This window comes from Virgibacillus ndiopensis (assembly GCF_900187325.1).
Taxonomy (GTDB): domain Bacteria; phylum Bacillota; class Bacilli; order Bacillales; family Amphibacillaceae; genus Virgibacillus_E; species Virgibacillus_E ndiopensis.
Genome location: NZ_FZMZ01000006.1, coordinates 1038088 through 1153430, shown reverse-complemented (window position 1 = coordinate 1153430; position 115343 = coordinate 1038088). Strand labels below are relative to the sequence as shown.

Annotated in this window: 104 protein-coding genes and 3 riboswitches (2 of these 107 only partly in view); of the genes, 27 read left to right on the top strand and 77 right to left on the bottom strand. The window is 37.4% G+C overall.

Annotated features, from left to right (window positions below; genetic code table 11):
• The 6 genes in view from CS937_RS17875 to CS937_RS17850 are tightly spaced (at most 58 nt apart) and all read right to left on the bottom strand, a layout consistent with a single transcriptional unit that may run on beyond the window.
• Positions 1–53: the 5' portion of an anhydro-N-acetylmuramic acid kinase gene (locus tag CS937_RS17875; protein ID WP_099159824.1), read on the bottom strand. Its footprint begins 1153 nt before the window's first position; 53 of the gene's 1206 nt are visible here — the first part of the coding sequence; it begins with the start codon at positions 51–53; the stop codon falls past the left edge of the window.
• Positions 54–83: 30 nt separating this feature from the next.
• Positions 84–911: an ABC transporter permease gene (locus CS937_RS17870; protein ID WP_099159823.1), complete on the bottom strand. Its 828-nt coding sequence runs from the start codon at positions 909–911 to the stop codon at positions 84–86.
• 34 nt (positions 912–945) lie between these two features.
• A complete protein-coding gene (locus tag CS937_RS17865) occupies positions 946–1890 on the bottom strand; it encodes an ABC transporter permease (RefSeq protein WP_099159822.1) in 945 nt (314 codons plus the stop codon).
• Between the two features lie 58 nt (positions 1891–1948).
• A complete protein-coding gene (locus CS937_RS17860; protein ID WP_099159821.1) occupies positions 1949–3490 on the bottom strand; it encodes an ABC transporter substrate-binding protein in 1542 nt (513 codons plus the stop codon).
• A gap of 17 nt (positions 3491–3507) precedes the next feature.
• Positions 3508–4572 (bottom strand): serine hydrolase domain-containing protein, encoded by a 1065-nt coding sequence (locus tag CS937_RS17855; RefSeq protein ID WP_176555879.1) that lies wholly within the window; start codon positions 4570–4572, stop codon positions 3508–3510.
• A 13-nt stretch (positions 4573–4585) separates the two neighbouring features.
• Positions 4586–5431, bottom strand: a complete 846-nt coding sequence (locus tag CS937_RS17850) for a MurR/RpiR family transcriptional regulator (RefSeq protein WP_099159819.1) — start codon at positions 5429–5431, stop codon at positions 4586–4588.
• A gap of 385 nt (positions 5432–5816) precedes the next feature.
• Between CS937_RS17850 and CS937_RS17845 the strand changes: the two genes are divergently transcribed.
• Positions 5817–6770: an ROK family glucokinase gene (locus CS937_RS17845; RefSeq protein ID WP_099159818.1), complete on the top strand. Its 954-nt coding sequence runs from the start codon at positions 5817–5819 to the stop codon at positions 6768–6770.
• 33 nt (positions 6771–6803) lie between these two features.
• Here CS937_RS17845 and CS937_RS17840 read toward each other — a convergent pair whose 3' ends face one another.
• Positions 6804–7265, bottom strand: coding sequence for a flavodoxin (locus tag CS937_RS17840; protein WP_099159817.1), 462 nt, complete (start codon positions 7263–7265; stop codon positions 6804–6806).
• A gap of 218 nt (positions 7266–7483) precedes the next feature.
• Between CS937_RS17840 and CS937_RS17835 the strand changes: the two genes are divergently transcribed.
• Together CS937_RS17835 and CS937_RS19580 are read left to right on the top strand one after the other, a co-directional pair.
• Positions 7484–7912, top strand: a complete 429-nt coding sequence (locus tag CS937_RS17835; protein WP_099159816.1) for a YmaF family protein — start codon at positions 7484–7486, stop codon at positions 7910–7912.
• Between the two features lie 134 nt (positions 7913–8046).
• Positions 8047–8199, top strand: coding sequence for a hypothetical protein (locus CS937_RS19580; RefSeq protein ID WP_176555878.1), 153 nt, complete (start codon positions 8047–8049; stop codon positions 8197–8199).
• A gap of 72 nt (positions 8200–8271) precedes the next feature.
• Here the strand turns inward: CS937_RS19580 and CS937_RS17830 are convergent, their stop codons facing one another.
• From CS937_RS17830 to CS937_RS17820, 3 genes are read right to left on the bottom strand one after another with little or no spacing between them, the layout of a single operon-like run.
• The gene (locus tag CS937_RS17830) at positions 8272–9804 is read right to left on the bottom strand and encodes a coiled-coil domain-containing protein (protein WP_099159815.1); all 1533 of its coding nucleotides are present in this window, start codon (positions 9802–9804) and stop codon (positions 8272–8274) included.
• A 38-nt stretch (positions 9805–9842) separates the two neighbouring features.
• Positions 9843–10337 (bottom strand): DUF6114 domain-containing protein, encoded by a 495-nt coding sequence (locus CS937_RS17825; protein ID WP_176555877.1) that lies wholly within the window; start codon positions 10335–10337, stop codon positions 9843–9845.
• Positions 10338–10364: 27 nt separating this feature from the next.
• Positions 10365–10964 (bottom strand): DUF6230 family protein, encoded by a 600-nt coding sequence (locus CS937_RS17820; protein WP_099159814.1) that lies wholly within the window; start codon positions 10962–10964, stop codon positions 10365–10367.
• A gap of 532 nt (positions 10965–11496) precedes the next feature.
• Here CS937_RS17820 and CS937_RS17815 point away from each other — a divergent pair.
• Positions 11497–12990 (top strand): response regulator transcription factor, encoded by a 1494-nt coding sequence (locus CS937_RS17815; protein WP_099159813.1) that lies wholly within the window; start codon positions 11497–11499, stop codon positions 12988–12990.
• Positions 12991–13183: 193 nt separating this feature from the next.
• Here the strand turns inward: CS937_RS17815 and CS937_RS17810 are convergent, their stop codons facing one another.
• Positions 13184–13972: an MBL fold metallo-hydrolase gene (locus CS937_RS17810; protein ID WP_099159812.1), complete on the bottom strand. Its 789-nt coding sequence runs from the start codon at positions 13970–13972 to the stop codon at positions 13184–13186.
• Between the two features lie 284 nt (positions 13973–14256).
• On the opposite strand from CS937_RS17810, the gene CS937_RS17805 reads away from it, so the two are divergent.
• A complete protein-coding gene (locus CS937_RS17805) occupies positions 14257–15489 on the top strand; it encodes a dicarboxylate/amino acid:cation symporter (RefSeq protein ID WP_099159811.1) in 1233 nt (410 codons plus the stop codon).
• A gap of 67 nt (positions 15490–15556) precedes the next feature.
• Here CS937_RS17805 and CS937_RS17800 read toward each other — a convergent pair whose 3' ends face one another.
• From CS937_RS17800 to CS937_RS17790, 3 genes are read right to left on the bottom strand one after another with little or no spacing between them, the layout of a single operon-like run.
• Complete coding sequence (locus CS937_RS17800; RefSeq protein ID WP_099159810.1) at positions 15557–17236, bottom strand: acyl-CoA dehydrogenase family protein; 1680 nt, start codon at positions 17234–17236, stop codon at positions 15557–15559.
• A gap of 17 nt (positions 17237–17253) precedes the next feature.
• On the bottom strand, positions 17254–18768 hold the full coding sequence (locus CS937_RS17795) for a class I adenylate-forming enzyme family protein (RefSeq protein ID WP_099159809.1): 1515 nt from the start codon (positions 18766–18768) through the stop codon (positions 17254–17256).
• 2 nt (positions 18769–18770) lie between these two features.
• Positions 18771–19163: a MerR family transcriptional regulator gene (locus CS937_RS17790; RefSeq protein ID WP_099159808.1), complete on the bottom strand. Its 393-nt coding sequence runs from the start codon at positions 19161–19163 to the stop codon at positions 18771–18773.
• A gap of 226 nt (positions 19164–19389) precedes the next feature.
• Here CS937_RS17790 and CS937_RS17785 point away from each other — a divergent pair, with 226 nt between their 5' ends.
• A complete protein-coding gene (locus CS937_RS17785) occupies positions 19390–19956 on the top strand; it encodes a DJ-1/PfpI family protein (RefSeq protein ID WP_099159807.1) in 567 nt (188 codons plus the stop codon).
• Between the two features lie 232 nt (positions 19957–20188).
• Here the strand turns inward: CS937_RS17785 and CS937_RS17780 are convergent, their stop codons facing one another.
• On the bottom strand, positions 20189–21655 hold the full coding sequence (locus tag CS937_RS17780) for a Na+/H+ antiporter NhaC family protein (protein WP_099159806.1): 1467 nt from the start codon (positions 21653–21655) through the stop codon (positions 20189–20191).
• A 799-nt stretch (positions 21656–22454) separates the two neighbouring features.
• Positions 22455–25607, bottom strand: coding sequence for an efflux RND transporter permease subunit (locus CS937_RS17775; RefSeq protein WP_099159805.1), 3153 nt, complete (start codon positions 25605–25607; stop codon positions 22455–22457).
• A gap of 139 nt (positions 25608–25746) precedes the next feature.
• Between CS937_RS17775 and CS937_RS17770 the strand changes: the two genes are divergently transcribed.
• A complete protein-coding gene (locus CS937_RS17770; protein ID WP_099159804.1) occupies positions 25747–26619 on the top strand; it encodes a TetR/AcrR family transcriptional regulator in 873 nt (290 codons plus the stop codon).
• A 72-nt stretch (positions 26620–26691) separates the two neighbouring features.
• Here the strand turns inward: CS937_RS17770 and CS937_RS17765 are convergent, their stop codons facing one another.
• Positions 26692–28869 carry a DNA topoisomerase III gene (locus CS937_RS17765; RefSeq protein ID WP_099159803.1) on the bottom strand — a complete coding sequence of 726 codons (2178 nt, stop codon included), beginning with the start codon at positions 28867–28869 and terminating at the stop codon, positions 26692–26694.
• A 135-nt stretch (positions 28870–29004) separates the two neighbouring features.
• On the opposite strand from CS937_RS17765, the gene ytaF reads away from it, so the two are divergent.
• Positions 29005–29640: a sporulation membrane protein YtaF gene (ytaF, locus tag CS937_RS17760; protein ID WP_099159802.1), complete on the top strand. Its 636-nt coding sequence runs from the start codon at positions 29005–29007 to the stop codon at positions 29638–29640.
• A gap of 549 nt (positions 29641–30189) precedes the next feature.
• On the opposite strand, the gene CS937_RS17755 is transcribed toward ytaF, so the two are convergent.
• From CS937_RS17755 to CS937_RS17745, 3 genes are all read right to left on the bottom strand, one after another.
• Positions 30190–31086, bottom strand: a complete 897-nt coding sequence (locus CS937_RS17755) for an AEC family transporter (protein ID WP_099159801.1) — start codon at positions 31084–31086, stop codon at positions 30190–30192.
• Between the two features lie 61 nt (positions 31087–31147).
• The gene (locus tag CS937_RS17750; protein WP_099159800.1) at positions 31148–31387 is read right to left on the bottom strand and encodes a ferredoxin family protein; all 240 of its coding nucleotides are present in this window, start codon (positions 31385–31387) and stop codon (positions 31148–31150) included.
• 69 nt (positions 31388–31456) lie between these two features.
• Complete coding sequence (locus CS937_RS17745; protein WP_099159799.1) at positions 31457–31789, bottom strand: CHY zinc finger protein; 333 nt, start codon at positions 31787–31789, stop codon at positions 31457–31459.
• A gap of 245 nt (positions 31790–32034) precedes the next feature.
• On the opposite strand from CS937_RS17745, the gene CS937_RS17740 reads away from it, so the two are divergent.
• From CS937_RS17740 to CS937_RS17725, 4 genes are all read left to right on the top strand, one after another.
• Positions 32035–32232: a DUF2188 domain-containing protein gene (locus tag CS937_RS17740; RefSeq protein ID WP_099159798.1), complete on the top strand. Its 198-nt coding sequence runs from the start codon at positions 32035–32037 to the stop codon at positions 32230–32232.
• A 457-nt stretch (positions 32233–32689) separates the two neighbouring features.
• Positions 32690–33547 (top strand): CvfB family protein, encoded by an 858-nt coding sequence (locus tag CS937_RS17735; RefSeq protein ID WP_099159797.1) that lies wholly within the window; start codon positions 32690–32692, stop codon positions 33545–33547.
• A gap of 230 nt (positions 33548–33777) precedes the next feature.
• Complete coding sequence (locus tag CS937_RS17730) at positions 33778–34995, top strand: dicarboxylate/amino acid:cation symporter (RefSeq protein ID WP_099159796.1); 1218 nt, start codon at positions 33778–33780, stop codon at positions 34993–34995.
• A gap of 123 nt (positions 34996–35118) precedes the next feature.
• On the top strand, positions 35119–35721 hold the full coding sequence (locus CS937_RS17725) for a DNA-3-methyladenine glycosylase (RefSeq protein WP_099159795.1): 603 nt from the start codon (positions 35119–35121) through the stop codon (positions 35719–35721).
• Positions 35722–35836: 115 nt separating this feature from the next.
• Here the strand turns inward: CS937_RS17725 and CS937_RS17720 are convergent, their stop codons facing one another.
• From CS937_RS17720 to CS937_RS19860, 3 genes are all read right to left on the bottom strand, one after another.
• Positions 35837–36031 carry a YwbE family protein gene (locus CS937_RS17720; protein WP_141554374.1) on the bottom strand — a complete coding sequence of 65 codons (195 nt, stop codon included), beginning with the start codon at positions 36029–36031 and terminating at the stop codon, positions 35837–35839.
• Positions 36032–36040: 9 nt separating this feature from the next.
• A complete protein-coding gene (locus CS937_RS17715; protein WP_099159794.1) occupies positions 36041–36268 on the bottom strand; it encodes a DUF2164 domain-containing protein in 228 nt (75 codons plus the stop codon).
• Positions 36269–36360: 92 nt separating this feature from the next.
• Positions 36361–36483 (bottom strand): hypothetical protein, encoded by a 123-nt coding sequence (locus CS937_RS19860; protein ID WP_281251919.1) that lies wholly within the window; start codon positions 36481–36483, stop codon positions 36361–36363.
• 169 nt (positions 36484–36652) lie between these two features.
• Between CS937_RS19860 and CS937_RS17710 the strand changes: the two genes are divergently transcribed.
• The 3 genes from CS937_RS17710 (at position 36653) to corA (ending at position 40088) form a co-directional block, all read left to right on the top strand.
• On the top strand, positions 36653–38350 hold the full coding sequence (locus tag CS937_RS17710; protein ID WP_099159793.1) for a M3 family oligoendopeptidase: 1698 nt from the start codon (positions 36653–36655) through the stop codon (positions 38348–38350).
• A 198-nt stretch (positions 38351–38548) separates the two neighbouring features.
• Complete coding sequence (locus CS937_RS19250; protein ID WP_141554373.1) at positions 38549–38812, top strand: hypothetical protein; 264 nt, start codon at positions 38549–38551, stop codon at positions 38810–38812.
• A 325-nt stretch (positions 38813–39137) separates the two neighbouring features.
• On the top strand, positions 39138–40088 hold the full coding sequence (gene corA / locus CS937_RS17705; protein ID WP_099159792.1) for a magnesium/cobalt transporter CorA: 951 nt from the start codon (positions 39138–39140) through the stop codon (positions 40086–40088).
• A gap of 40 nt (positions 40089–40128) precedes the next feature.
• On the opposite strand, the gene dhaM is transcribed toward corA, so the two are convergent.
• The 12 genes from dhaM to CS937_RS17645 form a co-directional block, all read right to left on the bottom strand.
• Positions 40129–40500: a dihydroxyacetone kinase phosphoryl donor subunit DhaM gene (gene dhaM / locus CS937_RS17700; RefSeq protein WP_099159791.1), complete on the bottom strand. Its 372-nt coding sequence runs from the start codon at positions 40498–40500 to the stop codon at positions 40129–40131.
• Positions 40501–40504: 4 nt separating this feature from the next.
• Entirely contained in the window at positions 40505–41125 is a 621-nt protein-coding gene (gene dhaL, locus CS937_RS17695; protein ID WP_099159790.1) for a dihydroxyacetone kinase subunit DhaL, read from the bottom strand.
• A gap of 19 nt (positions 41126–41144) precedes the next feature.
• The gene (gene dhaK / locus CS937_RS17690) at positions 41145–42140 is read right to left on the bottom strand and encodes a dihydroxyacetone kinase subunit DhaK (protein WP_099159789.1); all 996 of its coding nucleotides are present in this window, start codon (positions 42138–42140) and stop codon (positions 41145–41147) included.
• 98 nt (positions 42141–42238) lie between these two features.
• Positions 42239–43732: a glycerol kinase GlpK gene (gene glpK / locus CS937_RS17685; RefSeq protein ID WP_099159788.1), complete on the bottom strand. Its 1494-nt coding sequence runs from the start codon at positions 43730–43732 to the stop codon at positions 42239–42241.
• Positions 43733–43746: 14 nt separating this feature from the next.
• Positions 43747–44577, bottom strand: coding sequence for an MIP/aquaporin family protein (locus tag CS937_RS17680; RefSeq protein WP_099159787.1), 831 nt, complete (start codon positions 44575–44577; stop codon positions 43747–43749).
• A gap of 631 nt (positions 44578–45208) precedes the next feature.
• Positions 45209–46426, bottom strand: a complete 1218-nt coding sequence (fdhA, locus tag CS937_RS17675; RefSeq protein ID WP_099159786.1) for a formaldehyde dehydrogenase, glutathione-independent — start codon at positions 46424–46426, stop codon at positions 45209–45211.
• Between the two features lie 122 nt (positions 46427–46548).
• Positions 46549–47175: a hypothetical protein gene (locus CS937_RS17670; protein WP_099159785.1), complete on the bottom strand. Its 627-nt coding sequence runs from the start codon at positions 47173–47175 to the stop codon at positions 46549–46551.
• 14 nt (positions 47176–47189) lie between these two features.
• Positions 47190–48140: a dipeptidase gene (locus tag CS937_RS17665; protein WP_099159784.1), complete on the bottom strand. Its 951-nt coding sequence runs from the start codon at positions 48138–48140 to the stop codon at positions 47190–47192.
• Positions 48127–48855, bottom strand: a complete 729-nt coding sequence (locus CS937_RS17660) for a gamma-glutamyl-gamma-aminobutyrate hydrolase family protein (protein WP_099159783.1) — start codon at positions 48853–48855, stop codon at positions 48127–48129. The genes CS937_RS17665 and CS937_RS17660 overlap by 14 nt, the downstream gene beginning before the upstream one ends.
• Positions 48855–49823: a threonine ammonia-lyase gene (locus CS937_RS17655; protein ID WP_099159782.1), complete on the bottom strand. Its 969-nt coding sequence runs from the start codon at positions 49821–49823 to the stop codon at positions 48855–48857. The genes CS937_RS17660 and CS937_RS17655 overlap by 1 nt, the downstream gene beginning before the upstream one ends.
• Before the next feature lie 70 nt (positions 49824–49893).
• Complete coding sequence (locus tag CS937_RS17650; RefSeq protein WP_099159781.1) at positions 49894–50643, bottom strand: alpha/beta hydrolase; 750 nt, start codon at positions 50641–50643, stop codon at positions 49894–49896.
• 548 nt (positions 50644–51191) lie between these two features.
• The gene (locus CS937_RS17645) at positions 51192–52805 is read right to left on the bottom strand and encodes an FMN-binding glutamate synthase family protein (protein ID WP_099159780.1); all 1614 of its coding nucleotides are present in this window, start codon (positions 52803–52805) and stop codon (positions 51192–51194) included.
• 229 nt (positions 52806–53034) lie between these two features.
• Here CS937_RS17645 and CS937_RS19575 point away from each other — a divergent pair, with 229 nt between their 5' ends.
• A complete protein-coding gene (locus CS937_RS19575; protein WP_176555876.1) occupies positions 53035–53178 on the top strand; it encodes a hypothetical protein in 144 nt (47 codons plus the stop codon).
• A gap of 252 nt (positions 53179–53430) precedes the next feature.
• Here the strand turns inward: CS937_RS19575 and CS937_RS17640 are convergent, their stop codons facing one another.
• From CS937_RS17640 to CS937_RS17625, 4 genes are all read right to left on the bottom strand, one after another.
• Positions 53431–53634 (bottom strand): alpha/beta-type small acid-soluble spore protein, encoded by a 204-nt coding sequence (locus CS937_RS17640; RefSeq protein ID WP_099159779.1) that lies wholly within the window; start codon positions 53632–53634, stop codon positions 53431–53433.
• Positions 53635–53732: 98 nt separating this feature from the next.
• A complete protein-coding gene (locus CS937_RS17635) occupies positions 53733–54587 on the bottom strand; it encodes a chemotaxis protein (RefSeq protein WP_099159778.1) in 855 nt (284 codons plus the stop codon).
• Between the two features lie 137 nt (positions 54588–54724).
• Positions 54725–56572 carry an asparagine synthase (glutamine-hydrolyzing) gene (asnB, locus tag CS937_RS17630; RefSeq protein ID WP_099159777.1) on the bottom strand — a complete coding sequence of 616 codons (1848 nt, stop codon included), beginning with the start codon at positions 56570–56572 and terminating at the stop codon, positions 54725–54727.
• A gap of 355 nt (positions 56573–56927) precedes the next feature.
• Entirely contained in the window at positions 56928–57389 is a 462-nt protein-coding gene (locus CS937_RS17625; protein WP_099159776.1) for a hypothetical protein, read from the bottom strand.
• Between the two features lie 323 nt (positions 57390–57712).
• Between CS937_RS17625 and rfbA the strand changes: the two genes are divergently transcribed.
• The 7 genes from rfbA to CS937_RS17590 are packed head-to-tail and all read left to right on the top strand — an operon-like array spanning position 57713 to position 64456.
• Positions 57713–58645, top strand: coding sequence for a glucose-1-phosphate thymidylyltransferase RfbA (gene rfbA / locus CS937_RS17620; protein ID WP_099159775.1), 933 nt, complete (start codon positions 57713–57715; stop codon positions 58643–58645).
• Positions 58638–59672: a dTDP-glucose 4,6-dehydratase gene (gene rfbB, locus CS937_RS17615; protein ID WP_099159774.1), complete on the top strand. Its 1035-nt coding sequence runs from the start codon at positions 58638–58640 to the stop codon at positions 59670–59672. Before rfbA ends, rfbB begins: the two co-directional genes overlap by 8 nt.
• Complete coding sequence (locus tag CS937_RS17610; RefSeq protein ID WP_099159773.1) at positions 59651–60610, top strand: glycosyltransferase family 2 protein; 960 nt, start codon at positions 59651–59653, stop codon at positions 60608–60610. Before rfbB ends, CS937_RS17610 begins: the two co-directional genes overlap by 22 nt.
• 2 nt (positions 60611–60612) lie before the next feature.
• Positions 60613–61302 carry an N-acetyltransferase gene (locus tag CS937_RS17605; RefSeq protein WP_099159772.1) on the top strand — a complete coding sequence of 230 codons (690 nt, stop codon included), beginning with the start codon at positions 60613–60615 and terminating at the stop codon, positions 61300–61302.
• A 3-nt stretch (positions 61303–61305) separates the two neighbouring features.
• On the top strand, positions 61306–61671 hold the full coding sequence (locus CS937_RS17600) for an EamA family transporter (RefSeq protein ID WP_099159771.1): 366 nt from the start codon (positions 61306–61308) through the stop codon (positions 61669–61671).
• Between the two features lie 9 nt (positions 61672–61680).
• Positions 61681–62802, top strand: a complete 1122-nt coding sequence (gene rffA / locus CS937_RS17595; protein WP_099159770.1) for a dTDP-4-amino-4,6-dideoxygalactose transaminase — start codon at positions 61681–61683, stop codon at positions 62800–62802.
• Positions 62765–64456 carry a DUF6044 family protein gene (locus CS937_RS17590; RefSeq protein ID WP_099159769.1) on the top strand — a complete coding sequence of 564 codons (1692 nt, stop codon included), beginning with the start codon at positions 62765–62767 and terminating at the stop codon, positions 64454–64456. The genes rffA and CS937_RS17590 overlap by 38 nt, the downstream gene beginning before the upstream one ends.
• Positions 64457–64502: 46 nt before the next feature.
• On the opposite strand, the gene CS937_RS17585 is transcribed toward CS937_RS17590, so the two are convergent.
• From CS937_RS17585 to CS937_RS17540, 10 genes are all read right to left on the bottom strand, one after another.
• Entirely contained in the window at positions 64503–65594 is a 1092-nt protein-coding gene (locus CS937_RS17585) for a tartrate dehydrogenase (protein ID WP_099159768.1), read from the bottom strand.
• A gap of 540 nt (positions 65595–66134) precedes the next feature.
• Positions 66135–67685, bottom strand: a complete 1551-nt coding sequence (locus CS937_RS17580) for a Na+/H+ antiporter NhaC family protein (RefSeq protein ID WP_099159767.1) — start codon at positions 67683–67685, stop codon at positions 66135–66137.
• A 33-nt stretch (positions 67686–67718) separates the two neighbouring features.
• On the bottom strand, positions 67719–68852 hold the full coding sequence (gene alr, locus CS937_RS17575; protein ID WP_245835792.1) for an alanine racemase: 1134 nt from the start codon (positions 68850–68852) through the stop codon (positions 67719–67721).
• Positions 68853–68894: 42 nt separating this feature from the next.
• Positions 68895–69716, bottom strand: a complete 822-nt coding sequence (gene dat, locus CS937_RS17570; protein ID WP_342748240.1) for a D-amino-acid transaminase — start codon at positions 69714–69716, stop codon at positions 68895–68897.
• 27 nt (positions 69717–69743) lie between these two features.
• Positions 69744–70733, bottom strand: a complete 990-nt coding sequence (eutB, locus tag CS937_RS17565) for a hydroxyectoine utilization dehydratase EutB (RefSeq protein WP_099159765.1) — start codon at positions 70731–70733, stop codon at positions 69744–69746.
• A 494-nt stretch (positions 70734–71227) separates the two neighbouring features.
• Positions 71228–72439 (bottom strand): M20 metallopeptidase family protein, encoded by a 1212-nt coding sequence (locus CS937_RS17560; protein ID WP_425445478.1) that lies wholly within the window; start codon positions 72437–72439, stop codon positions 71228–71230.
• A gap of 57 nt (positions 72440–72496) precedes the next feature.
• Entirely contained in the window at positions 72497–72883 is a 387-nt protein-coding gene (locus CS937_RS17555) for a Rid family hydrolase (RefSeq protein WP_245835790.1), read from the bottom strand.
• A 21-nt stretch (positions 72884–72904) separates the two neighbouring features.
• The gene (locus CS937_RS17550; RefSeq protein ID WP_176555873.1) at positions 72905–74350 is read right to left on the bottom strand and encodes an NAD-dependent succinate-semialdehyde dehydrogenase; all 1446 of its coding nucleotides are present in this window, start codon (positions 74348–74350) and stop codon (positions 72905–72907) included.
• A gap of 52 nt (positions 74351–74402) precedes the next feature.
• Entirely contained in the window at positions 74403–75758 is a 1356-nt protein-coding gene (gabT, locus tag CS937_RS17545; protein ID WP_099159763.1) for a 4-aminobutyrate--2-oxoglutarate transaminase, read from the bottom strand.
• A 4-nt stretch (positions 75759–75762) separates the two neighbouring features.
• Positions 75763–76449, bottom strand: coding sequence for a GntR family transcriptional regulator (locus CS937_RS17540; RefSeq protein ID WP_099159762.1), 687 nt, complete (start codon positions 76447–76449; stop codon positions 75763–75765).
• A 345-nt stretch (positions 76450–76794) separates the two neighbouring features.
• Here CS937_RS17540 and CS937_RS17535 point away from each other — a divergent pair, with 345 nt between their 5' ends.
• The gene (locus tag CS937_RS17535) at positions 76795–77781 is read left to right on the top strand and encodes a 2-hydroxyacid dehydrogenase (RefSeq protein WP_099159761.1); all 987 of its coding nucleotides are present in this window, start codon (positions 76795–76797) and stop codon (positions 77779–77781) included.
• Positions 77782–78020: 239 nt separating this feature from the next.
• Here CS937_RS17535 and CS937_RS17530 read toward each other — a convergent pair whose 3' ends face one another.
• The 13 genes from CS937_RS17530 to CS937_RS17470 form a co-directional block, all read right to left on the bottom strand.
• Positions 78021–79208 (bottom strand): M24 family metallopeptidase, encoded by a 1188-nt coding sequence (locus CS937_RS17530; protein WP_099159760.1) that lies wholly within the window; start codon positions 79206–79208, stop codon positions 78021–78023.
• A gap of 434 nt (positions 79209–79642) precedes the next feature.
• Positions 79643–81052: an APC family permease gene (locus CS937_RS17525; RefSeq protein ID WP_099159759.1), complete on the bottom strand. Its 1410-nt coding sequence runs from the start codon at positions 81050–81052 to the stop codon at positions 79643–79645.
• Positions 81053–81228: 176 nt separating this feature from the next.
• Positions 81229–82572, bottom strand: a complete 1344-nt coding sequence (locus CS937_RS17520; protein ID WP_099159758.1) for an aminotransferase family protein — start codon at positions 82570–82572, stop codon at positions 81229–81231.
• A 310-nt stretch (positions 82573–82882) separates the two neighbouring features.
• Positions 82883–84355: an alanine/glycine:cation symporter family protein gene (locus CS937_RS17515; protein WP_099159757.1), complete on the bottom strand. Its 1473-nt coding sequence runs from the start codon at positions 84353–84355 to the stop codon at positions 82883–82885.
• A 15-nt stretch (positions 84356–84370) separates the two neighbouring features.
• The gene (locus CS937_RS17510) at positions 84371–85981 is read right to left on the bottom strand and encodes an amidohydrolase (protein WP_099159756.1); all 1611 of its coding nucleotides are present in this window, start codon (positions 85979–85981) and stop codon (positions 84371–84373) included.
• Positions 85982–86233: 252 nt separating this feature from the next.
• A riboswitch (Lysine riboswitch) is annotated at positions 86234–86409 on the bottom strand.
• Between the two features lie 84 nt (positions 86410–86493).
• Positions 86494–87909, bottom strand: coding sequence for a hypothetical protein (locus CS937_RS17505; RefSeq protein WP_099159755.1), 1416 nt, complete (start codon positions 87907–87909; stop codon positions 86494–86496).
• Positions 87910–88025: 116 nt separating this feature from the next.
• A complete protein-coding gene (locus CS937_RS17500) occupies positions 88026–88643 on the bottom strand; it encodes a queuosine precursor transporter (RefSeq protein ID WP_099159754.1) in 618 nt (205 codons plus the stop codon).
• Between the two features lie 69 nt (positions 88644–88712).
• The gene (gene queF, locus CS937_RS17495) at positions 88713–89210 is read right to left on the bottom strand and encodes a preQ(1) synthase (RefSeq protein WP_099159753.1); all 498 of its coding nucleotides are present in this window, start codon (positions 89208–89210) and stop codon (positions 88713–88715) included.
• 75 nt (positions 89211–89285) lie between these two features.
• A riboswitch (PreQ1 riboswitch) is annotated at positions 89286–89333 on the bottom strand.
• A gap of 84 nt (positions 89334–89417) precedes the next feature.
• Positions 89418–91568 carry a TRAP transporter permease gene (locus tag CS937_RS17490; RefSeq protein ID WP_099159752.1) on the bottom strand — a complete coding sequence of 717 codons (2151 nt, stop codon included), beginning with the start codon at positions 91566–91568 and terminating at the stop codon, positions 89418–89420.
• A gap of 9 nt (positions 91569–91577) precedes the next feature.
• Positions 91578–92060, bottom strand: a complete 483-nt coding sequence (locus tag CS937_RS17485) for a DUF1850 domain-containing protein (protein WP_099159751.1) — start codon at positions 92058–92060, stop codon at positions 91578–91580.
• A 12-nt stretch (positions 92061–92072) separates the two neighbouring features.
• Positions 92073–93071 carry a TAXI family TRAP transporter solute-binding subunit gene (locus tag CS937_RS17480; protein ID WP_099159750.1) on the bottom strand — a complete coding sequence of 333 codons (999 nt, stop codon included), beginning with the start codon at positions 93069–93071 and terminating at the stop codon, positions 92073–92075.
• 250 nt (positions 93072–93321) lie between these two features.
• Positions 93322–94011: a response regulator gene (locus CS937_RS17475; protein ID WP_099159749.1), complete on the bottom strand. Its 690-nt coding sequence runs from the start codon at positions 94009–94011 to the stop codon at positions 93322–93324.
• On the bottom strand, positions 93974–95605 hold the full coding sequence (locus CS937_RS17470; protein WP_099159748.1) for an ATP-binding protein: 1632 nt from the start codon (positions 95603–95605) through the stop codon (positions 93974–93976). The genes CS937_RS17475 and CS937_RS17470 overlap by 38 nt, the downstream gene beginning before the upstream one ends.
• Before the next feature lie 87 nt (positions 95606–95692).
• Here CS937_RS17470 and CS937_RS17465 point away from each other — a divergent pair, with 87 nt between their 5' ends.
• The gene (locus tag CS937_RS17465) at positions 95693–96751 is read left to right on the top strand and encodes a DctP family TRAP transporter solute-binding subunit (RefSeq protein WP_245835788.1); all 1059 of its coding nucleotides are present in this window, start codon (positions 95693–95695) and stop codon (positions 96749–96751) included.
• Positions 96752–97021: 270 nt separating this feature from the next.
• Here the strand turns inward: CS937_RS17465 and CS937_RS17460 are convergent, their stop codons facing one another.
• From CS937_RS17460 to CS937_RS17435, 6 genes are all read right to left on the bottom strand, one after another.
• Complete coding sequence (locus CS937_RS17460; protein ID WP_099159747.1) at positions 97022–97237, bottom strand: hypothetical protein; 216 nt, start codon at positions 97235–97237, stop codon at positions 97022–97024.
• An 83-nt stretch (positions 97238–97320) separates the two neighbouring features.
• Entirely contained in the window at positions 97321–99306 is a 1986-nt protein-coding gene (locus CS937_RS19855; RefSeq protein ID WP_099159746.1) for an ABC transporter ATP-binding protein, read from the bottom strand.
• Positions 99307–99318: 12 nt separating this feature from the next.
• The gene (locus tag CS937_RS17450) at positions 99319–100353 is read right to left on the bottom strand and encodes an asparaginase (protein WP_099159745.1); all 1035 of its coding nucleotides are present in this window, start codon (positions 100351–100353) and stop codon (positions 99319–99321) included.
• Between the two features lie 24 nt (positions 100354–100377).
• Positions 100378–101313, bottom strand: a complete 936-nt coding sequence (locus CS937_RS17445) for an ABC transporter permease (RefSeq protein ID WP_099159744.1) — start codon at positions 101311–101313, stop codon at positions 100378–100380.
• Between the two features lie 8 nt (positions 101314–101321).
• Positions 101322–102254, bottom strand: a complete 933-nt coding sequence (locus CS937_RS17440; RefSeq protein WP_099159743.1) for an ABC transporter permease — start codon at positions 102252–102254, stop codon at positions 101322–101324.
• Between the two features lie 113 nt (positions 102255–102367).
• Positions 102368–104005 carry a peptide ABC transporter substrate-binding protein gene (locus tag CS937_RS17435; RefSeq protein ID WP_245835786.1) on the bottom strand — a complete coding sequence of 546 codons (1638 nt, stop codon included), beginning with the start codon at positions 104003–104005 and terminating at the stop codon, positions 102368–102370.
• A gap of 233 nt (positions 104006–104238) precedes the next feature.
• Here CS937_RS17435 and pepV point away from each other — a divergent pair, with 233 nt between their 5' ends.
• Positions 104239–105636: a dipeptidase PepV gene (gene pepV / locus CS937_RS17430; RefSeq protein ID WP_099159741.1), complete on the top strand. Its 1398-nt coding sequence runs from the start codon at positions 104239–104241 to the stop codon at positions 105634–105636.
• A 43-nt stretch (positions 105637–105679) separates the two neighbouring features.
• Here the strand turns inward: pepV and CS937_RS17425 are convergent, their stop codons facing one another.
• The 3 genes from CS937_RS17425 to CS937_RS17420 form a co-directional block, all read right to left on the bottom strand.
• On the bottom strand, positions 105680–107752 hold the full coding sequence (locus CS937_RS17425; RefSeq protein ID WP_099159740.1) for a sigma-54 interaction domain-containing protein: 2073 nt from the start codon (positions 107750–107752) through the stop codon (positions 105680–105682).
• 108 nt (positions 107753–107860) lie between these two features.
• The gene (locus tag CS937_RS19570; RefSeq protein ID WP_176555871.1) at positions 107861–108031 is read right to left on the bottom strand and encodes a hypothetical protein; all 171 of its coding nucleotides are present in this window, start codon (positions 108029–108031) and stop codon (positions 107861–107863) included.
• Positions 108032–108073: 42 nt separating this feature from the next.
• Positions 108074–108157: riboswitch (cyclic di-GMP riboswitch) on the bottom strand.
• 75 nt (positions 108158–108232) lie between these two features.
• Complete coding sequence (locus CS937_RS17420; RefSeq protein WP_099159739.1) at positions 108233–108550, bottom strand: hypothetical protein; 318 nt, start codon at positions 108548–108550, stop codon at positions 108233–108235.
• A gap of 343 nt (positions 108551–108893) precedes the next feature.
• Here CS937_RS17420 and CS937_RS17415 point away from each other — a divergent pair, with 343 nt between their 5' ends.
• Positions 108894–109142, top strand: coding sequence for a hypothetical protein (locus tag CS937_RS17415; RefSeq protein WP_099159738.1), 249 nt, complete (start codon positions 108894–108896; stop codon positions 109140–109142).
• 21 nt (positions 109143–109163) lie between these two features.
• Here the strand turns inward: CS937_RS17415 and qoxD are convergent, their stop codons facing one another.
• From qoxD to CS937_RS17385, 6 genes are all read right to left on the bottom strand, one after another.
• Positions 109164–109448, bottom strand: a complete 285-nt coding sequence (gene qoxD, locus CS937_RS17410) for a cytochrome aa3 quinol oxidase subunit IV (RefSeq protein ID WP_099159737.1) — start codon at positions 109446–109448, stop codon at positions 109164–109166.
• Between the two features lie 2 nt (positions 109449–109450).
• Entirely contained in the window at positions 109451–110047 is a 597-nt protein-coding gene (gene qoxC, locus CS937_RS17405; protein WP_099159736.1) for a cytochrome aa3 quinol oxidase subunit III, read from the bottom strand.
• Positions 110047–111993 carry a cytochrome aa3 quinol oxidase subunit I gene (gene qoxB, locus CS937_RS17400; protein WP_099159735.1) on the bottom strand — a complete coding sequence of 649 codons (1947 nt, stop codon included), beginning with the start codon at positions 111991–111993 and terminating at the stop codon, positions 110047–110049. Before qoxB ends, qoxC begins: the two co-directional genes overlap by 1 nt.
• A gap of 134 nt (positions 111994–112127) precedes the next feature.
• Positions 112128–113027, bottom strand: coding sequence for a cytochrome aa3 quinol oxidase subunit II (gene qoxA, locus CS937_RS17395; protein WP_099159734.1), 900 nt, complete (start codon positions 113025–113027; stop codon positions 112128–112130).
• Between the two features lie 324 nt (positions 113028–113351).
• Positions 113352–114056: a LutC/YkgG family protein gene (locus CS937_RS17390; RefSeq protein ID WP_099159733.1), complete on the bottom strand. Its 705-nt coding sequence runs from the start codon at positions 114054–114056 to the stop codon at positions 113352–113354.
• On the bottom strand, positions 114049–115343 hold the 3' portion of the coding sequence (locus tag CS937_RS17385; RefSeq protein WP_099159732.1) for a LutB/LldF family L-lactate oxidation iron-sulfur protein. 145 nt of this gene lie beyond the right edge of the window; only the last 1295 of its 1440 coding nucleotides appear in the window; the start codon falls outside the window, past its right edge — the gene reads right to left on this strand; the stop codon is at positions 114049–114051. Before CS937_RS17385 ends, CS937_RS17390 begins: the two co-directional genes overlap by 8 nt.

The window sequence follows — 115343 nt, the reverse complement described above, 5'->3', positions numbered from 1 at the left end:
ATTCCATCTAACGAGGTACCTGACATCAACCCAATACCTAATGCTTTTCCCATACTTTTTTCACCTCAACTTATAAAAGATCCTTACTTTAGCTTCGGATCTAAGATATCTCTTAAACTATCACCAAATAGATTGAAACAGAAAATAGTAAATACGATTGCACCAGTTGGGAATAAAATAGTCCATGGCGCAAACTCCATGTATGCACGACTTGAATCTAGCATTACACCCCATGATGGATCTGGTGGCTGCACGCCTAATCCTAAGAAACTTAATGCCGCTTCTGTAAGTATTGCACCCGACAACCCCAGTGTTATCTGCACAATAAAAGGTGCCATAATGTTAGGGGTTATATGTTTAAAAATAATCTTAATAGGAGAAACTCCTATCGCAACAGCGTTTGTTATATATTCATTTTCTTTTACTCCGATAACTGTTCCACGCACAATTCTAGTAAAGACTGGAGTAAACACGATTCCGATAGCAATCATCGTATTTGTAACGCTTGGCCCAAGAACAGCTACAATAGTTAATGCTAAAAGAATATCTGGAAATGCAAAAAAAACATCCATAATTCGCATAATGATTTGATCGACCTTACCTTGCAAATAACCGGCTATTAAACCGAAAAACAACCCGCCTGTTGCACCTATTCCAACCGCTATTAATCCTACTTTCAATGAAACTTGTGCCCCATAAACTATTCTAGAGAAGATATCCCTTCCAAATTCATCAGTACCAAAAATAAATTGGCCACTTGGTCCTTCCATTGTATGTTTCGTAAACATTTGTTCAGGACTATATGGTGCTATGATCGGTGCTAACAACCCAATTACAACAACTACTAAAACACCGATACAACCTACTAGCCCTACTTTATCTTGCCTTAAACGCTTAATAAACTGTCTCATGGAATCACTCTTTCTAAATTCTCTATCTGAAATCTTATTTGTAACTTATTCTTGGATCTAAATAAGAATAAAGAATATCAACTAGTAAATTTATCATTACAAACACAAATGCTATAAATAGTACTGCACCTTGCACGACGATGAAATCTCGTTGTGTTATGGAAGTAAGCACTAATTGGCCTAAACCTGGTAATGAAAATATCTGTTCAATGATGACAGTTCCACCAAGTAATGTTCCAATCTGCAATCCTATAATGGTTAAAATAGGTATCATTGCATTTCTTAATGCATGCTGAAAAATAACAATCCGTTCCTTTGCCCCTTTAGCTCTTATAGTACGAATAAAGTCCTGACGTAAAATTTCTAAAATAGATGATCTCGTCATCCTCATTACAGCACCAGCCATCGAAGTACCCAGAACAACTGCTGGTATAATCATGATTTCTAAATTCTTCAATGGATCTGCAAAAAAACCTACATAACCTACAGGTGGACTATATGAAAATGCCAATGCCAAAATTAAAATGATTACTGTTGCCAGCGCAAAATTGGGAACAGATACACCTAAAAGTGATATAATCCTTACACCAAAATCGACATTACTATTTCGTTTCATTGCAGCTATAATCCCTAATGGAATAGCAATAAACCATGATATAAGTGCAGACAAAAATGTTAACTCAAATGTTAATTTAAATCGATTTAAAATATCTGGTAATACTTCTTGCCCTGTTCGCATTGATTCACCAAAATCACCAGTTAATACACCGCCAATCCAATTAAAGTACTGTTCGTATAATGGTAAATTCAATCCAAAATCCTTTCGAAGCTGTTCTAAAGCTTCTGGTGTTGCATCTGTTCCTAAAATTGTCATAGCAACATCACCTGGGACGATACGCATAACGATGAAAATAAATATAGATACTCCAAAAAGAACTGGAAATAGCATCAAAATTCGTCTAATTATATATGTATACATCAATATTCACCCTTAATAAGAGAATAGAAAGTGCCACTAAAAAGTAGCACTTCTACTATTATTTTTTATACACTTCATCAATATCTTCACCATTATGGGGATATGGTGTATAACCTTCCACACCATCTCTTACTGCAACATAATTTTTAGGAGAAACTAAAAATAAGTTAGGTGATAAGTTAAGTAATTTTTTTTGTGCCTCTACATAAATTTCTTTCCGTTTCTCTTGATCTACGGTACTTTTTCCTTTTTCAACAATCGCATCATATTCACTATTAGAAAAATTCCAGACATTAGCCGATCCATCCGTATGGAAGAAATAATTCATTGCACGGTCTGGATCTGTACCTGAGCCATTTCTTCCCACTAAAATATCTGCCGATGTGTTTGACCAGGTATCTATATACTCACCCCACTCAATTTGCTGAATTTCCGTATCAACACCAATTTCTTTCCACTGTTGTTGTAATAATTGTGCTGTATCGACCATATCAGCATAAGTAGACGCAGTAGTAATTACTGTAGAAAATCCGTCTGGATAACCAGCCTCAGCTAATAGTTCTTTCGCTTTTTCTAGATTACGCTGATACAATTCTTCTTTTTCTACATCAATTGCCCAATCTCCCATTGATGGTGCAATTGGACCAGAAATAATTGCATCCCCATCCCATACAATATCAGCAATACTTTGTCGATCTGTTGCCAAACTTAATGCCTGTCTAACTTTTGGATCATTGAAAGGTTCTTTTGCAACATTAAATCCGACATAACTATACTCCAATGATTGGTAACCCTTAACGTTTACAGCTTCTTGATCTTTTAAAAGTGATGCAGACTTTGCAGTTAGTGTCGTCAAATCGATTTCGCCTGTTCGAATCGCAGATAACCGAGCTGCTTCTTCTTTCATTGTATAGTAGACCACCTTATCTAACTTAGGTAATCCATCAATATAATAATCTTCATTTTTAACTAGGGTTACTGTACTATCTGGAACCCATTCTTTAAATTTAAATGGACCTGTTCCAACAGCCACCTGTTGTAAGTCCCCATTTTCTTCAACAACCTCTTTAGCCACGATAGCAGCACTTGAATTAGTTAGATTAGTTAAAAACGTTGCATTTGGTTCTGTTAATTCAAACTTAATTTGGTAATCCCCTAATACTTCAATATTTTTTACATTTGAAAAATAGGATGCTATATGTGATGCTGTTTCTTTATTTAAAATTCGTTCAAAACTATATTTAACATCTTCAGCTGTCATTTCACGTCCATTGTGAAATTTAACACCTTCAACCAAGTTAAATATATAAGTCGTATCATTTGGTTGTTCCCAATCTTTGGCTAACTGCCCAACAATTTTCATATTCTCATCAAAGGTCACTAACCCCTCATAAACCTTTGAATACACTCTAACTGAAGAATGTGCAGGGGTTTTATGTGGATCTAAACCTGCTGGCTCCTGATCATTAGCTATTTTAAGTACTTGTTCTACGCTAGAATCTCCCGCATTTTCTTCTGTTGAAGCACTATCATCTGAGCAAGCTGTTGCTACCAAAGTTACAATAAGTAATAAAAAAAACAAAAAATGTTTTTTAAACATAATAAATCCCCTTTGTTTTAAGATATTTGCTTTAAAATCTCTTTAAAAATCTCTCTGCGAAATGGATTGATATTTTGTGGATTATCCACATGCAATCGGTTTGTCAGTAAACCAACTGCAATTTTTCTCTTTGGTTCAATCCATATTGCGGTTCCTGTAAAACCTGTATGTCCAAATCCATTCGGATAAATTTCAGAGGCCTCCCAACCCAATCCTCTATTTTCAACTTGCCTTCTTAACGATTCGGCTATTAATTCTTTTGAGATAATTTCTTCTCCCTCAAATATTCCCTCCTTCAAATACAATTCTCCTATTGAAACTATATCTTTAACATTTGCAAACAATCCTGCATGACCTGACTCTCCCTTAAAAAAATAGTATGTATTACCATCGTTAACCTCCCCCACTATAGGTTTCTTCTCATCACGCCAACCAGTGAAATGAAAATTTCGATCAAGACACATTTTCTTTTCGATTTTGTTACCAAATTCTGTTGCAGCAATGCCTTTTTTATATTTGGGGTTATATGTAAGCGTATGTAATTTCAACGGCCTTGCTAGATCATTATGAATTATTTCCTGTAAACTACTATCAAAGTAACACTTAATAACTTCACCAAGTAATATGAAATTCAAATCACTATACACAACTCTATTTTCTGATTTATGTCTTACTTCTATATTATTAAATATATTATAAATATTATTAGATTCTTGACTATGTGAATAAAAAGAGTGCCATGATTTCAACCCACTACTATGAGTTAAAAGTTGTTTAATTGTAATAGGAGCTAATTCATGATTTGTCGATACATCCGGCAAACAGTTCTCTAATTTTGTAGACAAAGACAACTTATTTTCCGTTATCATTTTTAAAATAATGGTAGTAGTAACAATTTTAGTGACACTTGCCAGATCAAAAATAGTATTATTATTACAGGGTATATTTTCAATCCTATTGGATGTTCCGTATGCTTTGTGAAAAACCTTTTTACCATCAATAGAGATGTAACAAACTCCACCTGAAAAATAGTTTTCATTTATATATCTATTAAAAATACTGTTTATCTTGTTAAATACCACAATTATCACCACATTAAAACCTATTTTGGATAACTTCCCTTGTCTTATCTAAAAAGTCAACTGATTGTTCAAAATTTAAAGAAGCTAATCCAGTAAAGAGAATATCTATTATATTTAATTGAGCAATCCTTGATGCTGTAGCTCCACTTCGTATACTTTTTTCCAATGGCGATGCATATAAATTTATATCAGAAAGGCTTTGCACTTTATTAATTCCATACCCGGTAAGCGAAATGACTCCTGCTTGATTTTGTTTTGCAATTTTTATTGTATCAACAATTTCTTTTGTCTCTCCGGAATATGAAATTGCAATGACAACATCTCTAGCATTAAGGTGAACAGCTGATGTAAGTTGTGTATGACTGTCTGTAAGTGCTTCACACCACTTATTAATGCGCTTACATTTTTGTTCAAAGTCTAAGGCAACAATAGCTGAAGCGCCTACCCCTATAACGACTATTTTTCTCGCTTCATCTAAAAGGTTTATAGATGTTTCAATCTCTCTTTCTTCAATAATCGATAAGGTGTTTTTTATTGACCGAGAATTATTATGGGATACAAATTTTATTATTTGAGATATACTAGCTCCAGCAGAGATATCTTTATACCGATCTGTAACAATACTTTCTTCATTAAAAGATGCTGATAAACTTAGTTTTAACTCTCTATAACCTTGAATTTTCAACGATCTGCACATACGAATAATAGTTGCTTCACTTGTAGTTGTTTTTGATGCTAGTTGTGCAATTGGCATATTTAACACCTTTTTGGGATAACTTATTATGTATTCTGCAACTTTTTTCTCAGACGGTCTTAAAGAAGGAATCCCTTGACGTATACGTTCCATGCCATTGAACATTGGCTTCATCCTTTTGCTTCAAATTAAGAAGTTTTACTACTTATTTTGGAATAATTTATGTAGTTAAACTACATTTTAGTGTGTATTTATTATAAAGTCAATATAATATTCAGTAATTTTTAATAATTAAAAAGCTTTATATATAATAAAACTATCATCCTTGTATAGAAGCTACTATACAGAAATAACTTTACTAAGAGGAAAAAAGTCGAATCCATAAGATCTGACTCTACCATATATCCCTCAACCGAACATTTTCGTCCCACATACGGTTAAAGCCATATGAATCGCAAGTCTATTATATAAAGAATTAAATAATTCTCCCTTTTCCTAATATATTTGGTAAAATAAATACAATTACGTGTTATAAAGGAGTGAACACACAATGGATGATATTATTGTTGGCGTTGATATTGGTGGAACAACTAGTAAAATTGGTTTGATCGATAGAAACGGGATTATTTTACATAAGTGGGAAGTTCCAACAACAAAATCAGAAACTGGCATTTCAGTCGTTCATGATATATGGAATTCAGTTCAGGAAAAAATTAATGCTTATTCATTTAATAGAATACTAGGTGTTGGAGTGGGTGCTCCCGGCTTTATTGATGGAAATACAGGTCTAGTGTATGAAGCCGTAAATATTGGCTGGAAGAATTTCCAATTAGCAGAGCAATTTGAATCAATTGCAAACGTACCCGTATTTGTTGAAAATGATGCTAATATTGCCGTTCTCGGTGAAAACTGGAAAGGTGCTGGTAATCAAGCTGATAATCTAATTGCAGTAACCCTTGGTACCGGAGTTGGTGGTGGCATTATCGCTAAAGGAAACATCTTAAACGGTGTTAATGGTACTGCTGGTGAGATTGGTCATATTACCGTAGACCCTGATGGTTATCAGTGTAATTGTGGAAAAAAAGGGTGTTTGGAAACAATCACTTCCGCAACTGGTATTGCACGACAAGCGATGGACCAAATAGATCAAGATCCTACTAGTACCCTTGCAACCTATTATCGTCAAAACGACACATTGACAGCTAAAGATGTGTTTGATTTAGCAGGTAATGGTGATCTAATTAGTCAAGCTATAATTGAGCATACTGGTGATGTTCTTGGGTTTGCAATTGCCAACTTAGCAACAGTCATAAACCCTTCTAAGATTTTAATTGGAGGCGGTGTTTCTAAAGCAGGTGATCAATTCATATCCATCGTAAAAACGGCATTTACAAAATATGCCTTACCTCGAGTGAGTGAGGTTTGTGAACTTAAAGTAGCGCAACTTGGTAATGATGCAGGAATTATCGGGGCTGCCTATTTAGTTCAACAACATACAACGTAAAACATAAACAGGATTCGCATTAAGCTGCGAATCCTATTTATGATACTCGTTCACTTTTTTCAAAAAAACTTCTGCAAATTTCTGGCAGCGCTCTATATCTTTTTTATCCGGCTCAAGGTCAACCTTTATACCTTCACCACATAACCTGCCTCCACGCTCGATCACTCTTTCCTCCATCGTATCAACCGCACCACCGAAAGTATCATAGAATGAATCACATGATCCAAACACGCCAATAATTTTTCCTGATAATTTTACATCGTCCAATTCCTCATAAAAGTCTTCCACTTCATAAGGTAAATTACCTTCATCATAGGTATACGTGCCGATTAAAATACCGTCGTAATCTGTCATTTCCTGTACATCGATTGGGTCAAAATCGAATGACTTTATCACAATTTCATGCTTTGCCTCATTTATATAATCAAAAATAGCATCTGCCATCATTTCAGTATTTCCCGACATGCTTGCATACATCATTAGTATCTTAGCCATTATCCTCTTACACCTCTCTAAAAAGGTATCTTAATTCCATCATATTTACAGTGATAATAATTTTCAATTACAAACCTAAATTATCGATGAAATTATCATTTAGTTGTGACAAACTGTTGACAACTTTTTTCAAAGATAAGAAATGACCATGCACATCGAGAGAATATGGGCACATACCCTAGTAATGATCGAACTAAAATAACGAGGGAGTTGTCTTGATGTATTACAACAACACTAGTACATTTCATCCCGGATATCACAATATGGCCGGAAATCCATATTGGCAAAATACCTCACAGGACCAGCATGGATACATGTGGAATGAGGAAGTGCAAGAAGAAACACAATTACCAGGTGGAAAAAGACATACACACGCGCATTACGGTGCAACTTCTTGTAATGATGGGCATACACATTTACATCCAGGTGTAACAAGTGCACCAATTGAAACCCAGGAAGGTCACGTTCATGTTATTTATGGCAATACAACATTTGACGATGATCACATTCATTATTACGAAGCATACACAAGCCCACCAATACCATTACCAAATGGCTATCATACCCACTTTGCTGAGATAAGGACAACAGAAAACGATGGACACATCCATGTAATTAAAGGATTTGTCAGAGCATCAAAAGGTTAACACTTCTCAGAGTGGGATATATAGTCCTACTCTTTTTATTTTGTCCACGTTAATGCAAATTGTAAGTAAAATAGATATAATTGATTAATAGCGTGGAAAAGTCACTAAATACAATCACAAAGGAGTAAATAAACATGACTAAAGTCAAAATGAATGTCCAAACTGCTTATCACGGAGAATTGTTACGAGAAGGAAAAGAATATGAAATCGATGAAGCTACTGCTAAACGTTGGAACGCAAGTAAAATTGCCGAAATTCTAAGTATTGGGGATGAAGATCGTCCATAAAAAAATGGACTCTCCTATTCCTATACTCCAAATTAATCATCAATAATCAAAAAAAACCGCTTACAGTGACTATCACCATAAACGGCCAAAAACGGAATCTATAATTTGATCGATAAGTGATGATTCCTCCTCTTTGGCATTACCCTCTTCATCTGTCGCTTTATCTTTATCATCAGTAGATTCAGGGGTTTCCTCGTCATCTTTATTGTCGGTAGTAGCATCGTTTTCCGATTCTGGCTCTGTTTTACCGGAGTTGTTACTTTCATTGCTATCAGGTTCAGTAGTTCCATTTTCAGATGACGACTGCTCATCGTTAGACTGTTTACTTTCATCTAAATTTTTACTTCCTACTACTTCTTCAACAATACCTTCAGCCTTATCCTTATTTGCTTCAAGTAATTCCTTGAAACGAGCCTTCAGCTTGTTAATAGTTGATTGCATCGTTTTTAGTTGCCCTTCAATTTCGTCTTTTGCATCAACTAATGCTTCAATATTTTTAGTAACTGACTCTATTTCAGACTTAATCTTTTCAACCTCTTCTTTTAATGTAGCAACATCCACTCGTTTCGAATGATTCGCTTCTTTTGTCTTTTTGTTAATACCCGATTCGGATTGTTGTTCTTCCACCTTATCTAACAATAACTTATATGTTTCTACTTGCTTCATTTCATCGTCTGATAATGCACTCTCACCTGTTGTTAATGCAGTTAATTGTTTTTCAGTTTGCTTGATTGAATCCTTTAGTTCTTCTAACGATGTCTCCGCTTCACCCAGCGTTTTCTTAAATACAGATGTTGCTTCACTTAATGATGTATAATCTGGTTCCAATGCTTCTATTGAAGAAATTATTTTTTCAAAGTCAAGCTCTTCGTGATTTTCATTTGATAGCAAATCGGATATCGTCTTAACTGACTTCTGCAGTTTTTCTATCTGATTACCGTTTCTTATTTCTTCATGTTTTTCCTGAGCTTCCGTAACAAGTTGTTTTGTTTTGTTTAATTTTTGTTTATCTTTTTCCAATCCATCCCTCTTTTCGTTAAGGGACGATTGTTGTTCTTCCAATTCCTTTATTTTTTCTTGTAGTTCTTCTTTACTCATTGTTGATTTAAAGTTAGGTATTGGCCCACATTCACTTTGGTAACAAGTTTCAACAGTAGCATTAGGAAGGTTAATGCTTGCAACTGTTTGTTCTGTCACCTTCATGGAAACGTCTTTCAAACAGACCCAACCTAATTTGCCAGGCTTACATATCCCACCAATAGTTGGAAGATTGCCTCCAACTGTTTCTGCGTGTAAATTTTCAATTGGAATTGGGCCAGGTGATGTTATTTTAATAACAAAAGATTCTTTTTCCCCGCGATCGATGATTTTCGTAATTGTTAGACCATAAATATTCCCTTCACTAATAGTAATCTTCCCTTGAAGTGCTCCTAGTAAATCCATAGCACCATCAACTTTTTCTGTTTCAATGATAAACCCACCACTATGTTTTCCCGTATCTTCAGCAGCGGATGTTTTACCTAACGGCGCTAATAAATACCCAAACACAAATATAAAAACAAGGCTAAGAAAAACAAAGTTATTGAATTTTCTTTTGTTTTTCATAAAAATTCTCCTCATAATTGTGAACATTCTTTGGTACTTCATACTTGAAAAACTTCAATCCTATCGTCAGTAGATTCATTCACATCTTCTAATTGTTTATTATGTGGGTTTTGACCATTAATTGTAACCTCTTTTTTCTCCCAAGCAATGCAAAGCGCTCCAGCAACAATCCCCATAATCGTTCCTATTAAAAATCCACCTAACGCACCCATGATAGAAAGTACTGACAAAAAGATCGTTACGATACCAAGTACAGTTGAAAATTGTGGATAGATGAACGCAAGAATTCCCATAATCAAAATTAAACCACCGAACAAAAAGCCTACAAACACAAGACTTCCTGGAACAAATGCAATGGCATACAATTGTAACGGTATATACAAAATTAATAGTCCTGCTAAAAATGTAAATGTTGCTCCCCAAAAAGGTCGGCGGTTTCGCCATTGTTTAAATTTACCCGATTCTGCAATTTTGTTATATTTATTTTGTAGTTTTTGTTCTTTTTTCAATGCCTTCCTTTCTTTCTTATCCATTAGTAAACCCCTTTCAGGCTATAAGGTTTATTTCTCTTCTCCCATCATGTCAGGTCCTTTAATTTTCTCTACAGAAATTTCCGCACCTTCTATACTAACCATGCTTTGAAACAAATAATCGGTAACTATTTTTGCATCTTTAATATTTATCGTCGATGCATTTTGTGACCAATTTTTCGTATAGTCATCCGTATTTTTTTCTTCAATAGCTAGTTTGCTAAAACTTAAATCGGCATCAATAAAGCGAGCATCTTGGATTAACCCTTTAATTGTCGTTTGACCATTTGCACGGATGTGAAATCTGACCCAGTTACCAGTTGGTAATTTAACATCTTTGTAGATGTGTAAATTACTAATGGTTACTTCATCCATCTTGTTTCTTACCATTGGCTCTGCATCTGAATTTCCTGTCTCACCTACGTGTGGTAGTAATTGAAATTCGGTTCCGTTCAACTCATCAAATTCCACATAGAAATCGCCAATTCCACCAAGCGGTAATGCAAAGGCACTTCCCGTAAATCCGAAAACTGAAATAAGTCCACCAAGAGATAAGAAACCCGTTAAAAAAGCTATTAAAAACTTCTTCTTCCATGTCTTTCCTACTATCAATTTACTTTCCTTTTTCAAACCAATCACCCCATTTTTTCATTAGGCTGTTTTCGAGAAGATTGTTGCTTTTTTAAATGCCGATGTTACGTAATAGTTGATATAAACTATGAAAAAATCCTTTTTGAAACAACAACCTCTTGTAAAACAGCCTTTTATTAAAAACTAATGCACCTTATTTTTTGTGAACGCTTTCATAAATATTTAAACAATTACCCTAACATAGCCATACAACACTTCACTCCCTCCAGCTTGGATAGGAAATGTTAAATTTTAATTAATAGAAGATTCTTTCAAATATAATACGTTTATTATAAAACAATTCAATTAAAATTAATACCCGACGAAAATAGGTTATTATTAACATATTTATTTCTATTTACTACAAATATATGGATAAAGACCCTAAACATATTAACAGAAATCATCGAATAGTTATGAATAAAATTTGAATTATTCAGTTTTAAACTGTACCATAACAGAAAGAGTCGCTTATCAACCTCAACTCAAGAATCCACTATTCAAGAATTAATAAGAAAGGAAGGGAATCGTGATGTCCCTTACGCTAAACCACCAAATGGATTCTGTATTTCAAAATGGCCTACAGATAATCAAATTACATAAACAACAAATTCTAAATGAATGGGAGATGCTCCACTTTCACTTACGAAAAGCCGGGAAGAAATCAGAAAAAATCACTGAGGAAACCATTACCTTTTTTACTAGGTATTTTTTTGAAATAGAAAAAGATAAGGTACCAACTAAAATCCCTACATTAGCTTTTCAAACGAATCAATTTAACATTACGTTACTAGAAAATGCAGTCCATAAGGTAATTCAAGCAAATGAAAACTACTCACACCAGGATCACCAAGCTGTTCAGTACGTATTTTCCTGTCTTGGCGAACAAATCCTAGCACATCCATATCATAAACAATTTAGCATTAATACTTTTCTTCAAAATCTGGTTACTTCCAACCAATTACCAATTGAGTGGGCAGCAATCACTAAAAAAGAGGAACAATCATTTGTCCTTGATAAATGGTTTACTTGCCAGGATCAGAATGTATTGGAAAACGAAACAGTAAAAGCAAACACCATTTATGCACTATCTGAATTACTGCTGATTCAAACAAAACAGGATACAAATGAAGCTCGAAGTGTCTTACCCATTCCGCACGATGGTGCGACTTTATTGATTTGTATAAATAATAAGGAAAACGCAGCACATATATTACCATTCATCACCTACGCCTTACAAATTTTCCAAAACGGAAAAGACTCATTAAACGTTACGAAGCAGGAGCAGCAATGGAAAGATTCTGTAATTATGTTTAATGAGACGATTATGCGTTCACAATCCTACGCTGAAGCGGTAGAACACATTACTGCTGGATTTGTTCATTATTTGCCATTTGAACGATGTGCGCTGTTTTCCTATTCCGCTAATGAACAAACGGGCTTCGGACTCTCTGGGCATCATTTAGATACGAAGGTCATTCAAAATATTACTGAAGAAATTAGTAATCTACCATTAATCCAAAACAACCTTCAACTATTACAGCTTTTCGGAAAAAGTATGAATTATTTACAGCCAATATATATTTCACATGCATCCATGGGATTTCCTAAAAGTTATATTGAACAATTTCAGCTTGGATCTGTAGTAGTAGCACCGATTTTCACAACGTCAAGTAGTAAATTGTTAGGGGCTGCAATACTAGATCAAGGCCCGGATAAATACTTCAAAGTTGGCCAGGAAACTTTTTCTGCTCTAATTAAATTTGGGCAAAGTTCTGGAGAAATCTTAGCTAAGTATCAATCTAATTATTTAGAACGGCAAAAAATACGTTCGCTCCATTTATCCCCCCGTGAAGTCGATGTTCTTAAGCTAATGGCAGAAGGTGCATCAACAAGTGAAGCTGCTGTTTCTCTAAATTTAAGTGAATATACTGTTCGTGATTATGTATCATCTATTATGCAAAAGATGGGGGCACGCAATCGTACAGAAGCTGTAGCAAGAGCGATTCGTGAAGGAATAATTTAATAGGATTTTCGGTAGCAATTCTTAACTGTTGGTTGCTACTGCTTCATTTCTAGAACCGTAGATTTGATCGATAACATGTTTATATTTTTGTTCAACTACATAGTTTTGGAGGAGGGATAAAAATATATTCCTAACTTTGTCGGGTAGTTGGTTAAGACTTATAAAAGATCCCTATTTTTATATGACGTAACACTTATTCTCGATAACAGGAACGAACAAGATTACGACGCGAAAATGATCCAAACGATGCCGTTTCCAATTTCACTCTGTCCGGAAATATCTTTTTAACGATAGTTCGATCATTGTAACCCAACTTATGTAGGTTGATTACATCTTTTCTTATTTTTTGTAGATATTGCAGTTTACGTTCCATCATTTCTTTTCCATTTTCAATAACCCCTTCATGTCCACAAAATATTGTTTTATAATCTAACTTAATTATTTTCTGTATAGAATTTATATAGGATAACATGGACTCTTCTTTTAAAAATACCTTTGGATACGGAGTGATGTATAAATCACCAGTAAACAACCACCCTTTGTATGGTTCAAAAAGACACACATGATCAAACGTATGCCCCGGTGTATCAATAGGATAAAATTCATATTTGTATGTCCTTATAACTTCAGGATATGGCCTTGCATTAAAAGCAAGACGGGGACCGGAAAATAATGTACGATACCATGGAAGATGTGCATTTTTGTGTGCAACTGCAACCATATTTTTATGACAAAAAATCTCCGTACTTACATGTTTATCAATCCACCTAGCTAACCCTGCGTGGTCCTCATGGTGATGTGTGATGGCAACTTGACGAATATCCCAAGTCTTTAATAGTGGCATTAAGTTTCGCTTACGAATGCTCGGACCTGTATCTACAAGGAGTCCATCTATAAAATACAGATAAACATCCATCATTGGAAAAATCGGATTTACAGTAATTTTAATGATTTCCATGTCGTCAAATAGAATTCGCTCCATCTTTTCACCACCTTTACTTATACATAGTTAACATTAGTTCCGTTGAAAATACTATCCCTAAAATGAAGGTGCCTCCAGTCTGAGGGTTCCATGCATACTTTAAACCACAATACCACTTCCCACTCTCTCTATTTTTCTGGTATAATAGGAATATTAATCTGTTTAAGAGAATCGTACCTCACCTTCTATTTCCATTTTTATAGCAATATATTATGGAAACTTCATGCTCATCATGCTCAAATTCTTGAACTACAACTAAATTTCAACTAGAAAGGAACGAACATATGAGTCTAACAAAAAAAATTATTATCGCCCTCATACTTGGGGTCGCTGTTGGTATAGGTTTAAGCTTGGCACCAACAGAAGTCTTCTCCGTTACAGATAACTATTTACTTAATCCAGTTGGACAGATATTTTTAAATTTAATTACGATGCTTGTCGTCCCAATTGTGTTTATTTCAATTGTTTTAGGTACAGCTGGACTAGGCGAACCTGCAAAATTGGGGAAAATCGGTTTACAAACAATTACTTTTTTTCTAGTAACAACATCAATCGCCCTAGTTATCGGAATAGGATTAGCCTATTTGTTACAACCTGGTCAAGCAGGAATATTTGATACTAGTAATGTTAAATATGAAAGTGAATCGGCGCCACCTATTATGGAAACTATCATTAATATAGTTCCTGATAACCCATTTGATTCAATGGCCTCAGGCAATATGCTTCAAATCATAGCTTTTGCTGTTTTTATTGGTATAGCTGTTGCAGTTCTAGGTGAAAAAACAGCAGGAATCTATCGCTTATTCGAACAAGCGAATGAAATTTTTATGTTTCTCGTTAATGTAATTATGAAAACTGCTCCATATGGCGCGTTTGCTTTGATCGCATCAGCTTTAGGGAGTGCAGGTCTTAATGCTCTTGGTTCTATGGCAATGTATATGGCTACTGTTATTTTAGCTCTAGTTATACATGGTATAGTTACGTACAGTCTTGCTATTTGGGGACTTGGAAAAGCTAATCCTCTTAAATTTTACAAAGGATTTTTTCCTGCTATGTCTGTTGGGTTTAGTACTTCTAGTTCAAGTGCCACATTACCCATTTCCATGAAAACTGCTCAAGAAAACTTGGGCGTAAAAAAAGCAATCAGTAGCTTTGTCCAACCACTTGGGGCAACTATCAATATGGACGGAACAGCGATAATGCAAGCAGTGGCAACGGTATTTATTGCACAGGTATATACTATTCCACTAGAATTCACTGACATTATCATGATTATTTTAACTGCTACTCTAGCAAGTATTGGCACAGCGGGTGTGCCTGGTGTTGGTCTAATCATGCTTGCAATGGTATTAAATCAGATTGGATTACCTGTTGAAGGAATTGCATTGATTATTGGTGTTGATCGATTATTAGATATGCTACGTACTTCATTAAATATTACAGGTGATGCAACATGCGCCTACATTATTTCCGAAAAAGAAAAACACAACCAGAAGAATACACAGCTTTCATCTTAATAGCTGAAAAAGACACGTTAGTCATATGATTAACGTGTCTTTTGTTATTTTGATACAAGGTATAGAACTAATTCTCTACAATTTCCATAAATCTAGTCAATTGCACTGGCTTCTCCTGAAATTCATCCTTTTTCCAAACCGATTGCAAATAGACGTCAGAAATTGCCCTTTGTCTTACGTCTTCTTTATAAAAAGATTCAACTGCTACAACACTTTCAAAAATAGCCGACATTTGCTCAGAAATTTCCTTGCAATAGTAGGTTTGTAACTCAAAAGATAATCCTTTTACAAAGTTAATTTTATCACTTAATTTGGAAATTTCCTTATCCAAAATAACCTGCCACTCCCTGTAATCATCTGAATTAGATTGGTCATCATTTTCTAATACTGCTAATCTCCCTCGCATCTCCTCTACAAAAAACTGATCAACGTTGTATTTCCCGATCAGCCGCAGCACTTCTAACCCAAGAATATTTGCTGTGCCTTCCCAAACGGTCAAGACTTGTGCGTCCCGGAGTAGTCGCGGCGTGACAAAGTCTTCAATATATCCGTTTCCACCATGCATTTCAATTGCCTCATGAGCAAAATGAATGGCTTGTTCTGCTGTCTCCTTCTTCATGATCGCAACATACAGTCGAAACAACAGTTTATCTTTTTCTGAAGTGTTAGCTTTTGTTTCCACATCCATAACCTGGTCCATTAATTGAATCACTTCAAACATTGCATTTGTTTTAACTTCTTGTTTTGCAGCCATTTCACTTAAGGTAGCACGGACCATTGGATAATCCGTCAATACACTTCCGAACGCTCTCCGTTCTATTGCATATTTTTTTGCTTCTAAATAAGAACGGCGCATTATACCTAGTGATGCTACTGCATTACATACGCGAGAGAGATTCAAAGCTTCAATCATATAATAAAATCCCTTATTTTCTTCTCCGACTAGAAAGCCTTTTGCACCATCAAACTCCACTTCTGCTGAAGGAACCGCCCTTACACCTAGCTTATCTTTCAACCGACGAATCCGCAGCAAACCTTCCTCTCTATTTTCCTCCCAAGGAATAAGAAACAGACTTAGCCCCTTCGTTCCTTCTGGCGCCCCTTCCAGACGTGCCAACACCATTGCAACCCCACATGCTCCAGCGTTACTGGCAAAGTATTTTTCACCATAGATTCTATAATGGTCCCCCTCTCTTTCTGCTTTTACGACATTTGCACCCACATCAGAACCACCCTGCCGTTCCGTTAAAAATGTTGCCCCTTCATACAACTCAACATCACCAGTAGATAGAACATGTGGTAAAAAAGTATGCTTCAATTCATCAGATGCATAATGATCAATTAAATAGGCAGTTGCTTTCGTCAGGGTTACTGGACAATAAACTCCTGGTTCAGCATGAGAAAGCAAGTAGCCTTGAGCAAAAGCATATATATAGTTACCTTTACTTTCAAGCTCCGGAATCTCCTTATGAATATAACCGACAATTCCTGAATTGTACGTATCCTCAACTGTTTTTTGATACCCATCATTCAACCAAATGTGTGAGACCTCATTCCCCATTTTGTCATAGCGAAATAATTTTGGTTGTCCCTCTCGATCGGTATGGACTGCCCGTTCATCTATTTCTTCTGCACATATCCTACCAAAATCAATGAGTTCTTTATCAGCCCATTGAAAAAATTCATCTGACAAACTATTTTTAAGCAATCTCTGTAAATTCAAGTCTTGTTGATAAAAATTAGCCATCCTTTTTTCTCCTTTCCCTAATGTTCGACCCTTTCACGTAACTGATTTTTCATAAGCTTACCCGTCGCATTACGCGGAAGCGCTTCCATTTTTTTATACAATTTAGGAATCTTATAACCTGCCAATTTATCCTCCAAGAAATTGCGGCATTCTATTTCTATATCATCTATTTCCTCTTCTAGTACAAGAAAGGCTTTCACCGTTTCACCCCAATCAAGATTTGGAACACCTACTACTGCTGCATCGGCAATCAATGGATGTGTGATTAATAGATTTTCGATTTCTTTTGGAAAAATATTCACCCCACCAGATATAATCATATCCTTTTTACGGTCCACAACCCAGAAGTAACCATTATTGTCCTGTTTAGCCATATCGCCAGTGTACAACCACTCACCTTGTAATGCTTCCTTTGTTTTTTCCGGATCCTTATAGTACCCCTTCATATTTCCATCACCTCGTAAGATAACTTCCCCAACCTCTCCTTGTTTTACATCTATTCCTTTTTCATTTACCAATCTGATTTCACAATTTAGTGCTGCTCGTTTTCCAATGCTTCCCGCTTTTGAATCATGATCATCAAAATCTAACAATGTACCATTTGGTCCTGCCTCAGTAAGTCCATATACACACATTAAGCGATTTGAACGGAATTTCGCTTTTACGAATTCCACTTCCTGTTTTGCAAGGGGTGCCCCACCATAAACCCAATATTCCATCGAAGACAAATCATACTCATCAATGTTTGGATGTTTCGCGCATGCAAGGTATGCTATTGGTGCTCCAAAGAAATGTGTTGTTTTTTCTTTTGCAACGGTAGTTAATAGCAATTCTGGCGTAAACGTTGGAACAAGTACCTGTGTTGCACCAACATATGTACCAGCAACCATGAACAAATGAAGTGGTGCTGAATGACTGAGTGGCATCATGTGCAACACTCTACTCTCCGGCTTCATTGTCATTTCAATACAGATCATCGTTGCAACCGTGAGAATATTTCTATATGTGAAAACAACACCTTTTGGAACTCCCGTTGTGCCTGAGGTATACAAAAGTGCTGCTTCATCATTCTCTGTTAGCTCACACGGAATCTCAATACTGGATCCTTCTTGAACTAAGCACTCAAACGAATGCCAATGATCAACAGCTTCACCAGTTTTGACAAACTTAATTTCTTCAAATTTAGGCAATGCTTGCACCTGACTAAATAACAGTTCATGCGTTACAAATACTTTCGCATCACTATGATCTAAAATATACAATACCTCTTGTTGAACAAGCTTAGCGTTTACCGGAACAATAATTGCCCCTAAACGTTGAACAGCAAAATAGGTATACAAAAATTCTTTCGTATTTGGCATATGGAGAACTACTTTATCTCCCTTCGAAACCCCTAGACTACGAAGACTGTTTGCCAATTTGTTTACATTGAGATTCCATTCGAAATAAGAAATACGTTCGTTAGGAGTAACAATCCCTTCATGATTTGGCATTTTTCTCGATTGGTGGGCAAGCAAATTTGGTATATTCACTATTATTCACGCTCCAATTCGTTTAATTTAGTTTGAAAATCAACGATTAATCGCTCCATTTCTGTACGAAGCATTACTAAATCATCAATTCGTTTCGACACCTCCTTAATCTTCCCTTGACCATATTCGATTGTTTTTATTAACTGTTGTTTCCCGCTAGGATCTTGGTCAAATAGCTGAATCATTTCACGTATTTCTTCTAAGCTGAATCCATATTTTTTTCCACGGAAAACTAACTGAAGACGAATTCGTTCCTTTTTTGTAAAAACCCGTTGACCGCCATCACTACGCATCGGCTTAAGTAATCCAATTTCCTCATAATATCGAATCGTCCTTGTAGTAATCCCAAAATATGTAGCGAGCTCTGAAATCGAATAGGTTTCTTTTTTTAGCATTAGACAATCACCTTTATTATAATTTTCTAACAACTATACCTTATCATTAACGTTAACGTAAACTGCAATAAATATCTACAAAAAATTAGTTACACGTACCCATACAATATTCCTGCAGTGTCTGACTCCATTCTTCATAAACTATTTATTGAAAAATTAGAGGATATTGGTTATCGAACTAGAATATAAGTAATTAAATCCCAAAATCTTAAAGGAGGAACGTCAAATGACTAAGAAAGTTTTAATTCTTGCTGGAGATGCTGTTGAAGCGCTGGAAATCTATTATCCATACTTCCGTTGTCTAGAAGAGGGCTATGAAACTACTATTGCAGCTGGTTCCGCCAAGAAATTGCATACTGTTGTCCATGATTTTATCGGGTGGGAAACATATACAGAAAAAGAAGGTTATCTCATTGATGCCGCTGCTAGTTTTGAGGATATCAATCCTGAGGAATATGACGGTTTAATTATTCCTGGTGGCCGGGCTCCTGAACACATTCGTCTCAATCAGTATGTTCCTGGAATTGTTAGCCACTTTTTTGAAGCAAACAAACCAATTGCCGCTGTTTGCCATGCAAGTTTAGTCTTAACAACCGTTAAAGAACACATAAAAGAACGAGAAATGACTGCATATATTGCCTGCAAACCTGAAGTTGAAGCAGCTGGTGGTACGTATATTGAAGAACCTTTGCACACGGATGGCAATCTCGTTTCTGGACACGCTTGGCCAGACTTACCAGGATTAATGAAAGAATTTATAAAACAGGTTAATGAATCAAAAGTAACTATATAGTTTAAAAAGACAGTGGAGCTATACAAAAAACTCCACTATCTTTTTAATGATTGACAACATTAACCATTAGCACTTACACCACTTTTGTCTCAATCAATTAGAATTCCCAACAGTAATACTTTTAGCGCTATGACACCGATATGTATGATGAATATAAAAAACATCATAAAGGCAGCTGACCTAGTTAAATCAGCTGCCCTTAATACTATTTTGGATTTGTTAAAAGACCGATTTATTCCTTCGGTGCTTCTTTAAGCTCTTCACCATTTTTACCTTCATAACGTAGTCCCCAGCTAGTGATTGCAGCTAAAAGCATGACAACCACCAAGAACCAACCTTGGAAAACAAATGGAAATACGGATGTCGGATCGACCACTGGTAACCAATCATAGTTTTTATCCTTCATCTGTTTGATTGTGGACCAACCTAATAATACTGGTGCTCCCCATGGGAAAATATAACCAAGCGCCGATGTAACGGCATCTAACATGTTTGCCCGACGGTATCGATGGATCTTGTATTTTTCTCCAAGCTCCTTAACAAACGGAGCAGCAGCAATTTCTGCAGCAGTGTTTATTGTTATCGCACTATTTAAAAGCGCAACAATTGACCAAATTGCAAGTTCAGCACGGCGAATAGAATTCTGAATCCATTTGACCAATCCCTTTGTAATTGCTTCCATCGTTCCACCAAGACGCATTAAATGCGCACCTGCAACAATTAGCAAGATTAAAATCGCCATATTCATATAACCAGCAACACCATCAATTAAAGCCCCTTGTACTATTGCATCAGAATCTGGGTTGAAGCTGATAATTTTACTCGGATCTGCCAAGTTCAATAACCAAATTAGCGGAATTGCTGTTAGTATTCCCCATGTCAATGATGTAAGTAAATGGTGCCCCGATAATGCCAGGATGAGCACAATGGCAAACGGAACCAACATAAATAGCCCAGTAGGATTTGTGTTATCCAGCATCACTGCTTGATTAGCTTGTGTTGTCCCACCGCCACCAAAAATAGCAAACAAAACAACTGTAGGAACCGCTGCAGCAATTGAATATTTAAAACGAGACCGTACAACCCCTGGAACATCTGCATCCTGTGTTGTCGCTGAAACAATTGTTGTATCAGATACTGGTGCTAGATTATCCCCAAATACAGCACCAGCTAGAATCGCTGCAAACAGCATCACAGGTTCTGCTCCAACTGCAATTCCTGCTGGATACATTAAGGTACAAAAAGCTACAGTCGTACCATAGCCTGTTCCAACGGCTGTAGAAAAGGTTGATGCCAAAAGGAAGGTTAGGGCAACAAATAAACCACCTTCAAGACCAGTTACAGATCCTACCCAAACAAGTCCCTCAACCAATCCACCAACTTGAAGTACATTTGCGAACATCCCTGCAAAAAACCATGCAACCATAGCTATAACCCCAACAGGTTGAGCTAAACCATCAAACAACCCTTGTGCATAATCCTCCCATTTACTTTTACAAAAAAATAACCCAAGTGCTAAACCTATAATAGCACCCATCACTAGTCCGATTTCAGATGACATTTGAAGCACACTTGTTGTAATCGCCCAAATCACAAAAAACACTAAAGGCAACGCTGCCCCAAAAGCCCCCATACGAAAGTCTAATCTATCAATTTGCTTTGTTCCTGTTGCTCGTGCTAAATCTTCTTTATCTGACATTGTGACCCTCCTAATTATTCATAAAATTATAAATACTCACGTTATAAATCTTACTATGTAAAATTCCTTTCTCTAGCTTATCATAAATTATGATGGTTATGAATATAACAATTTACGTAATTATTCTAAAAGTATTTTAATAGATCTATGGTCATAGATTTTAGTTTGAACAACACATCAGTTACACATTCTATCTCCGTATAGTATGTTTATAATTCTTTTTTATTTAATAACTGTTTTCTAGAAGATTGTTACTTTTTCAGATGCTGATTCTTAACTTTAATAGTTAATAAAATGCGTGAGTGTTGTGTTAATTTAGATTTTTTTAGCTTTCTGACCCACAGCCCGTATCCACTCCGCTTTCCGGGGGGGGGCGGCTGGAGAGCCTCCTCGTGCTACGCACTCCGGGGTCTCACCGATGCCGCTCATCCCCCAGGAGTCTTCGTGTATACGGGCTGCTTGTAAGAAAATATATGTTTTTCTATTTCTTATAATAAAATGGGATTAAAAAAAGCACAACACCAGTGGGAAAGTGAATGAAAGCAAGACGCTGAAACTCCGCAGGGAGCGATCTACGAGGACGCTCAGCAGGAGCCCGTGGAAAGCGTAGTATTTTCTCGTAGCGGTTGCAGCGTACCAAACATGATTTTGAGCTATATCACTGTTTCTATATATACCAACAAACTATGCGTATTAATAAAGTAAAGCTTCATCGGTGGCGGGGTATCGTGTTAATGGAATTAAACATAAAAAGAAGACCTTCTGCCTAAACAGAAGATCTTCTATCTAATAATGCTAACTAATCGTTATTTTTTACTAATTTCTTTTTACGAAACTTAGCAAAAGTTTCATAAACGATTGGAACAATTACAAGCGTCAACAGTGTTGAACTTGTTAGCCCACCAATCACGGTAACACCCAATCCTTTTGATATCAGGCCGCCGCCTTCAGCACCAATTGCTAACGGAATCAACGCTCCTATTGTAGCTAGGGCAGTCATTAAAATTGGGCGTAAACGAACGGAACCCGCTTCAAGAAGTGCTTCTCTAGTAGACAACCCTTCTTTTTCTTTATGGATTACACGATCAATTAGTACAATAGCATTCGTTACAACAATTCCTATCAACATTAATGCACCAATCATGGCTGATACACTTAACGGTTCATTTGCGATCCAAAGTGCAACCAAACCACCAATGATTGAAAATGGTAGGGAGAACAGAATAGCTAATGGTGCTAGTGCCCCTCCAAAAGTCACCACAAGAACAAAGTAAACAATTGTAATAGCAGCTAACATTGCAAGCCCTAGTTGTGTAAACGACTCGTTAATTTGTTCCGTCACTCCGCCAAATTCAGCCTTCGCGCCACTAGGCAATGTAAGTTCATTTACCTCATTCTCTATATCAGCTGATACACCTGCAGCATCATCACCTGTAACTTTAGCTGTAATGGAAGCGTACATTTTACCTTGTCGGCGTTGAATTGTATCAGGTGATTTCCCTTCTTCAACTTCCATTACATCTTCAATAGCTACTGATGTACCTAATGGAGTTTCTATCTCCGTATTTTTAACATCGTCAATATTGTCATATGCTTGTTTTTCAACTTCTACATATACATTAAGTTCTTCTCCATCATTTTTCACTGTTGTAAGTACTGGAGATTCACCATTATCACTCAAATTCATACCGATTTGTCCTGCAGTTAATCCATATTTACTCAATTTCTCTTGATTAGCAACAAGTGTATATTGGTCATATGCCTCTGAAATACTTGATTCTACATCTTCCAACTCATCATGATCTTGCATTATAGGCATGATTTGTTCAACAGAGCTTTGGATATCCTTCATATTGTCCCCATAAACAAACAGTTGTAATTCATTCGAACCCATGCTAGCAAATTCTACTGTTCCCCATTCACCCGCATCAGTAGTATCATTTAGCGAAGTCACGACCTTCTTAGCTTCCCCACTAAAATTCGCAAATTCGCTGTCATACTCAATAAAGAATAGTGCAGAGTTGTCACTTCCACCCATCATTCCACTCATTGGGCCACCGCTCCCTATTGAGTATTGATAAGTTGTAACACCTTCACGATCACTAATAAATTCTTCAGCATCAAGAGCAATATCCTCTACTTCTTCTCTCGTTTGCCCTGGTTCTGGACTATACGTAGCAACTACCATTTTTTGTTCTTCATTTGGTAAAAAGCTAACGCCAATTAATGGTACTAAGAAAAAGCTTGCTACTAAAACGATGACAGATCCACCAAATGTAATTAACTTATGATTTAATGTCCAATTTAAAATACCTTTATAAAATCGAGCCAATTTACCCGGTTTTTCGTCATGGTGTTTTATATCTTTTGTCTTTCTCTTAATTCCTTTATTAAACATAGAATGTGCAAGCATTGGTACTATTGTCACTGCTACAATCAAGGATGCAGATAGCGCAAAGACAACGGCTAATGCAAACGGTAAAAACATTTCTCCAACCTGACCACTAACTAGGCCAAGTGGTAAGAACACTGCTATCGTAACAACGGTAGAAGAAAAAATCGGAACAAACATTTCACGTGTTGCTTCACGAACTAGTGCTTTTCCACGAAGCTCTTCTCCTAACATAGCCATTCGCCTATATATATTCTCAATAACAACTATGGAGTCATCAATAACGCGCCCAATGGCAACCGTAAGGGCACCTAACGTCATAATATTTAACGTTATGTCCATTTGATTGAGTAGGAATATTGCCATTAATAAAGATAACGGAATAGATACGATTGAGATAAGCGTCGTTTTAAAACTCCTTAAGAACAGCAGAATAATTACTACTGCAAATAAAGCACCAAATAAAGCTTTACTCAACATTGTTTCTACAGATTTCTCGATTGGTTCGCCCTGATCCATCGTAGTTGTTATCGTTAGTCCATACTCATCCTCTAACTTGTTAATGGAATCTTTAACACTGTTGACAACTTCTACTGTATTTGCGTCAGTAGCTTTAACAATTTGTATGCCTATAGATTCTTCACCATTAGTTCTAGAAATAGACTCTGCCCTCTTGACAACTTTGATATCAGCAAGATCATCTAATTGAACCGTTGGCATTTCCATAGACGCTTGTGCCTGTTGATTACCTTGAGCTGCTTGACCCTGCCCTTGTTGTGACATTGCATTCTGTTGCGAACTTTGACCACTTTGGTTTGGCACAGCTGGAATCTCTAACGCTTTTAAATCTTTCAACGTTTCTATATTTCCATCGATAACAAGATTCTTCAACTCCCCATTAAAGTTGGTTAATCCTAAAGGAAAAGATACATCTGACCCTTGAATCAATTGTTTAATGGTTTCTTCTGTTAATCCATACTTACTTAGTTTTTCTTCATTAAAATTAATACTTACTTCCTGTACTTGTTGACCCGTCATTTGTACATCCGCAAGTCCTTCTATACCTTCTAATTCAGGTAGAACATTATCCTCTACTACAGTAGTTAGATGTTCTAACGAATGATCTGCGTCACTAATACTTAATGCCAGAACAGGAAATGCATTTAAACTTAACCGTGATATTTGAGGGTCCTCAACTCCATCAGGAAAGGTTAAATCAGACAATGCATTTTTTACCTCATCTACCGCTTCGTCCATGTCCTTATCAAAATTATATTGTATTTGAACAGACGATGAATTGGCGAAAGATGAAGAATTAACGATATCTACTCCATCTAAATTCTCTATTCTTTGCTCAATTGGTTCTGTAACTTCCTCAGCAACTTCATTCGGTGCTGCCCCAGGATAAACGGTCATTACTGATACATTTGGCACCGTTATATCAGGCATTGTCTCCTGCTTCATGTTTAAACCAGAATACAGACCTGCTGCAACGACCATAATAGTCAAGATCCATATCGCAAATTTGTTATTCATTGAAAAATTAATAATTTTTTTCAACTTGCACACTCCTCGTTCTTTCATATATGACCGATCGGTCAGTTCGATGAACAAAAAGACCCATCACGATATGTAATGCTATATGACTTGCCGGTCATTGTCAAGAGTGTTATTTTATTTAATAATAGATGAAATGTAGATGAATAAAAGAAAGGTGTTAACCATGGACAAGAAAAATATCATTATAGAATCAGCAACTAAACTTTTCGCCCTTAAAGGATTTGCCTCAACATCCATCCGAGAAATAGTAGAAGAAAGCGGAATATCCAAGGGAGCATTCTATCTTTATTTTAAATCAAAAGACGAACTGCTAATTGCAATCTTGGAAAGTAATTTCCAGAAGATTGAATCGGAAGTTTTCTTATATGAAAATAATAATTTAAATCCACAGGAAAAATTCAACCTGCAATTAACGATGTTATTCAACATGATTATGGAACATAAAGAAATGGTAGTTATGCTGTCCCGAGAACAAACATTACCATTTAAAGATGAAATCAAAAAGATGGTTTACGAGCAACAAATAAAGACACAAGAATTTTTCCAAAAGAGCTTATCTTCCATATATGGACAAAAGATCAAAAACCATTTATGGGATCTTTCTTTAATGCTGGAAGGTCTCTTTCAACCATTTCTTATGTTCATGGTATTTGACGAAAAAGCATTACAAGTAGAGGACTTATCAAAGTATTTATTAAGAAGAATTGACAGTTTGGTAGATGATTTAATATCTGATAAACCATTATTGAGCGAGGAAAAAATAACTTCCATGATAGAGCGTATAAAGGATGCAAATAATGTTGAAAGTACAATAAACCAAATGAAAAAAGAATTAAAAGTCATAAAAAACAAGGAGGATTTGATTGTTTCAATCGATGTATTAAACGAAGAAGTAAGCAAGGGAAATCCAAGAATTCCGGTAATTTCAGGCATGTTGCTCAACCTAAAACAAGAATCTTCTTTAGAGAAATATTGTTATATAATTGCTGATTACTATAAGATAAATCTATAATGACCAGTCGTTCATACTAGAGCAAATATATTCTAAAAGGATCTTCTGCCGGGACAGAAAATCCTTTTATTTTTATTTTTTCAATTTAGACAATGCATCGGCCAATGCATTATTCTTAAATCCATCATCCTGTTTCTTCAAATATTTATTAACATCTTTTTTTGATACTTTATGCTTTTGCTCACGTTTCTTTCGTTCGTTAAAGGTAGAAAGCTTTTCCCTATGACCGCATTTACACATAAACATTTGCCCTTCACCTTCACCACGAAGTTCTAAGCGTTTATGACATTTTGGACAACGAGCATTTGTTTGTTTAGCTATATTTTTCTTATGTCCACATGAACGATCCTGACATACAAGCATTTTTCCATGCTTATTATTAATTTCGAGCATTAATTTACCACATTCAGGACATTTACTGCCCGTGATATTATCATGTTTAAAGGTATCACTACTTGTTTTAATTTCTTGAACTACTTCACGCGAATAGCTTTTCATATCAGCAATAAATTTATCTTTTTTCAATTTACCTTCTGCAATCAACCCAAGTTTTTGTTCCCATTCTGCCGTCAATGCAGGCGAGCGTAACTCCTCCGGAACCAAATCAAGTAACTGTTTACCTTTTGAGGTTATAAAAATATGTTTACCTTTCATTTCCATATATGAACTATTAAACAGTTTCTCGATAATATCGGCACGTGTCGCAACGGTACCTAGGCCACCTGTTTTGTTAATTGTTCCTGCTAAGTGCTTCTCGTCCTGACTCATGTAGCGGACAGGGTTCTCCATTGCCTGTAGTAGTCCACCTTCCGTAAAACGCTCTGGCGGTTTCGTTTCACCATTAGTCTGAGAAATACGTAAATTTGAAAACACATCACCTTTGTCAATTACCGGTAAACGTTGATCTTGTGATTTTACGTCTGTTTCATCATCGTGGCGGTTATCATAAATTTCTTTCCACCCTTGTTTTTTAACGATTTTCCCTTTAGCAACAAAACGTTCATTCTCAATTTGGGCAATAACTGACGTCTGCTCGTACTCATGAGGGTCAGATAAAACCGCCAAAAATCGCTTCACAACCAAATCAAAAATTTTACGTTCCTTATCATTCAAGTCTGCTAGAATTACTGGCTGTTCAGTTGGAATAATCGCATGATGGTCTGAGACCTTTGCATTATCTACAACTGTCTTCGATAGCTTTATATCCCGCCTCAGCACTTTTCCAGCAAATTTTGCATACTGATCAACCCCACAGGCCTTCACACGATCTTTTAATGTTGGAACAATATCTGTTGTGATAACACGTGAATCTGTTCTGGGATAGGTCAATACTTTGTGCTGTTCATATAGTTTTTGCATGAGCGATAATGTTTGTTTACCTGAGAAATTGAAGATCCGATTCGCATCACGTTGCAATTCCGTTAAATCATACAGTTGTGGTGAGAACTTCTTTTTATACGTCTTATCAACATTAATGACTTTTGCTGGCTTATTTTTAACCTGTCCAAGTAGTATATCTGCTTTCTCTTTTGAAAACATACGATTGTTATTTTTTGCATCCTGCCATGTAAATTTAAAACCTTTTGTTGTCTTTACTTCGATTCCATAAAATTTCTGTGGCTTGAAATCTTTTATTTCTTTTTCGCGAGCAGCGATCATTGCTAGTGTAGGTGTCTGCACTCGTCCACTAGAAAGCTGTGCATTAAACTTCGTTGTTAGTGCACGGGTCGCATTCAATCCGACATACCAGTCAGCTTCTGAACGGGCTACAGCTGAAGCGTATAAATTTTCATATTTCTCACCTGGTTTTAACTGCTTAAAACCATCACGAATCGCCTTATCCGTAACTGAAGATATCCACAGTCGTTTAACTCGTTTATTCACACGTGATTTTTCGATAATCCAACGTGCGACAAGCTCCCCTTCTCGCCCAGCATCCGTTGCGATAACAATTTCATTAACGTCTTTTCTATTGAACTGCGTCTTAACTGCATTAAATTGTTTGCCTGTTTTCTTTATAACTACCAATTTTAAATGACTCGGAAGCATTGGTAAGTCGTCTAATCGCCATGTCTTATATTTGTCTTCATACACCTCCGGATCAGCTAATGTTACCAAATGACCAAGTGCCCACGTTACAATATATTTTGATCCTTCCATAAAGCCATTGCCTTTTTTATGACAATTCAATACACGTGCAATATCTCTGCCAACAGAAGGTTTTTCTGCTAATACAACTGTTTTACTCATTAAAATAATCCTCTCTATTCATTCTCTCTCTACTTTAACATATTTTTAAAAGATTCTTATACAGTATGCAGGATTCCAGGCACACCATTTTCCTAAACCCATACAATAATCAAAAGAATAAAAGGATTGATTGGCTTGCTCTATTACACTGGATTAATTCTTCTCGTAATTGGTGTTAGTTTGGATAGCTTTGGCGTAGGAATAACATATGGCATGAGGCGGATTCGAGTTCCATTTTTCGCATTATCTGTAATAATGTTCTGCTCTGGAATTACTGTTTTAACATCAATGACAATTGGAAATTTGCTAAGTTCCTTTATCACAGCTAGTATTGCTAAATCAGTTGGAGGTACAGTCTTAATATTTATAGGGATATTTTGTTTATATAATGTTTTTAGATCAAAAATGGGAGATGAAATAAGTCATCAATTGGAGCAATCTCAAGAAAGTGAAAAATGGGACCAGTTTAAAACGATAATGAAAAAACCAGAGCGTGCAGACTGGGATCATTCTGGTACAATTTCGATTAAAGAAGCGCTTCTACTTGGTTTCGCACTTGCATTAGATGCGTTTGGCGCAGGGATAGGTGCTGCCATGCTTGGATATTCACCATTAGTGACCGCCATTTTTATTGCTTTAATGAGTGGAACATTAGTATTTTGTGGAATTAAATTAGGTATTTATTTATCGGAAAGAAAATGGATGCGAAAGTTAGTCTGGTTACCGCCATTTCTGTTAATTACGTTAGGTATATTTAATATGATTTCATAAGAAAAACCGCTACTCTTTAGCGGTTTTTCAAACTTCCTAATTTAATTTTAAAGCAACGAAATAATCCATCCAATCACTACAATTGCTCCAATTATCATTAAAATTGTACGTATCATTCTATTCTCCCTTTCGATGAGCTTATAACAGTAGATACCCATAAAGAAGAATTAACAAACAAAAAGCCATGTTAGACAAGGTTTTTTTCTAGAAGATTGTTGCTTTTTCAAATGCTGAAACCTTATTAAATAATATTGACATAAAATGCGACGTAATTAAAAATCATGTTAGATGCCTTGCTACCGCTACGGAGATACACTACGCTTTCCGTGGGCTCGCTATCCTCATACAAGCATCCCGTATACAAGTAGACTTCTGGGGGATGTCAGGCATCGATGTGCCCTAAAAAAGTTAGCACTAGGAGGCTCTCCGGCCGGCCCCGGAAAGCAAAGTGTATACGGGCTGCGTATCAGCAATAAAGAATGCGAAATTACCACAGTACTCACGTCGTGGTTTCTATAAATAGTTACAAACTATGCGAAAAAGACAGCCTTATACCATAAAATTTAATAACAATGTAACAGAAACAATACTAATGAGCGTTGTTACAAGCGTAATGCTTGAAACCAAATCAGGCTCAGTATCAAATTCGATTGCATACATTGTAGTTGTTGCAGCACTTGGCATTGCCGCTACAATGATAATTACTGATGCAATGACTGTATCGATATCAAGTACCCATACGAACATAAATGCAATGAGTGGTGACAGAATCATCCGCATCACAACTGCCGACCCTATAATTTGCCAGTTAAACTTAAGAGATGTAATAGAGGCTAGCTGCATTCCAAGCATAACCATCATCAGTGGAACAGCTGCATTACCTACCATCGTCAAAGTAGAATATACTGCATCTGGGATTTCCCAGGGGATTTGCTGAAAAACAAACGCCATAATTGCCGCATACGTTGCCGGCATCATAAATACAGTCTTCAACGCACGTAGCATTCCACTCGTACTCCTCGAAGCATAATAGACACCAAAAAAATTCATCAACAACGACTGCAGTACCATAAAGAAAATGGCATACGGGAGTGCAACATCTCCAATACTAAAGATAATAACTGGAACACCGTAATTACCACCATTCATGAACACTGAAGTCAATATTGTTGCACTCTCTACCGACTTATTCCATTTAAATATGTATGCAAAAACTTTATTTAGTACAATCATCATAAATAATAAGAGAAATGCAAAAATCAAAATGTTACTAAATCCTTTATTGAACGATGCTTCATATAAGGTTGTAAATACTAAACAAGGTAAAAATATGTAAATGGAAACGGCCGCTACAGATTTAACATCTAACATACGAACCCGTTGCACCCAATATCCAACAGCAAAAACTGCAATAATTGGGAGAACGACCTCAAGAAATAAATTCACGTTATCACCCCTGAAACAAAAAAACTCAACCCTTCTAAGAGTTGAGTCTTACTCTAACTACTTACTTGTTACCAAAAAATTCCTCAGCTTTTTCCAAGTATACTTCCTGTTTGGGCGATAAGTCGTATTCCTCTTCAATCGCATCAACAGGACAAACCGCTTTACAAGCACCACAATCAATACATATATCTGGATCAATATAAAATTGATCTGGTCCTTCTTCTATACAATCAACGGGGCAAACGCTGACACATTCAGCAGCCTTTTCACCACCACAAGGTTCTAAAATTACAAAAGCCATATAGAGTATCCCTCCTTATACAAGATAATAAGGCTCCATTATAATTTAATACTATTTTATTCTATCATTTCAAGTAATGCGCTCAAAATATAAATGATAATGTAATGAACAACCTGGATTAAAGGCGGCAGCACAATATGGACAAGCTGCATCACACATTAGATACTCATTTATTGTTAATTCTTTATCACAGCTTCCACATAAAATTGCCCGCTGATCAAACTCCGACCTTGGCCAGACTCCGTTTTCTCCACATCCGTACTTAGCATGACACTGGTAGCATGGAAAATACTCACCGCAGCAATAAAATTTGATTGCGATTCTGTCATTTTCATCATGATAATGTCGGCAACGTGTTTCGTTATCGATAGAACCTTGTATGTTTAATTTATGTGCACACATATGGTACCCTCCAATAGACAAGTCTAGTTTTATACTAACAATGAACGGGAACAGATAAAGTGAAACTTCATTCAGTGGGGGTTTTCTTGTCCCCCACTGAATGTTAGTTGAACAGAATCGGACCTTTACGGGAAGAAGTTGACAACTACTTACCTTCCTTTAATTTCTTTGGAATCTTGAAGGAGGTTTACTGCCCGTTAAGGCGGGATAAATACATTATAACAAAAAAGAAGGAGTTTTATTATATGAAGAAGTATAGTGTAGTACCTAATAAAGATGTAACGGGGTGGTTTGTAAAGTTAGAAGACGTAGCACCAGAGAACGAGTATGTAGCTAAAGATGATGCAATTCAAAAAGCTGAACAATTGGCAATGGAAAATTCACCAAGCAAGATTATCATTATGGACAAAAACCACGATATAGTAGAAGAAAGAAGCTTTTAAAATAATAATTTGACATTCCATTCAATATATGAGAATATAGATTAGTTAACAAATAAAGTAACAATAAGTATTCTGGCATTCTACGTAATGTTTTTCAAAGATGCTTATTCACACTGGCGCGACTAAGGGGTCGCAAGGACGTCAGAGCAGGTAGGGCTGACGTTGCTTAAGTTAGAGAACACCCAGTGGAACAAAGACCGCGGTAATGAAAGTGAAATTCTAAAGAAATTAGGCTAATCGCCACAGCTTAACTAATAAAATTTAAATACCTGCTTTTTTATAAAGCACAATGAATTGAATTTCCCACCCGATTGATTCGGGATAAATATAAAATTAAAACTTATGTGTTACTTTAGTAATCAAAGGGGTACTCTTACAAATGAGGGTACCCCTTTTCCAATCATACATAATACATTACAGAAGATATGCACAATACTATTTGAAAGAAGGTTAGATAATGAACTATTTACCAACTGGCACAATTCAGACTATGACCGTACTTCGAAAAATTGATACTGGCTATGTTTTAACTAAAAATACAAACGAAGCACTGTTGCATCATAATGAAACCGAATCAGAGCTTGACGTTAATCAGCAAGTCGAAGTGTTTTTGTATCAGGATAAAAAAGGACAAACTGTTGCTACAACGACATTACCAACAATACAAATGGACGTTTACGACTGGGCAGAAGTAGTAGAAGTCATCCCTAATTTAGGTGCATTCGTAAACATTGGTATCACTAAAGAAATTCTCGTTTCTAAAGATGACCTGCCATTATTCGAGGATGTTTGGCCAAAAACTGGTGATATGCTTTATGTCACTTTAGGAAAAGATCGAAAAGGTCGTTTGCTTGCTCTTCCTGCAACAGAAGGGGTATTTGAGCGGGAGTGGGAATTTGCTCCAGAAAATGCATTGAACGCTCCGATCAGCGGCCGTGTTTATCGCACAAGTAGGGAAGGTACTGCAATTATAACCGAAGAGGGTTATCGTGGATTCATACATTACACCGAGCGAAAGGAAGAACCTCGTTTGGGAGAATGGGTTAAAGGACGGGTAATCGAAGTAAAAGAAGACGGTACACTGAATATCTCTCTTAGACCTCTTAAACAACATAGTATGACAGAAGACGCTGAAACAATTTTAAACTTGTTAGAAGAAAACGATGGTGTCATTCCATTTAGTGATAAAAGTGATCCAGAAGATATACGCGGAACATTCAATATTAGTAAAGCTGCATTCAAACGCGCACTAGGTAAGCTCATGAAGGACGATAAAATTGAACAAAGCGACGGACAAACCTATTTAAAAGAATAAAACACTTTTTTTATGATAACTACGATAATCATCGATTACGTGGTTATTTTTTTGTCTCCTCCCCACTTTAATATAATTCGAATTTTCCAACTTAACTATGAATAAACTACTATAACGAAGGGAAAATTGCATGTTTGCTATATTATCCATCTTATAATGATGATTCCCTTCTTTTAGAAGAAAGGAGGACAAATTTAAAAAGCCATCATTAAAAACGAGGAGGAGTCACCTTGAAGAGAAGTTTAATGTGGCAAATCGTTGGAGCTTTTGTTCTTGCGATAATTGTAGGTTTGATTTTTGGAGAAAGAACCACATTTGTTCAGCCACTTGGAGATTTATTTTTACGGTTAATTAAATTTATTATCGTGCCATTAATTTTTTCAACAATCATAGTTGGTGTAACTAGTACTGGTGATATGAAAAAATTAGGGAGACTTGGTGGTAAAACAATTTCTTATTATCTTGTTACGAGTTTTATCGCAATTACAATTGGGCTAATTGCTGGATTTATCTTTTCACCTGGAACTGGTATGAGCCTTGAAATTAATGAAGCCGCTGCACAACCGAATGAAACTGAAGGTGTAGTGCAAACATTATTAAATATTATTCCACTTAACCCTATCGAAGCTTTAGCAACAGGAAATGTTTTGCAAATTATCTTTTTTTCTATCTTTATCGGCATTGGAATTCAATTGGTTGGTGAAAAGGCAAATACTGTTCAACGCTTTTTTGACGGATTTGCTGAAATTATGTACAAAATAACTGGGGTAATTATGACATTAGTACCTCTCGGAATATTTGGCTTGTTAGCCCCTGTTGTCGGAGAATACGGCATATCCGTCTTATTACCGTTAATAAAATTAATTTTAGCATTGATTATTGCATGTATTGTCCATGTGGCGATAGTATATGTGACGGCAGTAAAATCACTTGGAAAACTAAATCCAATTGATTTTTTCAAGGGGATTTTCCCAGCTGCTGCTGTGGCATTCAGTACATGTAGTAGTTCTGGAACATTACCTGTTACAATGAAGAACACACAAGAAAATTTAGGGGTCTCTAAAGAAACTAGTAGCTTTGTTCTTCCATTAGGTGCCACAATAAATATGGATGGAACGGCTATTTACCAAGGTATTACAGTAATGTTTGTTGCACAATATTTTGGAAGTCAACTTTCCATTACGCAACTTCTAACTGTTGCACTAATTGGAACACTCGCTTCGATCGGCACTGCAGGTGTTCCAGGCGCAGGGTTAATTATGCTTACTATGACGTTAGCCGCAGTTAATTTACCGCTAGAGGGTATCGCTTTAATCGCTGGAATTGATCGCGTTCTTGACATGTTTAGAACCTCGGTTAATGTCATTGGAGACGCATCTGCGAGTGTTGTTGTAGAAGCATCAGAGCGAAGAAGGAATTCGAGTGGCCAGGTGGCAGAAGCTTCATAGAGCAACCGTTTGACTTTCAGTATTTTTAAGAAAGTAACCACACGTAAAACGTGTTGGTTACTTTTTTGTGTAAGAGGCAAAGACTAGTTATACTTATATGGAGGATGAAAGGATGAAAAACCCATGGGCAAAATATGTAATGAGCCATTGGAAAAGGAATTTTATTATCAACCGACACTTGAGCTTGCAAAGGCATTGCTTGGATGTTTACTTATAAAAGAAACTCCTGATGGAATCTCATCAGGCTTTATAGTCGAAACAGAAGCATACAAAGGTCCTACCGACAGAGCAGCACATAGCTTCAACAACCGACGAACTAAGCGAACGGAGATTATGTATGGAAGTCCCGGTCATGTTTACACCTATTCCATGCATACACATTGTTTGTTTAATGTTGTCAGTGGTGAAGTTGACTTACCTGAGGCAATTTTAATTAGAGGTGTTGAACCGTATACAGGTCAGGATCTAATGGCTGCCAGAAGGCCGAAAGCAAAGACTGAACGACAATGGACAAATGGACCAGGTAAATTAACGAAAGCTCTTGGGATTACCATGGAAGACTATGGCCATGCACTTGATCAGCCCCCACTTTGGATTTCCGAAGGGTGCACAATTGACTCAAACCAAATTCTATCAGGGTCACGAATCGGTATTGATAATTCTGGTGAAGCAAAGGATTATCCATGGAGGTTTTGGATAAAAGGAAACAAATTTGTATCCAGATAGTGGGGAAAACTTCCAAGAACGCCACTGCATTACTTTAGAAGTTTTTTCCATTAAAATTAGATCTAGGATTTTATCATTTACTATAATAATCACTTTTTTTAAGTAGAGCTATTAATTATTCTGTGACCACTCTTCCAATTTGTCCATCTTCTAATCGGACCTTTATACCATGTGGATGATACTGGGAATTAGTAAGTAGATCTTTTACAATTCCTCTCGTTTTTTTACCCGTGCGTTGGTCCTTCTTTAACACAATGTCTACTTCAATACCTGGTGATATATTTTTTCGGTATCTACCGTCAATTGTCATATTTTCCACCTACTTCTGAATTTCAAAAATATCTTCTAATTTCGTGCTTATAAATGCATGACTGTCTTCTACCCCAATATTATAAAAGATCGGCGCCAGTTCATCCATAAAAAATTCCAGTAGCATGATTGCTGCCAATTCACCAATTTGTTCATCACGTTCTTTTTCAAAATATCCTTGGATCAATCCCACCATTTCATCTTTTTTCTCTTTTGATAAATCGAATTTAGATTTCATGTTTATCCCCTTCATCTATATGTAATCTTCTCTATTCTACATGAGAAATATAACTATCGAAACTAAATAGTGGAGGCTGAGACAAAAGTGTTTTAACCAAAGAAAAATCCTAATGATATAATGGTTGGTGCTATAATCCGCTTCGGAAATATACTTCGCTTTCCGCGGGCGGCTGTTGACCCTCCTCGTGTTGGCGCACAGCGGTGTCTCATCATGCCTTTCCTTCCGCAGGAGTCTACGTATATTTCCTCCACTAAAACAGCACTTTGTTCGTTTTTATACTTAAAGAGTTTAATTATGTCCCAGCCACTTCAAACCAAAAGCAGGAATCCATACACTATTGTCGAATTATTATACAATATATAAGAATAAGGAGTGTCTTTTATGAAAACATTTGAAAACTATACATATGAACGACCGGAACTTCAAGAAGAGAAAGATAAATTTTCACATCTATTAAACACCTTTAAAACTGCCTCATCAGTCGAGGAAGCATCAAAAGCAATTGAGGAAATAAATACTTTTCGTAACAGATTATCAACGCTATTTAATTTAGTTTATATTCGTGCATCAATAGATACAAATGATGCATTTTATCAACAAGAACGTGATTTCTTTGACGATTTGCAACCGGAAATTAAATCATTGAATACAGACTTCTACAAGGAATTGGTACAATCGCCACATCGACATGAGCTGGAAAAAAAGTGGGGTGCGCAACTTTTCCAAATTGCTGATTTAGAAATAAAATCATTCTCAAATGACATTATTAAACTACTTCAAAAAGAGAATAAGCTGATCTCAGAATACTCAAAACTTATAGCGTCTGCCGAGGTGGATTTCCAAGGTGAGACATATACGTTAGCACAGCTCTCACCATTCGCACAAGACAAAAACCGTTCTGTACGAAAAAAAGCAATTGAAGCAAGCGCAGGATTTTTTGAACAAAACGCTGAAAAATTTGATGACATTTATGATCAATTAGTAAAAGTACGTCACGAGATAGCTACAACGCTTGGTTATAAAAACTTCGTAGAGCTGGGATACATACGTATGCTTCGTGTCGATTATAACGCTGAAATGGTTAACGTTTTCCGTAAGCAAGTCCGTGAATCGATTGTTCCACTTGTAAGCAAGCTATATGAAAAACAAGCTGAGCGAATCGGCGTAGATTCTCTACACTATTACGATGAACCATTCCAGTACAAAAGCGGCAATGCTAAACCTAAGGGAACACCTGAATGGATCATTGACAACGGGAAAAAAATGTATGAAGAATTGTCAGCAGAAACGAACGAATTTTTCCATTTTATGCTTGATAGAAATCTAATGGATTTAGAAGCGAAAAAAGGAAAAGAAGCAGGTGGCTATTGTACATTTATTGAGGATTATCAATCACCATTTATTTTCGCAAACTTTAATGGTACATCGGGTGATATTGATGTGTTAACACATGAAGCAGGACATGCATTTCAATTTTACTCCAGTCGAAACATTGGAATGCCTGAATATTTAATTCCAACATCAGAAGCAGCAGAAATTCACTCTATGAGCATGGAATTTTTCACATGGCCATGGATGAAACTTTTCTTTAAAGAGGACACGGATAAATATAAATACTCCCATTTAGCGGATGGATTGCAGTTCTTGCCATATGGTGTTGCAGTGGACGAATTCCAACATCTTGTTTACGAAAATCCGGAATGGTCACCAGATGAACGTAAAAAAGCATGGAAGAAACTTGAAGAAACCTATTTACCACACCGTGATTACGATGGAATTCCGTATCTAGAAGCAGGCGGATTTTGGCAGCGGCAGGGGCATATTTACGAGGTACCTTTCTATTACATTGACTACACGTTGGCACAAATATGTGCATTTCAGTTCTGGAAACGCTCCCGTGAAAACCGTGAAGAAGCTTGGGAAGACTATTTAAATCTATGTAAATTAGGTGGATCAAAGTCATTCCTTGGACTGGTAGAGGCCGCTAATTTGCGTTCACCATTCAAAGAGGGCTGTGTTGAATCAGTTGTGGGCACAATTGAAGAATGGCTGATGTCTGTGGATGATAATGCATTGTAAATAAGTATGATTGACAGACTGCCCAAAAAGGTACTTGACCTTGTTGGGCAGTTTTTCTTCTTAAAAGCTGTTTTCTAAAAGATTGTTGTTTTTGCCACAAAAGACATAAAATGCGACATAAACAGCAAGCAGAGAAGACAGAAAAATTTTATTTTCATACTAGAGACATCCTGGGGAGATGATGCTCGGTAGGAGAGCGTGAATATCAGCTGGAGAGCAGGATTATCGGCAGGAGAGCGTGAATATCAGCAGGAGGGCGTGAATATCGGCAGGAGAGCGAGGATATCGGCAGGAGAGCAGGAACTTCAGCAGGAGAACAGGAACTTCAGCAGGAGAGCAGGAACTTCAGCAGGAGAGCGTGAATATCGGCAGGAGAGCAGGAACTTCAGCAGGAGAACAGGAACTTCAGCAGGAGAGCAGGAATATCGGCAGGAGAGCAGGAACATCGGCAGGAGAGCGTGAATATCAGCAGGAGGGCGTGAATATCGGCAGGAGAGCAGGATTATCGGCAGGAGAGCAAGGATAGCAGCTGCCCGGAAATCGTAGTGTATACTGGCTGTGGGAATAACAGCTACATAAGATAACTTACGTCGCATTTTACTGAAACTAAGAGATTAAAAAGCAACAATTTTTTTGAAAAGCGCTTTGCAAAAAATGTCTTCTTAAAAATGCTTAGGCTAAGGTTCAATAAATAGCAATAACTACTGTTTAAGAGAAAATCCCCTGCATGAAATCTGCCGAAACAGGGAAATACATAATAAGCTAATCATTAATAAGGAGTATTATCATGATTCGAACGATAGCAGTTACGTCTAACAATGAAAAAATTACAGATCAAACGATTGATGATGTTGATTTCACAAAACACAAATGGTGGTGGATTGATTACAGTAATCCAACCGAAGAAGAAATAAATAAACTCGACACAAAGCTACATTTTCATCCACTTGCAATTGAAGATTGTATACATAGCTTGCAGCGACCGAAGCTGGATTATTATGATGACTTTGCATTTTATGTAGCACATACAATTGGCCCAAAACATTATGATAAGCATGAAATTAACTTTTTCATAGGCAGCAATTTTATCGTTACATTTCATCATCGAAATTTAAAGGAAATAGATCAAGTTTGGGACATTCTCTTGAACCAAGCAACAAATGATGAATGGGATGAATACCGTATTTTTTACGAAGTTATGGATAAAGTGGTAGATAACTTTTTTCCAATTGTATATGAGCTGGAAGATAAGATTAACGAAGTGGAAGAAAATCCCGACAATAAATCTATGGATGTTCTGTTAGACAACTTATTTGATTTTAGACATGCGTTACTAAGGTTGAGACATACAATCAATCCTATTCGCGACTTGTTTTACCGTGTTTTGAACTCCCATCACTTAGAAGGGATAAAAGAACGACGAGAATATTTTGCTGATATCTATGACCACTTGTTAAAACTATCTGAGATGGTTGCTTCTAACCGGGAAATTACAAACGATATTCGGGATAACTTTATTTCCCTCAACTCCTATCAGCAAAATAAGGTTATCCAAGTATTGACTGTTATTACATCCATCTTTGCACCACTTACTTTTATTGCAGGTATATATGGGATGAACTTTGTCAACATGCCGGAACTAACGTGGGACTTTGGCTATTTTGCCATACTATTTGTAATGTTAATGGTAACAGTTGTTATGGTCCTATGGTTTAAGAAAAAAGGTTGGTTTAAGTAAAAAATTGATACCGGATAGCTTCAACTATCCGGTATCAAAATTAAAACCCTTTTTCCAAAGCCGCTACTAATTCCTCTAGAGATTTACCCATCCCCGATTCAACGGCTGCTACGTAAGAACCTTCCAACAAAGGTGCTTCAGCAATTTTAATGTTTTCCATATCAGACATTTCCACTGCCATTTCAGCATTCATTTTTGCACTGCCTAAATCATACATCAATAAAACGCCTTTATCACTATAGGCTTTATCAATGGCTGTCTGGATTTTTTCAATACTTGTACCAATCTCGTCCTCATCCGTCCCTCCAGCTAGTTCAATGGGAACATCTTTTATCACTTGTCTGATAATATCCTCGATGCCCTCAACCACTTTTGGACTATGCGAGATTAATACAATTCCAACGTATGACATACCATCACGCTCCTTCATTGATTACTTCAGCTAACGATTCGAATAGGTAAAATGAAGAAACAGAACCAGGATCCAGATGTCCAATAGAGCGGTCTCCTAAATATGCTGCTCGTCCCTTCGTAGCCTTTATATCTTTTGAATCTTCCATTGCCGATTTAGCCGCTTGCAAAATCACTTCACCACCAAATCCTTTATTCTCACGAAATGCATTTGCAACCGCCGTCCAGACGTCAACAAGCGTTTTTTCACCAACATCTGCTTTTCCACGCTGCTTCACGCCATTTAGTGCATCCTCAATCCCTTTTGAAAACGAAGCATTATCAACTTCTGACCCTTTGAAAGTCATTGACAGCTTCAAAAAAGCAGTTCCATACAACGGACCAGCAGCACCACCAACTTTAGACATTAGCGTCATGGCAACATCCTTCATTACATCGGCTACATGCTGATAGGCAACACCGTTTATTTTTTTCATAACTTCCTCGAAACCACGTGCCATATTTATCCCGTGGTCCCCGTCACCAATTGCTTGATCGAGCGATGTCAAATACTCCTTGTTATCTTGAACCTTTTCATTGGTTTTTGCCATCCATTCTAGTGCATGCCCAACTTGAAAAATATCCATGTCAAAATTCTCCTTTCTGTCAGCTATGAAAAGCTGGACCGTTTGACTCAGCATTTAACAATTCTTTCAATTCCTCGTCCAATTTCAATAAAGTCACAGAGCAGCCCGCCATTTCTAACGATGTCATATATTCACCAACAAATGTTTTGTATACATTGATACCCTTTTCAGTTAAAATATCATGTACTTTCCCATTTAAAATAAATAGTTCCATTTCAGGGGTAGAGCCTAGTCCATTCACCATAACAGCCACTTCGTCATTGCGGTTAATTTCAATATCTTCTAGAATTTTCCCAGTAAGTTCAGTCGCAATTTCATCCGCAGAAGTAATTTTTGTCCGTTCAATACCAGGTTCTCCGTGAATCCCCATACCTACTTCCATCTCATCATCCGCCAACTCAAAGCTCGGATTTCCTGCCGCTGGTACAGTACAAGGGCTGATCGCCATGCCCATTGAACGAACGTTATTCACTACTTTTTCTGCAACAGCCTTCACCTCGTTGAGTGATCCGCCTTTCTCGGCCATTGCCCCGGCAATTTTATGTACAAAAACTGTCCCCGCAATACCCCGGCGACCTGTTGTAAACGAACTATCTTCAACGGCAACATCATCGTTTACCACTACTTTTTCTACTTGAATACCTTCTGCTTCGGCAAGCTCTGCGGCCATTTCAAAATTCAGTACATCACCAGTATAGTTCTTTATGATTAAAAAAACGCCAGATCCGCTATCAACCGCTTTAATCGCTTCAAACACCTGATCCGGAGTGGGTGAGGTAAAAACTTCCCCCGCTACTGCAGCATCCAATAACCCTTTACCAACAAATCCAGCATGGGCAGGTTCATGTCCACTACCTCCTCCACTTACTAAACCTACTTTATTATCAACCGGAACATCAAATCCCGTAATAACTGTTGTACCTGGTAACTGTTTAACACTGTTAGGATATGCTGCAACCAATCCTTTAATCATATCTTGTACTACTTGATTTGGATCATTGATAATTTTTTTCATTCCAGCTTCACTCCTTCAATATATTTTAAAAAGAGACCATTCCCGAGTCTATGGTCTTGGTCTCTTTAGGTTACCTTATTTATACTCGTTTACAATTCCTATTTGAAAACTCTCGTCGCTTCGACAGCTTTTTTCCAGCCATCGTAAAGCTTATTACGTTTTTCCTCTTCTAGTACATTGTTAAACGTTTTTTCATTTTGCCACTGTTTAGCAATTTCATCCTTATCTGCCCAGTATCCTACAGCTAATCCTGCCAAATACGCTGCACCTAATGCCGTTGTTTCTTGTACAACAGGCCGTTCAACCGGAACACCTAAAACATCACTTTGGAACTGCATAAGAAAATTATTTTTAACTGCACCGCCGTCAACGCGTAATGTTTTCAAATCAATTCCTGAATCTGCAATCATCGCATCCAACACGTCTTTTGTTTGATATGCTAGTGATTCAAGTGTTGCACGAATGAAATGTTCTTTTGTTGTACCACGGGTTAAGCCGAAGACCGCACCTCTTGCATCACTATCCCAATAAGGTGTTCCAAGCCCAACAAAAGCAGGTACTAAATACACACCATCTGTCGAGTCTACCTTACTAGCAAAATCTTCACTTTGTGGTGCATCTTCAATAATTTTCAGACCGTCACGTAGCCATTGAATTGCTGAACCAGCTACAAAAATACTTCCTTCTAACGCATATTCAACTTTGCCATCAACACCCCAAGCCAATGTCGTTAGCAAACCATTTTCGGATGCAACACCTTGTTCACCAGTATTCATTAACATAAAGCAGCCTGTTCCATACGTATTTTTTGCCATTCCTTTATCAAAACAAGCTTGACCAAACAATGCTGCCTGCTGATCCCCTGCAATCCCCGCAATCGGAACCTCATGACCGAAGAAATGATAATCAACCGTATTTGCATATACCTCAGATGATTGTCTGATCTCAGGTAGCATACTTTTTGGAACGGTTAGGATTTCAAGTAGCTCTTCATCCCATTTAAGATCATAAATATTAAACATTAATGTTCTCGATGCATTTGAATAATCCGTAATATGTGTTTTTCCACCAGAAAGTTTGTAAACTAACCAAGTGTCCATTGTTCCAAATAACAAATCCCCATTGTCAGCTTTCTCCCTAGCACCTTCAACATTGTCCAAAATCCATTTTACTTTTGTACCAGAGAAGTACGGATCAAGCAACAATCCAGTTTTCTCCCTAAACAAATCATTGTAACCCTTTTCACGCAACTCTTTACAAATTCCATCTGTTTGACGTGATTGCCAAACAATTGCTTTATAAATTGGTTTCCCTGTGTTCTTGTCCCAAACAACTGTTGTTTCACGTTGATTTGTAATACCAATCCCGGCAATTTGACTAGGATCAGCATCTGCTTTTCGTAAAACCTCTGCCACACATGCAAGAACGGATGTCCAAATTTCATTCGCATCATGTTCTACCCAGCCAGGCTGCGTGAAAAATTGCTCAAATTCTTTTTGGGCAGTCTCCACAATCGCTCCACTGTGGTCAAAAAGAATGGCACGTGAACTTGTTGTCCCTTGATCTAACGACAAAATATACTGTTTACTCATTATTCATTTCCCCTTTAGCTTATTTTTTCTTCTATCTGATCGGCTACTGTTTCACCTTTTTTAAGTTCAGAACTAGTAGCGCCAACTATAATTACAGCTACAACTACACTTAATACCCAAAATAATACGGAGAAGTTCCCTAAGAACATGGCCTGATAGAATACCGCTCCATAAATTCCTCCAAGAATCGGTCCGACAACTGGAACCCAAGCATAGCTCCAATCAGAACCGCCTTTACCTGGAATCGGAAGAAGTGCATGGGCAATCCTTGGACCAAGGTCACGGGCAGGGTTTATCGCATAACCAGTCGTTCCCCCGAGTGACATACCAATTGCTATTATTAGTGCACCTACAATTAATGGGTTTAGCCCATCTGTAAATTCATTGGCACCAATAAACATTAAACCTAACAAAAGAACAAATGTACCAATCATCTCACTAACTAAGTTTGAAAATATGCTACGAACAGCGGGATCGGTTGAAAATACCCCTAACTTTGCTGCTTGATCCTTTGTTTCTTTCCAATGCGGTAAATAATTTAAGAACACAATAACCGCACCAATAAAAGCACCAATCATTTGAGCACTAATGTACATTGGCACTTTCGCCCATGGAAACTCACCAGCAGCAGCAAACCCCAATGTAACAGCAGGGTTTATATGTGCACCTGTAAAGCTACCTACTGCATATACCCCCATCGCAACTGCAAGACCCCAACCAATTGTAATAACTACCCAGCCGGAATCCTCTGCTTTCGATTTTTTTAGTACAACGCCTCCAACAACACCCCCACCAAAAATAATTAGAATCATTGTTCCAATTAATTCTGCTAAAAACTCAGACATGACTAACACCCCTTTTTATTGTAAAAATATGAATCTATTTGATAAACAAGGAAATTTGCGTATAGAAAAGAGACCCACACTCAATAAACACACTTTACCTAAGGTATATGTATTATTGCAATGTGGGTCTCCAAATCTCAACCACGAAAATTAACTTGTCCTAATAATGTATACTAAAATGAAAACGTTGTCAATTATTTAAACGAAATTTTACCAAAGCTTAGGCTCGGTAAAAAGTTACAGCTCTAGTTCCTTCGTCATTTGCTTCTAGAACCTCTTTATTTGTAAGAACCAGCCCACCTGCAATTATTGAAATAGTTGTCCGATCATATATTTTATTGAACAGCTTTGGCACTTTTTCCTGGCAAAACTTCTATATAATCCAGTTAATCTTACTGATAACGATTCTATTTTTTCTAGAGCAAGCGTGACAGCTAACCGTTTATTCTTTTTTGCCAGGTATATATATTCCCCCTCGTAGTAATAATCCAACAGGTTTAATTTCTCTTAAAAAGGTATAGTTATATCTATGAAAATTGGGTAACGATTATTACTCTATTACACTAGGGTGCTTTAAAAAGATTACCAAAAAAAGTGCCTGTTCTTTAATCCAAGCACTTTTTTCATCCTACTATTTTCTGACCATTCCATGAGGATCAATGACAAATTTTTTCGATGCCCCACCATCGAATTCTTGATAGCCAGCTGGTGCTTGATCAAGCGAAATAAGTGTAGCATTAACCGCCTTAGCAATTTGTGCACGACCACTTAAAATGGAATTCATTAAATCACGATGGTATTTCATAACTGGAGTTTGACCAGTTACAAATGTGTGTGCTTTAGCCCATCCTAAACCAAGACGGATCTTCAACGTACCCTCTTTTGCGTCATTATCGATCGCACCAGGATCCCCTGTCACATAAAGCCCAGGAATGCCTAATTTCCCCCCTGCTCTTGTAGCTGTCATAATAGAATTCAGCACCGTAGCAGGCGCTTCTCCTGCACCTTCACCATGTCCACTAGCCTCAAATCCAACAGCATCTACAGCACAATCAACCTCTGGTACACCTAAAATTTGTTCAATTTGTTCGCCTAAGTCAGCATGCTTTCGTAAGTTAACCGTTTCACAGCCAAAGCTCCTCGCTTGTGCCAGTCGCTCTTCATTTAAATCACCAACAATCACAACTGACGCACCCAACAACTGTGCTGAGTGAGCAGCAGCTAGTCCAACCGGGCCTGCTCCAGCAACGTAAACTGTCGATCCTGGTTTTACTCCAGCACTCACAGCACCATGGTATCCAGTTGGGAAAATATCTGAAAGCATTGTTAAATCAAGAATCTTTTCCATCGCTTGGTCTTTATCGGGAAACTTTAAGAGTTGAAAGTCAGCGTAAGGTACCATGACATACTCAGACTGTCCTCCAACCCAGCCTCCCATGTCGACATATCCGTATGCAGAACCTGGACGATCCGGATTTACATTTTCACAGATATGTGTATCTTGATTTTTACAGCTTCTACAACGACCACATGCAATGTTAAACGGAACCGATACAAGATCACCTTTTTTAATAAATTCTACATCACTACCAACCTCAACAACTTCGCCTGTGATTTCATGACCTAATACTAAACCACTTGGAGCTGTCGTCCTTCCTCTAACCATATGCTGGTCACTTCCACAAATGTTCGTTGTAACAACCTTAATAATGACACCATGGTTACATTTCCTGCCAACATTTAGTGGATTTACACCAGGTCCATCTCGAAGCACTAAGTCTGGATAACTAATATCTTCGACAGCTACTTCACCAGGTTTGACGTAAACTACCCCACGATTATCCGCCATACTAAATCACTCCTTCTTTTGTAATAGTTTGTATTTAATACAAGCCGTTACCATTCTATGAAAGAATCAGGAAAATATTACTAACTCCTATTACAAAATAATGAATGATAATTCTCTTTTTCCTATCTTTCTACTGTTCCAAACATATACTCGGCAAGTGATTCCCTGGAAAAATGCCTATGTATACCCCTTTTACCTGAAAAGTAGTCCGTAATTTCTGTTTTAGTTAATCCTAGCCCTAATAGCCCGTTAGCGATTGTTGAAAGATAGGCGGATGATGGTTTTACAAACGATTGTTTATCCATGGAATCATTACTAGTAAATGTAAACATTGGATAGCCGTCTTTATCTCCTAGAAAAACAATTCTTCCATACCATCCTTCTGTTAGCTTTTGATAGCCTTTTTCTATAACTCTATTAAAATCAACATGTAATCCGTATTCATTGTTTTCCTGAGAAACTACTTCTGAAAATTGCTCTTCGGTTATAAGAAACATTCTCCCAATAGTTGCTGCATAATCGGTCTGAACATGCCCAATAAATGCAACTCCTCCCGGTCCCCATTTACTCTGTTCTTTTGCAAAATAGAGGGGATAAGGAATTTCAGCCTTTCTACTCGCTTTCGGTGGTGTTTTATCCTGGCATCCTATCTCTTTTTTAGCTGATCCAATAGGCCGGTCCCCATTGATATAACACATAAATCGATCTTCACATAGATTTGAGCCATAACTCACATACCATACATCCACCTTAAATCCTCCCTCTATTGTGGCCTGAAATCTAAGAAGTTCTGATAAGCAAAACCTTTCACTTGATCTTCGGAAAAGTAGTTCAACAGTTCGTTAATCAAGTTTTGATATTTCGATGCATCTTCCAAACGTTCTGTAAAACTACTAATCCCGTCAAAATCCGAGCCGAAACCGATCTGCTTTGCTCCACCTAATGAGCATAAATGGTCTATATGTTTGATGAGATCGGAAATTGTTACTTTTTTATCGTTGTTTTTAATAAATGGCGGCCAGAAGACTACCTGAATCAGACCATTGCTGGCAAACATGCTCTTGATCTGATCATCATATAAATTTCGCGGATGGTCACAAAGCAATCTAGTGTTTGAATGGCTAGCAATTGGGTAATCAGCTAATTCAATCATATCCCAGAAGCCTTTTACCGTTGAATGAGATACGTCGGTAAACACGCGGTTTTCATTATTTAGTTTTACTACTTCTTTTCCAAATAGTGTCAATCCTCCACCACGTGGCTCTTCCGCACCATCTGCACAAAGATTGGCATTGTTCCACGTTAAGCCGATTGACAAAACACCTAGCCTATACAGATGACGTAATTTTACTAAATCATTCCCAATAGCATCAGCACCTTCTAGTGTTAGAACAGCGCCAACTTCTCCGTCATGTAAACGATCAAAGTCCTCCCATTTTTTAATGTGTTTCATTTCGGGATTTTTCCCAAGAATTTCGGTATAAAATAAATCGATTTGTTCCAATGCATGCTGCCATTTTTCTTCAGAAGGAACATCAGGATGAATAAATATGGCAAAAAACTGCGCCATCACTCCACCCTTTTTTAACCGGTTTAAATTACTATTCAATTGTTCAGAATTTTTGAAGTTTAAGGGTTCTTTATTGTACATCTTACCTCTTTTTGCCATTTGCAATTTTAGTAGTACATCACAATGTGTATCAATTATTTTCACTTGTAAACTCCCCTTTTTGATTACATGATGCAATGAATCCTTGAAATATCTTTCGAGACGATTCATCGTCAATCATGCTTTCTGGATGCCATTGTAGTCCAAGTACAAATGGATGGTCTTTACTCTCAATTGCTTCCACGATACTATCACTTGTATTTCCGCTTATTTGAATAGATTTCCCTACATTTCGATTAGCCTGATGATGCCGACTATTTACCTTTAACATTTCTTTACCAGTTAAACGATACAACAGGCTCCCTTTTAAAACACTGACGAAATGTGAACCATGATTTACCGGAGCCTTTTGCCTATGCTGTAACAACGCATGGTCCATTTGCGAGTAGATATCTTGGTACATATCTCCACCAGCAGCAATATTTAATATCTGACACCCTCGGCATACTGCTAGTACCGGTTTTCCCTTTTGAAGCATTTGTTTAATCAAGGCAATTTCAAAAGCATCACGAGACGGGATGATCGTTCCAAGATTTGGATGGGGTTCCTCACCAAAATAGGTTGGATCGATGTCATATCCTCCCGTTAAATATAAACCATCAAGTGTGGATGCAATTTGCTCAATATCTTCCTCTGTCATATATGGAAGTACAACTGGCATTCCTCCAGCTCGTGAAATCGCGTTAATATTATCCTTATTAACCATGTAATCTGTTTCATCTATTTCCATTGATGACGTGATTCCAATAAGCGGCTTCATTACATCACTCCTAATCCCTGTTTAGGAAATATTTCCCCTAGTTTTCGGACATCAACATTCCCTCCCGAAATAACGCAGGCCACATTTTTGTCACTTACTCCTAATTTATCAAACATGACAGCCGCAACCGACACAGCACTGGAAGGCTCGATCAATTGCTTCATACGCTCCAGTACAAAAAACAGTGCATGCCTTAACTCCTCTTCACTTACTAGAACAATGTCGTCTAGATACTTCTGAACAATTGGAAAAGTCAAATCACCCGGTTGACTCGTCCGCAGTCCATCTGCCATCGTAGTTGTTCCAGATATCGATGTAATTGCACCTTTTTCTAATGAAAGATATGTATCATTGGCAATTTCTGGCTCTACACCGATTACTTTTACATGAGGTTTCGTATTCTTTATCGCAGTAAGTACTCCAGAAATCAAACCGCCTCCACCAATTGGAACAACCACCACATCAACATCATCTAATTGTTCCAGGATCTCCAATCCAACGGTTCCTTGACCAGCGATAATGTACGGATCATCATATGGGGGAATATAAACACCCTCTTTCAGCTCTGCCAACTCCATGGCTCTAGGTAAGCGCTCCATTGATGTTGTACCGCATGTTTCAATTTCCCCATTGTAGCCTTTTATTGCATTTATCTTACTGACAGTTGCATCCTCCGGGACTACAATTGTTGCAGGTACCCCAAGAACATTAGCTATATATGCCACTGCCTGACCATGATTTCCTGACGAAGCTGCGGTCACCAATGAAGCACCTTCGTTAACAGCCCGTTTTACTTTATTTGTCGCTCCCCTGATTTTGAAAGAACCTGTCTTTTGTAAATGCTCTCCTTTTAAAAATACCTCATTACCACAAATGGAAGAAAGCTGTTTGGAACTGATTATCGGTGTTTCATTAATAATATCGCTAATTTGCTCACGAGCTTGGTGAATATTATTGATTGTAACCATTCGTTCAACCCCTTTTTTAATCGACGTAAAAGAGCGTGAACATAACTATTCACACCCAGTCACGTTATATCTAATTTCTCTTGATAAATTTAATGCATTTTTTAGCGATTAATGCTTTATCATTGTCTAGTGTCGCAACATGAAAACTATTTTCAAGCGAAACGATAGTACGATCCTCCGACGAAATAGATTGATAGATTTCCTGCGAATTTTCTGGTGGTACCACATGATCAACGGTCGACGAAAAAATTAAGGCTGACGCTTTAATTTCAGGTAAATTTACCCTTACATGTTCAGAAAGATCGATGAGTTCCCCGATTGATTTTACAGGTGTCTTTGGATAAGCAAGTTCTTTGACGCCTTCTTTTTTTATATCAGAGCCAATTCCATCTACAAATCTAGTATCTGAAGAAACAAGTGTTGAATACGTTTCTATCAACTCTGGCATATTTGTAGCAGCATTTATCGGCATAATTCCTTTGATTTCCGGATAATTTTCTGCTAAATATAATGTCAACGTTCCGCCCATCGATAATCCTGTTACATAAATTTCTGAGCAGGTATCTTGTAATTTTTTCAATCCACTTTCAACCGTTAGAATCCAATCTTGATAACTCGCATTTTCCATATCTTCAGGAGCGGTACCATGCCCAGTTAATCTTGGTCCATACACCGTAAAACCTTCTTCGGCCAATTGTTCACCAAGAAACCGCATGCTTTGTGTCGAACCGGTAAATCCATGAATAACTAGAACACCAGTTTTATTTCCTGGAAAATAAAATGCTTCAGCTTCTTTCATTACTTGAAACGTTTCAGCCATTAAAATTCCTCCTTCGACCATTAATTTCTTATCGTAAATTTCAGACAATTATATTTTAACATATTACACAATTAAAAAAATATAGGCACTTTTCGTAAATCTTATTGTCTTTTATACGTAGTTTCCGTAAAATGCGACTTAAATATTATTGCCCCTAGATACCGCAGCCCATACACACTTCGCTTTCCGGAGGCGGCTGATGAGCCCCCTCTCCCCCAGGAGGTTACGTGTATACGGGCTGCTTGTAAGATATTACATTCTTTTCTATTCCCTCATAAAATGTAATTAAATTATAAGCATAACATCAGTGGAGGAAATACATGAAGACTCCTGCGGGAAAGCGAAGACGATGAGACCCCAAAGGAAGTGGGCTTCTTCCGAGGAGGCTCATCACGAGCCAACGGAAGCGTAATGTATTTCCGGAACGGCGGTCCACCATTAATCTAAGTCGGATTTTATGTCTTTCGTGTTAAAAACAACAATCTTTTAGAAAATAGCCAAAATATAAAAAAGCCAAGTAACTGTAACATTACTTAGCCCTTCGGATGTCAAGCATTCGCTGAACCTTTTCCACCTTGTTCAATCATCGTTTGATAAATATCATCAAGTGACCACGTCTTTCCTTTTTCATCTTTATAAACAACATGTTCCCTCTTAAATTGTACAGGAGAATCTAAGCCAGCTGCCGCTGCTAAACGGAACAATCCTTTTCGCATTGTAATAACATAATTGGCAGTGCGATACTTCTTCTCATTGATTACCAGTGCTTTTTGTAACTCTGGGTCTGTTGTTGCAACACCAACTGGACATGCATTGGATGAACATTTAAGTGTTTGGATACACCCAACAGTAATCATAAAACCACGTGCGATATTAACAAGGTCAGCTCCCATTGCCAATGCTATAGCTACTCTATCAGGAGAAAATAATTTCCCTGAAGCAATAATCTTCACTGTATCTCGAACACCATATTTTTTTAAAGCATTATCCACTAAAGGCAACGCAGACTTTATAGGTAAGCCAACACTGTCAGCTAATTCCTGATACGAGGCACCAGTTCCTCCCTCACCACCGTCAATTGTAATAAAGTCTGGACCTTTCCCAGTATCTCTAATATGTTTTGCAAGCTCATCCGCCTCCGAATGACTACCAATTACAATTTTCATCCCAACCGGCTTTCCAGTATGTTCTCGTATTCGTTCAATGAAATTAAATAAAGATGGATAATCATCAAATTCCGGAAAGCGGTTTGGACTATCAACTGATTTAAAAGGTTCAACCATCCGTATTCTCGCAATTTCTTCTGTCACTTTTTCAGCATCAAGATGGCCGCCGCGTGTTTTTGCACCTTGGGCTAATTTGACTTCAAAGGCTTTCAGCTGTGAGATTTTACTCTTTTCTAATAGTTCGTCCCAGTTAAAATTTCCTTCACGATCCCTGACGCCGAACATTCCGGGGCCGATTTGCATGATAATATCAACTCCACCTTTTAAATGGTATTCGGATAATCCACCTTCCCCCGTATTCATCCATGTTCCTTTGGCAATCCCTAATCCTTCAGATAGTGCAGTAATTGCTCGTTCACCTAGCGATCCATAGCTCATTGCAGACATGCCAATTTGTCCTCTTGCACGAAACGGGTATTTACACTTTTCCCCAATCACAATCGCGTCTTCTTCCTTTAGCAAATAAACTGGTGATTTATGCTCCTCCAAATATTCCTTACGCTGGGTGAATAAGGGGTCCTTAATCAGCAGATAACGATTCGTTGTTGATGTTACCTCCTTGTCCATGTTTAATTCTTCCGTTAATTTTGGAAACATCGAATTCCTTATATAATAACCTGGCTCCTCAAAATCACGCTCTGAACCAAATCCAAAAACATCACGTTTATATTTAGCCTTTTTGACAATATGCGTATAATCATAGCGTGAGAAAGGCTTTCCCTCAAGATCATTACTGAAAAAATACTGACGTAACTCTGGACCAATTTTTTCGAAAAAATACCGGGCTCTACCTACTACTGGATAATTTCGAAGTACCGGGTGCTGCTTTTGTGTGCGATCGACAAAAAATATATATCCAACAATACTTAATAGTATTATAATCACAAGGACAATAGCCACAAATCCAACAATTGTCAAAATATCTGCCACATTCATCTTGTTCCCACCTTTAAAAAATAACTATATAAAGTTAGGATGTATCGTTACTTAAAAAATATCCACCTGAGTTGAAAGATAAAGTCTCTTTTCATATGGTTGTATTCTAAAAGATTGTTGTTTTGACACAATATACATAAAATGCGACGTAAACACCAAACAGAGAAGACAGAAAAATTTTACTCTCATACTAGAGACATCCTGGGGAGATGATGCTCGGTAGGAGAGCGTGAATATCAGCAGGAGAGCAAGAATATCGGCAGGAGAGCGTGAATTTCAACAGGAGAGCAGGAACATCGGCAGGAGAGTAGGAATATCGGCAGGAGAGCGTGAATATCAGCAGGAGAGCAGGAATATCGGCAGGAGAGCGTGAATTTTAGCAGGAGAGCAGGAACATCGGCAGGAGAGCGTGAATTTCAGCAGGAGAGCAGGAACATCGGCAGGAGAGCGTGAATATCGGCAGGAGAGCAAGGATAGCAGCTGCTCCGGAAATCGTAGTGTATACTGGCTGTGGGAATAACAGCTACATAAGATAACTTACGTCGCATTTTACTGAAACTACGAGGTTAAAAGTAACAATTTATTAAAAAAAGGAACCCTATAAAAGAGTCCCTTTTCTCGTATGCTATTTGTTGCCATTTTGCATACTTGATTCAGCAATTTTGATCATTCGTTTGACCATCTCGCCACCCACCGATCCGTTTTCGCGTGCTGTAGTGTCTGCCCCTGGCTGAACACCCATTTCATTTGCAATTTCCTCTTTCATACTTTCCATTGCATTTTTCGCACCAGGCACTAACAATTTATTACTATTATTGTTTTCTGCCATAACCGATCACTCCTAGTGGGAATTGAACAGTATAAACTGTTCTACCCTTAGGATATGAACACAAATTAACTTTACACCTGTTAAATAATTACACAACATTACCTATTCATTTCATTCCAAGTCCGTAGCAAACCGTTAACAATCGGTTCAATCACATCATTATCCGAACTATAATTAATGTGGGAAAGTGGATTCCAACTCGTTAACAACCCACCAGCATTAACTGCTACGTCTTCTGTTACATGAGTTTGAAAAATATCATTCAATGCTTTCAGTGGAAATGAAAGAACATCATCTTTGTCATAGAAATTTAACCACTCACCTTTTAGATTAGGATGATAGTTGTTCAGCAAGGGGGATGGAATACTTATTGGTGAGCCAAAATCAATATATCGGAGTGACCATAATGCCATTGGACTTCCCATCGTATAGAAAAGTGCTAAGGTTTCTCCTTTTTCCATTGGCGTATCTTCTACAACACCTTTCGTACGAACTCCTAGTTTTTCCTGTCGATACTGCATATCAAAAAAATAATTACTTGCAATAATGGAACCCAGACTGTGGCTAACAACACATAACGGTGCTTTTGGTCCGGCTTTTTTCTTTAATTCACGAAGAGATTCTGCAAACAAGGCATGGACCTTATCATAATTCTGATTACCTATTGTCGTTGGCTGATATGCAATAGCATCTGCAAGAAATTCAATCGCAAAACGCCGTAAATATGGAAAATCCAATTCTGCATTTCGTTGGACTCTCTCCCATAGTTCTTCTTGTTCGCGTTCAAATATAGACGACCAAAACACTGATTCAAATACTAATGGCTGTTCAGAATCGTTCAGATGAGATTTTTCGGCAAATCCTTTCGATATCGAATTAACCATCTCATCTGCAAAATTCTCTTTTGGTGTACCTGCTCCGTGAAGTATCGCAATAGCAATTTTCTGGGGCATGCGCTCACTCCTCAAGATATAATTGGCAGTAGTTTTGAAGAAGACTATTTTTATTATGTTTATCGTACGATAATTTGAGGGTTAATTTAATGGAGATTTTGACCTATTTCTACTTTTAACATTCCTTCTCATCTGAATTAATCGCGCACCGTAACATTATATTTTCTCAACCAATAATCAATCTGACATAAATGGGCTATGAGCTGTGGCCCTTTCATTAACTGGCCGTACCACGGATCTTTAAATTCTTTCCCTTCGCTTCTTACAATATTCTCCACCTTATTCCGATTTAAAAATTCAAATAGAGGTGCATTTGTGTCTGCTAAAATTTCATCCATCCATTTTACTACCTCTCTCGTATACTCTGGTTGAAACGTTTTGGGATAGGGACTTTTCTTTCGATACAAAATTTCATTTGGTAAGATTCCCTCTAACGCTTTTCGTAAAATACCTTTTTCGCTGCCGTGTAAAGTTTTAATGTCCCATGGAACGTTCCAAACATATTCAACTAACTTATGATCTGCAAACGGAACCCTTACTTCGAGACTGGCTCCCATACTCATTCGGTCTTTCCGGTCTAGTAATTGAGCCATAAACCAATGCATATTTAAATAAAAAAGTTCACGTCGGCGTGCATCCTGTTCATTTTCTCCATCTAAACGGGGAGTTTCATTAATCGTTTCCTGATAACGATCATGTACATATTCTTTTAAGTTTAATTTTTTTTGCCATTCCGGATGAAGTAAGTTAATTCTTGATTCTAAGGATGTCATCCAAGGAAAACCATTACCTTGTGATTTAGATGGGTCATGAAACCATGGGTATCCACCAAATATTTCATCAGCACATTCGCCGGATAAGCTAACAGTCGTATGTTGTTTAATTCGCCGGCAAAACCATAATAGTGAAGAATCAATATCCGCCATTCCAGGCTGGTCACGTAAATCAACTGCTTCTTTTAAAAAATGAGCTAATTCACCACCAGATATAATTTCATCATGATGGTCGGTTGAAAAGTAGTTTACCATCTTCTCAATCCACGGCTTGTCACTGGAAGGTTGAAACTTACTCGCTTCAAAATATTGATCATTTCCCTCATAATCAATTGAAAAAGTAGCAAGTGATCCCTTATTACGTACTTTGAAATAGTCAGATGCAATTGCAGTAATAGCACTTGAATCTAATCCACCAGACAAAAATGTTGATACAGGTACATCTGCTACCAGTTGCCTTTGTACTGCATCAACAAATAACTCCTTTACTTTCTCAGATGTTTCCTCAACTGAATGATGGTGTTCTGTACTCTGAACATTCCAGTATCTCCAAACTTTTAAACCATTTTTAGAATAGATCAAGGAATGTCCTGCTCTCAATTCTTTAAAACCTTTAAACAATCCATGACCAGGTGTTCTTGACGGGCCTAAGCCAAATATTTCTGATAGTCCATCACGGTCTACCTCTGCATTCACATCTGGATGTGCTAGTATCGCTTTTAACTCTGAACCAAAAATGAAACGCCTAGATTCTTCAAGAAAAAACAACGGCTTTACTCCAAGTCGATCGCGTGACATAAATAATTGTTCTTTCTCCTCATCCCAAATTCCAAAGGCATAAATTCCATTTAAATAATCAACACATTGCTCTTTCCATTCGATATACGCAGTTAATAAAACCTCGGTATCTGATGTTGTACTAAATAGATACCCTTTTTTACGTAATTCTTTTCTTAGCTCCTCTGTATTATAAAGTTCACCATTGTAAACAAGTGTGTACGTAATATCGTTCTTTTTCTTACTCATTGGCTGCTTTCCACCCTCAAGATCTACAACTGCAAGCCTTTTGTGGCCAAAGCCAACATATTGATCAAACCATAGTTGTGAATCATCTGGTCCCCGCAATGTCAATGTATCTGTCATTTGTTGTAAATTGGTCCGTTCTGATCTTACGTCTTTTTGCCAATCAACCATTCCTACAATTCCACACAAAGTATCTCATCCTCTCCAACGGAATATCAAAATCTTTTTAATTTTTCTACTTGGTCATTGTATGCTATGGGCATTGTAAATATTCCGGAATAACAACTTATGAATATATGATGAGAGGTTAAATTTTATGCGTTTAATTCTTAGACAGCTCCTAAGTAAATGTCGCTTAGAAAATCTTGTTTGGTGTCCTGTGACCGCTACGGGAAAATACTACGCTTTCCGCGGGCTCGCGCTGAGCCTCCCCAGGAAAGCGAAGTGTGTACGGGCTGCGGGGTAGAAAGCAATACAGAATGTAAAACCAACAAAGCATTACACGAACAGCCAATTCCAAAAGTCTGCTCAATTCAAAAAACACCTATTTTTTATAATCCCAAAGAACGACCCACTCTCCATCTACCACTGTTGTAAAAACGTCTTGAACAATACTGAAATTCCCATATTTCCCCTTATAAACCTGAGTAACTGGTATTTTATAGACAGATTCAATTGATTTAGCACCCTTTTCAAATTTCCAATTATTCACTTCTTCAGCTTCCCCAAGCGAAAATGTAAACGTTGTAACTCCAAAGTGATTCATGAATACATGCGCACGATCCTGAAGATAATGACCTTTGCTGAACTTATCCTTCATTAGCGGATGAAACATAGCCCAAGATTCGGAAAACGCTCCATCCTGTTCAAATGTATAAAATGCATTAACAGCCTCAGCTGCTTGTTCTTCTGGTGATTTATTAACCAGAATATAAATTGTTGTGGTAATAAGCAAGACGACAATTATTAGCATAATTAAAAATGGACTAAACCCCTTCTTCCCCATAGTACCAGTCTCCTCTTTAGTACGTTTACTAACATTTTTATTCGATGATTAGGACAAATAGTATATCGACTACATTCCTTGGATTAGTGCTAAATGAGTACAATGATTTATTTTTAAAAATTTAACAGGATTATAAATTGCTAGAGGAGAATGGTTAACACATTAGCTCATATCTAAAATGAACGAGGCAAAAATATACCTTTACATCCCACTAACACAAATGAAACGAAATTGTAAGATTATTTTCACCAAAGTAGGTAATAGCGTAATAGAAGAACACTTTTTTAAATTCACCAAAAAACATAGGTGTAGGAGTGATATTCATGAAAGGCATTATCCTGGCTGGAGGAAGCGGCAGCAGATTATCACCGAGCACAAACAGCATCAATAAACATCTGCTAGCAGTTTTCGATAAACCAATGATTTATTATCCATTATCGGTATTAATGTTAGGCGGTATGAAAGAAATTATGATTATCAGTACCCCATATGACAGATCCAGGTTTGAGGAATTACTAGGGGATGGATCTGCCCTAGGAATTTCACTGACATACAAAGAACAAACTGAACCAAATGGGATTCCAGAGGCATTCATTATTGCTGAGGATTTTATCGGTAAGGAAGATGTCACATTAATTCTTGGCGATAATATCTTTTATGGTCAAGGGTTCACAACATTGTTAAGAGAGGCAATTAAAAATCATCGTTATGCAACCATATTTGGATACAGAGTGAAGGATCCTGAACGTTTTGGTGTTGTGGAATTTGATCATCGTCAAAAAGTCATTTCGTTAGAAGAAAAGCCAGTAGAACCAAAATCCGACTTTGCTGTTACGGGATTATACATTTACGATCATCGTGTGGTTGACTTTGCAAGGAAGCTACGTTTTTCAAAGCGTGGTGAATTAGAAATTACAGACTTAAATAAGGAATATTTAAAACGAGGACAGTTGGATGTTCAATTATTGGGAAGAGGATTCGCTTGGATGGATGCAGGGACTCATGAATCGTTGTTTGATGCTTCAGAATTTGTGAAGAATATTCAACAACGTCAAGGATTTAAACTTGCTTGTCTTGAAGAAATAGCCTATTACATGGGATATATAAATAAAGAGGTTTTATATAAAAAGGGAAAATCAATGGAGAAAAATGAATACGGAAAATACTTACTCGAAATAGCCGAACGTAAACATACACAACAATACTGGGAATCTATTGATCGTAACCCAATGTTAGGGTTGGTTGAAAATGAATAATCAACAACCAACACTTCTCGTAACCGGCGGGGCAGGTTTCATAGGGGCAAATTTTATAACGTATTTTTTGAAAAAATATCCTGATCATCAACTTATTAATTTAGATAAACTCACTTATGCAGGATCGACAGCTAATTGTCGAGAGGTAGAGAGCCTTGATAATTATCACTTCATTAATGATGACATTGCAAATCAAAAAGTAATTAGTGAAATTTTCGCAAGTTTTGATATCGAGGGAGCTATTAATTTTGCTGCCGAGTCTCATGTTGACAGGTCTATACAGGACGCAAAAAAATTCATCGAAACAAATGTGTTAGGAACAAATGCCCTTTTGCAAACAGCCAAAGCTGCATGGTCAAAGCAAGGAGTCCTTTCCAACAGGCGATTCCATCAGATTTCAACAGACGAGGTTTATGGTTCTTTAGGAACTACAGGGAAATTTCACGAAAACACACCATATGATCCCCGTAACCCATATAGTGCATCAAAGGCCAGTGCCAATCTGCTTGTGAAAAGCTTCGGCTATACGTATGGAATGAATGTTGTTATCTCTAGTAGCTCAAATAACTTTGGGCCTAAACAACATGTTGAAAAACTTATCCCTACGATAATTTCAAAAGCACTAGCATTACAAACTATCCCTATTTATGGAGATGGTCAAAATATAAGAGATTGGCTTTATGTAGAGGATCATTGTCGCGCATTGGATCTCATCTACCATCATGGAAACACCCTTGAGACGTATAATATTGGTGGTAGTAATGAACGGACAAATATTGAAATCGCAGTAACTGTTTGTGAAATTCTTGATCAATTGAAACCGGAACTCAAAGCGGATACTTCTATTGGTAGTTATAAAGAATTAATAACCTTTACCGAGGATCGTCAAGGTCATGATAGAAGATATGCTGTTGATGACACAAAGTTACGAAAAACATTGGGCTGGGAACCTATCGTCTCATTAAAAACTGGACTTAAGCAAACAGTAGATTGGTATGTGAATCAATGGAACAAAATAGCCCTTTAATTTCTGTAGTTGTTCCAGTTTATGGTTGTAAGACATGTTTGCAGGAGCTTTGCAATCGCGTTGTAGCTACCATTGAAGCAATCCCAGCCCAATTCGAAATAATCTTAGTAAACGACGCTAGCCCAGATGATGCTTGGGATACAATCAAACACTTAAGTAGGACAGATAAGCGAATCAAAGGAATGGATCTCGCCCGGAATTTCGGTCAGCATCATGCTATTACGGCTGGTCTTGATTATACGAGTGGTGATTGGGTAGTTGTAATGGATTGTGACCTGCAGGACCGACCAGAAGAGATTGAGAAATTATACGAAAAAGCAATGGAAGGGTATGACGTTGTATTTGGCAACAGAATCGAGCGACAGGATAGATGGATGAAACGAAAATCATCTCAATTTTTTTATCGTATGTACGATTATTTTACAGGGCGATCATCTGATCATACCATTGCCAATTTCAGCATTAACTCAAAAAAAGTAGTAGAGAGCTTTCGCAGAATGAGAGAGCAAAATCGCTTTTTCCCACTATTTATCCAATGGATGGGATATAAAAATGCTACAGTACACGTTGAACACAATGCTAGAAAGACAGGAAAAACATCCTATAACCTTAAAAAATTGATTACGCTAGCTACCGATGCAATCATTTCTCAATCCAACAAGCCACTCCGTTTATCTATCCAATTCGGCTTTTTAATTGCTTTTGCATCATTTATTTACGGTGTGTATTTGTTTGCAAGGTACTTTTTCTTAGCCGAACCTGTTCAAGGCTGGACCAGTGTTATGGTTTCCATCTACTTTATCGGAGGTTTAATTTTCTTCAACATCGGTGTTCTTGGATTATATATTGGAAAAGTATTCAATGAAACCAAAGGAAGACCGCTTTATTTAATCCGTGAAACAACTGATGAATGTAACGATATTGATGAAAAGAGCTGATTATGGTGACAACTAATTTAATACCAACGCCATGGGATAAACGAAATTTTAGGATTAATACGTATGAAATTACCTCGATGGATGAGGAAGCACTTCAAGAAACTGTTACGCACGAAGGTCATTTCACTATTAAAGTAAACCCATTAGAGAATCCCGAAAAACTGTTAAAATACGGTTTTTATTATATGGACACATTGATCGAACCTGTTTGCAAAAAAGAAGATTTAATTAGCTATAACCATAAAGACATCTCTATTTCGAAGGACTATCATACAGAAGAGGTGCTTACTATTGCTGAGGAAGCATTCATGCATGGTCGCTTCCATCGTGATTTTCACATCCCTTCTTCTCTAGCTGATTTACGTTATGTTAATTGGGTAAAGGATTTACATGAAAAGAAACAAATTTTTGCTCTCTATTATCAAAATAATATAGCTGGATTTTATGCTTTTGAAGACGATAAAGTACTTTTGCTCGGGATAAAAGAAAAATTCCGCAATAAAGGGTTCGCAAAAACCTTTACTAGCCAAGGATGTTTAAAGCAGTTCAAGTATGGACATGAAAAATTAAGAACATCCATTTCAGCAGCAAATGTGGCCTCGCTGAATTTATTTTATTCGCTTGGATTTAAATTGAAAAATACGATGGATGTGTACCATAAATTGAATGGACCATCCCCTACGGAAGTGTAGATTATGGGATATGCATATATTTTCGGAACAATCTTTTTTACTGTTTACGGCCAATTAATTTTGAAGTGGAAAATTGATAAGGTTGGAAGTCTCCCGGAAGCGTGGAAGGATAAACTTATTTTCTTGTTACAGTTATTGCTTGATCCAGTCATTTTATCTGGATTCCTTTCCGCATTTGTTGCATCCCTTTTTTGGATGGCGGCGATGACAAAATTTAATATTAGTTATGCTTATCCATTTATGAGTCTATCATTTGTCCTTGTCTTTCTTCTTTCGGTGATGTTGTTTCATGAACCAGTGACAGTCCAAAAAGTAACAGGACTGTCACTCATTGTGTTAGGTATTATCGTTACGAGTCAATCATTGTGAGGTGATTATATGATTCCGTTTAATAAGCCATGTACGATAGGTAATGAGGAAACAGCAATAAAAGAAGCTCTGAAATTCAGTAAACTATCAGGTAACGGTCCATTCGGAAAGAAGTGTACAGATTGGCTGGAAAATCGTTTAGCATGTGAAAAAGCTTTATTGACTCCATCATGCACAGCCGCACTAGAAATGACCGCATTGTTAACCGAACTTGGTAAGGGTGATGAAGTGATCATGCCATCGTACACATTTGTATCAACAGCAAATGCCTTTGCGATAAGAGGAGCATGGATACGATTTGTTGATATTACACCAGATACACTTAACATTGATCCTAAGAAAATAGAAGAAGCAATTACGGAACGAACGAAAGCCATTGTCGTTGTTCATTACGCCGGAATTGCTTGTGACATGGACGCTATAATGGATATCGCTTACCATTACGGATTATGGGTTATTGAGGATGCTGCCCAAGCACTGTTAAGCACATATAAAGGAAAACCATTAGGATCCATCGGACACTTTGGGACCATCAGTTTTCACGAAACGAAAAATTATACGTGTGGTGAAGGTGGTGCATTAATCATTAACGATTCATCAGCAGTAGAACGTGCAGAAATTTTACAAGAAAAAGGAACAAATCGATCACAATTTAAAAAGGGAATGGTCGATAAATATACCTGGCGTGATATCGGCTCATCATTTTTATTGAGTGATTTGAATGCAGCATATCTTTATGTACAGCTCCAACATGCAGATTCCATCAATGATAATCGTAAACATTCATGGAGCAAATACGAGGAAGCTTTAAGAACACTCGACCCTATATCCCTTCCCTATGCCCCTGATAATTGTGAGCATAATGCACATATGTTTTATATCAAAACGAAGAATGAAACCGAACGTGATCAGCTCATTAATTATCTAAAAGAGAACGATATAATGGCGGTATCTCATTATGTGCCATTACACACTTCCCAAGCTGGGGAAAAATACGGGAGGTTCATTGGCAAGGATAATTATACTACAGCAGAGAGCTCGCGTTTACTCCGTCTACCTTTATACTACGGAATAGGAGAAGAGGCAATCGAACATGTGGTCAACACTGTACATTTATTTTACAAAGCATAAATTAATCGTGATCGCATGTCTCGTTATCCTTGCCTACCTGATGCCTTACTATGTACTGGGTGAGAATACCCATATCCGCGTTCACGATAATATGGACTCAAACATTGTATGGTATAAACTACTAGCAGAAAGTGGTCAAATTTTCTCTTTGACAGATGTAACCTTGCCAAATGTGATAAACGGACTGCCGAGAAGTTCGCTACCGTCTGCTTTTGATGCAATGGTCTGGTTGTATGTCATTTTCAAACCAATGACTGCCTATGCTATCGGTCAAACACTCATGAGGTTTGTCGCTTTTTTTGGCATGTATGTGTTATTGAATAAACATATTCTTCGTGAAGAAAAAATACCTATAATTACGGTTGGTTCAGCATTGGGATTTGCGCTGTTGCCATATTGGCCATCTGGCCTCTTATCTATCGCCGGATTACCATTAGCCCTTCATATTTTTCTGACGATCCGAAAGCTCGGAAAGGCAACACCGATATACTACTGGATTGTCTTATTTTTAATCCCATTCTTCTCTAGTTTCATATTAACTTTTGTATTCTTTTTAAGCTTGATGGGATTATTTTGGTTGGTTGATTGGATTCGGTTGAAACAGATTAATGGCTTATTTTTCACTGCGATTGCTGGAATGACAGGCGTTTATTTAATTAAAAATTACTTACTTATTTATGCAATGTTCTTTAAAAGCGACTTTACGTCCCATCGTAATGAGGATGACCTTGGACACAAAGATTTGTCTGGAACCTTCGACTTGTTCATGCATAATTTCGTCAATGGACACACCCATGATATGTCAATCCATTACGCGATTATTCTTCCAATAATCGGACTCGCGCTGTTAGTTGCTGCATACCACCATTTAAAACCAATACAGCTCATGATGTTTTTCTTTACCAATGTATTCCTTTCTCTTTGGTATGCGTTGTGGTATTGGGAAGGAATGCGTGTTATTAAAGATAGTTTCATGGTGGCTAACACATTTAATTTTAGCCGTATTCATTTTTTTGACCCTGCTATTTGGTATATTTGTTTTGCCATAGGCATGTTTATTCTATGGAAGCATTTAAAATTTGCAAAGCCTTTCGTTATTATTTTAATCGTGATCCAATGTTCCTTACTATTTCAGTTAAACGAGGAAAACAAATATAGCGAGATCGGTACACCAACATTCAAAGAGTTTTATGCAGAGAAATTATTCCAGAACATTGAAAATTATATCGGAAAGGATCAATCGAGTTATCATGTAGTTAGCATTGGTTTGCATCCAACAATTGCGCAATATAATGGTTTCTACACACTTGATACATATAATACTAGCTATCCACTATCCTACAAACATAAATTTAGAAAAATCATTGCTCCTGAGCTTGAAGAAAGTGCCACATTGAAAAATTATTATGATACTTGGGGCAGCAGAGCTTATATGTATGTCAGTGAATTAGGAAAGCATTATATGTTCACCAAAAATAGTGATAGGGTAATTCATGATCTTGATTTGAATACAGATGTATTGAAAGAATTAGGTGGGGAGTATGTGTTTTCTGCTTTACCAATTGAAAATCACACGGAGCTTGGTCTTCACTTGGAACAGCATTTTGAGGTGGAAGGATTACCTTGGAAAATCTGGCTGTATCACGTAGAATAAGAACGAATTAAGAAGAGTGCATGTTGAGTGCACTCTTTTTTAGAACTTAGTTCGTAAAAATTTCAGCGTCTGCATATGCAGTTAACAACTCAACAAACCGGTCTCCGACAGTTCCAGTTGAAGCACTACCACCCAAATCAGGCGTTAGTTGTTCTGTTTCATTAAGGATATTTTTAATACTGGAAAGTACAGCTTCTCCCCATTGTTCTTCTCCAAAAAAGTCCATCATCTGACTAACCGACCAAATAGCTGCAATTGGATTCGCTATCCCTTTTCCAGCTATATCCGGAGCAGAACCATGTACAGGCTCGAACATGGAAGGAAAATCTTTTTCAGGATTAATGTTAGCTCCCGTCGCAAGCCCAAGCCCACCAGTGATAGCAGCACCAAGATCTGTTAATATATCACCAAAAAGGTTTGAAGTAACAACGATTTCAAATCTTTCTGGATCTGTAACAAAATATAGACTAGCAGCATCGACAAGATATGAATACGTCTTCACATCAGGATATTCTTTTCCTATCTCGTCAAATACTTCATCCCAGAATACCATTGAATAATTCAATGCGTTGCCTTTACTAATACTCGTCAATGTTCTGTTCGATTTGCGCGCTTCTTCATAAGCATAACGGATAATCCGCTCTGTACCTTTCCGAGAAAACACTCCTGTTTGCAATACTACTTCTTCCTTCTTTCCTTTAAACAACCGATCCCCCGCTCCTGCATACTCTCCTTCACTATTTTCACGAATAACAAGGAAGTCTATATCTTTTTCTGTTTTCGACTTCAATGGTGTCAACGATTGTTTTAAAAGTGTAACAGGACGCAGATTTACATATTGATCAAAATCTTTTCGAATCCTTAGTAAAAGATCCCATAATGAGATATGGTCTGGAACTCCAGGATAACCAACAGCACCTAGATAAATGGCATCAACACTTTTCAGTTTATCAATACCATCATTGTCCATCATTTTACCGTTTTCAAGATAGTACTCACATCCCCATGGAAACATCGTAAAGGTAAAAGAGATGGTTGAATCCATATTTTCAATTGCTTTCAAAACTTTTACACCCTCCGCTATGACTTCCGGTCCTATTCCATCGCCAGGTATTAGTGCAATATTGAAATTCTTCATAAGTGGCCTCCTCAAAACCTTCAATTGAGTAATTTTTAAAGCTGGTTTCTAAAAGATTGTTGTTTTATTTTACATAAAAAACATAAACTGCGACGTAATTGGTGTGAGGTTACACATTTTTGAACGTTCTTTTGTCCCGCAGCCCGTATACACTACGCTTCCCTTAGGGCGGCTGATGAGCCTCCTCACGCTGACACGCTCCGGGGTCTCACCGATGCCTCATCTCCCCCAGGAGTCTCCGTGTATACGGACTGCTATATAATCTTTCAATTCCTCATTAAATCAAATGAGGATATAAAGCACAAACTAGTGGAGGAAATACACGTTGACTCCTGCGGGAAAGCGAAGACGCTGAGACCCCACAGGGAGTGATCTTTGCGAGCGAGGAGGCTCAGCGCGAGCCCGCGGAAAGCGATGTGTATTTCCGGAACGACAGCCCTAGCATTAATTTACGTCGCATTTTACTGAAACTACGAGGTTAAAAGCAAACAAGATTTACGAAAAGAGCCATTATAGATAAATTCTCAAGACATTTTTACCTTAAGCCCCAATTCTATCCTCCGCTTCCATGTATTTTTTTTCATGCCGATTTCCTAAATAGCGGAGTAGGATAAATTGGATTACAACGCCTGCAATCAACAAAACAATACTACTTCCAATCAACGAATATAATAAATATAATACACCTGAAATCCCTGCTGGCACAAGTGCATACGGAGCCTGTGTATTTACATGAGCGATGTGATCCGAACCGGCAAATATCGATGCCATAACAGTTGTATCGGAAATTGGCGAAACATGGTCACCAAAAATAGCTCCCGCAAAAACAGCTCCAATTACGATGTGGACAAGATCAATTCCACCAAATGTGTATGCTAACGGTATAGCGATTGGAGTAAGAATGGACATTGTCCCCCAGGATGTACCAGTTGCAAACGAGATAAACATACCAATAATAAATACTAAAAATGGTACAAGAGCTGCCGTCATCCAACCTTGCGTTGCATCAACCACAAACTCAGCGGTACCTAATTCGGATGTAACTGTACCAATTGACCATGCCAAAACAATAATAACAAGAGCAGGGAGCATTGTTCTAATCCCACCTAACAGCGTATCTTCACACGCTTTAAAACCCATACCTTGAACAAGCGCAAGAATGAGACCAACCAATGTCATAGCAAATGCACCCCATGTAAGGGCAATGGAAACATCCGTATCCGCCAATGCATCCATCATCGCTTTCCCTGTAGCCCCGCCACCGGTATACCACAACCCCCAAACACTTACTGAAATAAGCGCTACAAGAGGTAGGATAAAATTCCAGACACTTCCCTCTTTCGTAAATGGTTCACCCAAATCCTGATCAACGGAAGACAACGGTGTCGATCCCTCAGGTATCAGATTTCCAGTAGTTTGTGCACGATGTTCCGCCTTTGCCATCGGTCCAAAATCTTTACCAGCAATAATCATTGGGACTGCCAAGAGACAAAGAATCGCATAAAAATTCCATGGAATCGATTGTAAAAACGCGAAATATGGTTCTACACCTATGATACTTACACTAGCAAAGGCTGCTGCGATTAACGATACTTGAAAGCCAATCCAATCCGATACTGGACCTAAAGTAGCCATAGGAGCCGAGGTTGAGTCAATTATGTACGATAATTTTTCCCTGGATACTTTATGCTTTGCGGTAACGTCTTTAGAAGCATTTCCAACAATAACGGAGTTCACATAATCATTAAAGAAAATGATAATGCCTAAGAAGTATGGTAAAAATTGCACTCTTTTTTTAGTGGTTAATTTCTTTTCCAATACCCGGATAAGACCGTCAGATCCACCCGTTTTAAACATAAACGCAGCACCTGTCCCAAGTAACGCTGTCATAACTAGAAAACGTGCATTCCATGGATCAATCATAACATCCTTCATCCATGTGAATGTTACTGCAACAGCTTCAAAAGGATCTCCCCCTGCAGCGATTAAACCACCTACCCAAATACTGATAAATAGAGACAACAACACACGTTTTGTAATAATTGCTAATACCACTGCAACAATCGGCGGGATTACGGATAAAAAGTCCATGCATGATTCCCCCATTTCGTTTTAGAAGTTTTGTTACACATAAACACGTCTAATTCGTTGCGTCAAACTAGCCAGAACTTCATCCACAATACTATTCATCCAGTCTGCAATTTCACGAGCTGTAATTTCTTCATCACCTTGTTTACCCATGATAACGACTTCATCTCCAACATCAACACCTGGTATAGGCGTGACATCTAATAATGTTTGATCCAATGATACGGTACCAACAATCTTTGCTCTCTTCCCGTTGACGAGCATCTCTCCCTTATTTGATAAGGATCTCTGGTATCCATCACCAAGGCCGATTGGAACAATTGCAATCTTTTCAGTTGTAGTCGTTACATATTTTCCACCGTAGCCAACGGCAGTGTTTGGTGGTAGTTCCTGAACATGAAGAAGGTTCGACTTTAATGTCATTACCGATTTTAGAGGAACGACATCCTGTTGACGAAGGGCAGGTGGATACCCAAATAAAACAACCCCGGGCCTTACCATATCGAGGTGCATGTCTTCCCTCTCAATTGCGATGGTTGACCCTCCAACATGATGAATTGAAAAGTCGAATCCAGCCTTCCTTAAAGCTGAAACAGTGTTCATAAATAATGCAAATTGCTGTTCGGTCGTCACCCAATCCCCCTCATCTGCACAGGAGAAATGGGTATAGATACCTTCCCAATATAATCCCGGCAGATGATAACATGCCTTACAAAAATCGAAAAGACTTGCTGGATCAACCCCAAATCTGTGAAGACCCGTATCTATTTTTAAATGTACAGGAATGGTTCGATTTTGCTTCGTTGCTTCCTTACTAATATGCTCTGCCAGTTGTATGGAAGAAATAGAAGCTGTCAGACCATATGTAACAACATCAATTGCTTGCTTTGGGATAACGGAACTTAAAATATGAATAGGAACCGTAATCCCATTTTCACGAAGCAGTGCACCTTCTTCAACAGTAGTAACACCAATTCGATCTGCCCCAGCGTTAACAGCTTCACAACCAATTGGAACGATACCGTGTCCGTACGCATTTGTTTTTACTACTGCTAAAAAAATACTGTTTTTTACATGTTTTTTTAACATCTTCACATTACATCTAAAAGCCTTTAAATCCACTTCCGCAACAGTCGGGCTATGAGATGTCAAAATGAACGAATGTAGCACAGCACAGTCCCCTCCAATGTGTATTTATTTTTTTAGATTTGGTTAATAAAGTGAACGAAACGCTTGTAAAACTTTTTTCGTAATTTCGCCCGGTTTACCTGTCCCAATTGTGTGGTTATCAACTTTTAAAATTGGTACAACATCCAATTTAGTTGCAGTTATAAAAACCTCATCCGCATCCAATAAATCGCCAATCGTATACGTAACCTCATTTACCTTTAGATTTAATTCATCACATAATTGGAGCACTTTTCGTCTTGTAATACCATTTAAAATAAAGTTGTTTGCAGGGTGCGTGTATATTTCCCTACCCATCACGATAAACACGTTCGAAGCACTAGCCTCTGTTACCGTTTTACCACGATGGAGTATAGCTTCAATTGCATTATTTTCTACTGCTTGCTGCTTTGCAAGCACATTTGGAAGCAAATTAAGTGTTTTTATATCACATCGTAACCAACGAATATCTTCAGTGAGTACCGCTGTCGCCCCTTTATTTTCGATATCGGTCATTCGGTCTTCGGCTCTTGTATATGCAACTGTAACTGGAGATACATCTGATTTCGGAAACTCATGCAATCTTTCGGCCGCTCCCCTTGACACTTGCATATAGATAATCCCTTCTACCAATTCGTTTACCGCAACTAACTCTATCAATTTATTTTTCAAATCATCAATCGAACTTGGTAATGTAAGCAGGACTTCTCTAGCACTTCTTTCTAATCGTTCCAAATGTTCATCCAGCATTAGCGGATTACCATCATATACTCCGATAACTTCATAAATTCCATCACCAAATTGATAGCCACGGTCCTCAATGTTGATCAAGTTTTCCCTATCCATGATTCGATCATTAAACAACATTTTATTCAACACAAAAACCTCCCCTGATTATTCCGGGATATTGGAAATATACTTCTCTGCTATATCCATTATGACGGATGTATCAACACTTCCACCACTGACGACAACTACAACATGCGAGCCTAATCGAACCTTATGATGTAAAATAGCTCCAATTCCAGAAGCAGCTGCACCCTCAATTACCATCCGATGTTTATCAAGCATAAATGCCATCCCTTCAGCAATCTCATCCTCATCCAATAAAAGAATGTCATCAACATAATGCTGAACCATATCAAATGTATATTGATTGTTAAGTCCGATCCCACCTAGCAAACTATCAGCCAACGTATCCTGTTCCTCGATTATAACCGGCTTTCCCGCTTGGATACTCTCATACATCGTTGCCCCTTGTGCCGTTGATAGTCCAATAACCTGAATCCCTAGATCGGTTGATTTTAAAGCAATTCCTAACCCGGAATGCAAGCCACCACCAGATAGTCCTCCAATTACAGTATCCACTTCAGGTAAATCATCCAGTAACTCCAAACCAATTGTTCCTTGCCCCGCAATAATATATGGATCGTCAAATGGATGAATAACAGTGAGACCCTGTTCCCGTTCCAACTGATAACTACGCTTCTCAGCATCATCCTGGGACACACCACAAATTTCTATTTGTGCCCCTGAACGCTGTAGCGCATCCACTTTCGCTTTTGGAACCCGGTTTGAAATACAAATCGTTGCATTAATTCCTAGTTTTCGAGCAACATACGCTACACTCATCCCAAAATTACCAGTTGAGAATGTCGTCACACCACGCTGCCGTTCTTCTGGTGTCAAACTTAAAATCTTGTTTGTTGCACCTCTAATTTTAAACGAACCACTTACATTTAAATTTTCCAGCTTTAAATGAACGGAAGTCCCTGTAAATTCGGATAATGCAGGGGAATAAATTAAAGGAGATTTCTGTACTATTGAAGAAATCCGCTTCCGAGCCTCCCAAACATCACGCAGGACAACAGGTTTTTCTGCCATTCTATTCCCCCCTGTTGCTATTTATTCATTTGACTATTTAATACGTGATCCTCCCCTAAGTTTGGGCGGTTGATTATTGTTTTTGCACGCTTAGTTTGAGAGTTTGCACGCTTTTTTCTCGTTATTGCGCTCTTCTTTTGAATGATTGCACGCTTTATTCATGTTATTGCGCTCTTCTCTCCAGGGATTGCGCGTTTTATTCTCGTTATTGTGCACTGTCCCGGAGTTTGCGCGGTTTTTTCACTTTATTGCACGCTTCTCTCGGGAGATTGCGCGGTCACTTCTTGTTATTGCACGATTCTCCCGGAAGATTGCGCGCCTTACTCATGTTATCGCACGCTTCTCTTGGGAGTTTGCACGCTTTATGCTCGTTATTGCGCGCTATCCCGGGGTTCGCGCGGTTGTTTCACTTTATTGCACGCTTCTCTCGGGAGATTGCGCGGTCACTTCTTGTTATTGCACGCAATCACGAAAGACTGCGCTCTCTCCTCAGATTATCGCGCGTCCGCTTCCATCAAAAAACGTCGTGCAGATTCTGCTAAAATAGAGACTCCAACGGGCAATACCCTTTCATCTATATCAAAATGTGGTGTATGCAAATCTCGTATCTTATCGTCACCAACTGCACAACCAAGAAAAAACATGGCTCCCGGTATAACCTGTGTCATATGGGCAAAGTCTTCTCCTCCTAATCCAAAAGGGGTTTCCAACACCGTGTAGTGCGGATAAAAATCTTTGATCGTTGCTTTAATTAATCTATTAACCGCTGGATCATTTTTTAGTGAAGGATCTTCTGGGGTTATCGTTAATTCATATTCACCGTCCAAGGCCTTGACCAATGAAAAAGCCTTTTCTAATTCAGCATGCAGTAACTTTCGGACATCAGGGTGATAGCTACGGATGGTTCCTTTCACTGCTAATTCAGATGGAATAACATTGCTAGCAGATCCACTTTGAATACTTCCAACACTAATCACAGCAGGATCTAAAGGTGATATTCGTCGTGCTACAATCCCATGTAATGCCTGTAACACTGGACCGAGCATCCATACCGGATCTGTACCAAGATGAGGATATGCTCCATGACCGCCTGTTCCATATACTTTTGCTTCAAACACATCCACATTGGCCATGCTATAACCATCATGAACCTGAACCTCACCAAGCTGATTTTCCGGGCTCATATGAAGTGCAATTGTACAATCTACATCATCTAATGCACCCGCTTGAATCATGTACGGAGCACCTGTTGAGCCGAACTCATTTGCCATTTCTTCAGCAGGCTGAAACAAAAATTTCACCGTTCCCTTAATTTCCTCATTTTGAAAACTTTCCCCTAGCAGATGAGCAACTCCTAATCCGATCGTTGTATGTGCATCATGTCCACACGCATGCATCACACCTTTATTATTGGATCTATAATCATGATCATTTTCCTCTTGAATAGGTAGGGCATCGATATCGGCTCGAATAGCAATAGTAGGACCAGAACCAGACGAAAGCGTTCCAACAACTGCTGTTGGATATCCTACCCCCTCTTCAACACGCATACCAGGTATTTCCTTCAAACTCTTAGCAACAAATCGAGCTGTTTCCACTTCTTGAAAGCTCAATTCAGGGTACTTGTGGAGTTTTCGCCGCCATGCAACCAACTGTTCCGCCATCTCATTCGACCGTAACAGCATTGCTTTAGTTTTCGTATCCACATCCATGCCTCCTCTTAAAAAGATGGGAGTCCATTCGATCAACTCCCTTCCACGAGATTAATTTACGGAAGCAATAGCAGTAATTTCTACCTTTACTCCTAGCAGCTGACTACCAACGGTAATTCGCGCTGGTTTTACCTCGACATCTTCAAAATATGTTGCATAAACCTTATTGAATTCATTAACATTCTCTTGATTTAATTCCGATAAATGACATGAAATTTGAACAATGTCGGATAGCTTTGCACCTTTTTCCGCTAAAACATTTTTAATATTTTCCAAACTCGCTGCTGCTTGTGATGCAATTGTTTCTCCCGCCAATTCTCCATCCGGATGAACGCCATCCATTCCTGACACAAAGATAAATTGGCCAGCTTTAACGCCTTGTGAGTATGGTCCACTTGGTTTAGGTGCATTCGCCGTTTGGATAACCTCTTTCAACAAGATCACAATCCTTTCTGCAATTTACTCTAACCCAATTGAAACGTATTGCGACTCTACAAAAGCATCGATTCCTTCATGTCCGCCTTCACGACCAATACCGCTCTCTTTCATTCCACCAAAAGGAACTTGTGCAGCTGATGGAGCTCCATCATTCCAACCAACTATCCCAAAATTCAATTGCTCAATTACCCGGGTTCCCCTTGCAACATTTTCTGTAAAAACGTAGGCAGCTAAACCGTATGGTGTATCATTAGCTAATTTAACTGCTTCTTCTTCAGATGCTATTTTTTGAACAGGAGCTACCGGACCAAATGTTTCTTCCTGCATCACAACCATCGATTGATCTACATCTTTGATTACGGTAGGGGCATAGAAAACTCCACCGTCTTTTGTAATCGGCTCTCCTCCAATTACGATTGACGCACCTTTTGTTATTGCATCTTGTACATGATCGTTCACTTTATCCAAACCAGCCTGATTGATTAATGGACCAATATCAACAGATTCACTCGCTCCATTACCAACCTTTAATTGTTCAACTGCTTTAGCAAATTTTTCAACAAATTCATCATAAATACCCGCTTGAACATAAATACGGTTTGCACAAATACATGTCTGACCAGCATTTCTAAATTTAGAAGCCATCACACCTTTAACTGCCAGATCAACGTTTGCATCATCAAGAACAATTAACGGTGCATGCCCACCAAGCTCTAATGACAATCGTTTTACCTGATCCGCACTTTGCCGGATTAAAATTTTTCCAACTTCAGTCGAACCGGTAAACGTAATTTTACGAACTCTTGCATCGTTCATAATTGCCTTAGCGATTTTGGATGAAGAGCCTGTGACTAGGTTAACGACACCTTTTGGAAATCCAGCCTCTTCACATAACTCCATCAATTTAACAGCTGATAAAGGACTTTCACCTGATGGTTTCATTATTACGGTACATCCCGCAGCTAATGCTGGACCCATTTTCCGGGTCAACATTGCTGCTGGAAAATTCCAAGGCGTAATCGCGGCAACAACACCAATAGGCTTCTTCCATACCTGTAAGCGCTTGTTTGATGCGTGTGAAGGAATCGTTTCACCGTAAACACGCTTGCCTTCCTCAGCAAACCATTCGATAAAGGAAGCAGCGTACTTTACTTCTCCTCTTGATTCACGAATCGGCTTACCCATTTCCATGGTCATTAGTTGCGCTAATTCTTCCTGATTATCTAACATAAGCTGGTATAAACGCTTTAAATAACCGGCTCGTTCATATGCAGTTGTTTGTGACCACGTGAGGAAGGCTTCATGTGCAGCCTCGATTGCCTGTGCAGCTTCTCTTTCCCTGCCGTTTGGTACGGTACCAACAATTTGGCCGTTGGCTGGGTTAACTACTTCCAATGTATCAAGTTCTTTACCAACCCATTCACCGTTTATACTCATTAAATAATTTGTAGTGTTAACTTCATTCATTTTCACTTCACTCCGATCTCCAAGCGTTTATTTCAGAAACTGTTCTATCAATCTAATTACTTGCAATCCCAACTAGAACCGCTTCAATGGATTCCTCTAAAATATACAACCCTTCTTCAAGCTGTTCATCTGAGATTACCAATGGCATTAGCAAGCGAATCACATTATCATAAACACCAGCTTTAAGTGCAATTACCCCACGGCTATGTGCTTCTTGCAAAATCTGGTTGCTCAATTCTTTTGCAGGTGTTTTGCTCACACGGTCTTCTACAAACTCAAGCGCACACATTGCTCCAAGTCCTCTGTAATCACCAATCTCGTCAAATCGATCGTACAAATTCTTAAATTTATCCATGATGCGTTGACCAATAACGTCCGCACGTTCGTTAAGACGCTCTTTCTCCATAATTTCCAATACTGCGAGTCCTGCACGGCATCCGAGTGGACTTCCACAATACGTACCACCCAATTCACCAGGACGTGCCTTATCCATGACTTCTTCCCGGCCGATTACACCACTAATCGGGAGGCCAGCTGCCATTGATTTTGAAATCGTAATTAGGTCAGGCTCCACACCATAATGTTCCATTGCAAAGTATTTACCCGTACGACCAAAACCTGTTTGAATTTCATCAGCTATGAACAAGATTCCATGTGCTTTACATAATTCATAAACACCTTGAACAAATGCTTTATCTGGGATGATAAAGCCACTTTCTCCTTGTATTGGCTCCATAATAAACGCAGCTACCTGACTTGGATCAACTTCACTAATAAAAAAGTCTTCCACTTGTTTTAATAAAAATTCAGTATACGCATCATCGGTCATCGAATCAGGACGCCGATAATTGTAAGGGAAGGGTGCATGATAAACCTCTGGGGCAAAAGGACCATACTCATATTTAAACGGTTTTACCTTCCCCGTTAACGACATCCCCATCAACGTACGTCCATGAAACCCACCAGAGAATGAAACGATTGCCTGCCGATTCGTATATTTTCTAGCAATTTTCACCGCATTTTCAATAGCTTCAGCTCCACTGTTTAAAAACATTACTTTCTTTTTAAACTTTCCAGGAGCAAGTGCAGCTACTTTTTCAGCAAATTCAATATACGGATCGTACATCATGACATTGAATCCAGTGTGAATATAACGATCAACTTGGTCATGTAACGCATTTACCACTGTATCGTGGCTATGCCCGACATTGATACACCCAATCGCTCCGGCAAAATCAATAAAATGATTACCATCAATATCCTCAAGCAGTGCACCCTTGGCAGATTCTACAAATGTCGGGATTCCATAACTAACGCCATGTGGTACAATATCATGCCTGCGATCGAGTAATTTTCTTGCCTTTGGACCAGGCAATTCAGTTTGAACTTTTGCAAACTTTTTGTTCATTTTATTAAACCTCCTCTATTTCCAAAGCTTTTTGATCCGCTCCAACACCTAACAATTTCTCCTCAACATATTCAATGTGGTTTTTAACTCTTTCGTTAACAATCTGAACGTCTTTAGATGCTAGTGCCTGAAGCAATTCTTTATGTTCATTGTAAAATGATTGATAACTAGAATAATACTGATCCAGATGCATAAGAAACGTTCGTATTTGTACTTGCAGTGAATCATAGATTTTAATAATACGAGAATTGCCACATAAATTAACAACATAACTATGGAATTTCATATCGAGATCAAACAGTTCATTCCAATCTTTTTTGTCTACCTTAACCTTCATTTGATTTATAATTTCCTCAAGATCTTGAAAATGTTTTTCTTCCAGACGGAAAATTGCATGCTTAAACGCTTTAGCCTCAATCAATGTACGCAATTCAATAATTTCATCTAAATCCTGCTGTGTGAAATCAGCAACGTAGGTACCCTTTCGTGCTTGGCTAATGACCAGTTCCTCAATTTCAAGAATTTTTAACGCCTCGCGTATCGTACTTCGGCTAACATCATATTTTTCGGCTAGATCGGTTTCAAGTAATCGTTCACCAAACTGAATCTCTTTATTCCATATCCTTCTCTTTAATTGATCTGCAATAAGCTGGCTTAATGGTTTTTGTAAAATAATACTATCCTCATCCATATGCAACCCCCCCTTTCTTTATTTCATTACTAGTTAATTCCGCAATAACGGGCGGTAAAACCTCGCATGAACATAGAAAATAGAAGACGATGTAAGTGAGGTTAACTGCCATAAATATCCTATTCATTTAGCTAACTTTCAGCTTAAAAGAGCCCTCACTGAATGCAACTTCATCTTTTGTCGACAATCGACATTATCTTATCTTCATCATAATTCAGACTATTTTGATTGTCAATCATTATTTTAACAATTTAAAATTTTATATTTTTTTGTTGACATCCAAATAAATTGTGACTATTTTTAGGATAGGTGTTTTACGATACTAAAAGAAACGGGGAATGTATAATGAAGAAAAAAGTTATTGCATACAACCGTGTGGAAAAACCTGTATTAGAGGATTTACAGAAAAGATATGATGTAGAATTTTTTAAAAACATTGATACAAAAAAGGATCCTGTTTTTTTGAAACATTTGAGTCAAGCAGAAGGAATTATTGGATTGGAACTGGTTGTTGATCGTGAGCTTTTAGACCAGGCACCAAATCTAAAAATAGTTAGCAATGTCTCTGTCGGTTACAACAATTTAAATTTGGATGAATTAAAAAGGCGAAACATTATGGCAACAAATACCCCCGGCGTTCTTACTGATACAGTAGCCGATACCGTTTTTGGTATTCTCATTGCTACTGCCAGACGTATTCCAGAACTCGACCAATTTGTAAAAAACGGTGAATGGACATCAGAAGCAGTCGAACCAGATCAATTTGGCACTAATGTTCACCATAAGAAATTAGGTATTATAGGCATGGGAAGAATTGGTCAGGCAATCGCCAAACGTGCACACTTTGGATTTGATATGGACATTCTATATCATAGCCGTACACAAAAACCCAGTGTGGAGGAAAAATTTGCGGCAACCTATTGTGAGCTTAATGAACTACTGAGCGAATCCGATTTTATTTGTCTGATTACACCGTTGACACCAGAAACTGAGGGGCTTATTGGAAAACGTGAATTTCAACTGATGAAAAAATCAGCTATTTTTATTAATGGTTCCCGTGGAAAAACAGTTGTGGAGCAAGATCTAATCGATGCACTGAAGGCTGGTGCGATTGCTGGAGCTGGGTTAGACGTTTTTGAAAAAGAACCGATTGATCCCGGTAATCCACTGTTGAAGATGAAAAATGTTGTTTCAACCCCACATATCGGATCCTCTACACATGAGACCGAATTGGAAATGTCTAAGCTTGCCGCCATAAACTTAGAAGCCGGATTGAACGGAGAAAAGCCACCGAATTTGATTGATTCTAGTGTATGGGAAATGCACAAATAAAAAAACAGTCCTGACAGGTCTGATACATCCTGTAGGGCTGTTTTTCTAATGTGAACGTTGACTTTGTTAGCCGCCCCCGAGTACTTATCTTATAAATCGTCGCCTGAGAAACTACCTAGCCTTTCATTCTCAGAATGTCCAAATACTCATTTGGTGTACCCTATTCAGCAATTACACCTCACCATCGTACGCGTGCCGGAAAACTTATCATCAGAGAGTGATTTCTCCTTCCACACGTATTAAGCCAACCGAATATTAGGTTTAACCAATAGTTCACGTGGAAAGTCAGCTAGAATATCACAACCGGTTTCTGTCACTCGAAACGATTCACTAATTTCAACACCCATGTTCTCCATCCAAATCCCCGGAATTAAATGGAATGTCATATTTGGCTGCAAAATTGTTCTGTCTCCTGGTCTAAGACTAGCCGTATGCTCACCCCAATCAGGTGGATAATTAAGACCCATGGAATAGCCCATACGAGACTCTTTCTTAATTCCACTCTTTTCGATGACCTTTCGCCAAACCAGTTCAAGCTCTTCACATGTCATGCCTGGTCTAACAGCATCTAATGTTGTATTTATTCCTTCAATAACAACATCAGAAACGAATTGCATTTCCTCCGTCGGCATCCCAATAATTGCTGTTCTAGCAATCGGTGAATGATAACGTTTATAGCAACCAGCAAGTTCAATAATAACCGGATCACCTTGTTTAAATCTTTCATCGGTCCATGTTAAATGACATGCAGAAGTCTTTTCACCAGTAGGTAGTAGTGGAACGATTGCAGGGTAATCACCTCCAAAATCTTCAGTACCGCTTATTTGAGCGTGAGCTATGCCTGCAACAACATCACATTCCCGAACTCCTTCATTTATCGTATCAAAAGCAACCTGCATCGCCTTTTCCGCAATTTTCGCAGCATGCTTTATATACTCTATTTCTTTATCAGACTTGATGATCCGAACCCAGTTAACCATATTTGTACCATCTTTAAATGTTGCGTTTGGTAACCCTTCAGTTAATCGCATGTAACACTTTGCAGTAAAATAATACGCATCAAGTTCCACAGCGATTGTTTGCTTATCACGTTTTCTCTCTTTTAATAAATCACACACAAAGTCCATTGGGTGTCTAACCGTTGATTGTACATAATTATCCGCATAGGGGAGTATATGGTCTGCCTCAAGCCACGTTGTATGGATTGCCGCACTTTCATCCTGGCCACGTCCAACCCAAATCGGTTGCTCCTCATCAATCATAACAATCAGTAATTGATGAACGTAAAATGACCACGCATCATATCCTGTCAAATAGTTCATATTCGCTGGATCTGTTACCAGCAGGACATCGATCCCAGAGTCAGCCATACGCTGCTTTGTCTTGGTCAATCTCTCTTTAAACTCTGAAATAGGAAATGTTAACATAAACATCCCTTCCCCTCGTACTTAATTTAACTAAAATTTCAGAAATACTTACTTATTACTATGAAGTTTTACGTCTTTCATTGATGAAAAATTTTCTATTCTGCTGAAATGACTTATTATGGATTTTACTAGTTTGTGTGGTATCTGTAATGACAAATGATATAGTAGGATAAATGGACAATGGTAGGCTGGTGATGGATAGAAGTGTGAACCCCATTGTCCTAAGGGTCTTTATACATTGAATGCATAAATAACGATAATTGGAACATATTAGTATTTTGTCGATTGTCGACAATATACTTATTTTCATTATAATTCAAGGTATTTTTGAAAGTCAATAATTATTTTAACTATTTTAAATTTTTATTCTTTAACTTTAAAACGAAACAAGGACCTCTATTTTAAGGTCCTTGTTTCGTTTTAATCACTGTAACCTAAGCAACACGATCAATTTCTTTTTTCATGTATTCATCTGCATACGCTTTACCGTACTTAGCCATAGAAACTTTATACAGGATTATACCTAGAACAGCCCATAATCCTACAATTGCCCACTCATAAGGCCAAACAAGTGCTGAAGGCATCCCCGGCATGTAAAGAAGTGATACCCCTGCTGCCATTACAACTGCAACCCAACCAATTACCGTACCGCCAGGAAGTTTAAATGGACGTTTCATATTGGGAGCTTTCTTACGCAATATAATAAAAGATATAGCGACCATTAACCAAGCAACTACGAGTCCAAGTCCGCCAGCATCAACTAACCAAACAAGTGCTGGTCGCCCCAGTAATGGTGCAACGGTGGAAAATAAACCAATTAATAAAATTGCCTTATGTGGTGTTTTATATTTCGGATGTAATTCCCCTAAACTTTTCGGTAGCATACCTGCATTGGCAAGAGCATAAATTGCGCGGCTTCCTCCCACATAAAACCCAATCCAACTCGTCAATATACCTCCAATACCTCCAAGAACAAGAATATTACCCATCATTTGGCTATCACCAAAAGCCTTTGCCATCGCATCGGCTGTTACCAGATTGGACTCACCAATATCAGCAGGACTCAGTATTCGTGAAACACCAAAAATAACAGCGATATACCAAACAACTGCTAGTAATACAGAAAAGATTAATAATTGTCCAATTTTCTTTTGTGGCAGATTAATTTCCTCTGCAGCCTGCGGAATGACATCGAATCCTACAAACATAAATGGAGTCATAATAATAACCGTTAATATTCCAGCAATTCCTTTTTCAAATAACGGTTGCATATTTTGTACGTTTCCTCCAACCGTACTCCCACTAATTAATAAAATACCTGCAATAGCAATCAATAGTGTAAGAATAAACATAATCGAAGTGGAAAACTTAATTCCCCGATAATTAATCCACGTGATAAGAATAGATCCTACCATACCAACACCAGCCCAAGTTGCCGTGACATCCCATCCTGCTATCGTATACAAATAGCCTTGACTGTAATTTGGAATTAAATATTCAAAAACTGTCGGAAGTGCAACTGCTTCAAACGCTACCACAGATATATAACCAAGAATAATTGCCCATGTTGCTATAAACGATGCTGTTCTTCCCATCGCCTTGTACGTATAGACGTGTTCCCCTCCAGCAAGTGGAAGAGCAGAAGACAATTCCGCATACGTCAGGCCAACAAATATAACCAACGTACCACCAATTGCAAAAGCAAGAATCGCCCCAAGTGATCCTGCCTCTGTAATCCATAAACCAGTTGTTACAACCCATCCCCAGCCGATCATTGCACCAAATGCAAGTGCCAGTACCTCTTTGTTACCTAAGATTTTTAACAATTTTTGATCATTATTCACCTTTTTCCCTCCAATCGATTTTGGCAGAACTATAAATTACTAACTATTCCGAAAATTATTGCCGTAATTTCTCCTTTTTACTAATTATATTTAGGAATCTATTGATTGTATGTCTATTTTAGGGGATTCTAAAAAATTAGAATAAGAGGTGGCTAAGCCCCTCACTCTACATAAAACTATTTTTTAACGCTTAGCTGTTTCTGAACAGACAGCACAGCATCGTACATTTTCTCTACCACTGTTTTAATCTGTGTTTGATTAATAATGAGTGGTGGAGCAAAACAAATAATATCTGTGCTTTCATACGTGACAGCCCTGCATATAACTCCTCTTTCATGTAAAGCTTCAATCACTTTCGAAGCAACTTTTAAATCTGCCGGAAATCGCTTATTTGTCTTAGGTTCCTGAACAAGTTCAACTGCACCAAGAAGTCCAATAGTTCTGACATCCCCCACAATATCTAATTCCTGTTTCATTTGTTGGAAGCCTTTCAGCAATTCCTCACCCATTTTCTGAGAGTTTTCCACAAGACCTTCCTTCTCTATAATTTCTATGTTCTTCAATGCTACCGCTGTAGCAGTTGGATGCCCACTATACGTAAAACCGTGAAAAAGTGTACCAACGGACCTTTCCTTCAATATCTCATGGATATGGTCCGATACCACTACACCACCGAGTGGAATATAACCGCTCGTAACACCTTTAGCAAATGTCATCATATCAGGTATTACACCCCAATTTTCCATACCAAACATTTTACCTGTTCGACCGAATCCAGTAATGACTTCATCAGCAATAAACAAAATACCGTATTCATCACAAACTTGTCGAATTTTCTTAAAATAATCTGCAGGAGGAACTAACACACCACCAGCACCTTGTACAGGTTCAGCTATGAATGCTGCAATTGTTTCTGGACCCTCTTCCTCAATTGTATATCGTAGTGATGTAATTGCTTTTTCAGTATTACTTCCGTATGGAGTATCTGCATGGGTAACGTCTGTCATCATGTGACCAGCCATTTCCCAAAATTCGGGAATCCCTGTCACACTAGTGGAAGCAGCAGCGACACCATGATACCCACGTTTCAATGCAATAACTTTTCTTCGTTCCGGTTGCCCTTGTATTTTCCAATAATGACGCACTAATTTAACTGCAGAATCATTAGATTCTGATCCACCAGAGGTAAAAAAGACAGCGTTTAATCCAGCGGGGGCAAGTGATGCAATTTTTGCAGCTAGTTTAATAGCAGGTTCATGGCTAAATGTTGAAAATGTCGAACTGAATGCTAATTTTTTTATTTGTTCTGCTGCAGCTTCTGCTAACTCCTCGCTTCCATGTCCAATATTAACGTTCCAAAGCGATGACATTGCATCAATGTATACGCTTCCATTCTTGTCTGTTAAGTAAATCCCATCACCTTTTTCCATTATTACCTTTGCTCCATCGGCTTGCTGTTGCTGTATTGATGACGTAGGGTGAATAAAATGCTTTCTGTCCAATTCGATTAAGTTTTCCACCGTGACTCCTCCTTTTAACTTTGGTTTCTATTTCTAATACAAAAAAACCAGCAATATGGACAGAAGGTAATAAAGAGCATACTCCCGTCAATATAACTGGTTTTGATCTAAGGGTCTGCTCCACTTCATCAGTAGAGTCAATTAGATTTAGCAGTTAGTTAAAATCTTATTAGTATTAATTTAGCAAAAATTACAATTGTGGTCAACTATTTTTCAGAAAATTTATATTTTAATATTTAACCAAGTTTCCATCCTTTTAAGAATAAACGTTCAAGCGACTAGTCAAGGAATGATATCTTATGAAATTGATTTATATTGCATCTTTCTTCCTTGGCGGTTTATCCTTGTCCTCATAAAAAAGTACAAAATCCGGGTCAACTTGGCCAATTCCTAGATACCTTGCTTTATAATCCTTAAGAAGTTCAAAGAATTTTTTACTTAAAAATAGAATGACAATCACATTAATAAAGGTTGGTATGGCAGATGTGATATCTCCAAAATACCAGACAGATTGCCCTGGTAAACCATAGCTAACAGCATAAATAACCATTAATGTACCCGGAATTGGGTAAAGCCAGTTAAAAAATTTAAGGAATCTGTTTTTTAGTTTTATAGTTCTATTTTTCAAGAGATGACGAAGGATAATTTCATAATATAAGAACCATCCACTGACAGTCGTCAAGCCAAATAAGAATATAGAAATGGCAATAATGATTCTACCAGTTTCCCCAATACCAACTTCAAAGGCAGATAGCGTCAACTCGGCTCCCGATAATCCTGATGACCATTTTCCTGTAATAATAATGGTAAACGCAGTGATCGAACATACGATAATCGTATCGATGAATACTTCAAATGCTCCCCAGATCCCTTGCTCTACTGGATGTTTTACTTTTGCTGTTGAATGAACCATAGGTGATGTCCCCCAACCAGCTTCATTACTATATACAGACCTTGCCATTCCCATTCGAATAACCTGGGCAACAGCTGCTCCAGTAAAACCTCCTACTGCTGCTGTTCCACCAAACGCTCCTGAAAAAATTAATGAAAATACATGACCGATTTCCGTAAAGTTACGCAAAATAATATAAATACCACAGATGACATAAAACAGCACCATAAAAGGAACAAGTTTTGATGCTATATTACCAATACGCTTAATCCCCCCGTAAATAATTCCATATAGAAAAATCATGAAAATAATAGATGCTGGCATCATCCCTATATTAAATGTAGAACTTACCGCTTCTGAAATCGTGTAATTTTGTAGCGTAAAGAAAAAAGGTCCAAAAATACAAAATCCAAAGATGGCAGCAGGAATTATCCAGTATTTAAACTTTCGTTCTTCCCCAAGTCCTTTCTCCATATAGTACGTAGGTCCGCCATATGGATCGCCATTCTCATCTGTGTTTCGATAATAGACAGAAAGTGTTACTTCAACAGTTTTGATAATCATGCCAATGAGTGCACATACCCACATCCAAAATACCGCTCCTGGACCTCCGACGGCAATAGCTGTTGCGACACCACCAATGTTTGCAACACCAACAGAACCACCAATCGCGGTACTGACCGCTTCAAAGGATGAAAGAATCCCTTTAGATCCGTTATCAGTGTCTTTCCTCTTAAATATTTTTAAAAATGTTTGTTTTAAAATATGTGGTAAATAGGCGAACTGAAAAAATTTACTCCCGACTGTAAAGTATAAGCCGACGAAAACAATCGTCAAAATAAGTGGCAGTCCCCATAAAAATGCTGTAATTTCTTGTAGTATTTTTCCCATCAGTATACCTCTCTCTTATTTTAGACTAGCCATTCCTTTTTGATATTTAATTTCTCCACCGATAATAGTCATTTCAATATCAGTATCCAACAATTCATCCGCATCTTTCATCTCAAAAGGATTTCGTGAATAAACGGTCATATCAGCTAGCTTTCCTCTAGAAATAGTGCCTTTAACTGTCTCTTCATTTGTTGGATAAGCACCCAATTTTGTAAACAATTTGAAAGCGTCATGCATTGACAATTTTTCTTGTTCGTTCCAACCGTGATTTTGTCCAGGTGCTTTTCTTGTTACTGCAGCATGAATGCCTAGTAATGGATCAACTGGTTCAACTGGAGAATCCGATCCACCCGCACAAATAACACCTGAATCCATTAACGTTTTCCATGCATAAGCTAGCTCGATTCGTTTTTCTCCGAGTCGCTCCTGCACCCATGGAAAATCTCCGACAATAAACCTTGGTTGAATATCTGCAATTCTGCTTGGATTTGCTAAACGATTAATAAGTTCCTCCCGTAAAACCTGAACGTGAATGATTCTGTCACGATGTGCAACTGTTGGGAATTTATCTAATACATCCAACACATTTTCCACGGCTTTATCACCGATTGTATGAACAGCAATTGGCATCGAAAGCTCTCGTGCTCTGCATACTATTTCATAAAGAGCATTTTGATCATACATCGCTTCACCATATTCACCAGGCGCATCATTATAAGGCTCTGACAACAAAGCAGTTCTTCTTCCGAAAGCTCCATCAGCAAAAATTTTAACAGCTCCAATTTGCAGGGTTTCATTTCCATAACCAGCGTACATTCCGTTTTCTTTTAAATCGTCAAGGAACTCATGGTTAATTAATAAATTACATCTTAGACCAAGCTTCTCCTGATTCAGTAATTCATTATAAATTTGGTATGTCTGATTAAGACCACCTAAATAAAGCGGATCATTTGTATGAACACTTGTTAACCCTTTTTCCATCGCAAAATGGATTGCCTTTCGCATTGCATATTTCAGTTCATCGTAAGATCTTTCTGGTATATACCTTTTGATAAGCTCGGAAGCCGATTCAAGTACTAGCCCGGTTGGTGATTTGGTTACTTCATCTAAAACAATTGACCCACCTTCAGGAATCGTAATCGATGGATGATACTGACAAATTTCTAACGCTTTCGTATTAACAAGATGAGCATGACTACATATTCTTGTTAAAAATAACGGACAGTGTGGTGTAACAAAATCCAATTCTGTAATGGTAGGAATCGATCCATCCGTAAAAAGATTTTCATCCCATCCTGTACCTAATAACCAATCACCTGGCTGGATGGTATTTGCTTTCGTGCGTATTTTCTCTAACATTTCCTGTTTGGACGTTACACCAGTTAAGTCTAAAATCAGAAATTTATTCGCAATCATCGATAGGTGAAGGTGGCTATCCGTTAAGCCTGGGGTAACTGTTTTCCCATTCAAATCAACAGCTTCACTTGTTGAGTTCCCCCATTGCAGCAGCATTCCCTCAGTCGTTCCCATATCAATAAAACGACCATTTTCAACTACCACCGCTTGAACATACGGGTTAGATTGATCAAACGTGTAAATCTTTCCATTTGTATAGATTTTTCTCATTTTAAAAATCTCCTTTTACGTTAGAGAGTTGTCCAAATATAATTGCCAAATAAAAACAAAAACACCCCCTTGATTTAAGGGAGTGCATGGATAGTAGATGAAAAGAGGTGATATTGTAGAGATGATCCGCGGTTCATTCTAATGTATGTAAAAAAATATCCATCCAGAAAGCTGAACATTCTTTTTTATATACAAAAAAACAACGACAGAAAATAACCTATCATTGTTTTACAATATACGTTATCCTCCATTTCGATCAGTAGTTCTCCATACACAAACGATGCATGACAGTATACCTCTTATTCAAAGATATACCAGCAATAATAAGTTCGACCCTTATTACGCTTCGGCAAACAATCCTTTCATCAACAATCACAGGTGTCATTCTCCTGTTGAATACTCATATAATCTGCACCTCTACCTCACCGATCTGAGGTTTACTATTAAATTATGAAATTACTATACTAGACTTTTAACTAGATTGCAAGGGTAATTTCTTCTAGTAAATTGAATTACGACGTAAACGTAACTCTGACCTGCACGTAAACTTGCACTACAACATAAATGACAGCTGCATATTTCCAGTTAAACTTAATCCCATTTTTAAATCCACCCAAACCATTAACACCACTCAGCGCAATAATAGGCATTATCAATGGTGATAACAGAATAGAAATAGCACTTCCAGATGTCACTGTTAGTACAATTAATTCAGGTGGATATGGCAACTCAAGACTTCCTAATATCCCTCCAACTAAAACCATAACAGTCAATGGTCCAAGACCAAAAAATCCTAAAATAATCACCATAAACGGAAGGAAGTATAATACATTTATAAGTGGCAATGTCTCCTTTAATGTATAAATACTATCTATAACGATTGAGGCAAAATCTGTCTGATTTAGTGCAGAAATCATCATTCCAGCCCCTAACATCACAGAAAGCTGGTAGGATTGATGAATCATACCCTTCCCGACATAGACTCTTGCTTCCTTCCATAATTTATGAGGTCTTTTTTTAACAACATAAAATGCAAGTATCCACACTAAAACAACTAAAGGAATTAGAAACAAAAGCTCGACAGCCACAAAATAATGTAGAATAAAAATGGAGCCAAATAATGTAACAAATAATATCACAAACTCAACTACATTACGTTTTATTTGACCCTTATTCGTTGCATTTCGAAGTACTTCATCAATCTCATTCTGTAATCCAGCAGTTAAATCCACACCATACCGTTTTTCCTCATAACGAGAGAAAATAACTGCAACAATAACCCCGCCAAAGGACAATCCTAATCCTTGTAAAATAGAAATCCAGAGCGAAGCATGCATCGTTTCTACTACAAATGCAAAACTCGGAATACTTACCACCCACAAAGTTGAAAGTGCAAATCCCCGTAACAGCGCAGTCCCTTTAAAATTTTCCCAAGCCTCACCCTTCTCGTCCTTTAAAATCATATTCGCAAATTGATACATCATTGGAATAGAACCAAAATTTAAGAAGTAGGCAATAATCTGCGTAAACGAAATCATCCCAAAATAAAACTTACGACTTGTATTTAGAATTTTATGGCTGAAACTAATAATTGATTCCATATATGCTTCTTCCTTCAACACCCAGCTTATCATTGGAACAACTACTAATAATCCAACCATATTTCGCATTTGCAAAAATCCGTTCAACACCCCATCAATAATCGGAGAACTGGAAAAAATCAAAATCACGACTCCTGTAAGAAAAAGTAAAAACGGTAATTTCATTTTATTAACTGTACGTGTCATAATGGCAAATAACAAAATACCGAATCCGCTAATGGACAATAATGTAAGTAAAATCCTATTTTCATAGAAATAAGTAACAAAATGTAAAATGGCATAGAAAGAAATGGATAGTCTTAACGAAAAATTGACCAATGATTTCATATAATGAGCCCCTAACTAGTAGTTCGATTTAATTTATCCCTTTATTATCTTAATATAATATTTCCCATATTGAAAAGGAGATGTTCCTTATTGAACACCTCCAATAGTATGCGTAATTATAAAGCTGCTTTCCTCTCCGATTTCCTTGCAATCCTTACCAGCAAATACGCAAACGGAGTATCAACCAAGGCAATCAAGAACTTAAATACATACTGCGTCAGAATCATTCCTAGTAAAACAGTTGTCGGGACAGTCCCCCAAAATGCAATGCTTATAAATAGTGTAGTATCTACTAACTGGCTTGTCATCGTAGATACATTGTTTCGGAGCCACAGTTTCTGCTCCCCATGCTTCTCTTTTAGGCGGTGAAAAATCGATACATCAATATTTTGGCTGGCAATATACGAAATCAGGCTGGCCAGAATTACTCGGAAGCTTCCTCCTAGGATCTGTTCGAATTCCGCCTGCGCACCGAATACTGGTGCTGCAGGAAGCTGAATGGCAATGTAGATAAAAATTAATGCAAAAACCTGTGTTACAAATCCCGCCTGAACAGTTTTTCTTGCTGCTTCCTTGCCGTAAACTTCACCAATTACATCCGTAACCAAATAAGTTACCACATAGACAACAACTGCTGCTGGTAAAATAAATTCTCCGATGCTGAACAACTTAACTCCCAAAATATTAGATAGTAATAGTAGTCCTACAAATAACGCGTTTAAATATATAAACATAAAATCCTCTTCCTTTGACTAAGAAAAGGAACATAGCTAACCCTCAATTTTAAAAAAAATGCATACTATTTAGCGATTATCTACTTTCTCTGGATACATATCATGGTTCATCATGCGATGATCAGCCATTTGTTCAAATTTAGTTCCAGGCTTTCCATAATTACAGTATGGATCAATTGATATTCCCCCGCGTGGTGTGAATTTCCCCCACACTTCAATATAACGCGGATCCATTAATTCTATTAGATCGTTCATGATAATATTCATGCTGTCTTCATGAAAATCTCCATGATTTCTAAAGCTAAATAAATATAGTTTCAGTGATTTACTTTCCACCATTTTTTCATCAGGAATATAACTAATATATACTGTACCAAAATCTGGCTGATACGTTTTCGGACACAATGTCGTAAACTCAGGACAGTTAAATTTAACAAAATAATCCCTGTTGGGGTGTTTATTATCAAATGTTTCTAACACTTCGGGAGTATAATCAAAGGCATATGCAGTTCCTTGGCTCCCCAAAAGCGTAATATCTGTTAATTCATCATCTCGTCTACCTGCCAACTAAATCCCTCCTCACACACTTTTTAAACACAAAAAAACCATGCGCTAAGGCACATGGTCTCATAATCGCATCATCTGTCCTTAGTTTTTTATAGAGGGTTAAAAGCTAAGAACCTCTCCCGTTATTTTAACGGATATGATTTTAATCCATTTTACTCGATTAATTATATAGGGGTGACTGTGGGATGTCAATGAGATATTCCTATCTTACCTAGCCACCGACTCCCTAATATCCATTTTCTTCTTCCCAATACTTAGTCCAACAACTATTAGTAATATAACTAACCCTGTTAAATCTGTCCATAATCCAGGATATATAAGTAATAATGCTCCAGCACCAGCCAGCACTCTCAAGTACCAGCCAACTGTCTTTTTAAAATATCCTTCAGCTGCAATGGATAATAGAAATACTCCCATTAATGATGTGAGTGTAATCATGAGTACATTTCCTAGGTTAGCATCAATCATTAGCATTTCATTAGAAAATACAAACATAAAAGGAACAATAAATCCTGCGATCGCTAGTTTCATTGCTGCAAATCCTGTTCGCATTGGATCACCACCACTAATACCAGAACCTGCAAAGGCAGCCAGAGCAACCGGAGGCGTTATGTTTGCAAAAATTCCAAAGTAAAAAACAAACATATGGGCAACAAATATTGCTGTTTCACCGCTTCCTGCTAGTTCCCTAAACAATGGAAGCTGAAGCAGAATCGGTGCAGCCATGGTACTCGTAATAATATAAGTTGGAATACTTGGTAAACCCATTCCTAAAATAATCGATGCAACCATCGTTAATAGTAACGTGATGAGCAACTGAACAAGCGGGCTGTTGATCATTTCCCCAATACTTACAATTGAACTTGCAATTTCAAGTGCTACTCCAGTTAGTGTGGAAATCCCCACAATAATGCCGACAGCTCCACAAGCAACTGCTACAGGGATTGTCGTTCGTATCCCATCTTCTAATGCTCCAACGAAGTCTTTAACACCTATTTCCTCTGCCTTAAGCTTAACTTTTTTCCGGATTAAATTTATGATTACCGGGAGTATAACAATTACAGTAAGCTCCAGCCAGTTTCCTCGTAAATTCGGTATTGCCGCCCCACTTAAGAGCGCTCTTACTTGCGGTTCAAGAATTAAAAAGACAGAAATAACCGTTCCTACTGCAAGCATTCTTCCTGTCCCAGTAATAAGAATCGTTGAAATGATCGACCAGAATGCTGCATAAAATGGTGTTTTCCCTGAGAATAACAAGTACAGTAATATAACCATTGGAATCAAAAGGTGTCCGCGCTTTGCAAGTACTTCTTTAACTGTAGGCAACTCACTCTTGTTTAATCCCTTTAGTCCAAGCTTGGATGCTCGAATATGAACCTGTAGTAAGATTCCGATATAGTATAACAATGCTGGTATAATTCCAGCTAATATTATTGTTGTATATGGAAGGCCAAGATTCTCAGCCATTATAAAGGCTGCTGCACCCATAATTGGTGGTAGAATTTGGCCACCAACACTAGCTGCTGATTCAACTGCTCCAGCAAAATTTTTGTTATAGCCGACTTTTTTCATTAATGGAATCGTAAAAGCTCCCGTCGTAACAACGTTTGCAATTGCCGATCCATTAATGGAGCCTAAGAAGCCACTAGCGAGTACCGCAACTTTTGCAGGACCACCTTTTGTGTGACCGGCAACAGCCATCGCAAGTTCATTAAACATTTGTCCCATTCCGGATTTACCAAGAAACGCACCAAACAAAATAAATAGAACAATATAACTTGCTGACACACCGATTGCTGTACCTAATATCCCCTCTGTAATAAATATTAAATGGGAGATTATTCCTTCTGATACATTCATGATAACAGGTGTTGTTAATTCTGGATAAATTGATAATTTTACGTAAAAGCCATAGACTAGAAATCCTAATGCTAGAATGGTTAGCCCCCAACCTGTAACACGCCTGGTAATTTCCAATAACAAAATTAAAACTAGAACACCAACATACATATCTATCCGATTTATTTGTCCACCAGACTCAATAATCCGGGTTGCTGTAAACAGCATGTATATCCCAAGTGCTAATGAAACTCCAGCCAAAAGATAATCATATAGTGGTATTTTCTTTTTCTTACGTTTTTTGATAATCGGATAGAGTAAAAATCCTAAAAGCATCAAGACATACAAATGGATACTACGTTGTTTGACGTCTACTAGTGATCCGGCATAAGATGTATAGAGATGAAACAACCCAAGACCAGCTGCTGTGACGGTGATTATGATGCCGATGATTTTCGGATAATTCGTTCGAACATTACCTTCACGATCCAATTCTTCTACATTTGTCTTATTTTTCATTGCTTCACCTCACAATTTCTTCAAATAAGTCCATACAACATTTATGAATGGTGTCTTTTTAGCTTCTATTTTATAAGCGAAATCACTTGGCATTAATGGATACAAATCGTTATCGAATTCCACTTGATAGTTATTAATTGGAACTGTTCGAATGACAAGCTCCTGACCGATTTCCCGTTCAATATCCATATATACCCAACCATCCTTTATAACAGTAGGTTCCTCCGACCAGGACGGTACTCCAGCACCAAATGTTTTAAATTTGGTCGAATCAAGATTGATTACATTACCATGAACATTAAAATTCTCTACCCACTCTTCCTTTTCCACTGAATGAATCCAGTGTATAGAAAAAGAATTGTTATTTAATAAAAAAGCATAGGAAAATTGATTTTCATTTGATACAGTTAGAGCCTGAACTGGAAAGAACAATAAACTTAAACAAAACAGAATAGTTATTATAATCGTGATTATTTTTTTAAAAAAAGGCATTAGCCTGAATCCTTACTCCAATAATCCTTTTTCTTCATAGAATTTTTTTGCACCAGGATGAAGTGGTACAACTAACCCTTTCGCTATTTCGTCTCGATTTAGTTGCTTTAATGCGCTAATGGATACTTCTTCACTACCTAGATAATCATAATAACGTTTTGTAAGGTCATATACAGCGTCCTTGCTTAATTCAGAAGAAACCGTGATTATGTTTTGAATCCCTACTGTATTTACTTCTTGATCTAAATTGTACATTGCTTTATCCCCAGCTGGAATGGTAAACGCTTTATAGAATGGATATTTATCCATTAACTTTGTAGCAACATCGTCTTTAATTTCTACAAATACGATATCGTTTTGTTGCATGATATCGGTTATGTTGCTATTAGGGACACCGGATGTGAAAAATGCAGCATCTAAATTTCCGTTTTTCATTTCCTGCACACTATCTGCATAACCTGTATGTGTTACTTTTGCAAGATCATCATACGTTAAATCAATGGTTTCTAATACCTTTTGTGCACTTTGTTCAACGCCAGAACCTACCTTACCAACACCCACTCGTTTTCCTTCTAAATCTTCTATCGTTTTAATTCCACTATCTTTCATTGCTACAACCTGTACAACGTTTTGATACATTCCTGCCATTGCTTGAACATCTACTTTATTCCCTTCAAATTGCCCAGTTCCTTCAATCGCATCGTAAGCTACATCACTCATAATAATTGTCATTTGGTTTAAGCCATCTTGGATATTTTGAATGTTTGCTACAGATGCTCCAGTGGATTCAACCGTAACATTACTAATATAATCACTTTCTTCAAAGATTGGCTTTAACGCCCCACCAATTGGATAATAGGTTCCTGATGTGCCACCAGTACCAAACACAATAGGTTGTGCATCACCATCTGATTCACCACCTGAACTTCCATCGGCTTCTTTATCACCACCACACGCTGTTAAAACAACACTTAACACAAATAAAGTAATGAAGACTAAATATTTTTTCATTTTACTAATCCTCCCTCTAAAAACCTTTTGTATATGATAACGCTTACATTATGATTTTAAAATATTTTGAACATATTGGACATTTTGTTCTTTTTGGTCTCGTTCACAAGCGGAACGGGCTTGGTCAGCGCCAAAAAGCGTAAACAAGGGACCGTAGAGCACATGAATTTAGTGCTCGGAGTGTCCATTGTTTACGTCTCGAGTCGCTAGCCCGTGTAGCTAAATGTTTCAAAATCAGTACAGGTATGCCTTACATTAGCTGATACCGATTAATTGGCCGTCCAACTACCCCATATTGCAGTTGGATTTCAACCCGTTCAATTTTCCCTAAATAATCAAGATATCTTCTCGCCGTTACCCGTGCAATTCCAATATGTTCAGCGGTTTCATCAGCTGAAACCGCTGAATCCTGATTAGATAGAAATTCTATAACCTGCGCCAACGTTTGTTGATTTAATCCTTTAGGCAGAATCTGATTGTTAGAACTTTCTTTTGGCTTTTGAGTAATCCATGTGTCAATTTCATGCTGTGCAGCCTTTTCCTTTTCTGAAAATTGACGTCGGAATCCCTTATATTTACTTAGAGCAAGCACCAACCGTTCAAACTTAAAAGGCTTTATGATATAGTCAATAGCTCCGTGATGAATAGCTTCCCGTATCGTTTCGGTATCATCAGCAGCAGAAACAATAATAACATCGATATCAAGTTCTAGACGTCTGAAGTCTTTTAATGTTTTGATTCCATCCTGTTCTGGCATATAAATATCAAGTAAAACAAGGTCAGGGTTTGCCTTTTTAGCAATCTCCACCCCCTCTTTCCCATCACTAGCTATCTCAACAACGTGAAACCCTTCCACTTTCTCAATTAATTGTCGATTTACTTCCTGTACCATTGGATCATCTTCAATTAACAGCACTTTTATTAGCGCTTCTTTTTTCATCAATATGTTCCCCCTCTAATGTCATTGGTAGCTGCAGGAAAAATTGAGTTCCCTTGTTTAGACGTGACTGAACGTCAATTGTTCCCCCTGCCTTCGTTACGATTTGTTTAATGAGATATAACCCAATACCAGATCCATCTCCACCCTTTGTTGTGAAACCTTTGTCAAAAATTCGTGTATGATCAACAATGCCTTTTCCATTATCAGAAACTTGGATCGTACACACTTCTTTGTTTTGAAATACGTACACTTCTATTCGTTTATTTTTCCGGTCAAAATCTGCAAAGGCATCAAAGGCATTTTCTAATAAATTACCTAATATCATCACAAAATCATGATGATTCAGCATTAATGGAAATCTGTCCAACCGACTATTATTATGAATCCAAACGTCAATTCCCAGCTCTTCACCACGACGAATTTTACTTATAAATAATCCGGCAATACTGTAATTTTTTATTCGATCTAAAATGAACTTCATCATTTCCTCTTGATTTTTTGTCGTATCAAATACATATTCTAGTGCTTTATCATTTTCTTCTAGCTGTATTAATCCAGCTATTGTATGTAACTTGTTCATGTGTTCGTGATTTTGCAACCGTAAAGCATCAACAAAAGCCTTCACTCCCGTTAATTCTTCGGCCATTTTTGTTACATCCGTTCGGTCCTGAAAAATAACGACACATCCTATCAATTCATTTTCCAATTCAATAGGAATACGGTTTAATACGATTAACTTTTCACCGACTCGTATCGTTTCGTTGTATACTGCTGTTTTTTTCCGTAACTGCTTGGCAACAACAGAATCATTTAAGATAGTTTCCAACTGCTCCCCATTTACTTCTATCTCTATGTTTAAAATCTCTTTTGCCTTTTCATTAAAAACGACCAATCTCTCATCTCGATCAACTGCAATTACACCTTCATGCATAGCTTGAAAAACCGTTGTCCGTTCTTTAAGAACACGAGCCATTTCGTACGGTTCCATAAAAAATGTTTGTTGTTTTACATGGCGTGCCAATAAATACGAACCAATCATTCCAAACACTAATGTCAACAGGGCTATTGCTATAATTTCGACCTGGAACGATGAAAGAATGGTTAATAATGATGGAAGCATATTCCCTACAATCACAACACCAATTTGTTCAAATTCTTCATTCATAATCGGCACAAATGAACGGACTGCCGTTCCCTGCTCCCCTTTAGCTTTGGACACATAACTGTGCTCAGCAAAGGCCGCCCCCTCATCTTTACCAGAAGAAATAGTTCCGAGCCGGCTTGCAATTGGATGGGAAAAGCGAATTCGATTCATGTTCAATACGACAATATAATCCACCTGATTAATCGTTCGGATTCGCTCGACAATCGGGTTAATTACTTTCCATCCCTCCGATTGAACCACCGACTCTTTTATTTCTGGTAAATTCGCGACTATTCTTCCAGTCATCAGTCCTCGATCACCGAGTTGGTTTTCTTTTCCTTGATAAATATTTCCTATTAAAATAATTCCACCTATCAGTAAGGTAAATAGAACAATCCCAAATGATAGAATCATAATTTTTAAGCGTATCGGCATTTTTCGTAAGAACATAATAAACCTTTCTCCCTCTGTTTTGTTACAATAGAAAACTTTGTGATAAAATCTTGTAAACAGTAGCTTTCTCAAAGGGGAATCTAAATGCGAAACATTTTCATAATTCTAACTTTCATTATAACAGGACTTGTCTCAGCTGTAATGATTGGGTTTGATATGGACTCAATCCAAACTACAAAAGATTATGATGATGAACAGGAAGGACTGGATGAACAAATAATCATCCGTTTTAGTCATGTTGTTGCAAAAAATACCCCTAAAGGCCGAACAGCACAACGTTTCGCAGAACTAGTTGAGGATAAGACAAATGGAAAAGTGAAGGTACATATTTTCCCAAATGCTACTTTATATAATGATACCAACGAGTGGGAAGCTATCCAAAATGGAAATGTGGAAATGATCGCCCCAGCAACAGCTAAGTTAACTGACCGGTTTCCAACATGGCAGGTGCTTGACCTGCCATTTGCATTTCCAACTCAGCAAGCTGTAGTAGCAGCCTATGAAGGTGAGATCGGACAGACTTTGATGGAGGAGCTTAATGGGACAAATGTTAAAGGGATGACTTTTTGGTATAACAACTTTAAACAAATCACCAATCAAACACGTCCAATTTTACAACCGAGTGATTTCAACCGACTTCATTTCCGTGTTATGCCAAGCCCTGTTATTGAAGAACAGTATGACCAACTGAATGCAAGTACAAGCACGCTTCCATTTAATAAAACATATCGAAATCTTGAAGTAAATTTCGTGGATGGTCAAGAAAATACCGTTTCTAACATATATACTAAAAAGTTCTATCAACATCAAAAATACATGACAATTAGTAATCATGCTTACCTCGGTTATGGCGTTTTGATCAATAGAGAGTTTTGGGATTCCTTATCAAACGAAGTGCAATTATCTATAAAAGATGCAATGCAGGAAGCTACTGAGTGGGGCCGACGACATTCGATTGAGATGAACGACAAGGATATCCGAGAATTAAAATTACTTAAAACGATAGACATCCATATTTTATCAACTGAAGAGCGAGACCAATGGAAAAAGGCATTAAAACCTGTGTATGAAAAAATAACACCTATCGTTGGAAACAACTTAATGGATGAAATTTATCGTATACAAGAAGAATATGCCTATTAGGTGTTTTGGTTATGATTTCTACCAATCTCTAATGTTCCAGTTGCAGCGGAAGATGGCGCGTTAAAGACATGAATCGATCGATTTTAAGGGAATAATAAAAAAATCATCGAGAGGCTGAGAATCCTTTAACATTGCCTGGGTACTTACTCCTAAGTCTGTTAGGACAATATCGCCAGCTTGTATTTCCGCAAAAAAGACTGGATGCTTTTCACAAATAATCCTTTATTAAATAATCTTGACATCTCCAATAAACTTCTTAACATATTTTTACTAGCTAGTTTCCAAACCTAAGAATGAAAGAATATTATATACTTCTTTTAAATGAATGTCCGTTTTCTTATATCCTTCCTTTTTAAAACTTAAAACAGCTTTTGCCACAACATGGACAGAACCGTCTATCATTTTGGTTAAATGTATAACAAGGATAGGAAACCGGGTAGATACATTATTAACAAGAAAAAAGCTGTTTGCTCCAATGACATGCATTTGAACTAACAGCTTCTTCAGATCATAATATTCATTAAACAGAATATGACATTAAACAGGAAGGTACAAGTATCAGGAACTCATTAAGCATAATGGCAAGCAACCCAATGCCCTTCTTCAACCTCTCTCCACTTTGGAACAACTTCACATTCTTCAGTTGCCAATGAACATCTCGTACGAAAACGACAACCTGTTGGTGGCGTAATCGGACTTGGTAATCCACCCTGGAGGATTACACGTTCTCTACTTTTCTCTACAACTGGATCAGGTATTGGAATAGCAGATAAAAGAGCTTGTGTATAAGGATGCATTGGTTGTTTATAAAGCTCATCTGCTTCTGCTAACTCAACCATCCCTCCAAGATACATTACACCAATTCTATCACTAATATATTTAACCATTGATAAATCATGGGCTATAAAAAGAAAGGTAAGATCTCTTTCTTTTTGAAGTTTCATTAACAAATTAACTACTTGTGCTTGAATGGACACATCCAGTGCAGATATCGGTTCGTCGGCAATAATCAGTTCCGGTTCTACAGCTAAAGCGCGTGCAATCCCAATTCGTTGGCGCTGTCCACCTGAAAATTCATGAGGGTATCTCGAGGCATGTTCAGATTGTAGACCAACTGTCTCAAGTAGTTCTTTTACCTTTTCTTTTCGTTCATTATAGCTTTTTGTTAGTTGATGGATATCAATGCCTTCAGCTATGATATCTTCTACTTTTTTACGAGGATCAAGAGAAGCATACGGATCCTGAAAAATCATTTGTATCTTTTGTGTGAAATTCTTTTTATTTGCCTGGTTTAGAGAAACTTTATTATATACGACTTCTCCACTAGTCGATTCATAGAGTCCCATCAATGTTCGTCCAGCAGTTGATTTTCCACAGCCTGACTCACCAACTAATCCCAATGTTTCTCCTTTTTTTATTTCTAAATTAATTCCATCCACAGCTTTCAACGTTTGTTTTGATTGAAGTTTGAAATGTTTTTTTAAATTCTTCACTTCTAATAATGTTTGCTTATTTTCCGTTTTATTATAATTTGGTTTGTGTTCCGATAAATCCTTGTTTATTTGCTTAATAAATTCTATCTTAGGTGCCTGTGGGTGTAATAACCATGATGCTGCTGAGTGAGTCTTAGTTATTTGAAACATCGGTGGTTGTTTTTCATAGTCAATTGCTAGAGCAAACTCATTACGAGATGCAAATGCATCCCCTTTTGGTGGATTCATTAAATCCGGTGGGCTTCCTGGAATTGAATATAATTTTCCTTTTGTATCTAGATTTGGCATTGATTGTAGAAGCCCCCAGTTATAAGGATGGGTAGGTTGATGAAATATTTCCTCAACCGTGCCTTTTTCAACTATTTTCCCAGCATACATGACTGCTACTGAGTCAGCTATGTTAGCTACTACACCTAAATCATGGGTAATAAAAATGATTGAAGTCCCTGTCTTTTTTTGGATGCTTTTTAACAAATCTAATATTTGAGCTTGTATTGTTACGTCAAGAGCTGTGGTTGGTTCATCTGCTATTAATAATTTAGGGTTACAAGCAAGCGCCATAGCAATCACTACTCTCTGTCTCATCCCTCCCGAGAATTGATGAGGGTATTGATTAAGTCGGGCTTCTGGATTAGGTATCCCGACTAATTCAAAAAGTTCTAAAGCCAACTTATTCGCTTCTTGCTTCCCTAATTTACGGTGTTTTACCGCACTTTCAATAACCTGCTTTCCTACTTTCATTGTTGGATTTAATGCTGTCATAGGATCTTGAAAAATTACAGCAATTTCCGAACCACGTACTTTTTGCATTTCCTTGCTCTTTAATGATAATAAGTTTCGATCCTCAAACCATATTTCTCCCTGATCAATAGAAGCATTCTGTTTTGGTAACAGTCCCATAATAGCTTTTGATGTTACTGATTTACCTGACCCCGATTCACCTACAATAGCAAGTGTTTCTCCTTTACCTACTGACAAATCGACTCCTCTAACTGCGTTGACATTTCCTGCATGTGTTTGAAAGGTTACATGTAAATCTTTGATTGATAATAGTGGCTCCATTTAACATTCCCCTCAGTTTACTTTTTGTGTACTATTTAATTCGAACGATGACTTGATTTCACCAATCTTCTCTTTTCTTGCGTTCAAAACCGGCGCATGGTAATACATATCCAACTGATCCCATATTGACTGGTCTCCAATTTTTAATTGTTGTAAAACTTCCATTGATGCTACATTAGTCCCTCTAGCATTGCCATCATCAATCTTTACAGCGACGCCAATTCCTGTTTGACGATCTCCGAAGCAGTGAACACCTTCTGCTCCTCCTTTTGCTACTATTCTACCTTGATAAGCATTCATCAAATCTGTATCAAATCTTTTTGTACCTGCAACCATCTCAGGATAATTCACCATTGCATCGCTTATTTGTTTAAGTGATTCTCTTCTTTTTGAATTACCATTTTCCCATTCATCAGGTGATGCTAGGCGACCAAATGCCAAAGCTAACTGATGAAGTGGAATCTGGTGAACAGGGACTCCACAACCATCAACAGAGGTTTTTATTTTGTCTTTTTCAAACTCACATACATCGGCAATAGCTTCTATGATTTGTTGTTGATAAGGATGAGACAATTCTCGATATGTATCAACATCCATGTTTTGTTTAACACACCCAGTAAGCATTCCAGAATGTTTACCGGAGCAATTGCTATATAGAGGGGTTAATTCTTTCCCTTCTTTAATTAACTTATTATAACTATCTATATCTCTCGGAATATGAGTTCCACATTGTAGATGATTTTCTTCTAACCTAATTTTTCCTAGAACTTCTTCAACTGTCTTTCTATGATAGGCTTCACCACTATGGCTTGCACAAAACAAAGATAATTCCTTTTCGGTTAAATTAAACTCTTCCAGCGCTCCTGATTCTACTATAGGTATGGCTTGAAATGGCTTCATTGATGAACGAGCAAAAGTCATCCTATTTGGGTCTCCGTAATAAGCTAGTAAATCTCCTTTTGCAGTCACTACTGCTATATGGACATCGTGTGCACTTTCTACATATTTTCCTCTAAACACCTGGATTGGTTTCGTAGTATTAGTCATATTCTTATCTGTCCTCTCAATATTCTATTTTCGAAGTCTTGGGTCTAAAGCATCTCTTAAACCATCTGCTAGTAAATTAAAGCAAACCATTAAACCTATAATTACAATAGAAGGAAATGCTAGTAAGTAAAATTGATTACGCATTGAACGAAAACCGTCATTAATAAGAACACCAAGGGAAGCAAGCGGTTCCTGAAGGCCTAATCCGATAAAGCTTAAAAAGGCTTCTGTAAAAATTGCACTCGGTATCGTAAACATCATATTTATGATGATGATTCCTAATGTGTTAGGGAGCATGTGACTTGTAATAATCCTTCTATTTTTTGCACCTAACGCTCTTGAAGCCAAAATATATTCTTGATTTTTCAACTTAAATATTTGACCTCTTACCAGTCTAGCCATGTTTACCCAACCTGTGATTACCATGGCGAGTGTTATCGTTAAAATTCCTGGTTTCATAATCATAATTAAGAGAATAATGATTATTAAATTTGGAACACCTACTAATATTTCAATTATTCGCTGCATGAAATTATCAACTTTACCACCCTTTAGACCAGATATTGCACCATAAGTAATTCCTATTAATATATCTAGTAAAGCAGCAAGTACTGCTATATAAAGAGAAATCCGTGTACCTTCCCATAATCTAGTCCACTGATCTCGGCCAAATTTATCTGTACCTAACCAATGCTCACTATTTGGTTCCATAAACACCTTTTCATAATCGGTTTGTTCATAGCTGTACGAGCTTAAGTAGGGTCCAATAATAGCCAATACTAATAAAATCAACAATATAATAAGACTACCGATTGCCGCTTTGTTTTTTTTCAATCTTAACCAACCATCTTGAAGGCCAGTTAAATTTGGTCTATTGATTTTTTCACTTTGTTCCTCTCTCCGACCAACTACTTGGAACAAATCATCGGAAAATTTCTTCTGTTGTTTTGTATCTTGCATTTATTGGTTCACCCCTTTCCATGGACTCTGATACGTGGATCAATAATGCCGTACAAAATATCTACAACCAATACCGTTAATATAAAGAAGGAACTATAAAAAAGAGTTAATCCCATTATTGTGGTATAATCATTCATTTTAATCGAATCTACAAATAAACTCCCTATTCCAGGTATACCAAATATATTTTCTATTACTAGCGATCCAGTAAGCAGGCTAACAAACACTGGACCCAGGATAGTTATAACTGGGATTAAAGCATTTCGGATTGCATGTTTGATAAGAACCGTTAGATCACCTAACCCCTTTGCATGGGCCGTTGTTATATAATCTTGCTGTAAAACTTCTAACATTTCGTTTCTCGTAAATCTAGCAATGAGGGCTATAACAGTTACTGCTAAAGAAATAGTTGGCAGAATAGAGGATTCATAACTTTCCCAATATGCCACCGGAAATAGTCCCCACTGTAACCCTACGTAGAATTGTAGTATTGCAGCTAATACGAAATTGGGAATAGATACACCTAAAACGGCTACAATCATTGTAAAGTAATCCCAAATGGTATTGTGCCTAAAGGCTGCTATCATTCCCAAAATAATACCAATCGATAATCCTAAAACAACTGCTTGAAAACCTAATAGAGCAGATGGACCAATACGACCCATTATTAGAGAATTAACGGGTTGATCTTTATAGTAATAAGATAATCCTAAATCACCTTGTACAAGGTTTCCCATATATTTGAGATATTGTACATACAAAGGTTCATCAAGGCCGTACCTAGCATAAAACTCCATCCTTGCTTCATCTGTTAAATCTACTAATTTCTCCTCATCAAAAGGCGACCCAGGTAACATTTTCATAAGGAAAAAAGTGGCTGTTGCTATAATAAACAATGTTATTACAATATTGACTAAACGAACTAAAATAAATTTTTTCATTATTTTCCTCCCATCTCCATTAATTACAAAGTCCCTAATTGGGGAGTGATTCTTATTCTTTACTATCAAGGATAAGAAAGGATGATGCCTCTCAAGAAGAGAAGCATCTTTTTTTAATTAATTTCAACATATTTAAGTTCTAAACGAGCACCATAAGGATGCGTTACAAGATTATCAATATTTCCTTTTTGTAAGAAAGCCGATCCTTCATAATAAAGTGGCCCTAATACAGCATCATCTTTCAACATAATTTTTTCAGCATCCATCAACATTTCCAAACGGCGTCCTTCATCTTTTTCTTCTTTAGCCTGATATACTAAATCTGTATATTCTGGGTTATGGTAAGAACCTCTAAATGCACTCACAGGATCACCGACCCATAAGTCTAAATAGGTTATAGCATCATTGAAATCAGCACCCCATTTGGATATAGCAAATTGATAATCATCTTCTCTCATTGCATCTAATCGACCACTATATGGTTTTGTAGCAATTTGTATATCAACACCCAAGTTTTCCTTTATCTGACTTTGAACAAATGTGGCAGCATCTTTTGCTACGGTGTCATCAGCTGTAAGAATTTCAATTTCAGGCAACGAACCGCCAATCTCCTTTAACCCTTTGTCTAAATATTCCTTAGCCTTCTCAGCATTTGGCTCAATTATCGGACCATTTAACTCTCGAAATGATTGGTTCTCTAATCCATGCATATCGGGAGCAATAAGTGAGTAGGCTGATTCAGAGCCATTATTCAATACAGTTTCTGTTAAAATTTGTGGATCATATGCTAATTGAAACGCTTTACGAATATTTAAATTGTCGAATGGTTCTTTTCCTAAATTAAATTGGATATACCATGACGTAAATTGTGTTTCTGTACCAAATTCTTCACTATCTTTATAGGCATTCACATCTGCAGAAGATAGCGTTACACGATCAAGGTCACCAGCTTCATATAAATTTAGTGCTGTGCTTTGTTCTTTAATTATTTTTAAACTAACTTCATCAACATTAACATTTTCTTTATCCCAATACTCATCATTCTTCTCCATCACTACCCCTTCGGCTTGATCATATTCCGTCAATACGAATGGACCATTATATAAAATTGACTCATGATCTAATGCAAACTGATCATCTTTTTCTTCAACAAAATCTTTATTTAATGGAAAATAAGTGACAAAAGCTGTTAATCCTAAGAAGTAAGGAGTAGGTTCATTTACCTCTACAATTAGTGTTTTTTCATCTTTTACCTCGATAGCCACTTCATCTTCTGAAGCTTCACCATTAGCAAAAGCCTCTCCTCCTTTTATATAATCCGATAAAATAAAGGAGTATGATCCTGCTGTATCAGGGTGCATAGCACGCAACCATGAATATTTAAAATCATTTGCAGTTACTTCCTCACCATTACTCCATTTAATTCCTTCTCTTAGATGGAAAGTATATGTGAGTTTATCTTCGGTAATATCTACACTTTCTGCCATTGCTGGTTGTGGGTTATTATCTTCATCTAAGCGATATAACCCTTCCATTACATTGTTCAACACATCGAATGAAATACCATCCGTTGTTTTTACCTGATTTAAGTCAGGGATATCATTTTCCAAACTTAAACGTAAAACTTTTTCCTCCTCATCATTTGCGCTTTCTGAACTATCAGTAGCCTCTGATCCCGAGAAATTACAAGCAGAGAGAAGTAATACTATGGAGAGAAGAGCCCCCAATCTGATCCAAAATCTTTTTTTCAATTTAATCCTCCTCCTTTTTAACAATAATATTGCAAAAATCATGCCAATTTAGAATAACCGTAATATTTGTACACCATAAGTAATAGGGTGACCCGTTCTTTTGTTTATTGGTTCCATCAACCTATAAAACACCCAAATAAACAAGTAATATTATTTAAAAATGGAAACATTTCCTTTCCAATAGTTGGTATGGTTTTTGCAACAAAAATAAGAAGAGAAAAGGAGGAAGTTTGATGAAATCATGGAAAACTTTATTAAAAGAAGAGGACTTTATCGATGATTTAAAGGGACTTTTATCTATACCAAGTGTCAAAGATCTTCATACAACAAATGAGGATGTGCCATTTGGTGACGAAATTCAAAAAGCACTTAAATTTATGCTCATGAAGGGAAAAAATGAAGGATTAACCACATATCAAAATAATGGATTATATGGCTACATCGAATACGGACCGAAAGATGCTAAAGATTATATTGCCGTTTTATGTCATGTTGATGTAGTTCCTGCTTCTGGCAAATGGAGTAACAATGCCTTTGAACCCACTATTATAAATAATAAGATATACGCTAGAGGTGCAATCGACGACAAAGGCCCAACAATGGCGGCCTGGTATGCTTTAAAATTATTAAAAGAAGCTGGGTATCCTTTAAAACATCGTATTCGATTAATCATTGGAACGGATGAAGAAAGTGGTATGAGGTGCATGCAATCTTATGTAAAGAACGAACCAGATGCTCTATTTGGATTTGCTCCTGATGCACAATTCCCTATTATCAATGCAGAGAAGGGCCAAATTAATCTACAACTCAAATGTAAACCAAAACATTCAACAGGTTCTTTTCAATTAGTAAGATTTGATTCAGGGGAAAAAGGTAATATGGTTCCAGACCAAGCCACTGCAATTATTAAAGGAACAATGTCAAATGAACAAGCAAAAACATTTAAAGCATTGGAGCAAATATATGAAAATTTAAACGTTGAACACAGTAATGAAAATACAATTATATTACAAACTAGAGGTGTATCAGCCCATGGTATGGAGCCCCACAAAGGGGAAAATGCCGCCTTTTCTTTAGTTTCCATTCTACTTACCATTGAAGAGCTCCAGTTGCACCCTTATTTAACTTTTATCTATACATACCTGAAAAATGATTTTCATGGTATGAATTTTGGAATAGATTTTGAAGATACCATTAGCGGTAAGCTGACAGTTAACGCTGGGGTGTTTCATTATGATCATCATGAAGGAGGAGAAATTTCCTTAAATATTCGTTGCCCTATTGACACTCCTTTTGAAAAAACGAAGGAACAGGTAGAAGCTGTAGCTAATCAAAAAGGTTGGATTGTCAACAACCTTCGCACGAAAAAACCACATCATGTGGATGCACAACACGAGGGAATTCAGGCACTTCAAAAGGCCTATGAAAATATAACAAAACAAGAAGCCACATTGCTTTCTACTGGTGGTGCAACCTATGCTCGTTATTTATACAATGGTGTAGCTTTTGGAGCAGTTTTTCCCAATAAAGAAAATGCTGCACATCAGGTTAATGAATATGCAGAAATAGAGGATTTAAAGAGAGCTATATATATTTATGCAGAATCCCTTTACATATTAGGGAATTTATAAATAAAAAATAGTGCGTATCCTTAACATTACGCACTATTTTTTACTACTTAACTTTTTGACCAACATAAGATAAAAAGGTTTCTCCATTTCTACTAATAGTTGAACCCTTTCTTCCGCGACCAACTTCAACTAACTTTAAGTCGGAAAGAATTTCTAAACGATACCGCAACTTTTGCTCAGTCATATCTTTATTTTGTTCTAGAATTATTTTTAACAAGCTTTTTCTTCCAATACTTTCTTCACCCCTTTGTTGAAGTATATGTAGTATTTGAAGACAGTCCTCTAAAAATCCTTTTCTCTCTAGTTTTTGTAGCATATCTTCTTCTCTACCATACCCATACGAAGGATATTCTTGTTCAATTGGATAAAACGGCAAATCTTGTGGCATTACTTCACCACTATGTATGTGGGCTATATATTCAATTGTATTCCTTAACTCCCGAACATTACCTGGCCAATTATAATTCAACATAACATTGGTTGCATCTTTAGAAAACAGAATAGGATCAAGTTGTAATTTCTCCTCAAATTCTTTTATAAATAACTCACTTAACAATAATATATCTTCTTTTCGTTTACGAAGCGGCATTAAAGGAACCGGAAGAATATTCAAGCGATAATATAGGTCTTCTCTAAACTTGTTCTCTTTGATTAATACCTTTAGATTCTTATTAGTTGCCGTTATGACACGTACATCGACTGGTATTGGATGACCACCACCTACTCGTTGAATCTCTCTTTCTTGTAAAACTCGAAGTAATCTATTTTGAATAATAGGAGATGCATCTCCTATTTCATCTAAAAAAACGGTTCCCTTATGAGCTCGCTCAAATAATCCTGCATTTCCTGTTTGGTTTGCCCCTGTAAAAGCACCTTTTTCATACCCAAACAATTCACTTTCAACTAACGACTCAGCAATTGCAGCCAAATTAACTGCTACAAAAGGACCCTCCTTTCGTTTAGAGGCACTGTGTATTGCCTGAGCCATCACTTCTTTTCCTGTACCTGTCTCACCATAAATAAAAATTGTAGAATCACTATTAGCCATTTTTTTTGCTCTTTCAATTAGGGATAGCATATTAGGAGAGCTTGTTCTAATATCAGTAAAATTATGCTTTGCTATAAACCCTTTTTCCCTCGTACTTCTTCGATATTTGGTTGCTATTTTTTTTATTCGATCAATCTGCTCAAATAGAATTATTGTTGCAAATACCTTTGAACCAACAAATATTCTTCTTTTACGTATATAATATGGAACATCATCAATATCTATAAAATTCTCCTTCTCCATTTCAACTTGCATAAATGCGTTATGAAAATGTTGTGGTAACTTACTAATATCTTCATTTATTAATTCTATATTTTTCTTTTCTAACATTTGAAGTGCTTGTTTGTTAATTGAAATAATCTGATTTGATTGATCATAAACAATTAACCCCTCTTCAATTCTATCAACAATACCTTCTAAGCTTTTATGTAACCCCTGTGATTGAAGGATTTCTTGATTTAATTCTTTTATTAACGCTATTACAGAATATATATATCTAGCGGTTAATTGACTATTAGAAGCAAACGTAGAAATACCAAAGAAATCATAAATTTCAAAAATGGTTGTCATGTCTAATAATCGATGTCCAATATTAATTTTGTTTTTAATTGTACTCGGGATCATGTTAACTTCACCTGGAGTTACCGCATTAGTAATAGAGGGGTCTGGTTCTATCTGGCCATAGTAAGGGATATAAATATGATAGATTCCAACTTCTAATAGAGTGTTAATAGTTTCTTCAGCTGCATCTTTCATATTATTTACCAGGTAAACCCTAGAACCACGAGGTAATGACAACAATTCCTTAACCATCGAAAAATTTATTGATCTCTTTGCGATAACATAAGGTATATCTTTTATTAAAACGTTTTTACTCATTTCATATACACTTTCGCTAGTAGCCAGTATTAAATCTGGTGACTTTATTTGATTTGAACTAATTTCTTTTACCAAAAGACCAGATATATTGCAATGCTGAGATAATCCCACTTCGTTTAAATGCTCTATTATGGCCTGTAATGACGCATTTTGATAGGCAAGAACTACTATTTCTGGTTTTTTTCTCACAGTGCACCTTCCCCTTTAAAGATCTTAACTACTAGTGTATCATGCATGACTAGATTGTTTTAAAGTCAATTATTTTCACCCAAAATAAAAAGCACCCTAAAAGGCGCTTTAAGGTTTCACTATATAATTCAAAACAGCTTTTTCATGTTCATGATAATCAATTTTCTGCTCTAATTTATGCTTTAAATTTTCATCAATACAATCACGCATAACAAGTGATAGTTCCTTTACTTTTAACAAATGCCAATAGTACTTAAATTGATAAAATAACTTTTTCAAACTATTTCCTCCTTCGAAAGTCATAAATCGACGGAGTCCGTATTTGGGAACCGGCAGGCATAGTCCTAAGACGTTAGCCCTATAGTTTTGCGTCACCACTTTTCAATGATTTTGCCGTTTCGTACGATTTATGTATTAGTACCTATATTATCGTATAGGTAATTATGGTGATGAATGATTCTTTTTATCCATTTAATCTTCTTATTTATGTCGTCCACTATGGATGGTTTCCTCTAAATGCGTTGTTGACTTCGTATGATCATGTAAATCACAATAATACACAACTGTCTTTATTTTGATTGATATATCACAAGTACGAGTTTCTCGCATAAAATTTTTCCAATAGGTGTATTCATGAGAACCTGTGTGAATACGATCATAATTGGTACTGGATTTTTCCCAGTTATGTTGTTGTCCAACTTCCTCTGACCCATGTTCCATTACTGCAGCTTTCATTTCTACCTTACTGCTTATTAAGAACATGAGAACAAGCATCAATACTGAAATACGTATTTTCATTTCATCACCACTTTTGATTTGGTTTAATCTTACTCACTTAAGGTAATATATACCAAAGAAAAAATATTATACAATCCCGTGATATTGCCTAGGAAATGTTTTTCACATTATGTTTTTTTGATGCCTGTTTCTATAAGTTTGTTGCTATTTGAATGAAAAAATGCAGTCACTAGGAAAATAATCTTCAGTATCGGAAATATACGGACACTGCGGAACCATAGCATTAAAAAACGTCAATCGTTGTTAAAACAACCTTTAAATGAGGTTTCATGTTAAGATAAAATAAAAAGTTTGACAACTTTGTGAACAAATAGAATAATATAAGAAAAGGAGGTTGATTGGAATGAAATCATCTTATAAAAAAATGTTAAATGCGACCAAGTATGTAGGTGCTACTGTCTTAACGATCGGAATTGCTATTTTCTTGTACGGATTTTTTGTAAGCGAATACAGTACAGTTACTGGAATTGGTATTGGAACAGTGATGGGTGCAGTTTTTATCTTTTTAATAGGTGTCTTCCTAGTGGCATCTGAGGAGATGCTTGACAAAAAATATAAGAACGATCAAACAAAAGAAGGAGCGCCATTGTAGACACTCCTTCTTTAATATGGATTAAATATAACCCCAAACCATAGCAAGTAACGTACCAAAGACGGTAACCAGCGCTATAATTAATCCGTAATATATATTTGTAAAAATTAGCCCTTTGTCCTCTGTTTCACCTGCATGCATAAACACAATAAACTGCAAGCCTGCTTGTATGAATGCTGTTACAAGCAATACCGTCATTCCGACTGCAAATGACATATCTAAAAAGTAAACGAGAAGTGCAGCAGCGGTCAGGACCAAAGAAAATACAAAGCCCATTACTTGTTTACGTGGGAATAATTCTTTCATGTTTACATCATTCCTTTCAAGTAGATGAAGCTAAAGATAAAGATCCAAACAACATCTAAGAAATGCCAGTAAAGAGAAAAGATAAACGATTTATTAGCAGTTTCAGGAGTTAACCCGCGTTTTTTTACCTGCAGGATAATGAATAACCCCCAGAACAATCCGAACGTAACGTGTGCACCATGTGTTCCGAGTGTTGTCAACAGGATTGATGTAAATGCACTTGCTTGTAATCCTGCTCCTTCATGCACATAATGAATGAACTCAAAAATTTCAAAGCCTAAAAATCCTAGGCCAAGAATTAATGTAATCGAAAAGAAAGCTATCATCGCCTTCTTATTAGCAATCCGCATCGCATGAACTCCAAGACCAATTGTAAAACTACTTGTTAATAACAAGAATGTTTCAACAAGGACTGGCGTTATTTCAAATATTTCAGCTCCTGTTGGACCGCTTCCTGTACGACCTTCTAGTGTGAAAAATGATGCGAAGAGTGTGCCAAAGAGCATAATCTCAGCTCCAAGGAAAACCCAGAATCCAAATATATTCAGACGACTTTGTTCCGTCTGGTATTCAAGTGGCATCGTGTTATCCATTTTCATTATTTAGCACCTCGCATTTCTGCTTCTGTCTTCTCAATTTCTTCTACAGAAATATGATGACCATGATCTTTTTCAAATGATCGATGTGCCAAGCAAGCAAAGATTCCAATCAGCGAAACAATGGCAACAATCCACATACTGAACACAAGAGCAAATCCAAGTACGAAGAAAATAATACTCATAATAAACGGTACACCACTATTGTTTGGCATATGGATTTCTTTATAGTCCCCTTTGAATAGGGTATGACCATTTTTCTTAGAATCCCAGAATGCCTCACTCGAATTAACTTGCGGTGTAATTGCGAAGTTATACTCTGGTACAGGATTATGTGTAGCCCATTCAAGCGAACGTGCATCCCACGGATCATCACCAATATCTCTTGAAGCATACCGCGTACTGTAGTAGATGTTGTATACGAGTAATACAAATCCTGCTGCGAGCCCGAGTGCTCCGATAAAGGAAAGCATATTCCAAATACCAAACCCAGTAGCTTCCGAGTACGTATACATACGACGTGCCTGCCCATCCAAGCCTGAAATAAACATTGGGAAGAAGGCTAAACAAGTTCCACCAGCGATAAACCAGAATGTCCATTTACCGATTCGTTCGTTCAACATAAAGCCGAACATTTTTGGCCACCAGTAAGTCAACCCAGCGATCATAGCGAACACTACACCAGGAATAATAACCAAGTGGAAGTGAGCTACCAAGAACATCGTGTTATGGTATTGGTAGTCAGCTGCTGACATTCCAAGCATAACCCCGGTTACCCCACCAATTGTGAAAATCGGTAAAAATCCTAATGAATAAAGCATTGGCACAGTAAATTTGATTTTCCCTTTCCAAAGGGTAAATAACCAGTTAAATATTTTAATCCCTGTCGGAACAGCAATTGCCATTGTTGAGATCGAGAAGATGCTGTTAACAAGTGCTCCTTGCCCCATTGTAAAGAAATGGTGGACCCATACAAAGAATGAAAGTAATGAGATAAGTACCATTGATGCAACCATGGATTTATAGCCATATAAATTTCGGCGCGCAAAAGTTGGGATGATCTCACTATAAATACCAAACGCTGGTAAAATTAAAATATAAACTTCAGGGTGTCCCCATACCCAGAATAGGTTAGCCCAAAGCATATCCATACCACCATCAGTTGTTGTAAAGAAGTTTGATCCAAATAATCGATCCATCGTTCCCATTGCAAGTGCAACTGTTAGCACAGGGAATGCAAATACAATAATTAAGTTTGTTATAAGTGCAGACCAAGTGAACATTGGCATTTTCATCAATTTCATGCCTGGTGCTCTCATTTTTAATATGGTGGCAATAAAGTTAATCCCGGTCATAAGTGTACCAATACCAGAAATCTGAATCGCCAGCATATAATAGTTCGTCCCGACAGATTCACTAAATTCATTACCGGCAAGTGGAAAATAGGAAGTCCAGCCTGCACTAGGTGATCCGCCAATGACAAAAGACAAATTGAATAACATTGCACCCATGAAATATAGCCAAAAGCTAAGATTATTTAAACGTGGAAATGCAACGTCACGTGCACCAATTTGTAATGGTACCACGAAATTCATTAAAGCTATGATAAATGCCATCGCCATGAAGATAATCATCACGACACCATGAGTTGTAAAAATTTCATTATAATGCTGTGCATCCAACAGCGTATTTTCAGGCACTGCTGTTTGAGCCCGCATCATCAGTGCATCTACCCCACCGCGGAAAAGCATCAATAGAGCAGATAATAAATACATAATCCCAATACGTTTATGATCAACCGTTGTTATCCATTCGCGCCATAGATAACCCCATTTTTTAAAATAGGTTAACCCAGCAACAATCGCGATCACGGTGAGCCCGATAGCAACCATCGATGCATAAATAACAGGACTTGGATGTGGTATCGCAAATCTATCAAAAAAATCCATATCTATTGTAACTCCTTTCGGAAAACAAATTATTTTAAATTATGAAACTTAAAACTCGGATACGATTAATGATTTTTTCTGTATCCTTTGTTAATGTCCCTGAGTTCTTTTTCAGAATATCCTTCTGAACGGACTTAATCTTTATCACCGTGTTCCATCATCTCAGTGTGTTCGTTTGAAGACCCTGAGCCATGATTATGTCCCCCATTTTCTGCTGATGGAGGTGGTAAAAATTTCAAATGTGTTCCTGTAAACGTTAATTGTCCAAGGTGACCAGGCTCCAATAGTTGATCGAATTCTTTTTCAGTAAGAGGATCAGCAGTCTCTTTTACTTCATCGACCCATTCTTCAAATTCATCCTGAGGCATTGCTTTAACATTGAACGTATTTTCGGCAAACCCTTTACCACTAAAATTTGCATTTCGTCCCATAAATTCCCCAGGAGAATCAGCTGCTAAGTGCAGTGTTGTAACCATATCGGACATCGCATATTTCTGTCCTCCAAGCTGAGGAATCCAGAAACTAGTAATTGGACCATAAGAATAAAGTTTAAATTCAAGTGCTCTATTTGTTGGGACATATAGATAGTTAACCGTTTCAATATCTTGTTCTGGATAACTAAAATGCCACTTCCAGTTAGACGATGAAGCATAAACAACCAGTGGTTCCTTTTCCTTATACCCATCTGGAGTTGACTCGACTTTATAGTTGCTTTGCACGGAAACAATTGATAGAAAAATAACGATTAAAACCGGTATACCTACACAAATTGATTCAACAATTACATTCCCCTCTATATGCGGTGGCTCATAATCTTTATCTTGTTTAGAAGCACGGAATTTGACCAGCATATAAACCAAGATTGCAAAGACAGCAATGACAATAATCGCCATAATACCAATTGATAACCAGATAACATCAGCCTGCGTTTCGGCTTGAGGCCCTTTAGGATTTAAAACCGCTAGAGGTTCACATCCTGTTAACACTGTGACAATAGTGAAAACTGCTGCAAGCATTGCCCATTTTATTTTCATTTGAGGTACCCCTTCCATTGATGTAATATCAACATTTAAGATTTTATTCAGAAGTCCTTGTTAAGTTTTTCACAAAATCTAAGATAATCTTAATACCGTATACGTTCAAAAACAATAGGTTGTGATGCATGTCACAAAATAGTCATGGAATTTCATACAATATGTGAAGGAAATATGAATAAAATGTGTCTGTGTTGTTTAGAGTGGGAAAATACTATTTTTTCTGATTACAAAAGAGGCTGATTATCCGCATTAAAAAGGCTAAACCTCTCCTTTCATTTCAGAAAGAATAAGAAAATTTAGCCCTTACTTACTATTTATAAACTATCGATCTAACAACACGATATACGATACCTTAACTGGACCATGTACCCCGACAACAAGATTATATTCAATATCTGCGCTATTACTTGGTCCGGATATGAAATTCACACACGAGGCAATCGTTTCACCAGCTGCAATCCGTTTGTCAATTTCCTGAGCAGCCTGTGTAAACCTTGGTACAATGGTACTCTTTGGAATAATAGCAATATACGTTGTCGGTAAAAGACTAATAGAGCGTGCCTTTTCTCTATCATTGAAATGAACAACTGTTGCTGATTCGGCAAGTGTAATATCGCTAAACATAATTCCAACGTTTGACCTTTCAGCATAATCAATATTTTCCTGACCTCTGGAAGGGTCCCATGTAAGAACATCATCCCGTTCTAAAAATATACGAAGGCCATAATCAAAAAAGCGACTATCTTCAGATGTAACAATCGGACCATTGCCGTGTACAGAAATGAGATCTGCTAAAACTTCTGTAAGGGATGCTGTATCTGTTTCCAATATTTCTGTATGAATCCTTTTACACTGGTCTTTCAATTTTTTCAAAAGTGCATCACTAGAAAGATTTTTAAATACCTTTGTCTGCGGCTGAAGCTGTTTTAACGGTTGACCAACGTTATCCATTCGACGCTTTCGTCCTAGATTTTTCGATATGTTTTCCAGAAAAACATCCCGATTATGAATCATCCCTTTAGCCATCACCATCACTTCCCTTTTGGTGATTTTTAAACCATTTACGAAAATTTTCCTTACTTGGGATAGGAAAATCACGACTTTGTGTCCAGGCTTTTAATGGACCAGGCCCGTTTGATATAGTACCTTCCTTAGTAAAAGGTTTTGTTAATAAAGGCGAGGACTTTACCGCCGTTTTGAAAAGTGAATGAGATGAAGTCATGATACCAAATCCTTTCATGGCAAGCTTTTCACCTTTAACCACGTTACCTTCTCCTTCAACAATGCGCTCCCGATGTTTAATGAGTAATTCATGAAGCGGGATTTTCACTGGACACGTTTCTGTACATGCTCCACACAAGCTTGAGGCGTACGGTAATTCCTGATATTCCTCATATCCTCCAAGAATTGGCGAAAGCACTGCTCCAATTGGTCCTTGATAAATCGAACCATATGCATGACCTCCGATATGACGGTACACAGGGCAAACATTGACACATGCAGCACAGCGAATACAATGCAAGGCCTCTTGAAATTCAGTCCCAAGTGCCCTGGAACGTCCACCGTCTAGAATCACCAAATGAAAATCTTTCGGAGCATCAATGACACCTTCCTCGACATCAGGAGACACAGCGGTTACATATGTTGACAGGTTCTGACCAACCGCACTGCGGCATAATAGACTAACAAGCACGTCGAGGTCTTCCCATGACGGAACAATCCGTTCCATTCCCATTACACTAATTTGTGTATCAGGCAAAGTCGTCACCATATTAGCATTTCCTTCATTCGTGACAAGCGTTACAGTCCCAGATTCGGCAACTGCAAAATTGCAGCCAGTGATTCCAACATCTGCCTGCAGGAATTTTTCACGCAATACTTTCCGCGTGTATGCTGTTAGTTCAGCAGGATTTTCTGTACCCTTATAGCCTATTTTTTCTCGGTATGTATCACGAATTTGCTCCTTATTTTTATGCAATGATGGCGCAACAAAATGAGATGGTTTATCCTCATCAATTTGCAAAATGTATTCACCAAGATCTGTCTCTAAAACGTCACATCCCATATTTTCTAACATTTCATTCAAGCCGATTTCCTCGGTTACCATCGATTTCGTTTTCACAATATTTTTGGCATTTTTTTGTTCCACAACGTCTTGTATGTAATGATTAGCTTCTTCGGCAGTTGCTGCGAAAAATACATGTCCTCCACGTTCTGCAACTTTTTCACTTAATTGGTGCAAATAATAATCAAGGTTTTCCAATGTATGCTGGCGGATTTCTGCGCCTGCATTACGCCATTCCTCCCAATCGC

Coding starts and splice junctions, on each gene's coding strand:
- CS937_RS17870 (WP_099159823.1), bottom strand. CDS start 911: ATGAGACAGTTTATTAAGCGTTTAAGGCAAGATAAAGTAGGGCTAGTA.
- CS937_RS17865 (WP_099159822.1), bottom strand. CDS start 1,890: ATGTATACATATATAATTAGACGAATTTTGATGCTATTTCCAGTTCTT.
- CS937_RS17860 (WP_099159821.1), bottom strand. CDS start 3,490: ATGTTTAAAAAACATTTTTTGTTTTTTTTATTACTTATTGTAACTTTG.
- CS937_RS17850 (WP_099159819.1), bottom strand. CDS start 5,431: ATGTTCAATGGCATGGAACGTATACGTCAAGGGATTCCTTCTTTAAGA.
- CS937_RS17845 (WP_099159818.1), top strand. CDS start 5,817: ATGGATGATATTATTGTTGGCGTTGATATTGGTGGAACAACTAGTAAA.
- CS937_RS17840 (WP_099159817.1), bottom strand. CDS start 7,265: ATGGCTAAGATACTAATGATGTATGCAAGCATGTCGGGAAATACTGAA.
- CS937_RS17835 (WP_099159816.1), top strand. CDS start 7,484: ATGTATTACAACAACACTAGTACATTTCATCCCGGATATCACAATATG.
- CS937_RS19580 (WP_176555878.1), top strand. CDS start 8,047: ATGACTAAAGTCAAAATGAATGTCCAAACTGCTTATCACGGAGAATTG.
- CS937_RS17830 (WP_099159815.1), bottom strand. CDS start 9,804: ATGAAAAACAAAAGAAAATTCAATAACTTTGTTTTTCTTAGCCTTGTT.
- CS937_RS17825 (WP_176555877.1), bottom strand. CDS start 10,337: ATGGATAAGAAAGAAAGGAAGGCATTGAAAAAAGAACAAAAACTACAA.
- CS937_RS17815 (WP_099159813.1), top strand. CDS start 11,497: ATGTCCCTTACGCTAAACCACCAAATGGATTCTGTATTTCAAAATGGC.
- CS937_RS17810 (WP_099159812.1), bottom strand. CDS start 13,972: ATGGAGCGAATTCTATTTGACGACATGGAAATCATTAAAATTACTGTA.
- CS937_RS17805 (WP_099159811.1), top strand. CDS start 14,257: ATGAGTCTAACAAAAAAAATTATTATCGCCCTCATACTTGGGGTCGCT.
- CS937_RS17800 (WP_099159810.1), bottom strand. CDS start 17,236: ATGGCTAATTTTTATCAACAAGACTTGAATTTACAGAGATTGCTTAAA.
- CS937_RS17790 (WP_099159808.1), bottom strand. CDS start 19,163: ATGCTAAAAAAAGAAACCTATTCGATTTCAGAGCTCGCTACATATTTT.
- CS937_RS17785 (WP_099159807.1), top strand. CDS start 19,390: ATGACTAAGAAAGTTTTAATTCTTGCTGGAGATGCTGTTGAAGCGCTG.
- CS937_RS17780 (WP_099159806.1), bottom strand. CDS start 21,655: ATGTCAGATAAAGAAGATTTAGCACGAGCAACAGGAACAAAGCAAATT.
- CS937_RS17770 (WP_099159804.1), top strand. CDS start 25,747: ATGAATAAAAGAAAGGTGTTAACCATGGACAAGAAAAATATCATTATA.
- CS937_RS17765 (WP_099159803.1), bottom strand. CDS start 28,869: ATGAGTAAAACAGTTGTATTAGCAGAAAAACCTTCTGTTGGCAGAGAT.
- CS937_RS17750 (WP_099159800.1), bottom strand. CDS start 31,387: ATGGCTTTTGTAATTTTAGAACCTTGTGGTGGTGAAAAGGCTGCTGAA.
- CS937_RS17745 (WP_099159799.1), bottom strand. CDS start 31,789: ATGTGTGCACATAAATTAAACATACAAGGTTCTATCGATAACGAAACA.
- CS937_RS17740 (WP_099159798.1), top strand. CDS start 32,035: ATGAAGAAGTATAGTGTAGTACCTAATAAAGATGTAACGGGGTGGTTT.
- CS937_RS17735 (WP_099159797.1), top strand. CDS start 32,690: ATGAACTATTTACCAACTGGCACAATTCAGACTATGACCGTACTTCGA.
- CS937_RS17725 (WP_099159795.1), top strand. CDS start 35,119: ATGGGCAAAATATGTAATGAGCCATTGGAAAAGGAATTTTATTATCAA.
- CS937_RS17720 (WP_141554374.1), bottom strand. CDS start 36,031: ATGACAATTGACGGTAGATACCGAAAAAATATATCACCAGGTATTGAA.
- CS937_RS17715 (WP_099159794.1), bottom strand. CDS start 36,268: ATGAAATCTAAATTCGATTTATCAAAAGAGAAAAAAGATGAAATGGTG.
- CS937_RS19860 (WP_281251919.1), bottom strand. CDS start 36,483: ATGATGAGACACCGCTGTGCGCCAACACGAGGAGGGTCAACAGCCGCC.
- CS937_RS17710 (WP_099159793.1), top strand. CDS start 36,653: ATGAAAACATTTGAAAACTATACATATGAACGACCGGAACTTCAAGAA.
- corA (WP_099159792.1), top strand. CDS start 39,138: ATGATTCGAACGATAGCAGTTACGTCTAACAATGAAAAAATTACAGAT.
- dhaM (WP_099159791.1), bottom strand. CDS start 40,500: ATGTCATACGTTGGAATTGTATTAATCTCGCATAGTCCAAAAGTGGTT.
- dhaL (WP_099159790.1), bottom strand. CDS start 41,125: ATGGATATTTTTCAAGTTGGGCATGCACTAGAATGGATGGCAAAAACC.
- dhaK (WP_099159789.1), bottom strand. CDS start 42,140: ATGAAAAAAATTATCAATGATCCAAATCAAGTAGTACAAGATATGATT.
- glpK (WP_099159788.1), bottom strand. CDS start 43,732: ATGAGTAAACAGTATATTTTGTCGTTAGATCAAGGGACAACAAGTTCA.
- CS937_RS17680 (WP_099159787.1), bottom strand. CDS start 44,577: ATGTCTGAGTTTTTAGCAGAATTAATTGGAACAATGATTCTAATTATT.
- fdhA (WP_099159786.1), bottom strand. CDS start 46,426: ATGGCGGATAATCGTGGGGTAGTTTACGTCAAACCTGGTGAAGTAGCT.
- CS937_RS17660 (WP_099159783.1), bottom strand. CDS start 48,855: ATGAAGCCGCTTATTGGAATCACGTCATCAATGGAAATAGATGAAACA.
- CS937_RS17655 (WP_099159782.1), bottom strand. CDS start 49,823: ATGGTTACAATCAATAATATTCACCAAGCTCGTGAGCAAATTAGCGAT.
- CS937_RS17650 (WP_099159781.1), bottom strand. CDS start 50,643: ATGGCTGAAACGTTTCAAGTAATGAAAGAAGCTGAAGCATTTTATTTT.
- CS937_RS17645 (WP_099159780.1), bottom strand. CDS start 52,805: ATGAATGTGGCAGATATTTTGACAATTGTTGGATTTGTGGCTATTGTC.
- CS937_RS17640 (WP_099159779.1), bottom strand. CDS start 53,634: ATGGCAGAAAACAATAATAGTAATAAATTGTTAGTGCCTGGTGCGAAA.
- CS937_RS17635 (WP_099159778.1), bottom strand. CDS start 54,587: ATGCCCCAGAAAATTGCTATTGCGATACTTCACGGAGCAGGTACACCA.
- CS937_RS17625 (WP_099159776.1), bottom strand. CDS start 57,389: ATGGGGAAGAAGGGGTTTAGTCCATTTTTAATTATGCTAATAATTGTC.
- rfbA (WP_099159775.1), top strand. CDS start 57,713: ATGAAAGGCATTATCCTGGCTGGAGGAAGCGGCAGCAGATTATCACCG.
- rfbB (WP_099159774.1), top strand. CDS start 58,638: ATGAATAATCAACAACCAACACTTCTCGTAACCGGCGGGGCAGGTTTC.
- CS937_RS17610 (WP_099159773.1), top strand. CDS start 59,651: ATGGAACAAAATAGCCCTTTAATTTCTGTAGTTGTTCCAGTTTATGGT.
- CS937_RS17605 (WP_099159772.1), top strand. CDS start 60,613: ATGGTGACAACTAATTTAATACCAACGCCATGGGATAAACGAAATTTT.
- CS937_RS17600 (WP_099159771.1), top strand. CDS start 61,306: ATGGGATATGCATATATTTTCGGAACAATCTTTTTTACTGTTTACGGC.
- rffA (WP_099159770.1), top strand. CDS start 61,681: ATGATTCCGTTTAATAAGCCATGTACGATAGGTAATGAGGAAACAGCA.
- CS937_RS17590 (WP_099159769.1), top strand. CDS start 62,765: ATGTGGTCAACACTGTACATTTATTTTACAAAGCATAAATTAATCGTG.
- CS937_RS17585 (WP_099159768.1), bottom strand. CDS start 65,594: ATGAAGAATTTCAATATTGCACTAATACCTGGCGATGGAATAGGACCG.
- CS937_RS17580 (WP_099159767.1), bottom strand. CDS start 67,685: ATGGACTTTTTATCCGTAATCCCGCCGATTGTTGCAGTGGTATTAGCA.
- dat (WP_342748240.1), bottom strand. CDS start 69,716: ATGTTGTTTAATGATCGAATCATGGATAGGGAAAACTTGATCAACATT.
- eutB (WP_099159765.1), bottom strand. CDS start 70,733: ATGGCAGAAAAACCTGTTGTCCTGCGTGATGTTTGGGAGGCTCGGAAG.
- CS937_RS17550 (WP_176555873.1), bottom strand. CDS start 74,350: ATGAATGAAGTTAACACTACAAATTATTTAATGAGTATAAACGGTGAA.
- gabT (WP_099159763.1), bottom strand. CDS start 75,758: ATGAACAAAAAGTTTGCAAAAGTTCAAACTGAATTGCCTGGTCCAAAG.
- CS937_RS17540 (WP_099159762.1), bottom strand. CDS start 76,449: ATGGATGAGGATAGTATTATTTTACAAAAACCATTAAGCCAGCTTATT.
- CS937_RS17535 (WP_099159761.1), top strand. CDS start 76,795: ATGAAGAAAAAAGTTATTGCATACAACCGTGTGGAAAAACCTGTATTA.
- CS937_RS17530 (WP_099159760.1), bottom strand. CDS start 79,208: ATGTTAACATTTCCTATTTCAGAGTTTAAAGAGAGATTGACCAAGACA.
- CS937_RS17515 (WP_099159757.1), bottom strand. CDS start 84,355: ATGGGAAAAATACTACAAGAAATTACAGCATTTTTATGGGGACTGCCA.
- CS937_RS17510 (WP_099159756.1), bottom strand. CDS start 85,981: ATGAGAAAAATCTATACAAATGGAAAGATTTACACGTTTGATCAATCT.
- CS937_RS17505 (WP_099159755.1), bottom strand. CDS start 87,909: ATGAAATCATTGGTCAATTTTTCGTTAAGACTATCCATTTCTTTCTAT.
- CS937_RS17500 (WP_099159754.1), bottom strand. CDS start 88,643: ATGTTTATATATTTAAACGCGTTATTTGTAGGACTACTATTACTATCT.
- CS937_RS17490 (WP_099159752.1), bottom strand. CDS start 91,568: ATGAAAAATAAGACAAATGTAGAAGAATTGGATCGTGAAGGTAATGTT.
- CS937_RS17485 (WP_099159751.1), bottom strand. CDS start 92,060: ATGCCTTTTTTTAAAAAAATAATCACGATTATAATAACTATTCTGTTT.
- CS937_RS17480 (WP_099159750.1), bottom strand. CDS start 93,071: ATGAAAAAATATTTAGTCTTCATTACTTTATTTGTGTTAAGTGTTGTT.
- CS937_RS17475 (WP_099159749.1), bottom strand. CDS start 94,011: ATGAAAAAAGAAGCGCTAATAAAAGTGCTGTTAATTGAAGATGATCCA.
- CS937_RS17470 (WP_099159748.1), bottom strand. CDS start 95,605: ATGTTCTTACGAAAAATGCCGATACGCTTAAAAATTATGATTCTATCA.
- CS937_RS17465 (WP_245835788.1), top strand. CDS start 95,693: ATGCGAAACATTTTCATAATTCTAACTTTCATTATAACAGGACTTGTC.
- CS937_RS17460 (WP_099159747.1), bottom strand. CDS start 97,237: ATGCATGTCATTGGAGCAAACAGCTTTTTTCTTGTTAATAATGTATCT.
- CS937_RS19855 (WP_099159746.1), bottom strand. CDS start 99,306: ATGGAGCCACTATTATCAATCAAAGATTTACATGTAACCTTTCAAACA.
- CS937_RS17450 (WP_099159745.1), bottom strand. CDS start 100,353: ATGACTAATACTACGAAACCAATCCAGGTGTTTAGAGGAAAATATGTA.
- CS937_RS17445 (WP_099159744.1), bottom strand. CDS start 101,313: ATGCAAGATACAAAACAACAGAAGAAATTTTCCGATGATTTGTTCCAA.
- CS937_RS17440 (WP_099159743.1), bottom strand. CDS start 102,254: ATGAAAAAATTTATTTTAGTTCGTTTAGTCAATATTGTAATAACATTG.
- pepV (WP_099159741.1), top strand. CDS start 104,239: ATGAAATCATGGAAAACTTTATTAAAAGAAGAGGACTTTATCGATGAT.
- CS937_RS17420 (WP_099159739.1), bottom strand. CDS start 108,550: ATGAAAATACGTATTTCAGTATTGATGCTTGTTCTCATGTTCTTAATA.
- CS937_RS17415 (WP_099159738.1), top strand. CDS start 108,894: ATGAAATCATCTTATAAAAAAATGTTAAATGCGACCAAGTATGTAGGT.
- qoxD (WP_099159737.1), bottom strand. CDS start 109,448: ATGAAAGAATTATTCCCACGTAAACAAGTAATGGGCTTTGTATTTTCT.
- qoxC (WP_099159736.1), bottom strand. CDS start 110,047: ATGAAAATGGATAACACGATGCCACTTGAATACCAGACGGAACAAAGT.
- qoxB (WP_099159735.1), bottom strand. CDS start 111,993: ATGGATTTTTTTGATAGATTTGCGATACCACATCCAAGTCCTGTTATT.
- qoxA (WP_099159734.1), bottom strand. CDS start 113,027: ATGAAAATAAAATGGGCAATGCTTGCAGCAGTTTTCACTATTGTCACA.
- CS937_RS17390 (WP_099159733.1), bottom strand. CDS start 114,056: ATGGCTAAAGGGATGATTCATAATCGGGATGTTTTTCTGGAAAACATA.